The sequence below is a fragment of the Curtobacterium sp. AB451 genome, from assembly GCF_050585845.1.
Lineage (GTDB): Bacteria > Actinomycetota > Actinomycetes > Actinomycetales > Microbacteriaceae > Curtobacterium.
Genome location: NZ_JBOBQG010000002.1, coordinates 1 through 110,278 on the forward strand (window position 1 = coordinate 1; position 110,278 = coordinate 110,278).

112 protein-coding genes (1 of these 112 cut by a window edge) are annotated in these 110,278 nt (G+C 72.6%); 50 read left to right on the top strand and 62 right to left on the bottom strand.

The genetic code is table 11. From position 1 onward, the window contains the following. Nucleotides 1–2: 2 nt before the first annotated feature. Genes ACQXVK_RS03695 through ACQXVK_RS03705 form a run of 3 tightly spaced genes read right to left on the bottom strand, consistent with a single transcriptional unit; the run spans nt 3 to nt 1,914 of the window. The gene (locus ACQXVK_RS03695; RefSeq protein WP_430852759.1) at nt 3–707 is read right to left on the bottom strand and encodes an anti-sigma factor family protein; all 705 of its coding nucleotides are present in this window, start codon (nt 705–707) and stop codon (nt 3–5) included. After that, nucleotides 704–1,216, bottom strand: coding sequence for a sigma-70 family RNA polymerase sigma factor (locus ACQXVK_RS03700; protein WP_402265738.1), 513 nt, complete (start codon nt 1,214–1,216; stop codon nt 704–706). Before ACQXVK_RS03700 ends, ACQXVK_RS03695 begins: the two co-directional genes overlap by 4 nt. Beyond that, a complete protein-coding gene (locus tag ACQXVK_RS03705) occupies nt 1,216–1,914 on the bottom strand; it encodes a YceI family protein (RefSeq protein ID WP_022905851.1) in 699 nt (232 codons plus the stop codon). The genes ACQXVK_RS03700 and ACQXVK_RS03705 overlap by 1 nt, the downstream gene beginning before the upstream one ends. A gap of 88 nt (nt 1,915–2,002) precedes the next feature. Between ACQXVK_RS03705 and ACQXVK_RS03710 the strand changes: the two genes are divergently transcribed. Further along, on the top strand, nt 2,003–2,866 hold the full coding sequence (locus tag ACQXVK_RS03710; RefSeq protein ID WP_430852760.1) for an NAD-dependent epimerase/dehydratase family protein: 864 nt from the start codon (nt 2,003–2,005) through the stop codon (nt 2,864–2,866). A gap of 131 nt (nt 2,867–2,997) precedes the next feature. On the opposite strand, the gene ACQXVK_RS03715 is transcribed toward ACQXVK_RS03710, so the two are convergent. Both ACQXVK_RS03715 and ACQXVK_RS03720 read right to left on the bottom strand, forming a co-directional pair. Continuing rightward, nucleotides 2,998–3,183, bottom strand: coding sequence for a hypothetical protein (locus tag ACQXVK_RS03715; RefSeq protein WP_022905848.1), 186 nt, complete (start codon nt 3,181–3,183; stop codon nt 2,998–3,000). Nucleotides 3,184–3,245: 62 nt separating this feature from the next. Continuing rightward, nucleotides 3,246–4,211 (bottom strand): DNA-3-methyladenine glycosylase family protein, encoded by a 966-nt coding sequence (locus ACQXVK_RS03720; protein ID WP_430853111.1) that lies wholly within the window; start codon nt 4,209–4,211, stop codon nt 3,246–3,248. A gap of 126 nt (nt 4,212–4,337) precedes the next feature. Between ACQXVK_RS03720 and ACQXVK_RS03725 the strand changes: the two genes are divergently transcribed. The 4 genes from ACQXVK_RS03725 to ACQXVK_RS03740 all read left to right on the top strand — a co-directional run bounded on the left by ACQXVK_RS03725 (nt 4,338) and on the right by ACQXVK_RS03740 (nt 8,121). Next, complete coding sequence (locus ACQXVK_RS03725; protein ID WP_031261459.1) at nt 4,338–5,366, top strand: 6-phosphofructokinase; 1,029 nt, start codon at nt 4,338–4,340, stop codon at nt 5,364–5,366. A gap of 173 nt (nt 5,367–5,539) precedes the next feature. Further along, on the top strand, nt 5,540–6,517 hold the full coding sequence (locus ACQXVK_RS03730) for an MDR family oxidoreductase (protein ID WP_430852761.1): 978 nt from the start codon (nt 5,540–5,542) through the stop codon (nt 6,515–6,517). Nucleotides 6,518–6,641: 124 nt separating this feature from the next. Further along, on the top strand, nt 6,642–7,307 hold the full coding sequence (locus tag ACQXVK_RS03735) for a GntR family transcriptional regulator (RefSeq protein ID WP_022905844.1): 666 nt from the start codon (nt 6,642–6,644) through the stop codon (nt 7,305–7,307). 22 nt (nt 7,308–7,329) lie between these two features. After that, on the top strand, nt 7,330–8,121 hold the full coding sequence (locus ACQXVK_RS03740; RefSeq protein ID WP_416392869.1) for an ABC transporter ATP-binding protein: 792 nt from the start codon (nt 7,330–7,332) through the stop codon (nt 8,119–8,121). 9 nt (nt 8,122–8,130) lie between these two features. Here the strand turns inward: ACQXVK_RS03740 and hemL are convergent, their stop codons facing one another. The 11 genes from hemL to hemE form a co-directional block, all read right to left on the bottom strand. Next, nucleotides 8,131–9,462, bottom strand: a complete 1,332-nt coding sequence (gene hemL, locus ACQXVK_RS03745) for a glutamate-1-semialdehyde 2,1-aminomutase (protein ID WP_430852762.1) — start codon at nt 9,460–9,462, stop codon at nt 8,131–8,133. Next, entirely contained in the window at nt 9,459–10,454 is a 996-nt protein-coding gene (gene hemB / locus ACQXVK_RS03750; protein WP_022905841.1) for a porphobilinogen synthase, read from the bottom strand. The genes hemL and hemB overlap by 4 nt, the downstream gene beginning before the upstream one ends. Further along, nucleotides 10,451–11,032, bottom strand: a complete 582-nt coding sequence (locus ACQXVK_RS03755; protein ID WP_430852763.1) for a uroporphyrinogen-III synthase — start codon at nt 11,030–11,032, stop codon at nt 10,451–10,453. The genes hemB and ACQXVK_RS03755 overlap by 4 nt, the downstream gene beginning before the upstream one ends. Before the next feature lie 258 nt (nt 11,033–11,290). Then, complete coding sequence (gene hemC, locus ACQXVK_RS03760; RefSeq protein ID WP_430852764.1) at nt 11,291–12,331, bottom strand: hydroxymethylbilane synthase; 1,041 nt, start codon at nt 12,329–12,331, stop codon at nt 11,291–11,293. Beyond that, nucleotides 12,328–13,551 (bottom strand): ferrochelatase, encoded by a 1,224-nt coding sequence (locus tag ACQXVK_RS03765; RefSeq protein WP_402267249.1) that lies wholly within the window; start codon nt 13,549–13,551, stop codon nt 12,328–12,330. Before ACQXVK_RS03765 ends, hemC begins: the two co-directional genes overlap by 4 nt. A gap of 11 nt (nt 13,552–13,562) precedes the next feature. Next, nucleotides 13,563–14,288 (bottom strand): hydrogen peroxide-dependent heme synthase, encoded by a 726-nt coding sequence (gene hemQ / locus ACQXVK_RS03770; protein WP_430852765.1) that lies wholly within the window; start codon nt 14,286–14,288, stop codon nt 13,563–13,565. 57 nt (nt 14,289–14,345) lie between these two features. Continuing rightward, nucleotides 14,346–14,576: a DUF3618 domain-containing protein gene (locus ACQXVK_RS03775; protein ID WP_022906123.1), complete on the bottom strand. Its 231-nt coding sequence runs from the start codon at nt 14,574–14,576 to the stop codon at nt 14,346–14,348. A 43-nt stretch (nt 14,577–14,619) separates the two neighbouring features. Next, the gene (locus tag ACQXVK_RS03780) at nt 14,620–15,078 is read right to left on the bottom strand and encodes a phage holin family protein (protein WP_031261654.1); all 459 of its coding nucleotides are present in this window, start codon (nt 15,076–15,078) and stop codon (nt 14,620–14,622) included. Continuing rightward, a complete protein-coding gene (locus tag ACQXVK_RS03785; protein WP_031261656.1) occupies nt 15,075–15,329 on the bottom strand; it encodes a hypothetical protein in 255 nt (84 codons plus the stop codon). The genes ACQXVK_RS03780 and ACQXVK_RS03785 overlap by 4 nt, the downstream gene beginning before the upstream one ends. A 99-nt stretch (nt 15,330–15,428) precedes the next feature. Then, nucleotides 15,429–16,742 carry a protoporphyrinogen/coproporphyrinogen oxidase gene (locus tag ACQXVK_RS03790; RefSeq protein ID WP_430852766.1) on the bottom strand — a complete coding sequence of 438 codons (1,314 nt, stop codon included), beginning with the start codon at nt 16,740–16,742 and terminating at the stop codon, nt 15,429–15,431. After that, on the bottom strand, nt 16,739–17,863 hold the full coding sequence (gene hemE, locus ACQXVK_RS03795) for a uroporphyrinogen decarboxylase (RefSeq protein WP_430852767.1): 1,125 nt from the start codon (nt 17,861–17,863) through the stop codon (nt 16,739–16,741). The genes ACQXVK_RS03790 and hemE overlap by 4 nt, the downstream gene beginning before the upstream one ends. Before the next feature lie 90 nt (nt 17,864–17,953). Here hemE and ACQXVK_RS03800 point away from each other — a divergent pair, with 90 nt between their 5' ends. Both ACQXVK_RS03800 and ACQXVK_RS03805 read left to right on the top strand, forming a co-directional pair. Beyond that, on the top strand, nt 17,954–19,276 hold the full coding sequence (locus tag ACQXVK_RS03800) for a glutamyl-tRNA reductase (RefSeq protein ID WP_430852768.1): 1,323 nt from the start codon (nt 17,954–17,956) through the stop codon (nt 19,274–19,276). 83 nt (nt 19,277–19,359) lie between these two features. Beyond that, nucleotides 19,360–19,704 (top strand): NUDIX hydrolase, encoded by a 345-nt coding sequence (locus ACQXVK_RS03805; RefSeq protein WP_430852769.1) that lies wholly within the window; start codon nt 19,360–19,362, stop codon nt 19,702–19,704. Nucleotides 19,705–19,713: 9 nt separating this feature from the next. On the opposite strand, the gene ACQXVK_RS03810 is transcribed toward ACQXVK_RS03805, so the two are convergent. Then, on the bottom strand, nt 19,714–19,986 hold the full coding sequence (locus ACQXVK_RS03810) for a hypothetical protein (protein ID WP_022906129.1): 273 nt from the start codon (nt 19,984–19,986) through the stop codon (nt 19,714–19,716). A gap of 106 nt (nt 19,987–20,092) precedes the next feature. On the opposite strand from ACQXVK_RS03810, the gene ACQXVK_RS03815 reads away from it, so the two are divergent. Continuing rightward, nucleotides 20,093–20,779 (top strand): DUF4232 domain-containing protein, encoded by a 687-nt coding sequence (locus tag ACQXVK_RS03815; protein ID WP_430852770.1) that lies wholly within the window; start codon nt 20,093–20,095, stop codon nt 20,777–20,779. A 19-nt stretch (nt 20,780–20,798) separates the two neighbouring features. Continuing rightward, nucleotides 20,799–21,392: a GNAT family N-acetyltransferase gene (locus ACQXVK_RS03820; RefSeq protein WP_430852771.1), complete on the top strand. Its 594-nt coding sequence runs from the start codon at nt 20,799–20,801 to the stop codon at nt 21,390–21,392. Here the strand turns inward: ACQXVK_RS03820 and ACQXVK_RS03825 are convergent. Beyond that, nucleotides 21,325–22,281: a serine hydrolase gene (locus ACQXVK_RS03825; protein WP_022906132.1), complete on the bottom strand. Its 957-nt coding sequence runs from the start codon at nt 22,279–22,281 to the stop codon at nt 21,325–21,327. The two genes, ACQXVK_RS03820 and ACQXVK_RS03825, sit on opposite strands and share 68 nt — an antisense overlap. Then, on the bottom strand, nt 22,281–24,245 hold the full coding sequence (locus ACQXVK_RS03830) for a M13 family metallopeptidase (protein ID WP_430852772.1): 1,965 nt from the start codon (nt 24,243–24,245) through the stop codon (nt 22,281–22,283). The genes ACQXVK_RS03825 and ACQXVK_RS03830 overlap by 1 nt, the downstream gene beginning before the upstream one ends. 85 nt (nt 24,246–24,330) lie before the next feature. Here ACQXVK_RS03830 and ACQXVK_RS03835 point away from each other — a divergent pair, with 85 nt between their 5' ends. After that, nucleotides 24,331–25,668 (top strand): uracil-xanthine permease family protein, encoded by a 1,338-nt coding sequence (locus ACQXVK_RS03835; protein ID WP_430852773.1) that lies wholly within the window; start codon nt 24,331–24,333, stop codon nt 25,666–25,668. 60 nt (nt 25,669–25,728) lie between these two features. On the opposite strand, the gene ACQXVK_RS03840 is transcribed toward ACQXVK_RS03835, so the two are convergent. Beyond that, on the bottom strand, nt 25,729–26,391 hold the full coding sequence (locus ACQXVK_RS03840) for a GAP family protein (RefSeq protein WP_430852774.1): 663 nt from the start codon (nt 26,389–26,391) through the stop codon (nt 25,729–25,731). Between the two features lie 118 nt (nt 26,392–26,509). On the opposite strand from ACQXVK_RS03840, the gene ACQXVK_RS03845 reads away from it, so the two are divergent. Together ACQXVK_RS03845 and ACQXVK_RS03850 are read left to right on the top strand one after the other, a co-directional pair. After that, entirely contained in the window at nt 26,510–27,841 is a 1,332-nt protein-coding gene (locus ACQXVK_RS03845; RefSeq protein WP_430852775.1) for an MATE family efflux transporter, read from the top strand. Next, nucleotides 27,838–29,064, top strand: coding sequence for a lipopolysaccharide biosynthesis protein (locus ACQXVK_RS03850; RefSeq protein WP_430852776.1), 1,227 nt, complete (start codon nt 27,838–27,840; stop codon nt 29,062–29,064). Before ACQXVK_RS03845 ends, ACQXVK_RS03850 begins: the two co-directional genes overlap by 4 nt. Nucleotides 29,065–29,149: 85 nt before the next feature. Here the strand turns inward: ACQXVK_RS03850 and ACQXVK_RS03855 are convergent, their stop codons facing one another. Continuing rightward, nucleotides 29,150–30,139, bottom strand: coding sequence for an AraC family transcriptional regulator (locus ACQXVK_RS03855; protein WP_430852777.1), 990 nt, complete (start codon nt 30,137–30,139; stop codon nt 29,150–29,152). Nucleotides 30,140–30,193: 54 nt separating this feature from the next. On the opposite strand from ACQXVK_RS03855, the gene ACQXVK_RS03860 reads away from it, so the two are divergent. Together ACQXVK_RS03860 and ACQXVK_RS03865 are read left to right on the top strand one after the other, a co-directional pair. After that, complete coding sequence (locus tag ACQXVK_RS03860) at nt 30,194–31,234, top strand: hypothetical protein (RefSeq protein ID WP_430852778.1); 1,041 nt, start codon at nt 30,194–30,196, stop codon at nt 31,232–31,234. Beyond that, nucleotides 31,231–31,398, top strand: coding sequence for a hypothetical protein (locus tag ACQXVK_RS03865; RefSeq protein WP_402265812.1), 168 nt, complete (start codon nt 31,231–31,233; stop codon nt 31,396–31,398). The genes ACQXVK_RS03860 and ACQXVK_RS03865 overlap by 4 nt, the downstream gene beginning before the upstream one ends. A gap of 23 nt (nt 31,399–31,421) precedes the next feature. Here the strand turns inward: ACQXVK_RS03865 and ACQXVK_RS03870 are convergent, their stop codons facing one another. After that, a complete protein-coding gene (locus ACQXVK_RS03870; RefSeq protein ID WP_430852779.1) occupies nt 31,422–32,588 on the bottom strand; it encodes a LacI family DNA-binding transcriptional regulator in 1,167 nt (388 codons plus the stop codon). A 93-nt stretch (nt 32,589–32,681) separates the two neighbouring features. On the opposite strand from ACQXVK_RS03870, the gene ACQXVK_RS03875 reads away from it, so the two are divergent. Further along, nucleotides 32,682–34,007 (top strand): MFS transporter, encoded by a 1,326-nt coding sequence (locus tag ACQXVK_RS03875; protein ID WP_430852780.1) that lies wholly within the window; start codon nt 32,682–32,684, stop codon nt 34,005–34,007. Nucleotides 34,008–34,016: 9 nt separating this feature from the next. Continuing rightward, nucleotides 34,017–34,712: an endonuclease NucS gene (gene nucS / locus ACQXVK_RS03880; RefSeq protein ID WP_022906141.1), complete on the top strand. Its 696-nt coding sequence runs from the start codon at nt 34,017–34,019 to the stop codon at nt 34,710–34,712. A 45-nt stretch (nt 34,713–34,757) separates the two neighbouring features. On the opposite strand, the gene ACQXVK_RS03885 is transcribed toward nucS, so the two are convergent. Continuing rightward, nucleotides 34,758–36,497 (bottom strand): glycosyltransferase, encoded by a 1,740-nt coding sequence (locus ACQXVK_RS03885; RefSeq protein ID WP_430852781.1) that lies wholly within the window; start codon nt 36,495–36,497, stop codon nt 34,758–34,760. Beyond that, nucleotides 36,494–37,663, bottom strand: a complete 1,170-nt coding sequence (locus tag ACQXVK_RS03890) for a hypothetical protein (RefSeq protein WP_430852782.1) — start codon at nt 37,661–37,663, stop codon at nt 36,494–36,496. The genes ACQXVK_RS03885 and ACQXVK_RS03890 overlap by 4 nt, the downstream gene beginning before the upstream one ends. A gap of 224 nt (nt 37,664–37,887) precedes the next feature. Between ACQXVK_RS03890 and ACQXVK_RS03895 the strand changes: the two genes are divergently transcribed. From ACQXVK_RS03895 to ACQXVK_RS03905, 3 genes are all read left to right on the top strand, one after another. Next, nucleotides 37,888–38,550 (top strand): HAD hydrolase-like protein, encoded by a 663-nt coding sequence (locus ACQXVK_RS03895; RefSeq protein ID WP_402265826.1) that lies wholly within the window; start codon nt 37,888–37,890, stop codon nt 38,548–38,550. After that, a complete protein-coding gene (locus tag ACQXVK_RS03900) occupies nt 38,547–39,812 on the top strand; it encodes an MFS transporter (RefSeq protein ID WP_402265828.1) in 1,266 nt (421 codons plus the stop codon). Before ACQXVK_RS03895 ends, ACQXVK_RS03900 begins: the two co-directional genes overlap by 4 nt. A 157-nt stretch (nt 39,813–39,969) precedes the next feature. Continuing rightward, complete coding sequence (locus tag ACQXVK_RS03905) at nt 39,970–42,204, top strand: ArnT family glycosyltransferase (RefSeq protein WP_430852783.1); 2,235 nt, start codon at nt 39,970–39,972, stop codon at nt 42,202–42,204. Here the strand turns inward: ACQXVK_RS03905 and ACQXVK_RS03910 are convergent. Both ACQXVK_RS03910 and ACQXVK_RS03915 read right to left on the bottom strand, forming a co-directional pair. After that, nucleotides 42,099–42,932, bottom strand: a complete 834-nt coding sequence (locus ACQXVK_RS03910; RefSeq protein WP_430852784.1) for an SDR family oxidoreductase — start codon at nt 42,930–42,932, stop codon at nt 42,099–42,101. The two genes, ACQXVK_RS03905 and ACQXVK_RS03910, sit on opposite strands and share 106 nt — an antisense overlap. Before the next feature lie 37 nt (nt 42,933–42,969). After that, nucleotides 42,970–43,611: a nucleoside/nucleotide kinase family protein gene (locus tag ACQXVK_RS03915; RefSeq protein WP_402265837.1), complete on the bottom strand. Its 642-nt coding sequence runs from the start codon at nt 43,609–43,611 to the stop codon at nt 42,970–42,972. Between the two features lie 54 nt (nt 43,612–43,665). On the opposite strand from ACQXVK_RS03915, the gene ACQXVK_RS03920 reads away from it, so the two are divergent. Further along, the gene (locus ACQXVK_RS03920) at nt 43,666–44,034 is read left to right on the top strand and encodes a VOC family protein (RefSeq protein ID WP_022906876.1); all 369 of its coding nucleotides are present in this window, start codon (nt 43,666–43,668) and stop codon (nt 44,032–44,034) included. 22 nt (nt 44,035–44,056) lie between these two features. Here the strand turns inward: ACQXVK_RS03920 and ACQXVK_RS03925 are convergent, their stop codons facing one another. The 4 genes from ACQXVK_RS03925 to ACQXVK_RS03940 all read right to left on the bottom strand — a co-directional run bounded on the left by ACQXVK_RS03925 (nt 44,057) and on the right by ACQXVK_RS03940 (nt 47,987). After that, nucleotides 44,057–44,497 carry an NUDIX hydrolase gene (locus ACQXVK_RS03925; protein WP_022906875.1) on the bottom strand — a complete coding sequence of 147 codons (441 nt, stop codon included), beginning with the start codon at nt 44,495–44,497 and terminating at the stop codon, nt 44,057–44,059. Between the two features lie 92 nt (nt 44,498–44,589). Beyond that, nucleotides 44,590–45,180, bottom strand: a complete 591-nt coding sequence (locus ACQXVK_RS03930; RefSeq protein ID WP_430852785.1) for a TetR/AcrR family transcriptional regulator — start codon at nt 45,178–45,180, stop codon at nt 44,590–44,592. 113 nt (nt 45,181–45,293) lie between these two features. After that, nucleotides 45,294–46,616, bottom strand: coding sequence for a carboxylesterase family protein (locus ACQXVK_RS03935; protein WP_430852786.1), 1,323 nt, complete (start codon nt 46,614–46,616; stop codon nt 45,294–45,296). A gap of 75 nt (nt 46,617–46,691) precedes the next feature. Next, on the bottom strand, nt 46,692–47,987 hold the full coding sequence (locus ACQXVK_RS03940; RefSeq protein WP_430852787.1) for an MFS transporter: 1,296 nt from the start codon (nt 47,985–47,987) through the stop codon (nt 46,692–46,694). Nucleotides 47,988–48,243: 256 nt separating this feature from the next. On the opposite strand from ACQXVK_RS03940, the gene ACQXVK_RS03945 reads away from it, so the two are divergent. The 3 genes from ACQXVK_RS03945 (at nt 48,244) to ACQXVK_RS03955 (ending at nt 50,551) form a co-directional block, all read left to right on the top strand. Further along, nucleotides 48,244–49,044, top strand: coding sequence for a sugar phosphate isomerase/epimerase family protein (locus ACQXVK_RS03945; protein WP_430852788.1), 801 nt, complete (start codon nt 48,244–48,246; stop codon nt 49,042–49,044). Beyond that, the gene (locus tag ACQXVK_RS03950; protein ID WP_430852789.1) at nt 49,041–50,144 is read left to right on the top strand and encodes a Gfo/Idh/MocA family protein; all 1,104 of its coding nucleotides are present in this window, start codon (nt 49,041–49,043) and stop codon (nt 50,142–50,144) included. The genes ACQXVK_RS03945 and ACQXVK_RS03950 overlap by 4 nt, the downstream gene beginning before the upstream one ends. A gap of 140 nt (nt 50,145–50,284) precedes the next feature. After that, nucleotides 50,285–50,551, top strand: a complete 267-nt coding sequence (locus ACQXVK_RS03955; RefSeq protein WP_402265850.1) for a hypothetical protein — start codon at nt 50,285–50,287, stop codon at nt 50,549–50,551. 64 nt (nt 50,552–50,615) lie between these two features. On the opposite strand, the gene ACQXVK_RS03960 is transcribed toward ACQXVK_RS03955, so the two are convergent. Then, nucleotides 50,616–50,885 carry a hypothetical protein gene (locus ACQXVK_RS03960; protein WP_430852790.1) on the bottom strand — a complete coding sequence of 90 codons (270 nt, stop codon included), beginning with the start codon at nt 50,883–50,885 and terminating at the stop codon, nt 50,616–50,618. A gap of 144 nt (nt 50,886–51,029) precedes the next feature. Continuing rightward, on the bottom strand, nt 51,030–51,698 hold the full coding sequence (locus tag ACQXVK_RS03965; protein WP_430852791.1) for an SDR family oxidoreductase: 669 nt from the start codon (nt 51,696–51,698) through the stop codon (nt 51,030–51,032). 140 nt (nt 51,699–51,838) lie between these two features. Between ACQXVK_RS03965 and ACQXVK_RS03970 the strand changes: the two genes are divergently transcribed. Together ACQXVK_RS03970 and ACQXVK_RS03975 are read left to right on the top strand one after the other, a co-directional pair. After that, complete coding sequence (locus ACQXVK_RS03970) at nt 51,839–52,393, top strand: TetR/AcrR family transcriptional regulator (protein WP_430852792.1); 555 nt, start codon at nt 51,839–51,841, stop codon at nt 52,391–52,393. 68 nt (nt 52,394–52,461) lie between these two features. Beyond that, nucleotides 52,462–52,932, top strand: coding sequence for a hypothetical protein (locus tag ACQXVK_RS03975; RefSeq protein WP_430852793.1), 471 nt, complete (start codon nt 52,462–52,464; stop codon nt 52,930–52,932). A gap of 78 nt (nt 52,933–53,010) precedes the next feature. On the opposite strand, the gene ACQXVK_RS03980 is transcribed toward ACQXVK_RS03975, so the two are convergent. After that, nucleotides 53,011–53,748 carry an alpha/beta fold hydrolase gene (locus ACQXVK_RS03980; protein WP_430852794.1) on the bottom strand — a complete coding sequence of 246 codons (738 nt, stop codon included), beginning with the start codon at nt 53,746–53,748 and terminating at the stop codon, nt 53,011–53,013. A 52-nt stretch (nt 53,749–53,800) separates the two neighbouring features. On the opposite strand from ACQXVK_RS03980, the gene ACQXVK_RS03985 reads away from it, so the two are divergent. Further along, the gene (locus ACQXVK_RS03985) at nt 53,801–54,238 is read left to right on the top strand and encodes a MarR family winged helix-turn-helix transcriptional regulator (RefSeq protein WP_022906863.1); all 438 of its coding nucleotides are present in this window, start codon (nt 53,801–53,803) and stop codon (nt 54,236–54,238) included. Between the two features lie 6 nt (nt 54,239–54,244). Here ACQXVK_RS03985 and ACQXVK_RS03990 read toward each other — a convergent pair whose 3' ends face one another. The 6 genes from ACQXVK_RS03990 to ACQXVK_RS04015 form a co-directional block, all read right to left on the bottom strand. Further along, nucleotides 54,245–54,850: a TetR/AcrR family transcriptional regulator gene (locus ACQXVK_RS03990; protein WP_022906862.1), complete on the bottom strand. Its 606-nt coding sequence runs from the start codon at nt 54,848–54,850 to the stop codon at nt 54,245–54,247. A gap of 71 nt (nt 54,851–54,921) precedes the next feature. Further along, nucleotides 54,922–55,464 carry a MarR family winged helix-turn-helix transcriptional regulator gene (locus ACQXVK_RS03995; protein WP_022906861.1) on the bottom strand — a complete coding sequence of 181 codons (543 nt, stop codon included), beginning with the start codon at nt 55,462–55,464 and terminating at the stop codon, nt 54,922–54,924. Between the two features lie 64 nt (nt 55,465–55,528). After that, nucleotides 55,529–55,711: a hypothetical protein gene (locus ACQXVK_RS04000; protein ID WP_022906860.1), complete on the bottom strand. Its 183-nt coding sequence runs from the start codon at nt 55,709–55,711 to the stop codon at nt 55,529–55,531. A gap of 130 nt (nt 55,712–55,841) precedes the next feature. Further along, nucleotides 55,842–56,444 carry a hypothetical protein gene (locus ACQXVK_RS04005; protein WP_430852795.1) on the bottom strand — a complete coding sequence of 201 codons (603 nt, stop codon included), beginning with the start codon at nt 56,442–56,444 and terminating at the stop codon, nt 55,842–55,844. 1 nt (nt 56,445) lies between these two features. Then, nucleotides 56,446–58,479 carry a primary-amine oxidase gene (locus ACQXVK_RS04010; RefSeq protein ID WP_430852796.1) on the bottom strand — a complete coding sequence of 678 codons (2,034 nt, stop codon included), beginning with the start codon at nt 58,477–58,479 and terminating at the stop codon, nt 56,446–56,448. Nucleotides 58,480–58,558: 79 nt separating this feature from the next. Continuing rightward, a complete protein-coding gene (locus ACQXVK_RS04015; RefSeq protein ID WP_430852797.1) occupies nt 58,559–60,052 on the bottom strand; it encodes an APC family permease in 1,494 nt (497 codons plus the stop codon). Nucleotides 60,053–60,256: 204 nt separating this feature from the next. On the opposite strand from ACQXVK_RS04015, the gene ACQXVK_RS04020 reads away from it, so the two are divergent. The 7 genes from ACQXVK_RS04020 to ACQXVK_RS04050 all read left to right on the top strand — a co-directional run bounded on the left by ACQXVK_RS04020 (nt 60,257) and on the right by ACQXVK_RS04050 (nt 66,303). Continuing rightward, the gene (locus ACQXVK_RS04020; RefSeq protein WP_430852798.1) at nt 60,257–61,774 is read left to right on the top strand and encodes an APC family permease; all 1,518 of its coding nucleotides are present in this window, start codon (nt 60,257–60,259) and stop codon (nt 61,772–61,774) included. After that, nucleotides 61,771–62,421: a helix-turn-helix domain-containing protein gene (locus ACQXVK_RS04025; RefSeq protein WP_022906855.1), complete on the top strand. Its 651-nt coding sequence runs from the start codon at nt 61,771–61,773 to the stop codon at nt 62,419–62,421. Before ACQXVK_RS04020 ends, ACQXVK_RS04025 begins: the two co-directional genes overlap by 4 nt. A 126-nt stretch (nt 62,422–62,547) precedes the next feature. Next, complete coding sequence (locus ACQXVK_RS04030; protein WP_071294275.1) at nt 62,548–62,979, top strand: Hsp20/alpha crystallin family protein; 432 nt, start codon at nt 62,548–62,550, stop codon at nt 62,977–62,979. Nucleotides 62,980–62,990: 11 nt separating this feature from the next. Beyond that, the gene (locus ACQXVK_RS04035) at nt 62,991–63,299 is read left to right on the top strand and encodes a hypothetical protein (RefSeq protein ID WP_430852799.1); all 309 of its coding nucleotides are present in this window, start codon (nt 62,991–62,993) and stop codon (nt 63,297–63,299) included. 98 nt (nt 63,300–63,397) lie between these two features. Further along, a complete protein-coding gene (locus ACQXVK_RS04040) occupies nt 63,398–64,084 on the top strand; it encodes an SDR family NAD(P)-dependent oxidoreductase (protein WP_430852800.1) in 687 nt (228 codons plus the stop codon). A 237-nt stretch (nt 64,085–64,321) separates the two neighbouring features. Beyond that, complete coding sequence (locus tag ACQXVK_RS04045; protein ID WP_430852801.1) at nt 64,322–65,635, top strand: sensor histidine kinase; 1,314 nt, start codon at nt 64,322–64,324, stop codon at nt 65,633–65,635. Next, nucleotides 65,632–66,303 (top strand): response regulator, encoded by a 672-nt coding sequence (locus ACQXVK_RS04050; protein WP_430852802.1) that lies wholly within the window; start codon nt 65,632–65,634, stop codon nt 66,301–66,303. Before ACQXVK_RS04045 ends, ACQXVK_RS04050 begins: the two co-directional genes overlap by 4 nt. Nucleotides 66,304–66,308: 5 nt before the next feature. Here ACQXVK_RS04050 and ACQXVK_RS04055 read toward each other — a convergent pair whose 3' ends face one another. The 8 genes from ACQXVK_RS04055 to ACQXVK_RS04090 all read right to left on the bottom strand — a co-directional run bounded on the left by ACQXVK_RS04055 (nt 66,309) and on the right by ACQXVK_RS04090 (nt 75,034). After that, on the bottom strand, nt 66,309–67,079 hold the full coding sequence (locus ACQXVK_RS04055) for a triose-phosphate isomerase family protein (RefSeq protein WP_430852803.1): 771 nt from the start codon (nt 67,077–67,079) through the stop codon (nt 66,309–66,311). Then, on the bottom strand, nt 67,076–68,779 hold the full coding sequence (locus ACQXVK_RS04060; RefSeq protein ID WP_430852804.1) for a dihydroxyacetone kinase family protein: 1,704 nt from the start codon (nt 68,777–68,779) through the stop codon (nt 67,076–67,078). The genes ACQXVK_RS04055 and ACQXVK_RS04060 overlap by 4 nt, the downstream gene beginning before the upstream one ends. Further along, complete coding sequence (locus ACQXVK_RS04065; RefSeq protein ID WP_402265914.1) at nt 68,776–70,167, bottom strand: MFS transporter; 1,392 nt, start codon at nt 70,165–70,167, stop codon at nt 68,776–68,778. The genes ACQXVK_RS04060 and ACQXVK_RS04065 overlap by 4 nt, the downstream gene beginning before the upstream one ends. 138 nt (nt 70,168–70,305) lie before the next feature. Continuing rightward, complete coding sequence (locus ACQXVK_RS04070; RefSeq protein WP_430852805.1) at nt 70,306–71,070, bottom strand: SDR family NAD(P)-dependent oxidoreductase; 765 nt, start codon at nt 71,068–71,070, stop codon at nt 70,306–70,308. Nucleotides 71,071–71,081: 11 nt separating this feature from the next. Further along, nucleotides 71,082–72,035 (bottom strand): 3-hydroxyacyl-CoA dehydrogenase family protein, encoded by a 954-nt coding sequence (locus ACQXVK_RS04075; RefSeq protein ID WP_430852806.1) that lies wholly within the window; start codon nt 72,033–72,035, stop codon nt 71,082–71,084. After that, complete coding sequence (locus tag ACQXVK_RS04080) at nt 72,032–73,030, bottom strand: sugar phosphate isomerase/epimerase family protein (protein WP_430852807.1); 999 nt, start codon at nt 73,028–73,030, stop codon at nt 72,032–72,034. The genes ACQXVK_RS04075 and ACQXVK_RS04080 overlap by 4 nt, the downstream gene beginning before the upstream one ends. Nucleotides 73,031–73,265: 235 nt before the next feature. Next, on the bottom strand, nt 73,266–73,982 hold the full coding sequence (locus ACQXVK_RS04085) for a GntR family transcriptional regulator (protein ID WP_430852808.1): 717 nt from the start codon (nt 73,980–73,982) through the stop codon (nt 73,266–73,268). 50 nt (nt 73,983–74,032) lie between these two features. Beyond that, nucleotides 74,033–75,034 carry a matrixin family metalloprotease gene (locus ACQXVK_RS04090; protein WP_430852809.1) on the bottom strand — a complete coding sequence of 334 codons (1,002 nt, stop codon included), beginning with the start codon at nt 75,032–75,034 and terminating at the stop codon, nt 74,033–74,035. A 530-nt stretch (nt 75,035–75,564) separates the two neighbouring features. On the opposite strand from ACQXVK_RS04090, the gene ACQXVK_RS04095 reads away from it, so the two are divergent. After that, on the top strand, nt 75,565–76,548 hold the full coding sequence (locus tag ACQXVK_RS04095) for a hypothetical protein (RefSeq protein ID WP_430852810.1): 984 nt from the start codon (nt 75,565–75,567) through the stop codon (nt 76,546–76,548). An 80-nt stretch (nt 76,549–76,628) separates the two neighbouring features. Here ACQXVK_RS04095 and ACQXVK_RS04100 read toward each other — a convergent pair whose 3' ends face one another. The 4 genes from ACQXVK_RS04100 to ACQXVK_RS04115 all read right to left on the bottom strand — a co-directional run bounded on the left by ACQXVK_RS04100 (nt 76,629) and on the right by ACQXVK_RS04115 (nt 83,876). Beyond that, a complete protein-coding gene (locus tag ACQXVK_RS04100; protein ID WP_430852811.1) occupies nt 76,629–77,543 on the bottom strand; it encodes a GNAT family N-acetyltransferase in 915 nt (304 codons plus the stop codon). 71 nt (nt 77,544–77,614) lie between these two features. Then, on the bottom strand, nt 77,615–79,426 hold the full coding sequence (locus ACQXVK_RS04105) for a S9 family peptidase (protein ID WP_430852812.1): 1,812 nt from the start codon (nt 79,424–79,426) through the stop codon (nt 77,615–77,617). 101 nt (nt 79,427–79,527) lie between these two features. Continuing rightward, nucleotides 79,528–81,327, bottom strand: coding sequence for an N-acetylglutaminylglutamine amidotransferase (locus tag ACQXVK_RS04110; RefSeq protein ID WP_430852813.1), 1,800 nt, complete (start codon nt 81,325–81,327; stop codon nt 79,528–79,530). Continuing rightward, nucleotides 81,327–83,876 (bottom strand): glutamate--cysteine ligase, encoded by a 2,550-nt coding sequence (locus tag ACQXVK_RS04115; protein WP_430852814.1) that lies wholly within the window; start codon nt 83,874–83,876, stop codon nt 81,327–81,329. Before ACQXVK_RS04115 ends, ACQXVK_RS04110 begins: the two co-directional genes overlap by 1 nt. Before the next feature lie 127 nt (nt 83,877–84,003). Here ACQXVK_RS04115 and ACQXVK_RS04120 point away from each other — a divergent pair, with 127 nt between their 5' ends. Next, complete coding sequence (locus ACQXVK_RS04120; RefSeq protein WP_416392914.1) at nt 84,004–85,353, top strand: alpha/beta hydrolase; 1,350 nt, start codon at nt 84,004–84,006, stop codon at nt 85,351–85,353. Further along, entirely contained in the window at nt 85,350–86,939 is a 1,590-nt protein-coding gene (locus ACQXVK_RS04125) for a GMC family oxidoreductase (protein ID WP_430852815.1), read from the top strand. Before ACQXVK_RS04120 ends, ACQXVK_RS04125 begins: the two co-directional genes overlap by 4 nt. Nucleotides 86,940–87,008: 69 nt before the next feature. On the opposite strand, the gene ACQXVK_RS04130 is transcribed toward ACQXVK_RS04125, so the two are convergent. Continuing rightward, on the bottom strand, nt 87,009–87,377 hold the full coding sequence (locus tag ACQXVK_RS04130) for a hypothetical protein (protein WP_022908451.1): 369 nt from the start codon (nt 87,375–87,377) through the stop codon (nt 87,009–87,011). Nucleotides 87,378–87,648: 271 nt separating this feature from the next. Here ACQXVK_RS04130 and ACQXVK_RS04135 point away from each other — a divergent pair, with 271 nt between their 5' ends. Together ACQXVK_RS04135 and ACQXVK_RS04140 are read left to right on the top strand one after the other, a co-directional pair. Continuing rightward, nucleotides 87,649–88,170, top strand: coding sequence for a hypothetical protein (locus ACQXVK_RS04135; RefSeq protein ID WP_416392917.1), 522 nt, complete (start codon nt 87,649–87,651; stop codon nt 88,168–88,170). A gap of 22 nt (nt 88,171–88,192) precedes the next feature. Next, complete coding sequence (locus tag ACQXVK_RS04140; RefSeq protein ID WP_416392918.1) at nt 88,193–88,411, top strand: hypothetical protein; 219 nt, start codon at nt 88,193–88,195, stop codon at nt 88,409–88,411. Between the two features lie 50 nt (nt 88,412–88,461). On the opposite strand, the gene ACQXVK_RS04145 is transcribed toward ACQXVK_RS04140, so the two are convergent. The 5 genes from ACQXVK_RS04145 to ACQXVK_RS04165 are packed head-to-tail and all read right to left on the bottom strand — an operon-like array spanning nt 88,462 to nt 94,144. Beyond that, the gene (locus ACQXVK_RS04145; protein WP_430852816.1) at nt 88,462–89,340 is read right to left on the bottom strand and encodes an ABC transporter permease; all 879 of its coding nucleotides are present in this window, start codon (nt 89,338–89,340) and stop codon (nt 88,462–88,464) included. Further along, the gene (locus tag ACQXVK_RS04150) at nt 89,337–90,284 is read right to left on the bottom strand and encodes an ABC transporter permease (protein ID WP_430852817.1); all 948 of its coding nucleotides are present in this window, start codon (nt 90,282–90,284) and stop codon (nt 89,337–89,339) included. Before ACQXVK_RS04150 ends, ACQXVK_RS04145 begins: the two co-directional genes overlap by 4 nt. Beyond that, on the bottom strand, nt 90,281–91,492 hold the full coding sequence (locus tag ACQXVK_RS04155; RefSeq protein ID WP_430852818.1) for an ABC transporter substrate-binding protein: 1,212 nt from the start codon (nt 91,490–91,492) through the stop codon (nt 90,281–90,283). Before ACQXVK_RS04155 ends, ACQXVK_RS04150 begins: the two co-directional genes overlap by 4 nt. Continuing rightward, on the bottom strand, nt 91,489–92,676 hold the full coding sequence (locus tag ACQXVK_RS04160) for an ABC transporter ATP-binding protein (RefSeq protein WP_402265953.1): 1,188 nt from the start codon (nt 92,674–92,676) through the stop codon (nt 91,489–91,491). Before ACQXVK_RS04160 ends, ACQXVK_RS04155 begins: the two co-directional genes overlap by 4 nt. Before the next feature lie 34 nt (nt 92,677–92,710). Further along, complete coding sequence (locus ACQXVK_RS04165; protein WP_430852819.1) at nt 92,711–94,144, bottom strand: aminobutyraldehyde dehydrogenase; 1,434 nt, start codon at nt 94,142–94,144, stop codon at nt 92,711–92,713. A gap of 133 nt (nt 94,145–94,277) precedes the next feature. Between ACQXVK_RS04165 and ACQXVK_RS04170 the strand changes: the two genes are divergently transcribed. From ACQXVK_RS04170 to ACQXVK_RS04185, 4 genes are read left to right on the top strand one after another with little or no spacing between them, the layout of a single operon-like run. Beyond that, nucleotides 94,278–94,760, top strand: coding sequence for an Lrp/AsnC family transcriptional regulator (locus tag ACQXVK_RS04170; RefSeq protein WP_022908445.1), 483 nt, complete (start codon nt 94,278–94,280; stop codon nt 94,758–94,760). Next, nucleotides 94,757–96,187, top strand: coding sequence for an aspartate aminotransferase family protein (locus ACQXVK_RS04175; RefSeq protein ID WP_430852820.1), 1,431 nt, complete (start codon nt 94,757–94,759; stop codon nt 96,185–96,187). Before ACQXVK_RS04170 ends, ACQXVK_RS04175 begins: the two co-directional genes overlap by 4 nt. 2 nt (nt 96,188–96,189) lie before the next feature. Next, nucleotides 96,190–97,554: an NAD(P)/FAD-dependent oxidoreductase gene (locus ACQXVK_RS04180; protein WP_430852821.1), complete on the top strand. Its 1,365-nt coding sequence runs from the start codon at nt 96,190–96,192 to the stop codon at nt 97,552–97,554. After that, the gene (locus tag ACQXVK_RS04185; RefSeq protein WP_022908442.1) at nt 97,554–98,882 is read left to right on the top strand and encodes a flavin monoamine oxidase family protein; all 1,329 of its coding nucleotides are present in this window, start codon (nt 97,554–97,556) and stop codon (nt 98,880–98,882) included. The genes ACQXVK_RS04180 and ACQXVK_RS04185 overlap by 1 nt, the downstream gene beginning before the upstream one ends. A gap of 13 nt (nt 98,883–98,895) precedes the next feature. Here the strand turns inward: ACQXVK_RS04185 and ACQXVK_RS04190 are convergent, their stop codons facing one another. Then, nucleotides 98,896–99,342, bottom strand: a complete 447-nt coding sequence (locus ACQXVK_RS04190; RefSeq protein WP_430852822.1) for a hypothetical protein — start codon at nt 99,340–99,342, stop codon at nt 98,896–98,898. A gap of 136 nt (nt 99,343–99,478) precedes the next feature. Between ACQXVK_RS04190 and ACQXVK_RS04195 the strand changes: the two genes are divergently transcribed. Together ACQXVK_RS04195 and ACQXVK_RS04200 are read left to right on the top strand one after the other, a co-directional pair. Then, nucleotides 99,479–100,579 carry a VanZ family protein gene (locus ACQXVK_RS04195; protein WP_022908440.1) on the top strand — a complete coding sequence of 367 codons (1,101 nt, stop codon included), beginning with the start codon at nt 99,479–99,481 and terminating at the stop codon, nt 100,577–100,579. Nucleotides 100,580–100,637: 58 nt separating this feature from the next. Further along, the gene (locus ACQXVK_RS04200; protein ID WP_031263233.1) at nt 100,638–101,294 is read left to right on the top strand and encodes a DUF1345 domain-containing protein; all 657 of its coding nucleotides are present in this window, start codon (nt 100,638–100,640) and stop codon (nt 101,292–101,294) included. Here ACQXVK_RS04200 and ACQXVK_RS04205 read toward each other — a convergent pair. Further along, on the bottom strand, nt 101,287–102,219 hold the full coding sequence (locus ACQXVK_RS04205; protein WP_430852823.1) for an SDR family oxidoreductase: 933 nt from the start codon (nt 102,217–102,219) through the stop codon (nt 101,287–101,289). The two genes, ACQXVK_RS04200 and ACQXVK_RS04205, sit on opposite strands and share 8 nt — an antisense overlap. 127 nt (nt 102,220–102,346) lie before the next feature. Here ACQXVK_RS04205 and ACQXVK_RS04210 point away from each other — a divergent pair, with 127 nt between their 5' ends. Next, complete coding sequence (locus ACQXVK_RS04210) at nt 102,347–103,189, top strand: helix-turn-helix transcriptional regulator (protein WP_430852824.1); 843 nt, start codon at nt 102,347–102,349, stop codon at nt 103,187–103,189. A 12-nt stretch (nt 103,190–103,201) separates the two neighbouring features. Here the strand turns inward: ACQXVK_RS04210 and ACQXVK_RS04215 are convergent, their stop codons facing one another. Further along, the gene (locus tag ACQXVK_RS04215; RefSeq protein WP_430852825.1) at nt 103,202–104,020 is read right to left on the bottom strand and encodes an SDR family oxidoreductase; all 819 of its coding nucleotides are present in this window, start codon (nt 104,018–104,020) and stop codon (nt 103,202–103,204) included. A gap of 108 nt (nt 104,021–104,128) precedes the next feature. Beyond that, complete coding sequence (locus ACQXVK_RS04220; RefSeq protein ID WP_430852826.1) at nt 104,129–104,569, bottom strand: VOC family protein; 441 nt, start codon at nt 104,567–104,569, stop codon at nt 104,129–104,131. Nucleotides 104,570–104,627: 58 nt separating this feature from the next. On the opposite strand from ACQXVK_RS04220, the gene ACQXVK_RS04225 reads away from it, so the two are divergent. Genes ACQXVK_RS04225 through ACQXVK_RS04235 form a run of 3 tightly spaced genes read left to right on the top strand, consistent with a single transcriptional unit; the run spans nt 104,628 to nt 107,044 of the window. Continuing rightward, entirely contained in the window at nt 104,628–105,662 is a 1,035-nt protein-coding gene (locus ACQXVK_RS04225) for a nitrilase-related carbon-nitrogen hydrolase (RefSeq protein ID WP_430852827.1), read from the top strand. Further along, nucleotides 105,659–106,678, top strand: coding sequence for an agmatine deiminase family protein (locus ACQXVK_RS04230; protein WP_430852828.1), 1,020 nt, complete (start codon nt 105,659–105,661; stop codon nt 106,676–106,678). Before ACQXVK_RS04225 ends, ACQXVK_RS04230 begins: the two co-directional genes overlap by 4 nt. Nucleotides 106,679–106,726: 48 nt before the next feature. Then, nucleotides 106,727–107,044 (top strand): helix-turn-helix domain-containing protein, encoded by a 318-nt coding sequence (locus tag ACQXVK_RS04235; protein ID WP_022908430.1) that lies wholly within the window; start codon nt 106,727–106,729, stop codon nt 107,042–107,044. Nucleotides 107,045–107,065: 21 nt separating this feature from the next. Here the strand turns inward: ACQXVK_RS04235 and ACQXVK_RS04240 are convergent, their stop codons facing one another. Beyond that, nucleotides 107,066–108,196 (bottom strand): alpha/beta hydrolase, encoded by a 1,131-nt coding sequence (locus ACQXVK_RS04240; RefSeq protein ID WP_430852829.1) that lies wholly within the window; start codon nt 108,194–108,196, stop codon nt 107,066–107,068. A 330-nt stretch (nt 108,197–108,526) separates the two neighbouring features. Here ACQXVK_RS04240 and ACQXVK_RS04245 point away from each other — a divergent pair, with 330 nt between their 5' ends. Together ACQXVK_RS04245 and ACQXVK_RS04250 are read left to right on the top strand one after the other, a co-directional pair. Next, a complete protein-coding gene (locus tag ACQXVK_RS04245; protein ID WP_430852830.1) occupies nt 108,527–109,939 on the top strand; it encodes an APC family permease in 1,413 nt (470 codons plus the stop codon). A 34-nt stretch (nt 109,940–109,973) separates the two neighbouring features. After that, on the top strand, nt 109,974–110,278 hold the beginning of the coding sequence (locus tag ACQXVK_RS04250; RefSeq protein ID WP_430852831.1) for an NAD-dependent succinate-semialdehyde dehydrogenase. Its footprint extends 1,081 nt past the window's final position; the window shows 305 of its 1,386 coding nt (coding positions 1–305); it begins with the start codon at nt 109,974–109,976; the stop codon falls past the right edge of the window.

A 110,278-nucleotide genomic window follows, 5' to 3' on the forward strand; every position in this document is an offset into this window, starting at 1 on the left:
CGTCAGAGATCGACGTCCGCGAGCACCCGGTCGTCGCCGCGGAGCCGCACCTGCACGCTCGCGATGTCGTCCCGCCGGACGTCGGTCGAGGCGGACAGGCCCCGTGCGTCCTCGCCGGCGGCGGACCACGACGCCACGGTCTGCACCGTGCCGTCGTCCTGCACGACCACGAGGTCGTACATCACCGACCCGTCCGCGGCCCAGGACGTCCCGCCGTAGGAGCAGCCCCAGTCGAAGCGCGTGCCCCACGGCTCGCCGCTGACCGCCAGGTCGACGTCGAGTCCCCGCTCGCCGACCAGCGCGTACCGGTCCGCCGCAGCCGACGCCGAGGCCGGTCCCGCCTGCACGGACGGGTCGACACGGGCCGTGCCGACCGCGAGCCCGCCGAGCACCGCGGCGACGACCGCGGCGGCGGCCGTGGCCGCGACCCAGACGCGCCGGCGACGCCGACGGTGTCGGACGCGGTGCGCGACCGAGGCGAGGGTGCTCTCGGAACCGGTGTCGCGCCTCCCGTCCGGCTCCGCGATCTCCACGGCCTGGTCCGCCGGGAGCTTCGACAGCAGGCCCGGCAGACCGACGAGCTCCGCGACGGCGGCCGCACAGCGGTCGCACGTCTCGAGGTGTCGCTCGTACTCGAGCCGCTCGTCCGGCGGCAGGGAGCCGAGGACGTACGCGGCGTCCCACTCGGCGTAGCGGTCCTCGCTCATCGGGTCACTCCTCGTTCCTGCAGCGCGAGCCGGAGGGCCCGCAGCCCGTAGTGCAGGCGCGACTTCGCGGTGCCCTCGGGGATGTCGTGTCGTCGGGCGATCTCGGGGACCGTGTGCCCGAGCCAGTACGCGTCGACCACCACCCGACGGTGGTCGGGGCTGAGCGACGCGAGGGCGTCCGCGACGACGATGCGGTCGAGGACGGCGTCGGTGCGGTCGGCCTCGACCCGGTCGACGGGCAGCTCCGTGCCGTGTTCGCGGCGGTTGCGCGCCGACCGGGCGTCGTCGACGACGAGGTTCCTGGCCACGGTGAAGAGCCAGGCGCGTGCGCTGTCCGGGGCGCGTTCGAGCACGGCCGGCCGCTGCCACGCGCGCACCATGGTCTCCTGCACCACGTCCTCGACGGTGTGCCCGTCGCGGGTCAGGTGCCGGACGTACCGGGTGAGCGCGTCGCCGTGCTCGCGGTAGAGGGTCGCGAGCAGCTCGTCGGCGGACCTGCCCGTGGCCATCACTTCGCCAGGTCGAGGGAGAACTCGACGGACCCCTTCGGGTCCACCGTCACGAAGCCGAGCGAGGGGGCCTCGACGCCGTAGTCGGCGAAGGTGATCGGGACGCTGCCGGCGACCTGGACCGTGCCGTCCTTCGCGACGGCGACCTGCGCGTCGGCGGTGACGGGCTTCTGGACGCCGTGCAGGTCCATCGTGCCGGTGAGCGTGACGTCCTGCGTCGTGCCGTCCAGCGCCTTCGACACGTCGACCGGTTGGGTCAGCGTGAACGTCGCCGTCGGGTGCTGGTCGGTCTGGAGCGCGGTGTCCCGGAAGTACGCGTCGCGGGCGGACTCGGGCGTGGTGATCTTCGCGACCTCCACCGTGACCGTCGCCTTCGTGAGGGACCCGCCGCTGACCTCGGCGGTGCCCTCGACGTCCTTCGTGCGTCCGACCACGTTCACATCCTGGCCCTGCAGGACCTCGTGCACGCGGTAGCCGGCGAACGAGTCGCCGGTGCTGGTCCAACTGCCGTCGGCCTCGGCGGCGGTGAGCGAGCCGGAGCCACCGGACGGGGCGGCACTGACCGAGGGGGCCGCTGCCGCCTGCCCGTTCACGGTGTTCGCGTAGATGACCGGGCCGACGATGGCTGCGGCCACGCCGACGACCACGACGCCGGAGGCGATGCCGATGATGACCTTGGTGCGTGTGCGGAGTCCCATGCCCTGACGACGAGACAGGGCGCCGGATCGTTCACCCGGGTTCCGCACGAGCGGCGGATCGTCCACCGGCGTTCGGCATGATGGGGCGGTGGACATCGTCATCGCCGGTTGCGGCGACCTCGGGATCGAGACCGGCCTGCGGTTCGCCGCCGCCGGACACCGCGTGGTCGGACTGCGGCGGCGGGCCGAGCTCGTACCGGCCCCGCTCACCGGACAGGGGGTGGACCTGCGCCGATCCGTCCCCGAGATCCCTCGGGACACCCGGGTGGTCGTCGTGGCCGTCGCCGCCGGGAGCCGCGACGTCGACGAGTACCGCGCGACGTACGTCGACGGGCTCCGGAACGTCCTGGACGGCATCGACGCCTCCGGTGCGGCCCCGCGGGTGATCGTCGTGTCGTCGACCGCCGTGTACGACGTCGACGACGGCAGTACCGTCACCGAGGACACCCCGGCGACCGGTGGCACCCCCACCGCGGACGTCCTGGTGGAGGCCGAGGCCCTGCTGCGCGACCGTGCCCCCGGAGCCGTGCTCGCCCGGCTGTCGGGGGTGTACGGCCCCGGACGGGAACGCCTGATCGACCAGGTCCGGGGCGGGTCGGCACGCCGGGCCCCGGTCGACGGGGCGTCGCCGCACACGAACCGGATCCACCGCGACGACGCGGCTGCGGCCCTCGTGCACCTGGCGACCCTGGAGGACCCGGCGCCGACGTACCTCGTGACCGACGACGAACCGTCGCGGCTCGACGACGTGTACGCGTTCCTCGCGGCCGAGCTCGGTGTGCCGGTGCCGCAGCGGGCCGCCGCCGAGGAGGGGACCGTCGGACGGCAGGGCGCCGGCGACAAGCGCCTGTCGAACGGCCTGCTGCGCGGGACCGGCTGGGTGCCGCGGTACCCGACGTTCCGCGAGGGCTACCGCGCCGTGCTCGCCGGGGACGGCGCCCGGCACGCCTGACGCGGCACGCGGCACGCGGCGCGCGCCGCGCGGCACGCCACACGCCTGACGCGCAGGGCGCCAGGCAGGGGGGCGGGGCGGCACCGTCCGGCACGGCCCCGCCGCCGGGTCAGCCGACCTCGGCGCGTCGATCAGTGCTCGTCGTAGTGGTCCTCGTGACGGGCGTGACGGTGTCCGTCGTGCACGAAGTCGACGTGGTCGCCGTGCTCGACGGTCTCGTGCTCACCGCCGTCCTGCTCGTGGTCGTGCTCGGCGACGTCGTGCTCGGCGACGCGGTGCTCGTCGTCCGCGGCGGGGCTGGGGGTGGTGTCGGTCATGGTTCCTCCTTGTGAGATCGATTCTCAACAGGAGGATACGGCCGGACGCGCCCGTTGTCCGCTCAGTGGTGCCGGTGGTCCTGGATCGTCAGGCGCGGCCCGAACGACGGCTTCCGGAACCCCGACCCGCCGATGAGCCGGACGACCCGCTCCCGGTGTCCCCGCCACGGTTCGAGCAGCTCGAGCATCCCGTCGTCGTCCACCGGTCCCCCGGTCAACGCCCACCCGACGAGCGCCGGCACGTGGAAGTCCCCCACGCTCGGCGAGTCCGGGTCACCGTGGGCGCGCTGCGCGGTCTCGGCCGCCGTCCACTTCCCGATGCCGGGGACCGACTGCAGTCGGCTGGCGACGACGGCGCCGCCCCGGCCGAGCGCGAGGGTGCGTTCGAGCGCCGGCGCCACACGGACCGCGCGCATCACCGTGGCGGATCGACCGGGTTCGATGCCGGCGCGGTGCCACTCCCAGCTCGGGATCGCTCCCCACCCGGCGGCGGTCGGCGGGACGGCCATGTCCGCCGGGGCCGGTCCGGGCGCGGGCGTCCCGTACCGCCGGACGAGGTACCGCCAGGCACGCCAGGCCTGCCGCGAGGTGACCTTCTGCTCCATGATCGCCGGGACGAGGGCCGCCATCACGGTGTTGGTGCGGAGCAGGCGGAGACCCGGTTGCCGGTGCCGGGCGTCGACGAGGAACGGGTGCGACGAGACGTCGAGCTCGGACCAGTCGTCCCCACGTCCGAGCAGTTCGGGCGCGTGCGTGACCGCCCAGGCGGCGCCGTCGCCCCACGCCGAGACCGCGATGGCGTCCGAGCCCGTGCGGCGCACGAGCACCGAGGCCGGTCCCTCCGGCGTGCGGAGCGCGAGCCACGTGTCGGCGCCGACCACGCGGAAGGCGGGGTCGCCGGAGCCGCGCTGCAGGGGCCGGAGGGTCGCGCGGACGTCCACCGCGCCTCCTGGCCGGTAGACGGTGTCGACCCGTGGGACGGCAGACGCGTCGGAGCCAGCACGCGACACGGCCCCGCCGACCCGCACCGCGGCGTCACCGGTGCCACCGGCGGCGGAGGACGGAACGGCGAGGGACACACGCAGGATGGTAATGCGGAACCACCGTCAGTCATGATGGGCGTGTCCCACTGCACCCCGACGACGGAGTTCCCCATGCGCATCGGCATCCTCACCTCCGGAGGCGACTGCCCCGGCCTGAACGCGGTCATCCGCGCGATCGTGCTGAAGGGCATCGCGATCTACGGACACGAGTTCGTGGGCTTCCGCGACGGATGGCGTGGCGTGGTGGACGGCGACATCGTCCCGCTCGGCCGCAAGGACATCCAGGGCATCGCGAAGCAGGGCGGCACGATCCTCGGCACGAGCCGGACGAACCCCTTCGAGGGCCCGAACGGCGGCGTCGAGAACATCTCGGGGACGCTCGAGCGCCACGGCATCGACGCCATCGTGGCGATCGGCGGCGAGGGCACGCTGGCCGCCGCGAAGCGCCTCACGGACGCCGGGCTGAAGATCGTCGGCGTCCCGAAGACGGTCGACAACGACCTCGGTGCCACCGACTACACGTTCGGCTTCGACACCGCGGTCGCGATCGCCACCGAGGCCATGGACCGCCTCCGCACCACGGGCGAGTCGCACTCCCGCTGCATGGTCGCCGAGGTCATGGGCCGGCACGTCGGCTGGATCGCCCTGCACTCCGGCATGGCCGCCGGTGCGCACGCGATCCTCATCCCCGAGCAGAAGACGAGCATGGAGCAGATCGCCGCGTGGGTCCGGGCGGCCTACGACCGTGGTCGGGCGCCGCTCGTCGTCGTCGCCGAGGGCTTCGTCCCCGACCACGAGGACAACGCGCACACCGAGCGTGGGCTCGATGCGTTCGGGCGACCGCGCCTGGGCGGGATCGGCGAGCGCCTCGCGCCGCTCATCGAGGAGATGACGGGCATCGAGACCCGCGCCACCACGCTCGGCCACATCCAGCGCGGTGGCACGCCCACGGCCTACGACCGGGTGCTCTCGACCCGCCTCGGCCTCGCAGCGATCGACGCGGTGGTCGAGGAGCGCTGGGGCCGCATGGTGGCGCTCCGGGGCACCGACATCGAGCACGTGTCCTTCGAGGAGGCGCTCGGCGAGCTCAAGACCGTGCCGCAGGCCCGGTACGACGAGGCCGCCATCATGTTCGGCTGAGGCGGGCCGGGCCCGGCCGCCCGGCTGGGCCGGGGCGCCGGCCCGGCCGGGGTACCTGGTCGAATCGCGCGTACCCGGCCGTTTCTTCCGACCAGGTACGCCCGAACGCATCAGGCATCGCGGGCGTCCTGGGAAGGAAACAGCGTCCTGGAGGCGCGGGTAGCGTCCGACACGTGACCCGCGCAGTCCTCGTCTCCAGTTCCGCCCCGCCCACCGTCACCGACGTCGACGTCGCCGACCCCGCCGACGGCGAGGTCCTCATCGACGTCACGTACTCGAGCGTCAACTACAAGGACGGGCTGGCGCTGGCCCGGAACCCCGGGGTCGCGCGGGTCGACCCGCTCGTGCCGGGCATCGACGTCGTCGGCACCGTCTCGGCCCTGGGGGCGGGCGTGCACGACGTCGCGATCGGCGACCGGGTCGTCCTGAACGGGGCCGGACTCGGCGAGACCCGGCACGGCGGCTGGGCTGCACACGCGGTGGTGCCGTCCGGATCGCTCGTCGTGCTGCCGGACACGATCGACGACTCCTTCGCCGCCGCGATCGGCACGGCCGGCTTCACCGCGATGCTCAGCGTCCTCGCACTCGAGCGGTTCGTCGAACCCGGCAGCGGTCCGGTCCTCGTCACCGGCGCGTCCGGCGGGGTGGGCACGGTGGCGATCGCCCTGCTCGCCGCCCGCGGCCACCAGGTCACCGCGTCGACCGGCCGCAGCGCGAACGAGGCCTCGCTCCGGGCCCTCGGCGCCACGGACGTGGTCGACCGGGCGACGCTGTCCGACCTCGGCAAGCCGATGCAGCGTGCGACCTGGGCCGGCGCGGTGGACAGCGTGGGCGGTGCGACCCTCGCGAACGCGTTGGCGACCACGAAGTGGGGTGGTGCAGTGACGGCGTGCGGGCTCGCCCAGGACTCCGCACTGCCGACCACCGTGCTGCCGTTCATCCTGCGCGCGGTGTCGCTGCTCGGGATCAACTCGGTCGACGCCCCGCTCGAGCTGCGCCGTCGTGCGTGGGAACGGCTGGCCACCGACCTCGACCCGGCACTCCTCGCCGGGGTCACACGCGTCGTCGGGCTCGAGGAGGCGCTCACCGTCGGACCGCAGGTCGTCGCGGGTGCCGTGCACGGGCGCACGGTCGTCGCGGTGGACCGATGACCGAACCGCGGTACGGACGCTCCTGAGGACGCGGAACCGGACCCCGAGCATTCATTAGCAAGCGTTTGCATATTGACACGCTAGGATTTGAGTACGGAACACCTGAGCCTGTGAGGAGCCCGGCATGCCGGTACCCAAGTCAACCGTCGAGAACTCGCCGCGGAAGCTCCTGCGCGACGTCGTCCTCGAGAAGATGCTCGCGGCCATCCAGGACGGCACCCTGCAGCCGGGCGAGCGCCTCAACGACGACGAGCTCGTGCAGTGGCTCGGGGTCAGTCGCACCCCGATCCGCGAAGCCATCGCGAAGCTCGTCGACTACGGCCTGGTCGAGATGGAGGCGAACCGGTACACCCGGGTCGCGACGCCGACGGCCGAGCAGTTCGACGACGCCCTGCAGGTGTTCGCCGGGTTCGCCGAGCTGGCGACCCGCTGGGCCCTCCCGAAGCTCGACGACGCCCAGGCCGCCGAGCTGATCGACATCCTCGAGCAGGTCCGCGAGCACGCCGAGCACGAGGACCGTGCGATGAACGCCGACGTCCAGCACTTCGTCGAGGCGGCGATCCGCGCTGCGGACAACCCACTGCTCTCGACACTCTCGAACTCGGTCATCCCGCGGGTCCAGTTCGTCGCGCTCGCCGAGGACCGCTTCACGTTCTGGGACGGCAGGTTCTCGGTCGACCCGCTGATCGCCGCGATCCGGAAGCGCGACGGTGACGCTGGCGGCGCCGTCATCCGCACGCTCGGTGTGACCCTGAGCGACCTCCTGCAGCGGCTCCGCGCGAGCCAGTGACCGGGCGGGGCGAGGCCTCCGCGTGACCGACGACGACGTCCTCGTCCACGCGACCGGGGTCCGCGTGACCCGGTCCGGCCGCGACCTGTTGCACGACGTCGACCTGACCGTCCGGCGCGGAGAGCACTGGGCGCTCCTCGGGCCGAACGGCGCCGGCAAGTCGACCCTGCTCGCCGTCCTCGGAGCGACCGGTCACCCGAGCGCGGGCACCGTCGAGCTCCTCGGACGGCGGCTCGGTCGCGTCGACGTCCGGGAACTCCGCGAACACATCGGGCACGTCGACCCCCGCCACCGGATGCTGTCGCCCCTGACCGTGCTCGAGACCGTGCTGACCGGACTCACCGGCACGACCGACCTCATGATGCGGTGGGAGCCGTCGGCCGCACAGGTCGCCGCGGCCGAGGCCCACATCGCCGACGTCGGGCTCTCCGCCCGACGGGACGCCCGGTGGCCCGTCCTGTCGCAGGGTGAACGCGGACGGACGCTCATCGCACGGGCCCTCATGGCCGAGCCGCGGTTGCTCCTGCTCGACGAACCGGCCACCGGACTCGACGTCGCGGCGCGCGAGCACCTGCTCGAGACCGTGGACGCCCTGCGCCACCGGCACCCCGAGCTCGGCAGCGTGATGGTGACGCACCACCTCGAGGACCTGCCCGCGTCGACCTCGCACGCGATGCTGCTGCGGGACGGGGTCGCGGTCGCACAGGGCACCTCGGACGAGGTCATCACGTCGTCGGCGGTCTCGCACGCCTTCGACTTCCCCCTGGCGATCCTGCGGGCTGAGGGACGCTGGGCCGCACGCCGGGCGTCCTGACCCGACGCGCTACGCGGCCGCGCTCGCTGCCGCCTTCGCCGCCGCCGGCAGCGCGTCGAGCACCCGCCCGACGGCACGGTCGTCGTGCGCAGCGGTGACGAACCACGCCTCGAAGACACTCGGCGGCAGGGTGACCCCGGCGTCGAGCATGGCGTGGAAGAACGGCGCGTAGCGGAAGGTCTCCTGCGCCCGCACGTCGTCGTAGTTCCGCGGGGCGACGTCGGTGAACGCGAACGAGAACAGGTTCCCGGCGTGCTGCACGGTGTGGGCCACGCCCTCGGCCGACAGCGCATCGCTCGTCGCCCTCGCGATGGTCGTCGCCGTGCGGTCGAGCTGCGCGTACACCTCGGGCGTCGCTGCGCGGAGGGTCGCGATCCCGGCCGCGACCGCGAGCGGGTTCCCGGACAGGGTGCCCGCCTGGTAGACCGGGCCGAGCGGTGCGAGGAAGTCCATCACCTCACGCCGGCCACCGAGGGCGGCGAGCGGCATCCCGCCGCCGATGACCTTGCCGAACGTGACGATGTCGGGCTTCCACCCGGCGCCGTCCGGCACGACCTTGGACGCCTCGAGCCCCCACCAACCGGCGGAGCCGACCCGGAAGCCGGTGAGGACCTCGTCGACGATGAGCAGCGCGCCGTGCGACTGCACGATCTGCGCGAGGGCCCGGTTGAAGCCGCGCTCGGGCGCGAGGACGCCCATGTTCGCCGCGGCCGCCTCGACGATCACGGCGGCGATGCGCTCGGAGTGCTCGTCGAACGCCCGGCGGACCGCGTCGAGGTCGTTGTACGGCAGGACGAGGGTCTGGGCGGCCGTCTCGGCGGTGATGCCGGCGGACCCGGGCATGGCGAGTGTCGCGACACCGGAGCCCGCCTCGGCGAGCAGGGAGTCCGAGTGGCCGTGGTAGTGCCCGGCGAACTTCACGAGCAGGTCACGACCGGTGTAGCCGCGGGCCAGCCGGATCGCGGTCATGGTCGCCTCGGTGCCCGTGGACACCATCCGCAGCTTCTCGATGGGACCGTCGCCGTCCACCGACACCCGCTGCTTCACGAGCTCGGCGAGCTCGGTCTCACCCGGGGTCGACGCCCCGAAGCTGAGGCCACGGGCGGCCGCCTGCTGCACGGCCTCGACCGTGGCGGGGTGGGCGTGCCCGAGGATCGCCGGCCCCCACGAGGCGACGAGGTCGACGTACTCCCGCCCCTCGGCGTCGGTGACGTAGGCGCCCTTCGCGCTCGTCAGGAAGCGGGGCGTGCCGCCGACCGAGCCGTACGCGCGCACCGGCGAGTTGACCCCGCCGGGGATGCTGTTCTTCGCACGGCCGAAGAGCTGGTCGTTGGTGGTCATCGGGCGGCCTCCTGGTTGAGCGTGCGGGCGATGTCGACCGCGAAGTAGGTGAGGATCGCGTCCGCTCCCGCGCGCTTGATGCCGACGAGGGCCTCCATCGCGGCGGCGTCACGGTCGATCCAGCCGTTCTGCGCGGCTGCGGTGATCATCGCGTACTCGCCGGAGATCTGGTACGCCCACACCGGCACGGGCGAGGTCGCGGCGGTCTCGGCGAGGACGTCGAGGTAGCTCATCGCCGGCTTCACCATGACGATGTCGGCACCCTCGGCGATGTCCTGCTCGACCTCGCGGAGCCCCTGCCGTCCGTTCGCGGCGTCGATCTGGTAGGTCCGACGGTCGCCGACGAGCGAGGAGTCGACGGCTTCGCGGAAGGGGCCGTAGAACGCACTGGCGTACTTCGCCGCGTAGGCGAGCAGCGCGGTGCCGCTGTGCCCGGCCGCGTCCAGCGCGTCACGGGCGGCCGCGATCTGGCCGTCCATCATGCCGCTCAGGCACACGAGCTCGGCACCGGCCTCGGCCTGCACGACGGCCATGTCGCGGTAGCGCTCGAGCGTGGCGTCGTTGTCGACCGATCCGTCGGCGGCCAGCACCCCGCAGTGGCCGTGGTCGGTGAACTCGTCGAGGCACAGGTCGGACTGCACGACGAGCGCGTCGCCGACCTCCTCGCGCGCGATGCGGATCGCCACGTTGAGGATGCCGTCGGGGTCGGTCGCACCGGAGCCCTGCGCGTCCTTCGCGGTCGGCACGCCGAACAGGTTCACGCCGCCGATGCCCTGACCGGCGGCCTCGACGAGCGCACGCCGGAACGAGTCGAGCGAGTGCTGCTGCACGCCCGGCATGCTCGTGATGTCGATCGCCTCGGTCGCCCCCTCGCGGATGAACATCGGCAGCACGAGCTCGGCGGGGTGCAGCCGGGTCTCGGCGACGAGTCGTCGCATCGCGGGCGTGGCGCGGAGTCGACGGGGGCGGACCTGGGGGAAGCGGCCGGTCACGGTGTGCCTTCCTGTTCGGGGGCGGGGTGGTTCAGGCGCTCGACGACGGCGTCGAGCAGGGATTCTGCGGAGCGGTCCGGGGCGACCACGTGCACGGGGAGTCCGGCGGCGCGGGCCTCGGCAGCGGTCCCGGGGCCGATGCACGCCACGAGCGTGCCGGGGGCGAGCGGGACCGTCCGACGAGCGACCTCGCGCGCGACGCTGCCGCTCGTCACGAGCACGACGTCGGGCGGGGATCCGGGGGCGACCGGCTCGTCGCCGGTCCCCACGGTACGGTACGCGACGACGTCGTCCACGTCGATCCCGCGGGCGCGGAGGCCGTCGACGACGGTCGGTGCGGCGAGGTCGGACCGCGGGAAGAGGACGGGGCCCGGGGTGTTCGGGAAGGCGCGGACGAGGGCGGCACCCGAGGCCTCCGGGGGGACGAGGTCGACGACCCAGCCCGCAGCACGGGCGGCTCGCGCGGTCGGCTCGCCGACCGCCGCCACCCGCAGGTCGGACGGGAGGCGCGACACGCGTTCCGCGATCACCCGCACGGCCGTCGCACTGGTCACCACGATCCATGCGTAACCAGCCACGCCGGTCACGCTTGCGACGGGATCGGGCGATCCGTGCCTCCTGGACCGTGCAGCGGCCTCGAGCCGGTCTACCGCCGCATCGAGCGGAGCCGGGTCGGACGGCGGTTCGTCCGCGATCAGCGGGACGACGAGCGGGTCGAGGCCCCGTTCCCTGGCGGCCGCCGCGACGCGCGCACCCCACGCTCCGCCGCGCGGGACGAGCACGACCGGGGGTCGTGCCGGGTCCGGGACGGGGTCGACGGGCTGCGTGGCGACCGCCTACTCCGCCGGGGTCGCGAGGCCCGGGCCCGCGGTGTGCGGACCGTCGGTCGTGTCCTCGGCGACCGTCGTGGCGAGGTCCGCGAGGTCGGCCGCGCCGTTCTCGAGGAGTTCGGCCGCGACCCGACCACCGAGCGCCAGTGCCTCGTCGAGACGGTCCTGCGCGGAGCCGTCCAGGACCGCCGCGTGCGAGGCGGTCCGGTACTCGGAGCCGTCGGGGCGGTAGACCGTCGCCGAGACGAGGAGCATCTCGGCGTCGACGATCGCGGTCGCACCGATCGGGGCGGAGCACCCGGCCTCGAGCTTGGCGAGCACCTCGCGCTCGGCCGAGACCGTGAGGCGCGTGGGTGCGTGCTCGATCTTCCGCAGGGCGGCGAGGAGGTTCCGGTCGGTCTCGTCCGCACGGGTCTCGATCGCGAGCGCTCCCTGTCCGGGGGCGGACGGCCAGAAGCCGAGGTCGAGCAGCTCGGTCGCCGCATCGAGCCGGTCGATGCGGGTCAGGCCGGCCGCTGCGAGGACGACGGCGTCGAGGTCGTCGTCCACCCGACCCAGGCGGGTGTCGATGTTGCCGCGGATGTCCACGACGTCGAGGTCCGGGCGCTTCGCTCTGAGCTGCGCGACGCGGCGCGGCGATCCCGTGCCGACCTTCGCGCCCTCGGGGAGGGACTCGATGGTCGCGGCGTTGCGGGCGACGAGGACGTCGCGGGCGTCGGCGCGCTTCGGGACCGCGGCGATCGTCAGGCCCGGGTACGGCGCCGTCGGGAGGTCCTTGAGCGAGTGCACCAGGACGTCGACCTCACCCGCGACGAGGGCTTCGCGGAGCGCGCTCGCGAACACCCCGGTCCCGCCGAGGCTCGCGAGTGACGCACGGTTCGTGTCGCCCTCGCTCGTGACCGTGACGAGCTCGACCGGACGACCGGCCGCCGTCGCCAGACGGTCGGCGACGTCCTGCGACTGGGCGACCGCGAGCCGGCTGGCCCGGGTGCCGAGTCGGATCGGGGCGGGGCCGTCGGCACGCGTCGGAGTGGTCGCCTCGGTCACGGAGCGAGTCCGGCAGCGGCCGGCTTGAACCCGGCGCGCACGTTCTCGCAGCACCCCGGACGGCACACGTCGTACCAGGGGCCGAGGTCGGTCTCGTGCGGCCGCTCGCTCGTGGGGGTGCCGTTGACACGCTCGAGCACGAGGTCCACCAGACCCGCGACGTAGGCCGGGTCGACACCCGGGGTCTGCGTCCGGAGCGACCAGAAGCCGAGCTCCTGGGCGGTCTCGGTGGCCTCTTCGTCGAGGTCCCACATGACCTCCATGTGGTCGCTGACGAAGCCGAGCGGGACGATGAGGACGGCACGCGTCGGCCCGCCCTTGAGGTCCTCGTTCATGTAGTCGTTGATGTCGGGCTCGAGCCACGGCTGGGTCGGGGGGCCGGAGCGCGACTGGTAGACGAGCTTCCACGGCGGCGTGCTGGTGCCGCGGAGCGACGCGTGCTCGGGCTGCTCGAGGAGCTCAGCCCACGCCTGGTCGAGGACGACCTGCGCGACGGCGAGGTGCTGGGCCTCGTACGCGCCGTGCTCGTCGAAGCCGCGGTCGCTCGGACCGGACTTGGCGGCGTCGCTCGACGGGATCGAGTGCGTGGAGAAGAGCACGTGCAGCTCGGTGGCCACGTCGAGGCCCTCGTTCTCGGCGATCGCGCGTGCCATGCCGTCACGGACGCCGTCGACGAACGGTCGGACGAAGCCCGGGTGGTCGAAGAACTGCCGGACCTTGTCGATCTGGATGGTGTCGACGAGTCCGGTCTCGGTCAGCACGCGCGCGTAGTCCTCGCGGTACTGCCGGCACGAGGAGAAGGACGAGTAGGCGCTCGTGGCGATCGCGATGAGCTTCGTGTAACCCTTGTCGGACGCCTCGGTGAAGGCCTCTTCGAGGTACGGCGCCCAGTTGCGGTTGCCCCAGAGGACCGGCATGTCGATGCCACGCGCGGCCAGCTCGTTCTCGAGCGCCGCCTTGAGCGCACGGTTCTGCGCGTTGATCGGGCTGACGCCGCCGAAGTGCCGGTAGTGGTGGGCGACCTCTTCGAGGCGCTCGTCCGGGATGCCCCGACCACGGGTGACGTTGCGCAGGAACGGGATGACGTCGTCCTGCCCCTCGGGCCCGCCGAAGCCGGCGAGGAGGATCGCGTCGTACGCGACCGGGACCTCGACGTGCTCGGGGCCGTCGGCGGCGGCAGGGGTCGCGGCGAGGACCGTGCCCCGTCCGTTCGTGATCATGCTCGTGTCGGTCACGACAGCACCTCCGGCAGCTCGGTGGTCGTCACGCGACGACCGGTGAAGAACGGCACCTCTTCCCGCACGTGCATGCGGGCCTCGGTGTAGCGCAGGTCGCGCATGAGGTCGACGAGGTCGACCAGGTCCGGGCTCTCGAGCGGCAGGATCCACTCGTAGTCGCTCAGGGCGAACGTCGCGATCGTGTTCGTCAGCACGCGGCGGTACTTGGCGCCGGCGATGCCGTGGTCGCGGAGCATCGTCGAACGCTCCTCTTCCGGCAGGAGGTACCACTCGTAGGACCGGACGAACGGGTACACCGTGATCCAGGCCTCCGGTTCCTTGCCGCGCAGGAAGGCCGGGGTGTGCCGCTTGTTGAACTCGGCTTCGCGGTGCATCGCCATCACGTGCCAGACCGGCTCGGCGTCCTGGAAGAGCGCCGTCCGACGGATCTCGCGCAGCACGGCCTGGATCGCCTGGGCGTCGTCGCCGTGCAGCCACACCATGACGTCGGCGTCGGCGCGGAAGCCGGAGACGTCGTAGAAACCACGGATCGTCACGCCGCGCTGTGCGGCGGCGGTCACGACGGCGTCGAGCTCGGCCACGGCGTCGTCACCCGTGCGGTGGATCGGGCCGAGCGGACGGCGGAAGACGGCCCACAGGGCGTAGGCCGTCAGCAGGTTCGGGTCGATGCCGTCGGGGGAGGTCTCGTGTGCGTCGTGCGTGGGCACGGTGGAACTCATGTGTCCATTGTCCTATCGGTCACAAAGGTGACGCCGCTCCCCTTTCGACGGCGAGCGCTACCGCCGTCGGAGCACCGCTACGACGATACCCCCGACCACCGCCACGCCCGCTGCGAGCCCGGCCAGGTAGGGCACCGGCTTCTCGTCGATCCCACGCTTGACCTTCGACGCGGCGATGCCGATCTGCTTCGGGACGTTGAGCTTGTCCTCGATCGCGTCGAGGGTGTCGAACAGCTGCGCGCGGGTCGCCGCGACGCGGTCGGCCAGGTCGTCGTGCTGATCGGTCACGTGGGTCCTCCGAGGGGTGGGGTGGTGGACGGAGCGGTCGTCGCTAGAAGCGGCCGCCGACGTCCGGCTTGCGGGCGCCGTACTGGGTCGACGGGGTCGGCTTCTTGCCGAGGCCCTTGACCGCGTTGACGTCGTTCTTGACGCTGTCGATGGTGCGCTTCGGCGTGAGCGGGAGGCCCTTCTTCAGGCGCTTCCAGCCGAGCAGGCCGAGGATCCCCGCGACGATCAGCATCACCACGGCGATGACGAGTGCGGCGAGCCACGCCGGCATCACGGTCGCGAGACCCATGACGGCCGCGGTGAGCAGCACGCCGATCGCGTAGAGGACGATGACGAGGGCGCCCACGAGCAGACCCGCGGCGAGGCCGAAGATCTTGGCCTTCGTCAGCATCTCGGCCTTGAGCAGGTTCAGCTCGCCCGTCACCAGCTCCTTGACGAGCTTCGGGACGTCGCCGACCAGGCCGAACAGCGAACGCGGCTTGCGGTCGCGGGTGTCTGTCATGAGGCCCGGCTGTCCTTCTTCTGCCCGACCTTGCGGACGACCTTCTTCGTCTGCTCACCGACGAACTCGGCGACGTCGGGGGTCTTGTCGGCGATGAACTCCTCGGCGACGTGGACGCCCTTCTGCACGCCGTTGCTGTTCCAGATCTTGCCGCTGACGGTCTTGATCTGCTCGTACCGCGCCCGTCCGGCTCGCGATCCCAGGACGTACCCGAGAGCTGCGCCGGCGACGAACAGGAGCTTGCCTCGCATGTGCGATTCCTCCGTTGGGTCAGTGTGCGTGGTCATGCGCCGAGCGGAATACGTCCGGCGCTCACCGCAACAGTAGCCCTCTCGCGGTGTGTGGTCCGCTCAGGAATCCAGGATGTGCACAGCGGCCGTGCGCGCCGCCTGGACGATCCCGGCCAGACCCCGGCCGCTCGACGCCTCGCCGATCCCGACGACGCCGTCCGCGAGGCCGGCGGCGGTCGTGTCCGGACCGTGCCACCGGACGCGTGCGGCGCCGACGACGGCGGACACCGGGATGCGCACGCCGAGCAGCGCGGCGGCGTCCTGGGCCGCGCGGGTGCCGACGGGGTCCCGTGGGTCGACCGGGAGGCTCCTGCCGGTCTCGACGGCGTCGGCGGCGGTCGCGTAGCTCAACCGCAGGACGTGCCTGCCCGCGGCGGCCTCGGCCAGCCACGGCCACTTCACGGTCGCGTGCGTGATCGCCTTCGCCCGGACCGACGGCGCATCGGGGTGCACGAGCATGCCCGTCCCGCGCGGCGCGGCGTCGAGTTCGCGCTGGTCGACGACGAGCGTCACGAGCTCGATGCCCGAGCGCTCGGCCCCGGTCGCGCGCGCGGGGTCCGCCGTCGACGCGAGCACGTGCTCGGCCACCAGCCGCTCGGTCTCGCCGTCCTCGGTCCGGACCTCCACCGCGTGCTCCTCGATCGCGGTCGCCCGGGTGCGCAGACGGACGTCGACGCGGTAGGTCTCCATGTCGGCCACCAGCTCGTCGACGAGCCGCACGATGCCACCGCGGATGCCCTGCACGGCCGACCCGGCCGTCGCACGGGCATGGAGCGCGAGCACCGCGCGGGCGAGGGAGCCCTCGCGGAGCAGTGCCGCCCGGAGTCCGGGGGCGACCCGGTCGGGGTCGAGGTCGTCCGGGTGCGTCGAGTGCACACCCGCGACGATCGGCACGACCAGGTCGTCGAGGACCCGGTCGCCCATGCGCTTCCGGACGAGTTCGCCGAGGGACGCGGCCTTCGCGCCGACGGGGGAAGGCAGCAGCGAGTCCATCTGCGCCCGGAGCGCCGCCTTCTGCCCGACGACCGCGAGCACGTCGGCGGCCATCGGACTGCCGGGGATGCCGAGCAACCCGGTCTCGGGGATCGGCGAGGTCCGGCCGTCCCGGGTCATCAGCCAGGCACCGCGCGGATCCGGTGCGGTGATCTCGTTGCCGAGGCCGAGCTCGATCGCCAACCGGCCGACGGCGTCGTTCCGGGTCGCGAACGAGTCCGCCGCCATGTCGAGGTCGAGCCCCGCGACGCTGTGCCGACGGACCATGCCGCCGAGCACGTCGGACCCCTCGACGAGGACGACGTGCGCGCCGCCCTTCGCCAGGTCCCGCGCCGCGACGAGGCCGGCGACCCCGCCACCGACCACGACGACGTCGGTCACGCGTGCCCTCCGGTCGCCGCGGCCGTCCCGTCCCCGAGTTCGTGGACGAGCGACACGATGCGGGTGAGCACGGTCGGGTCGGTCTCCGGCGGCACGCCGTGCCCGAGGTTGACCACGTGCGCCCGGGCCGCGCCGCCCCGGAAGACGACGTCGCGCACGTGCGCCTCGAGCACCTCCCACGGAGCGGCGAGCATGGCCGGGTCGATGTTGCCCTGCACCGTGACGCCGGTGCCGACACGGCGGACGGCCTCGTCGAGCGGGAGCCGCCAGTCCACGCCGACCGCGTCGACGCCGACCCGGTCGGTGCCGAAGGTCGTCATGTCGCGGAGCACCTCGCCGCTGCCGACGCCGAAGTGGATGCGCGGGACGCCGAGGTCGGCCACGTGGGCCAGCGCGTCGGCCGAGTGCGGGGCGACCCGCGCGACGTAGTCCGCACGGGACAGTGAACCGACCCACGAGTCGAAGAGCTGTGCGGCGGACGCCCCCGCGAGCACCTGCGCCCGGAGGAACGCCCCGGACACCCCGGCCGCCCAGTCGAGCAGGCGTGCCCAGGTCTCCGGCTCGGCGTGCATGAGGGTGCGGGCGCGGATGTGGTCCTTCGACGGACCGCCCTCGACCAGGTAGGCCGCGAGCGTGAACGGTGCGCCGGCGAACCCGATGAGCGGGGTGTCGCCGAGCTGCTCCACCGTGCGGGCCACCGCCTCGGTGATCGGGGCGAGCGCGGCCTCGTCGAGCGTGCCGAGCGCGTCGACGTCGGCCGCGGTCCGGATCGGCGACGCGAGCACCGGCCCGCGCCCCGGCACGATCTCGACGTCGACGCCCGCGAGCTTGATCGGCACGACGATGTCGCTGAAGAAGATGCCGGCGTCGACCCCGTGCCGACGGACCGGCTGCAGCGTGATCTCCGACGCCATCGCCGGGTCGAGGCAGGCGTCGAGCATGGCCGTGCCGACGCGCAGGTCGCGGTACTCCGGCAGGGAGCGCCCGGCCTGGCGCATGAACCACACCGGCAGGGTCTCCGGCCGGTCACCCCGGAGCGCCCGGACGAGCGGCGAACCCGACGTCCGCCCGGAGACGAGCGGGTGTTCGGCGGGGAGAGCGGTGGTGGATGCGTCGGTCACCGCACGATTCTCCCATCGGCGAACAGGATGTATCCCGAGCACGCACGACGGGATCGGGCGTGCACCGGAACGCGAGTTACCATGGAAGACGTGCTCATCTGTCTCACGGCGTCGCATCGCAACGCCAGCTTCGATCTCCTGGAGCGACTGAGCATCGGCGCACCGACCGCGGCGAGCCGTCTCGTGACGGACTCCGGCGTGTTGGACGGAGCCGTCGTCCTCGCCACGTGCAACCGCTTCGAGGCCTACCTCGACATCGCCGGCGACGACCGCGACTCCGCCGTCTCGGCCACCGTCGACGCCGTCGCGACCGCGAGCGACCTCGACCCCGCCGAGGTCCTCGACTCCGTCAACGTGCTCGGCGGCAAGGACGTCGTGCAGCACCTCTTCGCCGTCTCGAGCGGGCTCGAGTCCGTCGTCGTCGGCGAGACCGAGATCTCCGGGCAGGTCCGCCGCTCGCTCGAGGACGCCCGCGCGAACGGCACCACCACCTCGGACCTCGAGCGGCTCTTCCAAGAGGCGGCGCACACCTCCCGGGGCGTCAAGACCCGCACCCGCATCGGTGCGGCCGGCCGGTCGCTCGTGCGCCTCGGCCTCGAGCTCGCGTCGTCCCGCGTCACCGACTGGGCCCGGACCCGCGTGCTCCTGATCGGCACCGGCAGCTACGCCGCCACGACCATCGCCGCCCTGCGCGACCGCGGCGCCGACACTATCCAGGTCTTCTCCCCCTCGGGCCGGGCAGCGTGGTTCGCCGCCAAGCACGACCTCGTCGCCGCCCACGACCTGCGCCAGGCCATCGGCGCCAGCGACGTCGTGATCACCTGCACCTCGAGCGAGGTCCCGGTCGTCGAGCCCGCCGACCTCGACGACGGCGTCCGGCGCATCGTCATCGACCTCGGGCTCCCCCGCAACGTGGACCCGGACGCGGCCGACGTCGACGGCGTCGAGCTGCTCGACCTCGAGACCATCAGCATCCACGCCCCGATCGCCGAGCTGAACGCCGAGTCCGAGGCACGGGCGATGGTCGACGACGCGGTGTCCCGGTTCCGGGCCCAGGCGCTCGAGCAGTCGACGACCCCGGCGCTCGTCGCGTTCCGCAAGCACGTCTTCGACATCCTCGACGACGAGATCGACCGCGCGAAGCGCCGCGCGGACGGTGACGACGCCTCGGCCGAGCAGACCGAACGCGCGCTGCGGCACCTCGTGGGCGTCCTGCTCCACCGTCCGTCGGTCCGCGCCCGCGAGCTCGGTCGCGCCGGCCGGGGCGAGGAGTTCGTCGGGGCGCTCGACGCCCTCTTCGGCGTCCGCCCGGAGCCCGAGGCCGACGTGCCGGCACCCGTGGTACCGCTCGCGGAGCGCACCGCGCCCGAGCTGACCGTCCGCGACCGCACCGACGAGGCGGACGCGAGCTGAGCCTCCAGGGCCGTCCCCCGACCCTGCGCGTCAGCGCGCTGCTGCTGGTGCGCGACCGCCGGGTGCTCATGGTCCGCGCGCGCATGCGCGACGTGCTCTACCTGCCCGGCGGCAAGGCGGAGCCGCACGAGACCGACGTCGAGGCCGCCGTCCGCGAAGCCCTCGAGGAGACCGGACTCCGCCTGACCGCGGCCGACGTGGAGCCGTTCGGCACCGTCACGGAGCCGGCGCACGGCCAGGCCCCGGGGACGATGGTCGCGATGGCGCTGTTCCTGGCACGTCCGGGAGGCGCGCTGGACACCGCCACGCCGGTCGCGTCGGCCGAGGTGGACGAGATCGAGTGGGTCACCTCCGCGGACGCGGACAGGTGCCCGCCGGCGGGCGTCGAGACGCTCCGCCGCCTCGTGGCGGCGGGCCTGGTCGACTAGGTCCCGGGCCTACGCCTGGTCGCGGTCCGTGTAGTGGCCGACCTCGCCGTCCGGCGTCGGCTCCGCCTCGCCGGGGATGTCCGACTCGACGTACTCGCCCTCGCCGCCACCCTCGGGACGGGTCTCGCCGGGGATGTCGCTCGAGACGAACTCACCGGCGGGCTCGTTCGAGGGCACCGGGGTCTCGCCGGGGATCTCGCTGTCGGTGAAGGCGCCGGCGCGGGGCTCGACGCCGTCCGCCCGACCCTCGTCGCCGCGTGCCTGTTCGTGCTTGCCTGCCATGTCGACCTCCGTTGCTCGTGCGCTCGCGCGCGTGCTCCGGAGTGTGCTCGTGACGGCTGGGCGCCACCCGAGTCGTGTACCCCGCGCCCGGTGGTTGTGTTGGCGCATGCACCGTCGCACACGTTCTCCCCTCGTCGTCGCCGTCGGCATCGTCGCCGTCGGCCTGCTCGCCGGGTGCTCGTCCGGCGGCACCTCGGACCCGACGGCCACGACCACCGAGACCGTCACGGCGACACCGACGGCGACGCCCTCGTCCGTCCCGTCCGGCTCGTCGTCGTCGGCCTCGGCGGGCGGCGCGTCGACCGGGTCGTCCGGTGGCTCCTCGAACGCGGGGTCCTCCGGTACCGGGTCGTCGGCATGCGCGACGTCCTCGCTCGCCGGGAGCATCGAGGCCGGCAGCGGTGGCGCTGCCGGGAGCACGTACGTCCACCTCGTCCTGCGGAACACCGGGTCGTCGACCTGCACGCTGCAGGGCTGGCCGGGGGTGTCGTTCGTCGGCGACACGAACGGCACGCAGATCGGGAACGCGGCGACGCTCGACCGGGCGGCGCCCCACCCGACCGTCACGCTGGCGTCCGGCGAGGAGGCCGTGGCACCGCTCAAGGTCGCGAACTCGGAGAACTACCCGGAGTCGACGTGCGACCCCACCTCGCCCGACGGTTTCCGCGTCTACCCGCCCGGCTCGAAGGCGTCGCTGTTCGTCCCGTACACCGAGTTCGCCGCGTGCCGGTCGAAGGACGTGACGGAGCTCGACGTCCAGGCCTTCGTCCCCGCGGGGCAGGCGACCGACTGACGTCTGCCAGCATGGACGGGTGCTGCTGATCACGGAGGGACGACCGGACGGGGACGAGCTCCTCGCGCTGTACCGCGCGGTCGGGTGGACGGCGTACACCGACGCCCCGGAGACCCTCGTCGCCGCGGTGGGCGGATCCCACCTCGTGCTGACGGCCTGGAGCGCGGACGGCTCGCTCGTCGGCCTGGTCCGCACCGTGTCGGACGGCGCGACCGTCGTGTACGTGCAGGACCTGCTCGTGCTGCCGGACCGCCACCGGATGGGGATCGGCGGCGCGCTGCTCGACGCCGTGCTCGAGCGGTACCCGGACGTCCGACAGACCGTCCTCACGACCGACGCCGAGCCGGGTCAACGGGCGTTCTACGAGTCGCGCGGGTTCGTCGAGGTGCACGACGTCCGGCCGGCCCGCTGCGGTCGTTCGTCCGGCTGCGCTGACCCGGCCCGCTCAGGACTCGGGGTCGTCCGTGGACGCCCGGACCTCCTGCGTGCACCGGCAGGCCTCGGCGAAGGAGATCAGGGAGTCGGTCACGAGCGTGAAGGTACGCTCAGCGGGCCGCGGCCTCGTGCACCGTCTCGAGCACCTCGGTGCCCATCGTCCGCAGGGCGTCGATGACCGCCAGCCGCCGCTGCAGCGAGGCGTCGTCGAACGTCACCGTGACCGCGTAGCTCACCGACGAGCCGGGCCCGCGCAGGATCCCGGCCTCGGCGCGGACGCCCGTGCCCGAGCCGGTCGCCGAGACGACCTGCAGGCCGTGGTCCAGTGCTCGGTGGGCGAGCGGGTCGAGCCCGAAGGACCCCGCGACGAGACTGAGGTCGGACGCGAGCGACAGCCAGCCGAGCACCCGGTTCGACACCGCCTCGTCGACGACCTCGCCGAGCGCCAGTCCCCGCATGAGCCAGGCGAGCTCACCCGTCGGGGCGACCGAGGCGTCGGGCGCGTCGTCCGGCCCCCGGCGGTCCCGGACGCGGTCGATGAGCGCGGTGCGTTCGATCCCGAGGGCCTCGGCACGCTCACGGACCGCATCGATGCCGACGGTCGACAGCAGCGCGTTCATCGCCCAGGCGTCCGCGCTCGCACCGACGAGGGTCGCCAGGTCGGACACCTGCATGGTCGGCTGCTGCAGGAACTGCCAGAGTCCCGCGCCGGTGGCGGTGTCCCGCGCCATCCGCTGCAGTCGGTCACCGTGCAACCCGCCGTCCTCGAGCCGTGCCGCGACCTCGACGAGCAGCAGCACGCGCCCGAGGCTCGCCACGGGCTGGACGAGCGTGTCGTCCACCGCCAACAGGGCCTTGCCGGTCGACGTGTCGATCACCGAGGCGCTGACGGACGCACCGTCCCGTGCGAGCGCTCCGAGGGCCTGCAGCGTCGACGCGAACCGCTCGTCGGCACCACCACGGTGCCGCCCGCGGGCCCGGCCGTCCGTCCCGCCGGCGTGCTGGCGTCGGCGGGACCGGCGAGCCGACCCCGGCTCCGACGACGGAGCCGCGTCCGGCTCGGCCATCACCAGATCGCGACGCGCTCGGCCGGGTCGAGGTACATCGCGTCCCGCTCGGTCACGCCGAAGGTGTCGTAGAAGACGTCGATGTTGCGGACCACCTGGTTGCAGCGGAACTCGGTCGGCGAATGCGGGTCGATCGTGAGCAGTCGGGCGGCTTCCTCCGGTCGGATCGCCATCCGCCAGGCCTGCGCCCAGCTGAGGAAGAACCGCTCGGCGCCGGTCAGGCCGTCGACGACGGGCGGCTCCTCGCCGTCGAGGGAGAGCAGGTAGGCCTTCCACGCGATCGAGAGCCCGCCGAGGTCGCCGATGTTCTCGCCGATCGTCAGGGCGCCGTTGACGTGGCCGTCCGGGACCTCGGTGGGGACGAGCGCGTCGTACTGCGCGATGAGGGCCTTCGTGCGCTCCTCGAACGCCGTGCGGTCGGCCTCGGTCCACCAATTCTCGAGTCGCCCGTCGCCGTCGTACTGCGAGCCCTGGTCGTCGAAGCCGTGCCCGATCTCGTGGCCGATGACGGCACCGATCGCTCCGTAGTTCGCACTCGCGTCGCGTGCGGCGTCGAAGAACGGGAACTGCAGGATCGCCGCGGGGAACACGATCTCGTTGAAGCCCGGGTTGTAGTACGCGTTGATGGTCTGCGGCGTCATGAACCACTCGTCGCGGTCGATCGGCTTGCCGATCTTGCCGAGCTCGCGGTCGACCTGGAACGAGGCGACGGCACGGACGTTGCCGACGAGGTCGTCGGCGGAGACCGGCAGCGCCGAGTAGTCGCGCCACTTCACGGGGTAGCCGATCTTCGGCGTGAACTTGTCGAGCTTGTCGAGGGCTCGGGCACGGGTCTCGTCGGTCATCCAGTCGAGGCCGGTGATGCTCTGCCGGTACGCCTCGACGAGGTTCGCCACGAGGTCGTCCATCGTCGCCTTCGAGGTCTCGTCGAAGTGCTCCTGCACGTAGATGCGCCCGACGGCCTCGCCCATCGCGCCCTCGACGAGGGAGACGCCGCGCTTCCAGCGCTCGCGCTGCTTCGGCGCGCCGGTGAGCGCGGTGCCGTAGAACGAGAAGTTCGTCGCCGAGAACGCGCTCGTCAGGTAGGCCGCGGAGCCGCGGATCACCTGCCACCGCAGCCAGTCCTTCCAGACCTCGAGCGGCTGCTCGTGCAGCAGCTCGGCCAGCCCGGTCACGAACGACGGCTCGCGGACGACCACGGTCTCGAAGGCGCCGGCGGGGGCGTCGATCGCCTCCCACCAGAGGCGGAGGTCGATGCCGTCGGCGAGCGCCTGGACCTCGGCCCACGGCAGCTTGTTGTAGGTCTTCTGGCTGTCGCGCGTGGTGACGTTGTCCCAGTGCTTCGACGCCAGCGCGGTCTCGAGGGCGACGACGTGCTCGGTGCGGTCGCCGCCGTCCTCGAACCCGGCGAGCGGGAACATGGCGGCGACGAACTCGCGGTACTTCGTGCGGATGTCGGCGAAGCGGTCCTCGCGGTAGTAGGACTCGTCGGGCAGCCCGAGACCGGACTGCTCGAGGAACACCACGTAGGACTCCGGGTCGCCCGGGTCGTTGTCGACGAAGAGCTGCAGGAAGCTCGGCAGACCCAGCCGCTCGAACCGGCCGACCAGGCGTACGACGTCGTCGACCGAGTCGACGGCCGCGACCTCGGCGAGCAGGGGCTCGATCGGCGCGGTGCCGAGCGCCTCGAGCCGCGCCTCGTCGGTGAACGAGGAGTACAGGTCGCCGACCTTGCGCTCCTCGGTGCCGGGCGCCGCCTGCTGGGAGCGCTCGATGATGTCCCGAACCGCGATCTCGGCCGCCTCGGCCAGCACCGTGAACGAGCCGTACCGCGCCTTGTCGTCGGGGATCGGCGTCGACGCGATCCACGAGCCGTTCACGTGGCGGTACAGGTCGTCCTGCGGGCGGACCGTGGCGTCCAGCTCGTCGGTGTGGATCCCGGAGGTGCTTGCGACGTCGGTCATGCGGTCCACGATAGCCACCACCGCCCTGATGGAGCAGGACGGGCGGGAGCGTCACGAGCGGTCGACAGCCACTAGCGTCGTCCACATGGGACTTCCGTGGAAGCTGCACGGTGACGGCGCGACCGTCTCCGCGACGACGATCGTGGCACCCGACGAGCGCCTCACCTGGGGTCGCACGATCGGGCTCGGCGTGCAGCACGTCGTGGCGATGTTCGGTGCGACGTTCCTCGTGCCGCTCCTCACCGGGTTCCCGCCCTCGACGACGCTGCTCTTCAGCGGCATCGGCACGATCCTGTTCCTCGTCATCACCGGGAACCGGCTGCCGAGCTACCTCGGGTCGTCCTTCGCCTTCATCGCGCCGATCGCCGCCGCGACGAAGATCGGCGGCATCCCGCTCGCGCTCTCCGGGATCATCGTCGTGGGTGCGCTGCTCGCGGTCGTCGGGGCCGTGGTGCACCTCGCCGGTGCCGGGTGGATCGACCGGCTGATGCCGCCGGTGGTGTCCGGTGCGATCGTCGCCCTGATCGGCTTCAACCTCGCGCCGGCCGCCCGCGACAACTTCACGAAGGCCCCCGTCGTCGCGGTGATCACCCTCGCCGCGATCATCCTCGTGACCGTCCTGTTCAAGGGGCTCATCGGCCGTCTGTCGATCGTGATCGGCGTCGTCGTCGGATACGTCGCCGCACTCATCGGCGGCGAGGTCTCGTTCGACGCCGTCCACAAGGCCGCCTGGATCGGTCTGCCGGAGTTCACCGCGCCGGCGTTCGACGGATCGCAGCTCGCGATCTACCTCGCGTTCGTCCCGGTCGTCCTCGCGCTCGTCGCCGAGAACGTCGGACACGTCAAGGGCGTCGGGCAGCTCACCGGCCGCGACCTCACCCCGCTCACCGGACGCGCGCTCTTCGCCGACGGCGTCTCGACCGTCCTCGCCGGGCTCGGCGGCGGTTCGGCCACGACCACGTACGGCGAGAACATCGGCGTCATGGCGGCCACCCGGGTGTTCTCGACCGCGGCGTACTGGGTCGCGGCGATCGTCGCGGTCCTGCTCGGCCTCTCCCCCAAGATCGGTGCGGTCATATCGTCGGTCCCGCCGGGGGTGCTCGGCGGCGCGACCACCGCGCTGTACGGCCTGATCGGCGTCATCGGCATCCGCATCTGGGTCGAGAACCGCGTCGACTTCGCGAAGCCGAAGAACCAGCTGACCGCGGGCATCGCCCTCATCATCGGGATCGCGGACTTCACGTTCGCGTTCGGCCAGGCGAGCTTCGGCGGCATCATCCTCGGCACCGTCGCGGCGATCGTCGTCTACCACGTGATGGACCTGGTGGGCCGTGCCCGCGGGACCGACGAGGCGACGCCGGCGGCGTCGGACGAAGCGCACGCGGCGACCGGCGGCGTCCCCGCCGAGCCGCGCGGCGACTGACCCGGCCGTCTCGACCCGTCGGCCGACGGGACGGGGCGAGCCGCGCCTCCCGGACCGCGCTCAGCGCAGGCCGGTCAGTCCGATGACGAGCTGGACCACCCCGAGGACGACCAGCACGACCACGAGCGACCGCGCACCCCACTCCGCGATCCACGAGCGCATCGCCTCGAGCGGGCGCTCGGCACGCCGCCCGAGAGCCACGGCCAGGACGATCGGCAGCAGCACGACGGCGCCCGAGGCGAGCACGAACAGCGCGCCGACGACGAGCGTCTCGACCGCCCGCGGGTCCTCGTCGCCGAACGTCAGGCCCGCTGCCAGCGCCAGGACGACCGACTTCGGGCTGAGGAACAGGAGTGCGCCCAGGCCGAAGGCCCGGCCGGGACCGAGTGCCTCCATGGCGTCTGCCCAGCGCGTGCTCGCCGGCGATCCGTCCGGCAGGCGGCGACGCGCCCACTGCCACGCCGCGATCGCGAACAGCACCACCGCAGCGGCGAGCGCGACCAGCGCCTGCACCGGCGGCCCGTCGCCCGTCCCGGTCGGGAGCTGCTCGCCGACGGCCACCGCCACGACGAGGGCGACGGCCACGGCGGCCATCCACCCCAGCGCGCACGCGAGCGCCGATCCGTAGCCGCGTCGGTGCCCGAGCAGGAACACGACCGAGGCGATCGGCAGGGGGCTGAGCGCGATGCCGATCGCTGCCGGCACCAGTGCGGCGATGTCCACGATCGGAGCGTAGTCCGGCCGGGAGGCGCGGGTCGGCCCCGCCCCGCGGCCCGCCTCGTGCGGGTGGCCGAGTCCACCGCGCGCCACGGCGGGCCCGCATCGCCGCCACAATGGGTCGGTGCACCGACCGACGCCACCCGCGCCCACCGAACGACGCGCGGTCGACCGCGACATCGTGCGGCTGGCGGTGCCCGCCCTCGGTGCGCTCGTCGTCGAGCCGCTCTTCCTGCTCACCGACACCGCCCTCGTCGGACACCTCGGCGCGACGGCGCTGGCGGCCGTCGGGCTCGCGGGTGCCGTGCTGCAGACCGTGACGGGACTGCTCGTGTTCCTGGCCTACTCGACCACCCCGGCGGTCGCGCGGGCGCTCGGCGGCGGTGACCGGCCAGGCGCCGTGCACGCGGGCATCGACGGGATGTGGCTCGCGCTCGGCCTGGGGGTGGTGCTGGCGCTCGTCGGCTGGCCGCTGGCCGGTCCGCTCGTGTCGCTGTTCGGTGCGGCGCCCGAGGTCGCGGCGGCGGCGACCGCCTACCTGACGGTGTCGCTCATCGGCCTGCCCGGCATCCTCGTCGTGACCGCGTCGACCGGCCTGCTGCGCGGCCTGCAGGACACCAGGACCCCGCTCGTCGTCGCGACCGTCGGCTTCGTGACGAACGGGCTGCTGAACGCCGTGCTCATCTACGGCGCGGGCTGGGGCGTCGAGGGGTCGGCCGCCGGCACCGTCATCGTGCAGTGGGCGATGGCGATCGTGTACGTCCGCATCGCCGTCCGTGCGGCCCGGTCCTCGGGGGCACCGCTGCGTCCCGGCGCCTCGGGGGTCGCCCGCGCGCTGCGGTCCGGCGCCTGGCTGTTCCTGCGGACCGCGTCGCTGCGCGTGGCGATGCTCGCGACCGTCGCCACCGCCGCCGGCCTCGGGACGACCGGACTCGCGACGACCCAGGTCGGCCTGACGGTGTTCTCGACCCTGGCGTTCGCGCTCGACGGCCTCGCGATCGCCGGGCAGGCGCTCGTGGGGCACGGCCTCGGCGCGCGCGACCCGGCACGCGTCCGACTCGTCACCCGCCGCCTCGTGCTGCTCGGGATCCTGGGCGGGGTGCTCCTCGGCGTGCTGACCGCCGCCGTGAACGGGGTGCTCGGTCCTGCGTTCTCCGACTCGGCCGCCGTCCGGGACGCGCTGCCGCTCGTGCTGGTGCTCATCGCCGTCGGGATGCCGGTCGCGGGGTACGTGTTCGTGCTCGACGGCGTGCTCATCGGCGCCGGGGACGCGCGGTACCTGGCGATCGCCGGGGGCGTGAACCTCGTCGTGTACCTGCCGCTGCTCTGGTGGGCGGGCGGGACGCTCGGCGGGCTGTGGGCGGCCTTCGCGCTCGGGTACATCGGCGTCCGGGCGGTGACGCTCGGGCTGCGGGCGCACCGCCGGGGCTGGATCGACCAGGCGATGACACGGTGAGCGTGCGTCCGGCTGCCGCTCCGGCCGCGGCCTCGTCCGTCGCGTCGTCCGCGGTGCTCGCGACCGTGGGCATCGGCGTGCAGGGCGTGGCGAAGCTCGTCGTGACCGTGGTCGTCGGTCGGGTGTTCGGCACCGAGACCCTCGGACAGACGACCGCACTCCTGTCGCTGTCGGTGTTCGTCGCCCTGCTCTGGCCGAACGCCGCCGGCAACACCGCGTCGCGGGCCCTCGCGATCGCCCTGCGCGGACGGCGCTCCGACGCCGCGGTGAACCGGCTGCTCGGCCGGTCGATGCTCGTCTCCACCGTCGTCCTCGCCGTGGCCACCGTGCCGATCGCGCTGGCCTGGGGCAACGGTCCCGGCACGGTGCTCGGCGGGGTCGCGGTCGTCGTGGGCTACGGCCTGTACTGCTACGCCCGCGGCGCCCAGCTGGGGTACGGCCGGGCTGGGCGGGTCGCGCTCTGGGACTCCGTGACGAGCGTCCTCGCGCTCGGGTTGCTCGTGCTCGCCTGCGTCGCCCGGCTCGAACCGTTCGTGCTGCTGCCGCTCGCGATCGGGTACACGGTGTTCGCGATCGCGTGCTGGCCGCGGGGCAACGGCCGGACGGGGCAGCAGGAGCCAACCGCCGGGGTCATCGGCTTCGCGGCCTGGAACGTGCTCGCCGTCGTGACCTCGAACGGGTTGCTCCAGCTCACGATGATCTCGGCGCAGGTGACGTCGTCGGCGCGTGACGCCGGGGTCTACGCGGCCGCGTTCACCCTGGCGACGCCCGCCTCGATGCTCGGGCAGGCGCTCGGGCAGGTCCTCGTGCCGGCGTTCGCGCACCGGAGTGCCCACGGGTCGCTCCGGTCGCGCGGAGCGGCACTGCTCGTGGTCGGGTTCGCCGCCGGCACCGCGGTCGTCTTCGGGCTCGTGGCGGCGCTGGCCGGGTGGTTCCTGCCGATCGTCTACCCGGCCGAGGGTGCCGCCGCCGTGGCGGACCTCCGGTACCTGATGGTCGGCGTCTGGGTGTTCACCGTCGGGCTCGTCCCGGCGGCGTTGCTCCTGGCGGCGGGCCGGTCCAGGCAGGTCGCCTCGGCGTCGGTCGCCGGGTTCGTCGTCGGGGCGGTCCTCATGGCGGTGCTCGGGCCCGTCACGGGCGTGGCTGGTGGGACCACCGGGTTCCTCGTGGGGAGCGTGGTGAACCTCGTCGCGGTGGTCGGCCTCGGCCTCCGGCGCGGGTGAGCCGCTGGCGCTCGTCGCCGCGGTCGCTCGTCGCCGCGGTCCCCCGTCGCCGCGGTCGCCCGTCGTCGCGGGCGCTCGTCGCGGCTCAGGGTCGATCTCGGAGGGTCGCGCTCGGGAGCTCGCCGAACTCGCGTTCGTAGTACCCCGAGAACCGACCGAGGTGCCCGAAGCTCCACGCGGAGGCGATCGTCGCGACCGTCGCCGTCCCCGGTTCCGCGTGCTGCAGCGCCTCCCTGACGTGGCGGAGGCGTTCCTGCCGCAGGGCGACCATGGGGGTGGGGAGGTCGGCCCGCACGAACGCCTGCTGCAGCCCGCGTGCGCTGAGTCCGGCTGCCGCGGCGATGTCCGCGGTGGTGACCGGGTCCGCGGCCCGGTCGACGATGAACTGCAGGGCACGGCCGACGGCTCCCGGGTACTGCCGGACGAGGTCGCCGACCGGCTCCACGAAGGTGTCCAGCAGGAGGTTGCCGAGTGATTCGGTGAGCAGGGCCCGGCGGACCGGGTCGGTGTCGGGTCGCAGCAGCTCCGGTGCTGCGACGGCGAGTCGCCGTTGGAGGGTGGCGAGGGCGACCGGGTCGGGGCGTCGGAGGAACTCCAGGCGTCGCGGCTCCTCGCCCCGTCGTGCGGCGTCGAGGCCCTCGAGGAAGTCGGCGCCGAAGTCGACCGCGTGCAGCACGGCACCCGCGGGAGCGTCGAGCGTGAACGCCCGTCCGGTGGGGTACATCACCGCGGTCCCCGGCCGGAGGACCTGCTCCTGGTCGGTCCCGGCGTCGATCACCGCGGTGCCGTGCTGCGCCCAGGTGAGGAGGTAGTGCCCCTCGGGTTCGATGCGTCCCCAGCGGTTCGCGGACAGGGTCGAGCTCCGCAGCGTCATGGCGGCGTCCCCGACGCTGCGCACCCGGTAGGAGAACGAGTCGGCTGCCGGGGTGAGCGCCACCCGGTGCGCGTTGTGCAGCCGCTCGTAGAACGAGGTCGCCTCGTCGAGGTCGTCGCCGCCGGTTTCCTGCCGCGACGCCGTGCCGGCGGCGGCCGTCTCCTCGTCCATCTCCACGGCAGCATAGGTCGTCCGCGCCACCGCGGCCATCCGAGGTGCTCGTGGCGGACGATGCACACGTGCCACGATGTCCGCATGGGGCAGGGCGCACGCGGGGTCGACGAGGGCGGTGGGCGCCGCGCCTTCCGCAACCAACTCGCCGTCGTGGCGGGGATCATGCCGGTCATCGGCTTCGTGCTCGTCGTGGACCGGCAGCAGATCGGACTCCTCGCGACCCTCGGCACCGCGCTCCCGCTCGTCGCGCTGGTGCTCGCGGCCGTGGTCCCGCAGGCCGTCGACCCCCGACTGTTCGCGCTCGTCCTCGCGCTCGACGTCACCGGCATCGCCTTCATCCGAGGCGACGTGCAGTCGATCGGGGTGAGCGCGCTCTTCGTGCTCCCGGCCATGTGGGCGGGCTACTCGTTCGGCCTGCCCGGAGCCGCCTCGACGACGGGGGTCATCGTGACGCTCCTCTGGATCGGCGCACCGGGCGAGTGGGACCGGATCGACACCGCCGACACGGCGCGCCTGGTCTCCTTCCCGCTCATCGTCGCCGCGGTGAGCGGCACGGCCGCGGCACTCGCCCGACGTGGCGCAGCGCGGCAGTCCGTCCTCCACGAGCAGGCGGCACTCCTCCGGACGCGGCTCCTCGAGGTGAGCACGCGTGAGGCACTGGTCCGCGCGGTCCTCGACTCGGTGGACTTCGACGTGCTCGCGTTCGACGACCGCGGCCGGACCACCGTCACGAACCGCGGACGCGGTGGCTGGGCCATCGAGGACCCCTCGGGCCCGGGGACCGAGCGACGGCTCGACGACCTGGTCCGGAGCACGATCGACGGTTCCGAGGCCGAGGACGAGCTCGTGGTGGTGCGCCGCCCGGACGGCAGCACGAGGAACTACACCGTGAACACCCGGTTGCTGCCCGTCGAGGGCGGCGGCGGCGTCCTCGTCGTCCGCGACGTGACCGCCGAGCGACGCGCATCGTCGTCGACGCTGCCGCCGACGTCGATCGGTACGGCTGGCTCGTCTCGTCGCAGTGTGTCAGTTCGGTCCTGGCCGTCGACAGCTGGGGCGCAGCGATCAGCCGGTTCACCCCGCCGCCGACGTGGTTGCTGCTCGGCGACACCGCGACGATGAGCCGTGCGCAGCTGGCGTCGGCGGTCCGGATCAGCCGTGCGCTCGGCGTCACGGTGGTCAGTGACACGTCCGCGGACCGTGGCGGACGTGCCGACGCCGTCGCCGCCGGGGCCGTCGCCTGGGACGGGACCGCCGCGAGCGCCGGCGACGTCTTCACCGACTGACGAGGACGGGCGCCGCGCGACCGCTAGTCGCGCGGCGGGCCCGTCGTGTCCCCGATCCGGAGTTCCGAGCGGAAGGCCGCGGGCTGCGGCTCAGCCCCCTCGAGCATGGCCAGTGCGGCCCGGGCGGCCGCCTGCCCCTTCTGCACGAAGGGCTGCACGAGCGTGGTGAGCTGCCGGATGCGCGTGCGGTGGAACAGGCTGTCGTCCACGGTGATGCCGTCGAAGCCGACGACGCTGACGTCCTCGGGGACGCGGAGGCCGGCGTCCAGGGCGGCCGAGATCACGCCGACCGCCAGGACGTCACTCTGCGCGACGACCGCGGTGGGCCGGGGTCCGTCCGGGGCGAAGAGCGCGGTGCCGGCGATCCGCCCCTCTTCCACCGAGCTGCCGGCAGCTTCGATCGCGACGGCGTCCGGGTAGACACCACGGACCCCGCGCAGGCGTTCGAGCGAGGTGAAGGCGATCCCGGCGGCCTCGCGCTCGGCGTCGATCGGGCCGCGGCGGTGCGCACCGTCGAGGGGCAGCGACACGATCGTGACGGCCTCGTGCCCGAGGTCACGCAGGAACGCAGCGGCGCGACGCGAGGCCTCGCGGTTGTCGAGCTGGATCGGCACCGCACCCTCGATGTCGTCGGCCTCGATCGCGACCACGGGGATCTGCCGACGCCGGAGCACCGCGACCGCGGGGTCGATCCGGACGTTGCAGCCGACGAGGACGACGGCGTCCATCGGGGCGTCGACGAGCGGGACGGCACCCTGTTCGTCGTCGAGCGGGCTCCGCACGAGCAGGAGCGAGGCGCCCGCCGCCCCGGCCACCTCGGCGATGCCGTCGAGCGTCAGGACGTTCACCGGGTCCCGGAAGGCGTCGCTCAGTCGTTCGTCCATGACGACGCCGATGACACCGGACCGGCCACGGCGCAGGGAACGTGCACGGGGGTCGGGTCCGCCGTAGCCGAGCTCCGCCGCGGCGGCGAGCACGCGGGCCTTGGCGTCCTCGGAGACCGGACCGCTGCCGCTGAACGCGAGCGACGCCGTGGACGGCGCCACCCCGGCCACGCGGGCCACCTCGGTGAGGGTGGGACGGCGCGGCCGGACGCGGGCCGGGTCCGTCACGGCGCGCGGAGCATCGGCGGCGTCCTCGCGGAGGTGCTCGGTCCGCGACGCGCCGGGTCCTGTTGCCGGTTCGTCCATCGCCCGTTAGCGTAGCCGGAACGAGCGGTCGAATCGATTCGACCGAGCCGCGACACGCACGACCGCACAGCAGCGAAGCACGATGGGACCACCATGACGACGACGTCCGCCCGCACCACACCCACCACCCGGGCCTGGATCACCGCGGTGTTCGTCGTGTTCACCCTGTCCGGGCTCGACATCGCGACCTGGCTCGGCCGGATCCCGAGCGTCCGCGACTCCCTCGGGGCCAGCACGTTCGAGATGGGGCTGCTCGTGCTCGGCATGGCCGTCGGCTCGATCGGCGGCCTGACCTTCGCCGGGCACATCGTGGCGAAGCTCGGTGCCCGCCGGGGCGTGCAGGTCGCCGCCGTCTGCCTGACCGCCGGCATGGTGTTCGCCGGGATCGCGGTCTCCCTCGGGTGGGGCTTCGCCGCGATCTGGATCGCCCTCATCGCCTTCGGGTTCGGCAACGGCCTGTGCGACGTGTCGATGAACGTCTCCGGCGCCGCGGCGGAGAAGGCCGGCGGCCGCACGATCATGCCGCTGTTCCACGCCGCGTTCAGTCTCGGCACGCTCGCCGGTGCCGGCCTCGGAGCCCTCGCCGAGGCGCTCGACGTCCCCGTCGCGTGGCACTTCACCGTCCTCGTCGTCGTGACGAGCGCCGCGATGCTCGTCGCGGTGACGCGGTTCCAGGACGAGCACCGGTTCGAGGAGCACGTGGCCACCGACACCAGCCCGGTGCCGACCCCGGTGAGCCGCTGGCAGGTCTGGACCCAGCCGTCGACCCTGCTCATCGGCGTGATCGTGCTCGGGATGGCGCTGGCCGAGGGCTCGGCGAACGACTGGCTGCCGCTGGCCATGATCGACGGGCACGGACTGGACAACGCCGCGGGCGCCGCCGTCCTGACGGTCTTCCTCGCCGCGATGACGGTCGGGCGGGTGGCCGGCAGCCCGCTCATCGACCGGTTCGGGCGGGTGCCGGTCCTCCGGATCAGCGCTGCCGTCGCGGTCGTCGGCCTCGGCATGCTCATCTTCGTCCAGAGCGTCCCGCTCGCGATCGTCGGCGTCGTGCTCTGGGGCCTCGGCGCGAGCCTCGGCTTCCCGATGGGCATGTCGGCCGCGGCCGACGACCCCCGGACCGCCGCCGCCCGCGTCAGCGCCGTGGCGACGATCGGCTACGTGGCCTTCCTCGCGGGACCGCCGCTCATCGGGTTCCTCGGCGAGCACGTCGGGCTGCTCGGTGCGCTCCTGGTGGTCTTCGTGTTCATCATCGCGGCGGGACTCGCGTCGGGGGCCGCCCGCGAGCGCGGCGCCGCCGCCCGGCCGACGCGTGGCGGTGGTGACGGGGACGGCGGGGCCGAGCCGCGCCTCCAGGCTCAGCGCGCCGACGCGGCCAGGAGCGCCGACAGCGCCACGGGCGGTCGCGACGCCGGTTAGGCTTCCCGGGTGCGTCTCGTCATCGCCCGCTGCTCCGTCGACTACGCGGGCCGGCTCTCCGCCCACCTGCCGCTCGCGACCCGTCTCCTCATGCTGAAGGCGGACGGCTCCCTGCTCGTGCACTCCGACGGCGGCAGCTACAAGCCGCTCAACTGGATGAGCCCGCCGTGCTCGATCGAGATCACCGAGCCGGACGACGAGCAGGCGAGCGCCGGCATCACGCAGGTGTGGACGGTCACGCAGAAGAAGACGCAGGACAAGCTCATCGTCAGCCTGTACGAGGTCGTCGCCGACGAGTCCCACGACCTCGGCGTCGACCCGGGCCTCGTGAAGGACGGCGTCGAGGCGCACCTGCAGCAGCTCCTCGCCGAGCAGATCGAGCTCCTCGGCGACGGCCACACCCTGGTGCGCCGCGAGTACATGACCGCGATCGGTCCGGTCGACATCCTCGCGCGGGACGAGGCCGGGGCGAGCGTCGCGGTCGAGATGAAGCGCAACGCCAACATCGACGCGGTCGAGCAGCTCACCCGGTACCTCGAGCTGATGAACCGCGACCCGCACCTGCGGCCGGTGCAGGGCGTGCTGGCGGCGCAGACGGTGGCACCGCAGGCGCGCACCCTCGCCGAGGACCGCGGGATCCGCGTCCTCGTGCTCGACTACGACGCGATGCGCGGCATCGAGGGCGGGCACACCCGCCTGTTCTAGGGGATGTCGACTTCGGGACGCGCGCGTCCCGTCGACCGTGACGGTTCAGTGCGCCGTCTTGGTCAGCCCGTGCTCGGTCTTCTCCCAGTAGTGCGGACGGGTGATCAGCTGCCAGAGGCCCTTGTACGCGGCGACGGAGTGCAGGACCCAGTAGAGCGGGTTGAGCAGCGCCCAGCCCATCAGGTCGAACCGGGCCCGCTTGTACGGCCCCATCATCGTGAGGTAGATCATCGTCGCGTTGCCGAGGAGGAAGTCGAGCACGCACAGCCAGAGCACCGGCGTCGGGAAGATCGGCGCCGTCCACGACGTGGGGAGCACGAGCGTGGCGACGGTGACGACGATCCCGGGCAGCATGCCGAGGAACGTCAGCGGCGTCCCGGCGATGAGGAGTGCGAACGCGGCGGCGCGGCGCAGGCCGATCTCGCGGACGAGCGCCCGGGGCCTGCGGGCGTGCACGAGCGCGGTCTGCATGTAGCCCTTGATCCATCGGGAGCGCTGTCGGACGAAGTTCGGGATCGAGGTGTTCGCCTCCTCCATCGTCGTGGAGTTCACCACGGACACGCGGTACCCCACCGCTGAGGCGCGGATGCCGAGGTCCGCGTCCTCGGTGACGTTGTACGGGTCCCAGCCGCCGAGTTCGCGCAGCAGGTCGGTGCGGAAGTGGTTCGACGTGCCGCCGAGCGGGATCGGCAGGCTCCGGGCATCGAGGCCGGCGAGCATGTAGTCGAACCAGTACGAGTACTCGAGCGTGAACATGCGGGTGAGGGCGTTCTCGTCCGCGTTGAAGTAGCTCAGCGCGGCCTGGACGCACACGGTGTCGTCGCCGGCGCGGTCGAAGGTCAGGAACACCTTCTTGAGCTGGTCGGGGTCGGGGCGGTCCTCGGCGTCGTAGATGACGACGTACTCCCCCTGCGCGATCGACAGGCCCACGTTGCAGGCGCGGGGCTTCGTCTGCGGCGAGCCCGGCGGGACGATGACGATGCGCATCCAGTCGGGCGGTGCGGCGTCGACGACCGCCTGCCGTGTCTCGTGGTCCTCGGCCTCGACGAGCACGAGGACCTCGAGCCGGTCCTTCGGCCAGTCGAGCACCTCGAGGTTGCGGACGAGGTCGGCGACGATGTTCGCCTCGTGGAACACCGGCACGAGCACCGTGTAGGTGGGCAGGGCAGCGTCGTCGAGCGCGGCCACGTCCTGCACGGACACCTGCTCGACCAGGTCGAACCGTGCACCGACCATCGACACCCAGAACTTGAAGACGATGCCGGCGAGGAACCCCAGCGAGAGCACCGCGGTCACGATCGCGGCGGTCGTCCCCGGCGCGAGGACCAGGCACGTCGCGAGCGCGAGCACGGCGATCGCGCCGCCGATCCGCTGGCCGCGGGAGAGGACGGTGCGGGCGGACAGCGCCGGGTTCGTCCGGGCGAGGCCGTGGGCTGCGAGGTCCGCCACCTCCTCCTCGAGTTCGTAGGCGATGCGCTGCCGGACGTCGGACTCCGACGCGGTCCGGAGCACGACGGGCTCGCCGAACTCCTCGGCCAGCGCGGTCCTGAGGACGTCCGGGTCGGACCTGCCGCTCGTCAGGACGAGCACGCCCTCCCGGATGCGGGCGGACGCGACCCAGCCCTCGTCGACGTGCCGCTGGACCGAGCACCGGTGCGGCGGACGCCAGTCGGTCGGCGCACCGCGGTGCCGACCCTGCTCACGGACCGCGGCACCCGCCGGGAGCGCGAGGTCCGGGCGTGCTGCCTCGGAGCCGGGGTCCGGCTTCGGGTCGACAGCGGTCATCCGTGGACCGCCTGCACGAGCGCCTGCATCCAGACCACGACGACCTCGCGCTGGGAGGCGGCGACCCACGCGAGGGGGACCTGCAGGATCGCGAGGACGAGGACCAGCCAGCTGGCCAGCCGGCCCTCGACCCGCGGGAGGATGGCGATGGCGACGCTGAGGGTCGTGACGAACACGTTGCCCGCACTGGCGACGGGGACGAGTCCGATCGCGTACTCGCCGATGACGCCGGCGAAGAGCGCCACGACCAGGACGATCGCGCCCGGGCGGCCGGCCAGCAGCGCCAGCGCCGCGCCGGCCACGAGCATGGCTATCAGCAGCACGCCGTCGGCGGTGGCGAACAGGTGCTGCAGCCCGGTGAGTCGCTCCCCGGTGATGCTGATGGCCCCCCTGAGCGCCGCGAACGGGTCGTGGAGCACGACGAGGTCGAGGAATCCCATCGAGAGCGCGACGGCGATGCTCGGGAACACGACCACCATGACGTTCGCACGGCGGATCCCCCGCTGGCCCTGGCGAGCCAGGTCGAGCAGCGGCGCGGCGAGCGCCGCGATGACGACGTAGACGAACCCCATCGGGTCCACGAGCGTGCACAGCATCAGGGCGAGGCCGGCCCGGAAGCCCGCCTGGGTGTCACCCCAGGCGAAGAACCGCACCATCCGGACGACCGCGAGGGCGAAGAGTGCGATGCCGAGGAACGCCTGCAGGTCGTTCAGCGCGACGAACGCGTAGAGCGGGTTCGCGCCGAGGGCGATGGTGAACGCGACGACGTGCCGCATCGGCAGTCCGCGCTGCCGCATCTCCTGCGCGAGGAACTGCAGGAGCATTCCGGCGACGACGCCCCCGACGACCGCCGCGCCGTCGACCCCGAACGGCATGAAGCGCAGCAGCACACCGGAGACCAGCGGGTACAGCTGTCCGATCGCCTGGACGACGCCGCCGTCCACCGCAGCTCTTGCGCGGTCCAGCGTCGCCTCGTTGCCCGTCAGGCCGAGCAGCGTGGTGGTCGGGACCCGCACGGCGATCACCGCGAGCACGACGTACGGGAGCGCCAGCGCCGCACGCAGCAGCCAGCGGGCGGCACCGGGCGACAGTCGGGACGGCGGCGCTGGGCGCGCCGGGACGGGTTCGGGTGCCGTTCTGCGCAGGCGGGGGAGAGCGACGGTCATGCGGCTCCTTCGGGTGCAGTCCGCGGGGTGGACTGTACAGACCATTCCAGTCCCCCAAAGCGTGGACCGACAGCCCACGAACGGGGTACGCGCTCGCCGCCGCCGTCGCAACGCCGCGCGGTCGAGCGCCGGGGTTGACCGCCCGACCACGGCGCCACCGCCGCGCCACCACCGCCCCACCGCGCCGACGTCCGCCCGACCGCGCCGACTAGGGTGGAACGGACATGACGCGCCCGTTCTCCGCAATCCTCTTCGACCTCGACGGCACCATCAGCGACTCCGCGCCGGGCATCCTCGAGAGCATGACGCACACGTTCCGCACCGTGGGCGTCCCCGTGCCGGACCACGCGACGCTCATGTCGTTCGTCGGTCCGCCGATCCTCGACACCTTCCGCGACGCGATGGGGATGGACGCCGAGCAGGCCGAGCACACGCTCGCCGTGTACCGCGAGCACTACCTCTCGCACGGCGCACTCGACTCCGCGATGTTCCCCGGGATCGACGTCGTCCTCGGCACCCTGCACGCCGCCGGGCTGCCGATCTCCACGGCGACGAGCAAGCCCGAGACGCCGGCGACGTACATCCTCGAGCACTACGGCCTGACCGGCGACATCGACATCATCACGGGCGCGAGCGACGACGAGGTGCGCTCGTCGAAGGCCGACGTCGTCGAGGAGGCCCTGCGCCGGCTCGTCGCCCGCGGCTTCGACACGAGCCGCCCGGTGCTGATCGGGGACCGCCGGCACGACGTCGAGGGAGCGGCCGCGCACGGTGTCCCGACGATCTTCGCCGCGTGGGGCTACGGCTCCCCCGCCGAGGCCGAGGGCACCATCGCGCAGGCCGCGACCCCGCTCGACCTGCTCCCGATCCTGCTGCCGTCCTCGTGACGACCGGGGCGGGCGGCCGGGCCGGAGCGGGACTGCGCGGTGCCGCCTGGCTGCTGCCGGCCGCCATCGTCCTCATCGCGCTGAACTTCCGCGGGCCGATCGTCGCGACGGCGCCGGTCATCGGTGACGTGCGGGCGGACCTCGGCCTGACCGCGACGGTCGCCGGTCTGCTGACGACCATCCCGGTGCTCTGCTTCGCCCTCGCGACGCCGTTCGCCAGCTGGGTGATCGCCAAGGCAGACCCCGAGCGGGCGGTGTCGCTCTCGCTCGTCATCGTCCTGGCCGGCACCGTCGTGCGGTCGCTGCCCTCGGCTGCGGCCCTGCTCGTCGGGACCGCCGTGATCGGCATCGGCATCACGATCGGGAACGTGGTGATCCCCGTCGTCATCCGGCGGGACACCTCGCCCGAGCGGGTGGGCCTGGTCACCGGGGTCTACACGTCCGCGCTCAACGTCGGGTCGATGATCACCTCGCTCGGCACCGCGCCGATCGCCGCGGTGTGGGGCTGGCCGGTCGCGATCGCGGTCTGGGCCGTGTTCGCCGTGATCGCCGGGCTGGCCTGGACGTACGCGGTCGGGGCGCGGGCCGCGTGGCGCCGTCCGGCCGCGACCGAGCCCGTCGTCGAGACCGGGCCGATCGACCAGGTGCTCGGCACGGGGGCGATCCGGACGGTCGACCGCGGTGCGGGGTCCGCGCCGGTCCGCCCGGCTCGTCGGCTCATCACCTGGGGTCTGACGCTGGCGTTCGGCGGCCAGGCGTTCTCGTACTACGCGCTCACCGCGTGGATCCCGACCCTGCTGCACGACGAGATCGGCTTCTCGAAGGCGTCCTCGGGCGCGAGCTCGTCGGTGTTCCAGATCCTCGCAGTCGTCGGGGCGCTCGGTGTCCCCGTGCTCGCGTCGCGGTGGCGTCCGCGCGCGATCATCGCCCTCGTCGCGTTCCTCTGGCTCGCGATGCCCCTCGGGCTGCTGTTCGCCCCGCAGCTCTGGTTGCTCTGGTCCGTGCTCGGCGGCGCGGCGCAGGGCGGTGGCATCACCGTGATCTTCATCGTGATCGTCCGGATCGTCTCGAGCGACGCCGACGCCCGTCGGATGTCGGCGTTCGTGCAGGGCGGCGGGTACCTGCTGGGCTCCGCGGGACCGCTCGTCGCGGGGTCGCTGCACGGGGTCACCGGTGACTGGACGGCACCGCTGCTCGTCGTGCTCGTCGCGGTGCTGACGCTCGGGGTCGTCGGGACGATCGCGGCCCGCCGCGTCGCCTGACACCGTCGGTCCTGAGATCGCGTTCCGGCTCGACCGCGGATCCGCTGGTGACGACGGCTCGCACCCACACGTCGTCTCAGCGCGGCGCACGGCTTCGGGGTGAGCTGGCGGCGCGGTCCCGGGCCACCGTCATCCGGTGCGGCCAGGGTCCTGCAGTGTGGACACTCGACGACCCGCCCGGTGGCGGGACCAGCCGCTCGCGGCGCGCGGCACGCTGCTCCTGATCGCTCTGGGCATGACCGTGCTGCTCGGCTGGAACCTCGCGCGCGGCGGTGACTCCGGGTTCTACGAGGCGTCCGCCCGGTCGATGTCCGAGTCGTGGCCGGCGCTCTTCTCGGGTGCGTTCGACCCGTCGGCGACGGTGACCCTCGACAAGCTCAGCGGGTTCGCGGTCCCCCAGGCGCTCAGCATCCGGCTGTTCGGCGACTCCACCGCGGCACTCGCGCTCCCCCAGGTCGTCGAGGGCCTCGTCACGCTCTGGGCCTGCTCGCTCGTCGGACTCCGGTGGGCCGGGGTCGGGACGGGGCTCGTCGCCGCGGGTGCCGCCGCGACGACGCCGATCTTCGTCTCGATGTTCGCCCACCCGATGGAGGACGGCATGGTGACGGCGGCCCTGGCGGTCGCCCTGCTCTGCTGGCAACGCGCGGCGATCACGGGCCGGTGGTGGCCGCTCGTCGCCGCCGGGCTCGCGGTCGGCGTCGGGTTCCAGGCGAAGATGCTGCAGTCGTGGTTCGTGCTGCCCGCACTGGTCCTCGGGACGCTCGTCGCCACGGCCGGCCGCGACGGCACCCGTCTCGGCATCGGCGCCCGGACGGGTCGCGCGGTGGTCGTCGGCGGGGTGTCGGTCGTGGCGTCGCTCGTCTGGGTCGTCGGACTGGCCCTGACACCGGCCGGCGCCCGGCCCTGGATCGACGGCTCGACCGATGACAGCCCGTTCGCGATGGTGTTCGGCTACAACGGCATCGACCGGTTCCTGCCGGGAGCAGTGCCGGGCTCCGTCAGCACGACCGAGGGTCCCGCCGGACGGCCCACACGCCTGGGCGTGCCCGGCGGCGTGACGAAGCTCATCGAGCCGCACCTGGCGTCACAGGTCGCGTGGCTCCTCCCCGCGGCCGTGTTCGCGCTGGTCGTCGCGACCGTGGTGCTCGTCGCGCGACGGCGCTCGGCGTCCGACCCGCGTGCGGACGCCCGGACCGGGACCGCGGCACCCGTCCGGTCCGGCAGCGCCTTCGGGTCGGCGTTCGACACCCGCGCCGGTTCGGCAACGCTCCTCGTGCTCGGCGTCTGGCTCGCGACAGCGGCCGTCGTGCTCTCGGTGGCGAAGGTGCCGCACACCGCGTACGTCGCGGCGGTGGGGGTCCAGCTCGCCGTCCTCGCGGCGCTCGGGTGGCGCGGGGCCGTCGGCCTGCTCCGGGCGCAGTCGCCGTGGTTCCGTGCGGTGCCCGTGCTGCTGGCCGCCGCGCAGCTCGGGTGGTGGGTGTTCCTGGCCCGCGGTGCGTCGATGCCCCCGGTCCTCGCCACACCGGCGCTCGTCGTGGGGGCGGCGGCACTGCTCGCGGCGGTGGCCGCGTTCCTGTGGCGACCGCGCTGGGAGGGGAGCCGCGGGCCGGGGCTGCACCGCGCCTCCCGGAGCACCGTCGCCGTGGTCGCCGGACTCGCGCTCCTCGCCGGTCCCGCGGCGTTCTCGCTGCAGGCGCTCGACGCTGCACGCGACGGGAGCGGCAGCGACGCCTCGGTCGGCTCGTGGGTCGCGCGCTGGCAGGCTCCCGGGGGTCGTGCCGAGACCTACCGGGTGTCGCGTCCGGACTGGTGGGGCGGCTCGGCAACCCCGTACCCGGCGGTGTTCCGGCACCTCGTGGGGACCGCACGGCGGCTCGACGGGTACCGCGAGTCGGGGCCGCTCTTCCTGACGGACACGTGGCGCATCTCGTCGCCCGTGATCGACGCGACGGGGTTGCCGGTGCTGACCGACGGCGGGTTCTCGGGATCGGTGCCGGTCTTCACGTCGCAGCAGGTCCGCCGACGGATCGCCGACGGACTGCGCGTGCTGGTGGTGCAGGCCGGCGCGCCCGCGACCGACCCGGTGCTGCGGGCGGCCTGGGCGGGCGGGTGCCGTGCGGTCACCGACGTCGACCCGGGCGCCCGGGTCCCGGCACACCCGTGGGCGGTGACGGGTGTCGGGTGGACGGTGTGGCGGTGTGGCCTGCCGGGCCGGTCGGTGGACCGGCTGACCGGGCCGGCGCTGCCGCGACGCGCGCGACCCGCGCGGCGCGACGGCCTGGGCCGTCAGCCGGCGAGCAGCACCTCGCGCAACGACAGCGGCCGGCGCCCCGTGACCCGCTCGACGTCGCCCGAGACCCGCGCGAGCGCCCCCTCGGCGATCGCCGTGTAGGTGCTCACCCACGCGTCCGCCTGCCACGGCTCGGGGTCCCACTGCGCGCGTGACGCGTACGCCTCGTCGAGGGTCTCCGGGTGGTACGTGACCTCGCGCCCACGGACCTCGGACACGGTGGCGGCCGCCTCGTGCAGGGTGATCGCCGCGGGCCCCGTCAGCTCGTACGTCCGGTCGAGGTGCGCCGCGGGGTTCCGCAGGACCTCGGTCGCGACCCGGGCGACGTCGGCTCGTGCGACGGCTGCCATGGCCCCGTCGCCCGCCGGCCCCCGGATCGCGCCGTCCTCGCCGATCAGGTCCTCGACGAAGTCCAGGTAGAACGAGTCCCGCAGGAACGTGTGCGCCATCGAGGTCGCACGGATGGCCTCCTCGGTCGCCCAGTGGTCGCGGCCGAGGGTGAAGGTCGCGTCCGCGGCGGCACCCGAGAAGGACGTGTAGACCACGTGCTGGACACCGGCCGTCGCCGCCGCCGCCACGAACGAGCGGTGCTGGGCGAGCCGGTCCACCGCCTCGGCGCCGGAGACCATGAGGAGCAGGTCGACGCCCTCGAGCGCCGCGCGACCGGCGTCGGCGTCTCCGTAGGACGCGACCGCGACGTCCGTCCCGGGCAGGTCGGGCGCGCGGGACGCGTCCCGCACGATCATCCGGAAGGGCACCCCGTCGTGGGCGAGGGCGCGCGCCACGGCGCCGCCGATCTTGCCGGTCGCGCCGGTGAGTGCGATGGTCATGGTCGCTCCTGTCGTGGTCGTCGCCGTGGTCTGGTGGTCAGGTCCGGACGATCCTGGAGGCGCGGGTCGCCGTGGGTGCGACCCTCGCCGCGTTCACGCCGTCGACCTCGACCGCCCAGGTGCGGGCCGCCTCGTGGTCGCGGCCGTGCCGCATGTGGCGGCCGACCAGACGGTCGACGCGGACCTGGTCGTCGACGCTGCAGAACCAGGTCTCGGTGAAGAGTTCGGCGAGCGCCGCCCACGGGCCGGTGTCGTCGAGCAGGTAGTTGCCCTCGGACACCACGAGCCGGGTCCGCTGCGGGACGGCGATGCTGCCCGCGACGGGCTCGTCCACCCGGCGGTCGAAGTCGGGCGCCCACACGACGGCGTCGCGGTTGCTGCTCAGCCGGCGGACGAGCGCGACGTAGCCGTCACCGTCGAAGGTGTCGATCGCCCCCTTGCGGTCGTGGCGGCCGAGGGCGTCCAGTGCCGCGTTCGCCAGGTGGAACCCGTCCATCGGGACCTGGACCGCGGTGCCGACACCGAGAGCCGCGTCCACGCCGGTGACGACCCGGCGCGCGAGCGTCGACTTGCCGGCGCCGGGCGCTCCGGCGATGCCCAGCACGGTGCGCTGCCCGTCCGCGGCGAGCCGGACCGCGCGGGCGACCGCGTCGTCGACGGACATCTCGGGTGGGAGCACGGCTTCATCCTGGCAGAGCGGGCCGACACCGGCCCCCGGTGGTTCACTTGCCGCATGGTCGATGCGACGAAGGCGTTCAGCGGGTTCTCGGTGCGAGACGTGCCGGAGGCGAAGGCGTTCTACGAGGACGTCCTGGGGGTCGAGGTCACCGAGGACCACGGCATGCTCTTCCTGCAGCTCGGCGACGGTCACGGTGTGCTCGTCTACCCCAAGGGGCCCGCGCACGAGCCGGCGTCGTTCACGGTGCTGAACTTCCCGGTGCCGTCGGTCGACGACGCCGTGGACGAGCTCCGGGCGAAGGGGGTGACGTTCCTGCAGTACGAGGGCATGACGGACGAGAAGGGCGTGAACCGGAAGGGCGGTCCGCTCATCGCGTGGTTCACCGACCCCTCGGGCAACGTGTTGAGCGTCCTCGAGCAGTAGCGCTCCGCCCCTTCGGTGGGGATCAGCGGTGCAGGAGGCCGGCCCAGCCGAGGGCGATCGGCACGACGAGTCCGTGTCGTCGGTGCGGCAGGTCCGCGATCGGGATCCAGGCGGCCTCGTCGGTCGAGCCGTCCTGCTCGGAACGGAGTGTCCCGCCGGTGATCGACGCGCGGAACACGACCTGCACGGCCTTCATCGCCCGGCCGTTCGCGTGGATGCGGCGCTCGGCGGGGACGACGTGGTGGCGCACCCCGAGCAGTTCGCCGACGGCCGCCTCGTAGCCGGTCTCCTCGCGGATCTCCCGCACGACGGCCTGCTCGACGCTCTCGTCGAACTCGACACCGCCACCCGGCAGGGTCCACGTGCCCGCCTCGGGGATCCGCAGCTTCGCGAGGAGCACCCGGTCACCGTCGGTGACCACGCCGTAGGCGGCGAGCCGTGTGTCGTAGTCCGTGTACTCCATCAGCCGACCATGCCAGGTGCGCGCGTCGGTGGTGCCGAGCCGCGCCGCGCCCGGCGGACCGGTCCGGCACCGCACCCGGTCGGCGCGACCGCTCAGACGCTCGCGGTGGCAGCTGCCCAGCCGACGCGCATCCGAGCGACCGCACGGTCGAAACCGCCGAGCGGGTCGATGTCGTCCCGCAGGAGCGACTGCAGCTGCAGGCCCTCGTAGAGGGCGACGAGCTGTTCCGCGGCGTGCCGGGGCGAGGTGCCGCGCGGCTCCCGTCCGGCGACGACGTCCCGCGCGAGGGCGAGGGTGACGTCCTCGAACGAGCGCGTGTACTGGCCCCGGAACCATCCGGCGGCGGGGTGGTCGGGGCTCGAGGCAGCGCTCAGCAGCGCGGTCCGGAGCCGGACGAGCGCGGGGTCGTCCCGTCCGACCTCGAGTCGCGCGCGGAGGTACGCGACCGCACCGGACCGCTCGGCCACGACCCAGAGCGCACGGCGGCTGCCGTTGTTCCACCGGTCCATGACCGCCACGACGAGGAGCTCCCACAGCGGGTAGACGCGTCGGACCTCGGCCTCCGGGACCTCGGCGCGTGCGGCGACCTCGGCGGGTCCGACGGCGTGGAAGTCCGCGTCGCGGTAGGCCGCGATCGCGCCCGTGACGATGCGGGCGCGCAGGTCGGCGTCGGACTCGGGCATGCCGTCGATTCTCCGGGGCGCGTCGTCGCCCCGCGAGCCGCCAGTTCAGGGGTGGCGCCGGACGCCCGGCTGCACCGGACGGCCGCACCACGGCGGCCAGCCCCCGGCGCGGATCAGCCCCGGTCGAACGACAGGGTCTCGTCGTCCGCCGCGGTCACCCGACCGGTGCGCGCGAACTCGGCCCAGATCGCCCGGAAGGCCCGCCCGCGCCGCTCGACCTCGGGCCAGTCCCGCTCCGGCACGAACCGCGACCCGGCCCAGGCCTCGCGTCCGCCGAGCAGCAGCGGCAGGTCGCTCATGTGCACGGCCCCGGTCGGCTGCACGGTGACGCCGCGGTGCAGCCGGTACGAGGTCACCCGACCACCGGCCGCACGGTGCCGTGCGGCGAACCGACGGACGTCCCGCCCGTAGATGACCTCGGACAGCGGGCGCACGAGCAACCAGCGCAGCAGCGGCCGCACGGCGCGCACCCGGGCGAGCGACCGCAGCCCGGGGACGAGCGGCACGTACATCGCCGTCTCGTCCGCTCCCGAACCGATCAGGACGTCGACCGACGGGGCCGCATCGCTCCAGGCGCGTCCGGTGTCCCGCTCGGCGGGGAGCGGCGCGAACCCGTACTGCGTGCCGAAGGGCATGCCACCGGGCAGCCCGAACGGCGCGGCGGCGCGGGTGCCGAGCGCCTGCCGGTCGAGCACCTCGTCGAGCGGGGTGTCCGGGTGAACGGCGCCGACGGCCCTGGTCATCGCGCGGTTCATGCGCGCCCGACCCCGCGACAGCCCGAGCGGTGCGCTCTGGACGATGACCCGGCGGAACAGCCCGGCTGCGCCGTCGCTGATCACGAGGTGGGCCGCGGCGTCGCCCCCGGCGGACTGGCCCGCGACCGTGACGAGGTCGGGGTTGCCGCCGAACGCCGCGATGTTCCGCTGCACCCACCGCAGTGCCTCGATGATGTCGAGGAGCCCGAGGTTCGCCGGCACGCTCACCCCGTCGCCGAGGAACCCGAGCACGCCGAGCCGGAACGTCACCGAGACGAACACGACGCGCTGCTCGGTGACGAGGTCGCGCGCGTCGTAGATCGGCAGGTCACCGCCGCCGATGACGTACGAGCCGCCGTGGATCCAGACGATGACGGGCAGCCGCTCGCCCGGCCGGACGTCGGCCGGCACCGTGATCGACAGCCGTTGGCAGTGCTCGTCGGCGACGAGGCCCTCGACCGGGTGGAGCAGCTGGTCGACGAAGGTGGCCTGCGGCTGCGGTGCCACCGGCGACGGGGTGGTCGCCCGGAACGGCTCGTCGAACACCGGGACGGGCTCGGGCAGCGCGAAGCGCTCGGCGTGCGCGTAGGGGATGCCGAGCGCCCGGACGACGCTCCCGTCCGCCACGCCGGTGATGCGTCCGGCCGGCGGGTCCCAGGTCAGCGAGTCGGCGTCGAGCATCCGTCCACGCTACCCAGCGCGACCAGTGGACGGACTGGAGGCGCGGGGCGGGCCCGCACCGCGCCTCCAGGCCGGCTATCGAACCCGCTTGATGGGGATCACCACAAGGGCACCGAGGAGTGCGACGACACCCGCGGCCCAGCACATCAGGACGTAGTTGTCGGCGTGCGAGCTGCCGATCGACAGGAAGAAGAGCGAGATCGCCGGCGCGAGCGACTGGGGCAGGGCGTTCGCGATGTTGATGACGCCGAGGTCCTTGCCGGGACGGTCCGCGTTCGGGAGCACGTCGACGACGAGCGCGGTGTCGATCGCCGAGTAGATGCCGTAGGCGAAGCCCATGATCACCTCGGCGACGTAGAAGCCGTTCACGGTCTCGGCGTGCGCGAGGACGACGAGGCCAACCGCGAAGAGCGCCGTCGCGCCGCCGACGAACACCTTGCGGCGACCCAGCTTGTCGGACGCCCACCCCGAGAGCGCCGCGCTGACCAGGAGCGCGATCGTGTAGAGCAGCACGCCGAACGCGACGGCCTCGGTGGCGTCCTTGGCCTGCTCGATACCGATGTGCTCCTGCATGTAGAGCAGTCGGTACGTCGTGAACATGAACGTGGCGAGGATGATCAGGAAGCGCGACCACCACGCGAACGCGAAGTCCGGGTTCTTGATCGGGTTCGTCCAGAACGACGAGATGAGGTTGAGGAAGGTGAACTTCTTCAGCGTGTACGTCGGCAGCTCGTCCCGCGCGACGACCGCGTAGACGGCGACGAGGATGATCGCGAGGATGCCGGGCGCGATGAACAGCACGGGCAGGTTCGCGACGAAGAACACCGACAGGTAGGTGCCGGCGAGGACGGCGAGGTTCTGCGCGAGCGCGATGATGCTCGACGACCGGCCGCGCTGGAGCTGCGGGACGTTGTCGGCGAAGCTCGCCAGCAGGGTGGCGAGGGTCGCGTTGGCGGCGAGCTGGGCGAGCAGCCACGCGAGCGTCAGGTTGAGGACGTCGGGTGCGTAGGCGATCCAGGCCAGGGCGATCGCGAAGACCACGACCCCGCTCATGAGCCACGGACGACGACGACCCCAGCGGGTGCGGGTGCGGTCCGAGAGCGCGCCCGCGAGGGGGTTCATGATGAGCGCGCCGAACGCTCCGATCGGCAGGACGGACCCGATCACGTTCGCGGCGTCGTCCCCGACCAGGGCCTGCGCCTTGAGCTGCATGCTGACGTAGACCGGCGCCATGAGCGCGACGAAGAGGCCGAACTGTCCGAGGAACAGCGCGATCTGGTAGCCGATGCCCACCCGCATCGTGCTGACCGGCTGCGTGATGCCCTCTTCGGGGTGCAGCAGTGCCGGGCTGCCGGGTTCGGGTGTGCTCATGACGCCTCCTTGAGTCGATGCTGTGCCGTCAAAACCATCTTTCGCACGGTTTTGACTGGCTGAGCATACATCGACAGGTGTCGTTCATGGCAAGACGCACGTCACGGAGCGTGGCAAAACTACACACCGGGTGGTTTTTGGGGTAGCGTCGTCCTCGATCTCGCCGTGGAGCATCGCTCCTCGACGGACTGCGACCCCCGGTGCTGCGACACCTGGACGTCGCGACACCCAGTCAGGACCGAAGGAGCCTCACGCAATGCCCACCACCTCTGTGCAGCTGTACTCGCTGCGCGACGCCATCGCGGAAGACCTCGACAAGGCGATCGCCCGTGTCGCCGAGATCGGGTACGAGAACGTCGAGCCCTACGCATTCGTCGAGCGTGCCGCCGACCTCGAGCGGGCCTTCGCCGCCACCGGCCTCAAGGCCCCGTCCGGTCACGTCGCCGTGATCGACGCCGACGACACCGCCCCGATCTGGGACGCCGCCGAGCGCCTCGGCATCCAGACCGTCATCGACCCGTTCATCCCGACCGACCGCTGGCAGACCGCCGACGACGTCGCGAAGATCGCCGAGCGTGTCAACGTCCTCACCGCCGAGGCAGCCACCCGTGGCCTGCAGTTCGGCTACCACAACCACCAGTGGGAGTTCACGAACAAGGTCGACGGTCGCACGGTCTACGACCTGTTCGTGTCCCAGATCAGCCCGGAGACGGTGCTCGAGGTCGACACGTTCTGGGCGACCGTCGGTGGCGCCGACGCCCCCGCCGTCCTCAAGTCGCTCGGCGACCGCGTCGTCGCGATCCACGTCAAGGACGGCAAGGTCGACGGTGACATCCTCACCGCGCTGCCCTCGTCCGAGAGCGCACTCGTGGTCCCCGAGGCGCTGCAGCGCGCCTTCGAGAACCAGACCCCCGCCGGTCAGGGCGACGTCGACGTGGCGGGCATCCTCGCCGCCGCGCCGCAGGCCATCCGCGTGGTCGAGTTCGACGCGTACTCGGGCGACGTCTTCGAGGGCATCACCGAGTCCCTCGCATGGCTGAAGGACAACGACAAGTGACCCGTGTCGGGATCGGCATCATCGGTGCCGGCAACATCTCCTCGCAGTACCTGGAGAACCTGACCAAGTTCGCCGACGTCGAGGTCCGGTTCGTCGCCGACGTGCTGCTCGACCGTGCTGCGGCCCAGGCAGCGGAGTACGGCGTCGCCGCGTCCGGTTCGGTCGAGGAGCTCCTCGCCCGCGACGACATCAGCATCGTGATCAACCTGACGATCCCGGCGGCCCACGCCGAGGTCGACCAGCAGATCATCGACGCCGGCAAGCACGTGTGGAGCGAGAAGCCGATCGCGACCGACCACGAGTCGGCCGCCGCGGTCCTCGCGTTCGCGAAGGCCAAGGGGCTGCGCGTCGCGACCGCGCCGGACACCGTGCTCGGTGCCGGCATCCAGACTGCGCTGCGTGCCATCGCCCGCGGTGACATCGGCGAGCCGCTCTCCGCGACGACGCTGTTCCACGTCCCCGGTCCCGAGGCGTGGCACCCGAACCCGGACTTCCTCTTCGCGAAGGGTGCCGGGCCCCTGTTCGACATGGGCCCGTACTACGTGACGACCCTCGTGCACGCGTTCGGCACCGCCAGCCGCGTGCAGGCCGTGTCCTCGAAGTCGCTCGAGCGCCGCACGATCGCGTCCGGTCCCCGCGCCGGCGAGACGTTCCCGGTCGAGGTCCCCACGCACCACGCCGCGCTCATCGAGTTCGCCGGCGGGCAGTCCGCCCAGTCGACGTTCTCGTTCCAGCACGCGCTGCCGCGCATGGGCTTCGTCGAGATCAACGGCACGCTCGGGACGATCTCGCTGCCGGACCCGAACACGTTCGAGGGTGCTTCGCAGCTCTGGCGCTACGGCCAGGAGGAGCCCGAGACCCTCGAGGCCGTCGGTTCCACCTGGGGTCGGGGCACCGGCGTCGTCGAGCTCGCCCGCGCCATCGCCGAGGACCGGCCCGAGCGCGCCTCGGGTGCGGTCGCGCTGCACGTCCTCGACGTGCTGCTCGGCATCCGCGACGCGGCGGAGTCGGGCTCCGCGGTCGACATCACGTCGACGGTGGACCGCGTCCCGCCGCTGCCGGAGGACTTCGATCCGTCGGCCGCGGTGCTCACCGCGTAGGTTCCCGATCCGCAGGACGGCCGGCTCCGACAGGGGCCGGCCGTCTTGCGTTCGACGGGCCAGGAGGCGCGGCTCGGCTCCGGTACGCACGGTCCGCCCGGTCGTGGATCGCACACACCCGGCAGGAGCATCATGTCGGCATGGACGTCGAACGCGTGGCCGCGGAACTCGTCGACCGTGCGGACGAGCGCGGGCAGGGCGTTCTGCGCACCGACGCGTCGACGCCTATCGGCGAACTCCGTGCCGCCGTCCGAGCTGTCGCACGGTCACGGGGCACGCGGATCCGCACCGGGATGGTCGACGATGTCTTGGCGGTGGTCACGGTCGGCGCAGCGCTCTGGCAGGCGACGGTGTCGGAGATGCGATCCGAGCTGATAGCACCAGCTCTAGCGAACACCGTCGGCTGAACCGCCGTGGCGCCCGACGCTCGCGAGCCGTTCGAGGGCGGATCTGCACACGCGAGGATGTCCGCTAGTCCCGCAGGTACCCGGTGGCCGGGTCGATCTCCGCGAGGAAGCTGCGGATGTCGGCCGTCGCTCGTTCGTCCGTCATGAACTCGGCGAGCATCGCCGTGCGCTCTTCTGCCGTTCCGGCCCCGGCCAGGGTTCCGCCGAATCCGTAGCCGGGGTTCGGCCCGGTCAGCCAGGTGAAGTGGTACTCGGTACCGCGCACCGTCAACGCGAACGTCTCGCCGTCGACCTCGAGCTCCCGATGCGTCGACTCGTCCCGCCTGCCGGTCATGGCACCTCCGATCGTCAGCTGGCTCAGGAGCGATTGTGGCAGGCGGGTCTCGATGTCGCCGAGTCGGCTTCCACTGGCGGGTGGTGGGAGCGGCCTCCGCGCGTTCCGCGGGTCAGGAGGCGCGGCTCGGCTCCGGTGGGTCGGCTAGCGCCGGGCGGCGGCGAGCCATTCGCGGAACGCTGGACCGACCACCTCGACCTCCGGCTCCGGGAGGAGCGCGCCGTCCCGAAAGGCCCGACCCGTCCGGCCGGGGATCGGCAGCGGGACGGGCGCCACGCCGGGATGCGGCAGTGCGGTCGTCATCGCCCAGAGCGACATCGACTCCGGGCCCGCGACCTCGACCACCGGCTCGGTCCGATGCCCGGTCGCGACCTCGGCGATCACGGTCGCGACCGCCGCGAGCGCCACCGGAGCGATGGTCATCCCCGGCACGAAGGCGACGGGGCCGACGCGCATCCGCTCGAGGTTCTGTGCGGCGAACTCGAACCACTGGGTGGAGCGGACGATCGTAGCGTCCCGCCCGTCCGCAACCGCCGCCCGCTCCTGCGCGGTCTTGCCCGCGAAGTACCCGTAGCCCTGAACCTCGGGTCGGGTGCAGTTGAGGATGGACAGCAGCACGTGTCGCGCGCCGGACCGTTCGGCCGCCGCGCCGACCACCGCTGTCGAGCGCGTGAAGAAGTCCGTCGCACGCCGCCGACTCGTCGTGAACCGTCCGGTCGCCTCGACGATGACGTCCGGCCGCTCCGAGACGAGTCTGCCGGCCGCTTCGTCCGCGAGGACGTCAAAGCCCGACGACCGCGACATTCGCGTCACCGTGCAACCGTGCGCCCTCAGCGCGCTCTCGATCGCCGCTCCGGACAGCCGGCCCCCGACCACTGCAACCCGCATCGCGCCCCCTTCGGCCTCTACATCTGTAGAGAACACTACAATGGTAGAGGCGAGAGGGGAAGAGCATGGGGCGACGCGAGGACCTGGCGGACGCTGGAGTGCGACTCACTGCTCGCGGTGGAGTCCGGGCCCTGACCCACCGGGCGGTCGACGCCGAGGCGGGGGTGCCGGCCGGCTCGACCTCGTACTACGCGTCGACGCGTCGGGAGTTGACCGCACTCGTCGTCGCCCGCATCACGGAACAGCTCGCAACGGAGCTGGGCGCCCTCCGTCTCCCCCGGGCGCTGGACGACGCAACCGTCGTCGAGGTCGCGGCCACGTTCCTCCAGGCCCTCGCCGACCGCGCCGACGCGCAAGCCGCTCGTCTCGCCCTCCTCCTCGAGCTGCGCGGTGACGACACGCTCCGCGCGCCGCTCACCGACGCCGACCCAGTGCGCGTCGCACTGTTGTCCACGGCGCAGGACCTGCTCGACCGCATCGGAGTCGCCGATCCGGCGGGGTCGGCAGTCGACCTCGTCGGTCTCGTCGACGCACTCCTCCTCTACCGCGTCGCTGCGATCGCGCCGATGGACGACCGCGCGGTGCTCGGCGCGTACGTTGCCGGTCTGCCGCGCAGCTGAACGCCCCCTCACCCACTCGCAGCGATGCCCGGCGATCAGCACCGCCCGCCGCTGCCAGGATGAGCGCCGTGCGGAGACGGTGGGTGGTGCTCGGTGGGATCGCCGCCGTCGCACTGGTCGCCGCCGTCACGGTGACCGCGGTGTCGGTGACGCACGCGCAGGCCGTGGCCCGGCGACTCCCGCCCGCGAGCGCGTCCTCGGAGCAGGTCCTCCGCGTCTACCTCCGGGCCGCGACGGCACACGACTGCGGCCTCACCGAGGCCCTCTCCGACGGCGGCTCGGACCCCACTGCCTGGTGCGGCGGACGGACCCCGTCCTCGTGGTTCGACGACCACCCGGACCTGCTCGGCTACCGGCACATCGGGGCGGTCTCACGACTGAGCGCGAGGGAGACGGGCCGGTCGGCGGAAGAGTGCATCCCGGTCGACATCACCGAGACGAACATGAACGGTGCCGATCCGGGCGTGCTGGCGGGGTGGCAGTTCTGCTTCCGCCACACCCCGCAGGGCTGGCGCCTGACCGACGAGGGCTACGGCTGATCGAACGGGCTCCGGCTGACGAACGACGGTGACGGACAACGATGACGACCGGCCAGCGAGCGCCTCGGCTGGCCGTCGTCACCCGAGGAACGGGTCGACGACCGCCCAGGTCGCGTCCGGGTTCTCGAGGTGCGGCAGGTGGCCGGCGGCCGACACCACGCGGAATTCCGCACCCGGGATCGCGGCGGCGACGGCGCGCCCGTACGCCGGGGTGACGACACGGTCGCTCTCGCCGAACACCACGAGGGTCGGCACGCCGACCGCACCGAGCCGCCCGAGCAGGGTCGGGTCGCTCATGGACCGTCCGGCGACGGCTGCCATGGTCAGCCCGTTGGCCTGCTGCACCGCACGCTGCTCGTCGGTCATGGTGGCCGGATCGCGGTGTCCACGCTCGGGGTCGTGCCACGCGACCTCGGCGAGCCCGCGGGCATCGAGCGCGAAGAAGTCCGCGATGGGCTCGCCGTCGACCACGGCGCCGACACCGTCGATGTCGACCACCGCGCCGACCACGCCGACGTAGCGGTGGTCGGCAGCCGCGCGCAACGCCATCTCGAGCGCGAGCCACCCGCCGATGGACGAGCCGACGAGCACCACGTCGTAGAGCCCCTCGGCGACGAGTCCGTCGAGGTAGGACGTCGCGAGGGCCCCCACCGAGTCGATCTCGGCCGGTCGCTCGGTGCCGTCCCAGCCCGGGTGGGTCGGCGCGAGGACGTGGAACGACGGCGCGAGGTGCCGAGCGATCGCGGCGACCGTCTGCGGGCCACCGCCGCCGTGCAGGACGAGGGCGGTCCGGGGAGCGGGGGAGGAAGTGGACACCTGCGCGACCTATCTCAACATGTTTATCTACGGATGTTGATACGGTAGCACCATGACGACGGACCTGGAAGCGCTCGGACAGGCGGTCAAGCGCGCGCAGTACCGCAATCACCGCGCGATGGACGGCGCCCTGCGCGACGCCGGGGTGTCCCTCGTCCAGTGGGATGCCCTCCGTGCGATCGACCGGATGCCGCACGCGTCCGGGCACGACCTCGCCGTCGCGACCTTCCAGAGCGACCAGGCGTTCGGCACCCTCGCGAACCGGCTCGTCGACCGCGGGCTCATCGCGCGGACCGCGGGGCGGGGGCGGCGGATCGAGCACTCGCTCACCGACGAGGGACGCGCCACCCTCGCGCACGGCCAGCGCATCGCCGCCACGGTCCTCGACGACCTGTTCGCACCGCTCGGCGAGCACGACCGGGCGACGCTCGCGACGGTGCTCGGGACGCTCCTCCGTGACGAGGCACCCCCCGTCACTCGGACGGCCTGACGCCCCTCAGCCCGCCGGCGGCACGATCTGCTCGAGCAGCCGGAGCACCCGCTCGCCGTCCACGGCCTCGGGGTCGAGCAGCCACTGCACCTGCAGCCCGTCCGACGCCGCGATGCTGAGTGACGCGAGGTCGACGGGGTCGAGGTCCGCCCGGATCCGCCCGGACGCCTGGTCCGCCTCGATCAACGCCGCGAGCTCGGCCCGCAACCGGGTGAACCGCTCGCGCATGAAGTCCCGGGTGGCCGGGTGGCCCTCCTGCACGGCGTCGGCCGCCAGCGTCGTGTAGAGCTGCACCAGCCCGGGCACCGCACGGTTCCGCGAGGCGCTCTCGCGCATGTCGCCGATCGCGGACTTCATCCGGTCGGGGGCGCCCTGCTCGCGGACCTCGTGCTCGCGGTAGACCGCGAGCAGCAGCTCGTCGCGGCTCGGGAAGTAGTGGCGCAGCGCGGCGTGGGTGATCCCGAGCGCTTCGGCGACGGATCGCAACGAGGACGCGTCGACGCCCTGGTCGGCGACCATCCGGATCGTCTCGTCGAGGATCTGGGTCCGACGCTCGGCTCCCTTGCGGTAGCCGCGTCGCGGCGTGGCCGCGTCGTCGTCGGGGTGCGTCATGCCCCCAACTTACCGCTGGAAGGTTTCTTCCGGGAGGCGCGGATCGCCGGGGCGCGGGACCATCCGGTCCGTCAGTGGCCGGCTTCGTCGTCGACCGTGTACTCGTCGACCGGCGCGGGGGCTCCGCCGACGAGTGCCTCGGTGATCCGTGCGAGGCACCGGGCGAGCACGTCGTTCTCGTCGGACGACAGGTCGTCCATGACCCCGACCACGGCTTCGTGGAAGCGCGCGTAGGACGCGTCGATCTTCTCGGCCGCCTGGTCCGTCGGCTCGAGGACCTGGGCGCGACGGTCGGTGGGGTGCGGGGCGCGGACGAGGTCGCCCTTCTCGACGAGCCCGTCGACGATCTTCGTCACCGAGGCGTTCGACACCGCGAGCATCACGGCGAGGTCCTTCGGACTCATCGCCCGACCGTCCCGGTGCGCCTGGAGCATGTACCGCACGGCGAGGAACTCGTTCTTCGAGAGACCACTCTCGGACCGCGCCTGCTCGAGCTGCTGCTCCTCGGCGTGCTGCAACCGGAGGAGGGCCTCGAGCGCACCCTTCGCGGCACGCGTCCGGGGTTCCCGGGCGTAGAGGTGCATGTGCTCGCGGCGGACGACGGTCAACGGCATGTGGTCGGGTGTGCTCTCTGCCTGGTTCGGGTCGGGGATCTGGTTCGGACCGGTACGGCGCGGTCTAGGCGGCCGGGACCGAGAAGAAGTCGGCGTAGGACGGCTCGGCGCGGCCGGACAGCAGCGACGGGTCCTGGATGCGGCGCTGGACGTACGCGTCGATCACGGCGGGGTCGGTCAGCCCGACGCGCGTGTGCGTCCCGCTGAGCCGTGTCTGTCGCGGCATCCCGGTGTACGTGCTGTGCATTGCGATACCGCCCTTCGTCATCCGTGCTGTCCCGTGTGGACGTCAGAACTATTTCACGGAGTAAACGATCAGGGCAACGAACTGTTCGTGTTCTGTACGGTTAGCGCACCGAATTGTTAGAAGAACCGAACTACATCGGTGTCGTTCCGAGCATCGCCGCAGCCATCACCGCGACGGCGATCCCCATCGCGAGCGTCTCCACCCGGCCGAGCACCGGGGAGCGGTGCCGCACGCCGTCCCGCACCATCCGGGCGGTGAGGACCAGGTGACCGACCGCGAGGCCGGCCAGCACGAGGTGCCAGGTAACCCCGACGACACCGGCGTGCTCGTGCATGCCGGACATCCCGACGCCGGACGCGGCCGGGCCGCCCATCCCCCCGACCCCGAGCGCACCCATCGCGAGCAGGCCGAGCGCGGCGTGCAGTCGCCCGAACCGGCCGTGGGCCGAGGCGTCGCGACCCGCCGGGGCCGACCCGTCCCTCCGCGGCCCCGCCGCATCCGGACCGGTCTGGAACCGGTGCGCGGCCGCCACCGCGACGGCGAGCGCCGCGAGCACCACGAACCAGACGACGCCGGGCAGGACCCGTGGTGCGAACACGCCGTCGAGCATCGCCGCGACCATCACCAGCGCGGCGAGCACGTCGACCGCACGGCCGGGGCGCCAGGCCCCGACCGTGCAGCAGGCCCCGGCGGACGCCGGCACGATGGCGGCGAGCCCGAGCACGTCGGTCACGTCAGTGACCGTGCCCGTGGTCGTTGGTGGCCGCGTCGTGGGCGGCCTCGACCCCGTCGGACGCGTGGTGCGAGCAGTGCGACGCGGCCGTCGCGCCGATCGCCGCCGGCACGTTCAGCGCCGGGTTCCGCGGGAAGAACCCGTACGGCTTCAGCGTGAACTTTGCGTAGTCGACCGGCATCACGGGCCAGTCCTCGGGTCGCGGGAAGTGCGTCGGACCGAAGGTGTGCCACAGCACGATGTCCTCGCCGTCGAGCGACCGGTCGCCCTGGACGTACCGGGCCACTCCGTCGCCGCCGGGGTTCTGGTGCACGAAGTCCCCCGCGGCGAAGCGCTCCGCCGGGTCGTACTGCGTGACGTACAGGTGCTTCCGGGCGAACTCGGCACGGGACGCCACCGAGGACGAGTCGTCGGCGAGCAGCACCGGAGCGTCCTGCGGGTACAGCACGTAGCCGGTGGGACGGTCGAGGTGGTTGCGCTCCTCGGTGTTCGAGATGAACCACGTTCGGGCCTTCGACGCGTCGGCGAGCCGGCCGGACGTCGCCTCGGACGCGATGCGGGTCACGGACTTGGTGAAGGCGTTCCCGTGCTCGTTGCCGGGGCCGACCGGCACGCGGACGGCGTCGACCTCGTCCACGGCGTTCGACAGCCCGTCGACCATCATGTCGAGCCGCGCCGAGAACAGGTGCTGGTGGTACGGGGCACCGAGGCCGGGGGCGACCTCGGAGGCGTACGGGTAGTCCGCGCCGTCGTCGGAGCGTCCGGGGTAGGACGACGTGAAGAGCACACCGGTGAGCTTCGCCTCGCACTCGATCGTGCCGTCGAGGTACAGGTACCAGTAGAACCCGTAGTCGTAGTTGCCCACGGTCGTGAAGAACGAGATCACCAGGCGACGGGAACGACGGACCTCCTGCGAGCCGGTGTAGATGTCACCGTGCTTCCAGAGCGTGCCGAAGTCCTCCTCGTGCATGCAGATGCCGTTCCGGATGGTCTGCGGGTTCCCGAGTTCGTCGGCCAGCACGGCGTCGAAGTACCGGATCTCGCCGACGCAGTCGCAGCCGAGCTCGAGCGAGTTCGTGAAGCGTCCGAACAGGTACTCGCCGGTGTCGAAGTAGTTCTGCCAGAACCGCACCGGGGCCGGGTCGCCGTACGGCACGAGCATCTCGTCGATCGACGCCCGGTACACGATCGGGCGCAGCCGTTCGCCGTCCTGCCACGACAGCTGCCGGAGCACGAGCCCCTCGCGGGCGTCGAAGCCGACCTGGAACCGCCAGTTCGCCCACTCGACGAACTCGCCGTCGACGCGGAACGACGGTCCCTCGGGCTGGGTGATGACGATCGGCTTGAGGTCGAGCGGCTCGCCCTGCATCGCCGGGTCGTCGAAGTTGCCGGAGGTCGTCGGCACGGGCATCTCCGCCACGTCCACGATCCGCGTCACCGTGCGGTTCGCGGCGTCGACGTAGGCCGACAGCCCGTCGACGGGGTGCGCCCACACGTGGTCGGCGGGGTGGTCCTGCTTGAAGGCGAGGACGCGGAGGATGCGTCGGCCGACCTCCTCCGGGTAGTCGTAGTACCCGGCGGACAGCGGGACGCACTTGACCTCGTCGGCGGACAGGCCGCGCTTCGCCAGGGCGGCCACCCAGCGCTCGTCGGCGTTGGCGATCTCACCGACGGCGTCGAACTCCTCGATGAGGACCGGCAGCTGACCGCGGGAGCCGTCGAGGACGTCGGTCCGCAGCACCGCGCCGGTGGTGATCGACACGACACGGTCCGTGGAGCGACCGGTCGCCATGTCGAGCAGCATCACGCGTGCCGTGCGGTCCGGCAGGGGGCCGTCACCGGCCTGCCACGCGAGGACCTCGTGCTTGGGCGGCTCCTCGAGGCCGACGTACGCGAAGCGGGTGGTGTCGGTCCAGTCCGGCTGCGCCGTGACGAGGTCGCGGACCGCGGTGAACTCGTCGGGGGTCAGGCTGCCGAGCGGGTGCGCGGTGGTGGCTGCGTCGGTGGTCACGGTGGTCGGGTCGGTGATCGTCATGTGCGTGGTGCTCCTTGCGTGGTGCGTCGTGCGTGGGTCGGGTGGGTGCGGCCGGGAGGCGCGGTGGGCGTCCGGCGGGTCAGCTCTCGGTGGCGAGGCGGTCGAGCATCTGCTCGTAGCGGCTCCGACTGCGGCGGCGCAGCACGATCGCCTGCACCACGCCGACGGCGGGGACGACCACGACGAGACCGGTGAGCACGGTGCTCACGACGCCGAAGACGCTCGCCCCGGAGGCGTCGACGTCACCGACGAGCGTCGGGAAGTTCACCCAGATGAGGACGGCGGAGGCGACGAGCCCGACGAACCCGAGGCTCGGGGCGACGACCGTGTTCCAGACACGGCGGTCGGTCCGCGTGCGGCGGAAGTAGACGATCACGGCGAGGCTCGTCGCGGCCATCAGGATCGCGACCCCGAGGGTGGCGACGCCGGCGAACCAACTGAACACCTGCAGCACCGGGTCGAGCCCGAGCACCGCGAACAGGACCACGAGCACGGCGGCGGTCACGGTCTGCACGACGCTCGAGGTGTGCGGCGAGGCGTGCTTGTGGTGCACGTCGCCGAGGCGCGCGGGGAGCAGCGAGGCGTTCGCCATCGAGTGCTGGTACCGGGTGATGACGTTGTGGAACGACAGGACGCAGGCGAACATGCTCGTCAGCAGCAGCACGTTGAGCACGGCCTCGCCCGCCGTCCCGATGTACTGCGCCGCGGTGGTGAGGATGAGCGAGCCCGGGTCCTTCGCGGCCTCCGCGAGGACGCCGTCCGGACCCCAGGCCATCACGAGCCCCCAGGAGGCGAGCGTGTAGAACACCCCGATGCCGATGACGGCCGTGTAGGTCGCACGGGGGATGGTCCGCTCCGGGTCCTTCGCCTCGTCGCGGAAGATCGCGGTCGCCTCGAACCCGATGAACGCGGCGATCGCGAACATCAGGCCGACGCCGGGCGACCCCGACGCGATCTGCGTCGGCTCGAACGGTGCGAGGGACAGGCCGTCGGCCCCGCCGCGGAACACGATCGCCGCGACGAGGACGAGCACGATCCCGACCTCGCCGACGAGCAGCACACCGAGGACCTTGCTCGACAGGTCGATGTGCCGGTAGCCGAGGACTCCGACGAGCGCCACGACGACGAGCGACCAGACGTACCAGGGGATGTCCGGTCCGCCGAGGCCGGACACCGTCACGCCGAGCAGGTACCCGATGTAGCCGTGCACGCTGACCTGGATGGTCGTGTACGTCAGGAGCGCCAGGGTGGCGGCACCCGCGCCCGCCGGCCGGCCGAGCCCGTGTCCGACGAAGGTGAAGAACGCCCCGGGCCGCGGCACGTGCCGGGTCATGGCGGCGAGGCCCACCGAGAACAGCAGCAGGACCACGGCGGAGATGGCGTAGAGCGACGGGAACCCCACGCCGTTGCCGAGGAGCATGCCGAGCGGCGCCGCTCCGCCGACGACGGTGAGCGGTGCGGCCGCCGCGACGACCATGAACACGATCGCGGTGACGCCGAGCGAGCCGCGCATCGTCCGCTGCGGCGCGGGGACGGCTCCGAGTGAGGCGGGGTCCTTCGTGATGCTGGACATCGTGACCTTCCGGTTCGGGTGGGGAGGGTGTGCCGGGGTGGCGTGGGACCACGGTCCCGCGCCGCGGTTGCGGCCTCGTTCCGCCCGCGTGAAACCCGGTCGCGCCCGAATGGGACGCGCCCGCGGCCGGTGTCTCATTTGCGTGAGACGCGGGCGAAACACCGTCGGCACACCGGGGCAACGCCGCGGTCGTACCGTTGCCGCATGACCGCGCTCGACCGTGCCATCGCCGACCCGCCACGGGTGCCGGGCGTGGGCACACGGTCCCCCGTCGACGGACTCTCCCGGCGCAGCGTCGGCCCGGTCGACGTCCTCGCACAGTCGGTGTCCGCGGTCGCGCCGTCGGCCGCAGCCACCACGATCCCGGTGCTCGTCGCGACCGTCGCCGGGCAGGGTGCCACGTGGTCACTGCTCGCCGCGATGGCCCTGTCGTTCCTCGTCGGCCGCACCGTGAACCAGTTCGTCCGACGCGTCGCCGGCACGGGCTCGCTGTACACCTACGTGTCGCTCGGCCTCGGACCGGTCGCCGGGGTCGTCGCGGGGGCGGCGCTGCTCCTCGGGTACGGCTTCATCGCGATGTTCTCGCTGACCGGCAGCGGCTACTACCTCGACTACCTGCTGTCCCGGTTCGTCCCGGCAGCCGGCGGCAGCGCCCGCGTCACCGTCGTCGTGGTCGTGGCGATGGGCGCGGCCGTGTTCGCGGTCATCGCGCTCGGCGTCCGGGTGTCGACCCGCCTGACCCTGCTCGTCGAGACCCTGTCCGTCGCCGTCATCGTGGTGCTCATCGTGGCGCTGGTCGCCCGACTGCACCCCGTGGACGCCTCGGCGATGGCGCTCGGCCCGACGGCACCCGCGCCGTTCGCGGTCGGCACCGCCCTCGCGGTCACGGCGTTCGTCGGGTTCGAGAGCGCCTCGGTCCTCGGCGTGGAGGCGCGGCGCCCCTTCGCCACGATCCCGCGCGCGATCTCGTGGACGGTCCTCGTCGCCGGGGTGCTCTACCTCGCCAGTGCGGCGGCACAGCAGCTCGGCTTCGCGGCGATGGGCGCGGACCTCGCCGACAGCGCCTCGCCCGTGAACGAACTCGCGAACGCGTCCGGACTGCAGTGGATCGGCTGGGCCCTCGACCTCGGGATCGCCGCGTCGTTCGCCGCCTGCGCGATCGCCTCCACCACCGCCCTCGTGCGCGTCCTGTTCGCGATGGCCCGCGAGGGGGTGCTGCCGCGCGTGCTCGGCCGGGCGTCCCCGCGCTTCCGCACCCCGTTCGTGGCCGGCGTCCTCGCGTGCAGCCTCCTCACGGCGCTGCCGGTGGCCGGACTGGCGAGCGGCATCCCGACCTGGACGCTGATGGAGGCCGAGCTCGTGGTGGCCGCGCTCGGCTACCTCGCCGCCTACGCCCTGACCTGCTTCGCCGCCCCGGTGTTCCTGCGGCGGATCGGTGAACTGACCACCGGCGTCGCGATCGTGGCGACGGCCACCGGGGTGCTGCTCGCCGCCGTCCTCCTCACCTACCTCGGGGTCGAGGCAGCGTCGCCGCACTGGCCCGCGGTCGTCCTCGCCGTCGGGTCGGTCGCCGCCGTCGTCGCGGTGTTCCTCGTGGTGACCCGTCGGCGGCCGTGGCGGCGGGGTCGGAGCCGCGCCGTGTACGACGTACCGGTCGTGGCGGACCTGCTCCGCGCCTCCCGGCCCACCGACGGACCCGGCCACGGGACGGGGGTGCGATGAGCGAACCCGGTCTGCGCGCACGACAGCCGAAGGCGGTCCAGAACGCCCTCGCGGTGCTCGAGGCCGTCGCGCACGCCGGGCCGGGCATCACCGCGCAGCAGCTCTCCGACGTGCTCGGGATGCCGCGGGCGACCACCTACCGGCTCATCACCCTGCTCGTCGAGGACGAGTACCTCGTGCGGCTGCCCGACCTGCGCGGCTTCGCCCTCGGGCACAAGGTCGCCGAGCTCGCGGGGGTGACGGCACCGGTCGTGCCCCCGCCGCTCCCCCGCGCCGTGCGTGCCGTGCTCGCCGACGTGCGGTCGGCCGTGCGGGCCGGCGTCCACCTCGCCCGCTACGACGCGTCCGGGATCCGCGACCTCGACGTCGACCCGGACTTCCCGCTCCTCGACGAGCGGGCACTGCGGGCGACGCCCGACGCCAGCGCGATGGGGCGGCTGCACGCGACGGGCGGTCGCGGACCCGTCCACCAGACCGGCGCGTTCGCGGCGGGGTTCGGGTGTCTGGCGCTGCCGGTGCTCGGGGAGGACGGGCAGCTCGTCGCGGCGCTGACCCTGTCGGCTCCCGCGGCCCGGATCGAGGCGCCCGGCGCGACGCTCGGGCTGTTGCGGAGCGCGGTCTCGCGGCTCGAACCGCTGCTCGGCTGACCGCCGCAGATCCGCTGCTCCGAGCGGATTCCGAGCGTTCATTTGGCACTCACCAGGCTCGAGTGCTAGAACATGTCGCAGTTGAGTCGAGGGGACTCAACAGCAGACACGAAGGAGTTGATTCCGATGACGATGAACTTCGATCCGTTCCGCGAGCTGGACCGTCTCGCCGGCTCCCTCCTCGGCACCGCGGGCCCCCGCTCGATGCCGATGGACCTCTACCGCACGGGTGACCACTACGTCCTCGACGTCGACCTGCCGGGCATCGACCCGGGCTCCGTCGACATCGACGTGGACGGGTCCGTCCTGACCATCCGTGCCGAGCGCACCCTCGGCGCTCCGGAGGGCTCGCAGTGGCTCACGCGCGAGCGCCAGCCTGGTACCTACGTCCGGCAGCTGACGCTCGGGGACGGCCTCGACGCCGAGCGCATCACGGCCGGCTACGACAACGGTGTCCTGAGCGTCACGATCCCCGTCAAGGAGTCGGCGAAGCCCCGCAAGATCGCCGTCACCACGGGTGGCGGACGCGAGCAGCTCGCCGTCGGCAGCGGAGAGTAGGAGCGGCGGCAGTGTTCGACCTCGTCAACGCCCTCGCCGCGATCGCCGCCGTGACGATCGCGCTGACGTTCACGAGCCTCGACCGGCGGACGGCCGCCGTGATCGGGGCCGCGGGCAGCACGATCGGTGTGTTCCTCGCGTGGGTCGCCGCCCCGGGGGCCTGGACCGGTACCCCGGTGGTGCCGTGGATCGCCGCGGTGCTCGGGGCAGCCGGACTCGTCGCCGGGTGGAGTGCCGTCCGCCTGTACGACGGCGTCTTCGCGCCGCCACGCGTGGAACAGCCGGACGACACGGGCGCGGTCACGACGATCGGTCGGTGACCGCCCACCGGACGGGAGGCGCGGTGCCAGCCGGCACCGCGCCTCCCGTTCGTCCGTCCGTCCGTCCCGAGCGGATCGTGCGGGCGTAGCGTGACGGCGTGGACCTCGAACTCAAGAACCGTGTCGCGCTCGTCGTCGGAGGGAAGGGGTACATCGGCGCCGCCGTCGCCGATCGCCTCCGGGCCGAGGGGGCGACCGTCGTCGTCGCCTCACGGAGCGCCGGTGACTCCCCCGACAGCGTCGCGATCGACACCGCCGACCAGGCCTCCGTGGACGCCGGCGTGGCCCGCGTGCTCGAACAGCACGGCCGCATCGACGCGCTCGTCGTCACCGCGGCCCCGAGCGCCGGCACGCTCGACCCGGCGAGGAAGTCCGACCCGGAGCAGGTCCTCACCGCGATCGACGGCAAGGCGCTCGGGTTCCTCCGCGTCGCCAACGCCGTGCTCCCCGCCCAGCGCGGAGCAGGGTTCGGTCGTGTCGTGGTCATCAGCGGGCAGAACGCCTACCTGTCGGGCAACATCACGGCGTCGCTGCGGAACACCGCGGTGAGCGTCATCGCGAAGAACCTCGCCGACGAGGCCGCCGGCACCGGGGTCACGGTCAACGTCGTCAACCCGGGGACGGTGACGGACGCCCCGAGCGCCGAAATGCGACCTGGCGCCCCGGGAGAGTCGAGCCCGCAGCAGATCGCGGACCTCGTCGCGTTCCTCGCGTCGCCGCTGTCGGTGGTGTCCGGTGAGTCGATCGCGATCGCCCACCGCGTGCTGGGCCAGATCACCGTCTGACCGACCGCGTCCGCACGGACCAGACGCCTTCATCCGTGGGGATGAACGCGTTCACCCTCGCGCCCGATGCCGGACGCCGGGCGGTCGGCGAGGCTCGGAGCATGGACACCTCGACCAAGCACACGATCGCCACCCTGATGCTCTGCGCGGCGATCGTCGTCGTGACCGCCGTCGCGCTCCTCGCGATGTCGCCGACCCCGTGAACGGTGGCGGACCGCCCCGTGCGATGATCGTGCCGTGACGGAACGGGGCACGTTCATCCGGCCGCTCGCCACCCGTTCGATCATCGTCGACGTGGCCTGGGCGGCCTTCGCGGCGTTCGTCTTCCTGCTCCCCATCGACCTCGAGCTCGAGCACGCGAGCCTCGCCGCGGTCCTGGCAGCCGCCGCGGCCATCGCCCTCCGCCGTCTCTCGCCGACGGCGGCGATGCTCATGGTCGTCGTGCTCGGCATCGTGCAGGTCGGGGGCGGTGAACGGCCGTCGCTCGTGGACCTCGCCATCTTCGTGGTGATCGGCACCGCGGCCGTCGTCGGCACCCGCACCGAGGTCATCGTGTCCGGCGTGCTCGCGTTCGTGGCCGGCATCGGGGCCACGCTCTACCTCGCCCTGACCGGCTTCCGGTTCCTCGTGCTCATCAACGGGCCGCGCGACCAGGCGTTCCTCGCGATGGCAGCTCCGGTGACGGCGCTCCTCGGCGTGTGGGCCGGCGGCGTCGCCGTGCGGGCCTTCCGGTCGCGCGACCGCGAGTCCGAGCGCCGTGCGGACGCCGAGGCGGCGGCGTCCCGGGCCGAGGCCGTCGCGACCGAGGCCGAGGCCACCGCGACCCGCGCCATCGACGTCGCCGAGTCCGAGCGGATCCGTGCGGACATCGCCCGTGACGTGCACGACGTCGTCGGACACTCCCTCGCGGTGATCATCGCGCAGGCGGACTCGGTGCCGTTCCTCGACGACGAGGCCCGGATCCGCGAGGTCAGCGCCACGATCGCGAGCACCGCCAGGAGCTCCCTCGTCGAGGTCCGACAGGTGCTCGGCCACATCGACGGCTCCGGCGCCGCGACCGACCCCGGTTCGCTCGAGGAGATCGTGCAGGGGATCCGCGAGGCCGGGGTCGACGTCGACCAGGCGGTCCGCGGGCAGCCGGTGGTGCTCGGTCCGACGAGCGGGACGGCCGCGCGCCGGGTGCTGCAGGAGATGCTCACGAACGCCCTGCGGCACGGTGCCCCGGGCATGCCGGTCACCGTGCGGGAGACCTGGCGGTCCGCCGACCTCGTGCTCGAGGTCGAGAACCTGGTCCCGACCGCGAGCACCGGCCCGGCCACCGGCCCGACCGCAGGCACCGTGACCGCTGGCACCGGCCCGGTCGGCACCGGCCCGGTCGTCGTCCCGGTCGTCGTCCCGGCCGCGAGCACCCGCGGCTCGGGTCGTGGACTCGCCGGGATGCACACCCGGCTCACCGCACTCGGCGGCTCGTTCGACGCCGCCGTCCTGGACGACGTGTTCGCCGCACGCGCCCGCATCCCGTTCGACGTCCATGGGGGGACCAACCGATGACCGATCCGATCCGCATCCTGCTCACCGACGACCAGGCGCTGTTCCGTGCCGGCCTGCGCGTCGTGCTCGACGCCCAGGACGACATGGTCGTCGTCGGCGAGGCCTCCGACGGTGCCGAGGCGCTGGCGCGGATCCCCGAGCTCCGACCGGACGTGATGCTCCTCGACATGCGGATGTCGGGGACGGACGGCGTCGAGACCGTCCGGCAGCTGTTCTCCGGCGCGGTCGAGGGGCCGCTCCCCCGCGTGGTCGTGCTGACGACGTTCGGCCTCGACCCCGCGGCCGCCACGGCGATCCGGCTCGGCGCGAGCGGGTTCCTGCTGAAGGACACCACGCCACCGTTCCTGTTCGCCGCCGTCCGTGCCGTGCACGAGGGGAACTCGGTGATCGCGCCGAACGACCTCTCGCAGCTCTTCGGCGCCGACGTCGAGCGTGCCCCGACGCCCCAGCCCGAGGCGTTCCAGTCGCTGACGGACCGCGAGCGGATCGTGTTCGGGTGGGCATCACGGGGGTTGTCGAACGCCGAGATCGCGGCGAAGGAGTTCGTCACGGAGTCCACGGTCAAGACGCAGATCTCGAGCATCCTCGGCAAGCTCGCACTCCGGGACCGGGTGCAGCTCGTGGTCTACGCGCACGACCACGGACTCGCGGGCGCGCGCGACGCCTGAGCGGCTCACCTCTCCTCGAGTGCCGCCACCTCGTCGAGGATCGAGGCGATCGCGGCGGGGTCGTGCGCGAACCGGCCGAGGAACAGTCCACCGATCCGACCCCGGCCGCGGGTGAGGAGGCCCGGTCCGGCGCTGCCGCCGTAGATCACCACGGAGCCGGCGAGCTCCGGCCGGGTCGCCAGGTGCTCCTCGATCCCCGCGAGCACACCCACGACGTGGTCGTCGGGGGCCGGTGCCGGAGCGCCGATCGCCCACACCGGCTCGTACGCCACGACGAGCGGCCCCGCCAGTCCGTCCGCGATCGCCGTCGAGACAGCCCGGTCGAGCTGCGCGGTCACCTCGGCCACGGTCTCGGCACGGGAGGCGCGGCTCGTCTCCCCGACGCAGACCAGCGGCTGCAGGTGGTTGCGGAAGGCGGCGTGCACCTTCCCCGCGACCTCGTCGTCGGTCTCGTGGAACAGGGAACGCCGCTCGGCATGGCCGATCTCGACGAGGTCGACCCCGATCTCCCGCAGCTCGGCGCCCGTGACCTCACCGGTGTACGGACCCGGGTCGGCCCACGACAGGTCCTGCGCCCCGAGCTGGACGGGGGCGTCGGCCTCGTCCAGGATCCGCCGGACCGGCACGAGCGCCGGGAAGGTCGGCACGATGAAGAGCGACGCCGCTCCGGACGTCACCGCGGGGTGCCGCCGGGCGACGTCCGCGACCTCGGCCGCCCACGAGAGCGTCCGGGCGTGCGAGAAGTACGTCTTGAGCGACACCCCGACGGTGATCACGGAGCGACCGCCTCCACGATCAACGCGAACGACACCGCACCCGGGTCCCTCGTCCCCACGGCCTGTTCGGCGTGGGTCCGGGCCCGTCCCTTGCGCGGCACGAGGTCGGCGGTGGCGTCCGCCGCCTCCCGGGCAGCCGCGACCGCGGTCCGCCAGGCGTCTCCGGTCGCCGCACCCTCGCGCACCGCCCGGCCGAACGCGTCGTCGAACGGGACGAGCGCGTCGACCATGGTCTTGTCGCCGGGGACGGCGCCGAACGCGAGGACGGCCTCGGTGGCCGCGTGCACGGCGTCCGCGACGGTGGTGGCCGACGGACGCGAGGTGTCGCCGAGGACGCGACCCAGCGCCTCCAGGGCCGCACCCCAGATCGCTCCGGAGGTGCCACCGGCCTTGTCCGACCAGGCGTCGGCGGCGATCGCGAGCAGTCCGCCGGCGCCGACCTCGCGCTCGAGCGCTGCTCGCGCGGCGGCGTCCGCGGCGTGCACGCCGCGCTGCATGCCGATGCCGTGGTCGCCGTCGCCGGCCACGGCGTCCATCGCGCCCAGGTCGTCGGCGTGCTCGTCGACGACCGCCCGCGCCGCAGCGATGGCCGTCGCGATGCGTTCCGCGACCGCGTGGGACTCGGGCGACCCGGTGCCGACGACGATCCCCTCGTCGGCCTCGAGCGCCGAATCCGGCAGCCGCTCCGCGGCGACGGCGCCGCCCTTGCGGTAGGCCGGGGTGTCGGTGGGTGCGGCCCAGAGCTCCTCGAGCTCGTCGTCCAGCCAGAACAGCGTCAGCGAGACACCGGCCATGTCGAAGCTCGTCACCAGCTCCCCGACCTCGGGCTCGACGATGACGACGCCCGCGTCCGCGAGGCGCCGCTGCACCGAGCGGTAGACGACGAAGAGCTCCTCGTACTTCACGCTGCCGAGGCCGTTCAGGACCGGGACGACGCGGGAGCCGTCGACTGCGACGCCGGACGGCAGCTCCGTCAGCAGCTTGTCGACGAGCAGGTCCGCCAGTCCGGACGCGGTGGGCACGTCGGCTTCGTCGATGCCGCGTTCGCCGTGGATGCCCATCCCGATCGCCATCCGACCTTCCGGCACGGTGAACAGGGGTTCGTCGGCGCCGGGGAGCGAACAGCCGGAGAACGCGACGCCGAAACTGCGGGTCCGGTCGTTCGCCCGCTCCGCGATCGCCGTGACGGCATCGAGGCCGTCCCCGCGCTCGGCGGCCGCTCCCGCGACCTTGAACACGCAGAGGTCCCCCGCGATCCCACGACGCTCGTGCGCACGGTCGGCGGGCGCACTCACCACGTCGTCGGTCACCCGCACCGTGCGCACCGGGATCCCCTCGGCCTCGAGGGTGCGCGCGGCGGCGTCGAAGTTCAGGACGTCGCCGGCGTAGTTGCCGTACGACAGCAGCACCCCACCACCGTGCTCGGCAGCGCGGGCGACACCGGCCACCTGCTGGGCGCTCGGGCTGGCGAACAGGTTCCCCATCGCGGCACCGGCGGCAAGGCCCGTCCCGACGAGTCCGCCGAACGCCGGGTAGTGCCCGGAGCCGCCGCCGATCACGAGCGCCACGGTCCCCTCGGGGCTGGTGGTCGCGCGGGCGACCCCGCCGTGCACCTTCCGCACCCAGCGCGCGTTCGCGGCCACGAAGCCGTCGGTGGCCTCGTCGGCGAAGTCCGCCGGGTCGTTGAACAGTCTGGTCACGCGTTCGTCTCCTTCGACGTCGTGGTGCGGACGTGCGAGGTGTCGAGCAGGTCATCCGCCTTCGCCCCCCGGAAGAACTTCGTGCAGAAGATCATCACGGCCGCGACGAAGGCCAGGACCCCGAGCGACACGATGCCGAACGCACCGCTGTCGGTCGGCACCACGTCGTTGATCGCGGTGCGCATGATCGGTGCCACGAACCCGCCGAGGTTGCCGAGCGAGTTGATGAGCCCGATGCCCGCGGCGGCGGCCGCACCGGTCAGGAAGGCCGTCGGGTACGCCCAGGTGATCGGCCCCACCGCGAGGAAGCTCGCGACCGCCAGCGTGATGAACAGGATGCCCAGGACCGGTTGGCCGTTCGCACCGGCCCACGCCGACCCGAGGATCGACAGTCCGGTCGTGACGTAGAACATCGTGCCCCAGCGGCGACGACGTCCGACGGTGTCCGCCTTCGAGCCGACGAGGTAGCAGGCGACGAGCCCGACGAGCCACGGGATCGCGGCGACGAGACCGACCTGCCAGCCGACGTCCTGGCCGAGCAGCGAGGACACCTGCTGCGGCAGGTAGAACGTCGTGCCGTACACGGCGACCTGCAGGCAGAAGTAGATGATCGTGAAGTACCAGACGCGGCCGCTCGCCATCGCCTTCCAGATGCCGGTCGGGCCGTCTTCGCTGCGGGCGGTGTCCTCGCGTGCCATCGCCGCGGTGAGCGACGCCTTCTGCCCGTCGTCGAGCCACTTCGCCTGCTGCGGACTGTTCGTCAGGAACACCAGCGCGGCGATGCCCGCGAGGACCGCGAGCAGTCCCTCGCCCGCGAACATCACCTGCCAGCCGTGGAACGGGGTGGCCTGGTCGCCGAAGCTGATCAGGCCGCCGGAGAGCGGGGCGCCGATCATCTGCGAGAACGGCTGCGCCAGGTAGAAGATCGCGAACATCCGCACGCGGACCTTGTTCGGGAACCACTCGGACAGGTACATGATGACGCCCGGGAACAGGCCGGCCTCGGTCACGCCGAGGATGAACCGCAGGACGATGAACATCGTGTCGTTCGTCGTGAACGAGAACAGTGCGGCGACGATGCCCCACGTGATCGCGATGCGGGCGAGCCAGAACCGTGCGCCGAACCGCTTGAGCAGCAGGTTGGACGGGATCTCGAAGATCGCGTAGCCGATGAAGAAGATGCCCGCACCGAGTGCGAACGCGGCGTCGGAGATGCCGCGGTCGACGCTGAGCGCCTCCTCGGCGAACCCGACGTTGGTGCGGTCGAGGAAGGCGACGAAGTACAGGATGACGAGCATCGGCATGAGGTGCTTCGTCGCCTTGCCGATCGCCGACTTGAGGGCGGGGTCGTTGGTCGACCCGAGCGCGGGGGCAGGGGGAAGGGACACGGGTTCGCTCCTTTGCGAGCACGGTGCGGTTTCGGTGCGTCCGACGGACGGTCGGCCTGTCGGCCTGTCGGCCTGTCGGCCGGACGGGAGGCACGGATCGCGTCGCGCGGACGGCGCGCGACCCGTGGCCGGTCGGCTCTAGTGCATGTACAGGCCGCCGTCGACGTTGAGCGTCTGGCCGGTGACGAACCCGGCGTCCTCGCTGATGAGGTAGGCGATCGCCGCGGCGATGTCCCGCGGGGTGCCGATCCTCGGCAGCACGCCGTCGGCGGCCATCGCCGCCTTGCGCTCGTCGGTGAGCGTGCCGCCCATGATGTCGGTGTCGATCGGACCGGGGGAGATCGCGTTCACGGTGACCCCCTGGTGGCCGAGCTCGCGCGCCATCCCGCGGGTGAGTCCGACGACGCCGGCCTTGGCGACCGAGTACGGCGTCTTGCTGAACGTGCCGCCACCGCGCTGGGCCGACACCGACGACAGGTTGACGATGCGGCCGTAGCCGTTCCGCACCATCGACTGCGCTGCCCGCAGGCTCGCGAAGTGCACACCGTCGAGGTTGATGCTCAGCACACGGTGCCACTCCCCCTCGGGCAGGTCGAGGTACGGGTGGGCGGAGGAGACGCCGGCGAGGTTCACGAGTGCGGCGATCGGCGGCAGTGCGGACTCGATCGCGTCGAAGGCGGCGCGCACGGCGGCCTCGTCGGCGACGTCCGCCCCCGCGCCGACCGCCTGCACGCCGTGCTGGTCGCGCACCTCGGCGGCGACCTGCTCGCTCGCGGCCTGGTCGAGGTCGACGATGCCGACGTTCCAGCCCTGTCCGGCGAGGTGGTGGGCGGTGGCGCGGCCGATCCCCCGCGGGGAGGCGGCGCCGGTGAGGACGACGGTGCGGTCCTGGTTCGTGGTCATGGTGCGCTCCCTCAGTGGATCGGGGCCGGGCCGAGCTCGTCGAGGAGCTTCTGCATCGCGACGTAGGCCCGGTTGCGGTAGGCGACGAGCTCCGGGGTGCGGTCGGCCGGCACGTCGAGGTAGCCGGCACCGGACTTCGTGCCGAGCTCGCCCGCGTCGACGTGCTGCTGCAGCGACGGCGGGGTGGCGAAGCGCTCGGGCCAGCGGGTCTGCAGCGACTCGAAGCAGAACGCGTAGACGTCGAGCCCCGCCATGTCGGCGATCGCGAACGGGCCGAAGAACGGCAGGCGGAACCCGAACGTGGTCCGCACGATCGTGTCGATGTCGTCGGGGGTCGCGATGCCCTCGTCGGCGATCTTCGTCGCTTCCTCGAACAGGGCGTACTGCAGGCGGTTGAGCACGAACCCGGTCGAGTCCTTGACCCGTGCCGACTGCTTGCCCGTGGCGGCGACGACGGTCTCGCCGACGGCGATCGCGTGCTCGTTCGTCGTCGGGTGCGGGATGAGCTCGACACCGGGGATGAACGGCGCCGGGTTCGAGAAGTGCACGCCGAGGAAGCGCTCGGGGCCGGTGACCGCCTCGGCGAGGGACTCGATGAGGATGGTCGACGTGTTCGACCCGATGACGGCGTCGGGACGGGCGGCGGCGCTGATGCGGCGGAGCGTCGCGTGCTTGATCTCGAGCTTCTCGGGGACGGCCTCCTCGATGAAGTCGGCCGTGGCGACCGCTTCCTCGATCGAGTCCGCGGCGCTGAGGTGGGCGTCGACGCGCGCCACGGCGTCGGCGGGGAACAGGCCGTCCGCGACGAACTGCTCCGTCTCGGTGATGAGCCGTGCCCGGTTGGACGCGGCGATCTCGGCGGAGACGTCCGCGATCCGGACGGTGTGGCCGGCGAGGGCGAGGACCTGGGCGATCCCGCCGCCCATGTAACCGGATCCGACGACGGCGATGTCGAGGGTGCTCATCGGGTGACTCCTTGCTTCGTCGCCCCGACCACCGAGGTGGCGAGGACGGAACGGATGTACTGCTGGTTGGTGGCGCAGACGCCGAGGCTGTCCCCGCCGTACTGCTCCGTCATGACGATCCCGCGGAACCCGTCGGCGACGGCGTCGCGGAGGACCTGGCGGTAGTTGATGAGCCCGGCCTCCATGGTGCTCGGCGCACTCGTCGCCCAGCTGCCGTCTCCGGCTTCGTCCCGCGTGTAGTTCTTCACGTGCAGGTAGTTCGTGAACGGCAGGGTCTTCGCGAAGAGCTCGCGCCAGTCCTCCACCGGGCGGTGCAGCCGGATGAGGTTCGCGACGTCGGCGTTCAGCCCGACGGTGTCGAGGCCGATCTCCTCGATCAGGCGAACGGCGCTGTCCGCGGTCCCGAGGTACGTGTCCTCGTAGAGCTCCAGGGCCATCGGCAGCCCGACGCTCGCGGCGTGCTCGCCGAGCTCGCGGAGGCGCGACACCGCGGCGGCACGGACCTCGGGGTCGTCGGGGTCCTTCGGCCCCTGGGCCGTCCAGAACCAGAGGGCCTTCCGCTGCGCCTCGTTGAACGGCTGGTGCAGCCCGGTCGAGAACACCTGCATGCCCCACTCCGCCGCCGCGTCGATCGTGCGGTGGGCGTAGGCGAGGTTGTCCTCCTCATGCCCGGGCTGGACGATGCTCCTGCGCTGCAGGTGCACCGACGGGATGCCGACACCGTGCGCCTTCGCGATCGCGAACAGCTCGTCGCGCCGGGACCGCTCGAGGTCGGCGGGTCGGATGTGGCTGTCGGCCATCTCGGCGAGCGAGAACCCGACCGCCTCGATCTGGGCGAAGACGTCGTCCCACACCTCGGGATCGGCGTCGTGGAAGGCGACCCCGTCACGGGTCACCGGCGGGAACCCGTGCAGACACGTCGCGATCGGCCAGGTGTCGGCCGTCCAGGTGGTGGCGTCCCAGTCTTGGGTGACCCAGTCCTGCGGTGTGCTCACGGGATGCTCCTTCGCATGTCGGGCTCGTCATCGAACCTCTTTCCTATAGGAAAGATACTCCGACGCAGCAGATCCGCAACCGATCCGACCAAACCCCCTGTCCGGGGGGCTCCGAAGGAGCCCGGACGTGGAGGATCAGGACGCCCGTCCCGTTGACCCGAACCTCGGGACGGGCGTCCACGCACGCCCGGTCGGTGCCGTGGACAGCGACCGCCGCGCCGATGCGGCACCGACGTCAGGCGGTGTGCGACGCGTCCGCTCGCGACCGGAGCCGTACGGCGTCGATGTGGTGCCGCATCGCCGCGACGGCCGAAGCCGGGTCCTCGGCCAACGCCTCCAGGATGTCCCGGTGTTCCTGGACGGCACGTTCGGTGTCGTCGCCGCCGCCCTCGACGATCTGCCGCATCCGGTGCACACGCGTCGTGATGATCTCGGACATCTCCTCGAGGAACGGGTTCCGCGTCGCGTCGAACACGAGCTGGTGGAACTGCCAGTCGGCCCGGAAGAAGCGGGCCATCAGCTCATCGGACGCCGCACCGACCCCGACGCCGGCGATCTCCCGGGCGACGGCCGCCTGCTCCTCGAGCGCCGCGGCCAGCCGTGTCCGCAGGGCCGGGACGTCGCCCCGCGCCGCCAGTTCGACGGCACCGGACTCCACGATGAGCCGAGCGTCGAACAACGCCTCGAGCTGGTCCCCCGCGAGCGGCGGCGACACCCGGTAGCCCTTGTTGGCCTCGCGCGTGACGAGTCCGGTGCGTTCGAGCTGCACGAGCGCCTCGCGCACCGGCGTCGGCGAGACGCCGAGGGACCGGGCCAGCCCGTCGATCGACAGGCGCATGCCCGGCTCGACGTCGTGGCCCATCAGCACCTCGAGCACCCGGTCGTAGACACGGTCGCGCAGCCCGAGCTGCGTGATGCGCTCGGTCCCGAAGCCCGGCAGCGTGGTCGACATGCGTCGATCCTAGAGAATCCAGGATCACGACCACCCCGAGCCGGCCGCGGTCAGTAGAGCGCGTCGATGCCGATCAGGTCGCCGAGACCGAGGGTCCGCTGACCGGTCTCGCACGTCGTCGACGCCGGCTTCATGACGAGCCCGCTCGACGACGCCGTGTGCCCGAGGCCCCAGGCGTGCCCCCACTCGTGCGTGGCGACCCCGCGCAGGTCGAAGCGCGAGCCGGAGCACGTCGTGGTGGCGGACCAGGCCACCGACGTCGAGTACCGCTGGTCGGCCTCGACCGCGACGCCCCCGCGGGACCAGACGCAGGTCACCGCGAGCGTCCCCGCGCGGAGCGACCCCCACCCGACCATGTTCGCGCCGTCGGACGTGCCGCAGCCGCCGGTCGCGGTGATGCCCATCGCGACCTTGCGGCTGCCGGTGTACGTGTCGTCCGCGGTCGAACGGACCGTCCGTCCGCAGGCCGTGGTCGTGCCGGTCCAGGCGTCCGCACCGGCACCGATCGCCGCGGCGCCCGACACCTTCTGGTTGTTCGGGTTGTACCCCCACTCGACGGGTCCGGTCCAGCGGAACCCGAGCTTGGCGTACGCCGTCGACGAGCAGCTGGACGACCCGCTCGCGGCCGCCGTGGACGACGCCGCGCCACCGGCGGTCCGGAGCGCGGAGCCGCTGAGGAGCGTGCGGTGGGCGAGGGCGGCCCGTTCCTGTCGGATCGCGGCCGGCGACCCGGACCAGTCGTCGTGCACGAGGACCGCGACGCCCGAACGGCCGGTGTTCGTGACCGACACGTCGCCCTCGTCGGCGGTGCCGGACGCACCGACCGGCATCGCGGACACGGTCGTCCCGACGGGCGGCACCCGGAACTGCCGGCCGTCCGGCAACACGACCGTGCCGTCCGACACGACGCAGCCCGTCGACAGCGCCGAGACGCTGATGCGATCCCCGCGGCAGGCCGGTGCCGCGCCGGCTCCGGGCACGCCGACGGACGTGGTGACGACCGCGGCGAGCGCGATCCCGAGCACGACCGCCACTGCGGTCACGGTGGACATCCGCACGTTCTCGACCCTCCTGGTCCCCGGTCCCCGGCAGCCCCCTGCCGAGCGCAGTCAGTGTGCGGAACGGGCCACGGCGCGGTCAACCCCCCGAACTGGCCGTGCATAACCTGAGTACCGCTCTCCTATTCTCGGTACGGGCGATCCGCCCACACGACCTGAAGAACGGAAGCACCTCGATGGCACGACCCGAACGCGCCGCCGGACGACCGAGGCGGTTCGTCCTGCCCCTGGCAGCCCTGGCCGTCACCGCCGCGACCATGCTGGCCACCGCTCCGGCGAACGCAGCACCGACCACGACCTCGACGCCCGGCCCACCGACGGCCGCGGCCACAGCCAGCCCTGCAGCGGGAGGGACCAGCTCGTCGTCGACGGTGGGGACGTCTCCGGAGGTGTCCACTGACGCAACGGGATCCCCCGAACCGACCGATCCGCCCGTTCCGACGAGCCCGCCAGCGACACCCGCGCCGCTGTCGTTCACCACGGCTGCCCCCACCGTCACCGGGAGCGCGAAGGTCGGTGGATCCTTGACGGTCGCCGCGCCGACGTGGAAACCCACTCCGACCACGGTCGGGTACCGCTGGTACCGGGACGGCGTGGCGATCGGCGGCGCGTACAAGACCCGGTACACGCCGACGGTGGCGGATCGGGGGCACAAGCTCAGCGTCGGGATCACCGGGTCACGGTCCGGCTACACGACGGCCACGCGCACCAAGGACGTCGGGGTCGTTGCCCGAGGAGACGCCCCTCGTGCGACGAAGAACCCTGCGGTCGCCGGCATCACCCGCAGCGGCAGCGTCCTCACCACCTCGCAGGGTTCGTGGAACGCCTCGGGGCTCACCTACCGGTACGAGTGGTCGCGCAACGGGACCGTCGTCCCGAGCATGACCGGTCGGACCTACCGACTGGGGTACTACGACGTCGGGGCGAAGATCTCGTCCCGAGTGATCGTGTCGAAGAACGGTTACGCCGACGGTGCCGCTCGCAGCGCGGCCACCGCCGCGATCTCGAAGGCCGCGGTGGCGTTCTCCGGGGACGGAACCTTCCGCGTCGGCACGCAGGTGAAGGCCGGCACGTACTACTCGACGACGAAGACGAGCCAGCTCTGCTACTGGGCGCGGCTCAGCAGCGCGCAGGGTCGCCTCGACGACATCCGAGCGAACGACCTCGGTTCCGGTCAGCGACTCATGACCATCTCGAGCTCGGACAAGTACGTCGAGCTCGACGACTGCGGCTCCTGGTACCCGGTCGGATCCGCGGGTCCGAAGCTCGCGAACATCAGCTCGGACGGCGTGTACGTCGTCGGACCACAGATCAGCGCCGGCACCACGTGGCGCACGTCTGCACCGGCCGGCTGCTACTGGGCGACCTTCTCGGCCGCGGACGGAGACATCGAGTCGATCATCGCGAACGACTACCGCGACGCACGGGCGACCGTCACGGTCACCATCCCGCGGAACGCCGTGGGCTTCGAATCGAGCGGATGTGGCACCTGGAAGAAGGTCGGCTGACCGACGTGTCGGACGGGAGGCACGGGTCAGTCCGGAACCGCGCCTCCCGACCCGCGTCGCACCGCGCGCGACGATCGCGGTCAGGGGACCTGCACGAACCGGAGCGCACCGCTCTCCCGCAGCCGGAGCCCGAGGTGCTGGTACAGGCGGATCGCCCCGGTGTTGCCCGCCGCCGCGTGCAGGAGCGGTGCCTCGCCCCGCGCCCGGATGCCGTGCACCACGTCGAGCACCAGCCGCCGCCCGAGCCCCTGTCCGCGGAACGCGTCGTCGGTGCACACCGCGCTGATCTCGGTCCAGCCCGGCGGGTGCAGGCGCTCCCCGGCCATGGCGACGAGACGGCCCTCGCGCCGGATGCCGACGTAGCGGCCGAGCTCGATCGTGCGCGGCAGGAACGGTCCGGGCTTCGTGCGTGCGACGAGCTCGAGGATCTCGGGGACGTCGTCGGGCGTGAGTTCCACGGCCTCGGCGTCCGCCTCCCCCTCGACGTGCTCGCCGGTGAGCTGCACCCCGCGCATGCCCTCGGCCGCGGGCCAGCCGTCCGGGACCACCGCCGAAGTCCCGACACGGACCACGGCCCCGGGACCGAGGAGCGCACGGACGTCCTCCCAGTCCGCGGGCGTGGGGCGGTCCGGGATCCCGGTCCAGACGGAGACATCGGGCAGGTACCGGACGACCTCGCCGCGGCGTTCGGCGAACCGGGCGTGGTGGCTGTTCAGCGCGGCGAGCGCGGGGTTGTCGAGCAGCCGGGTCGGGGTGCCGTCGTCGGCGATGGTCAGGTCCAGCGTCCGGAGGGCTGCGCCGCGGGCGTCCCCGGCCCGGAACCCGAGGTCCTCGAGACGTCGGCGGTCGCCGTCCGCCCAGCCGGCCGTGTCGGCGACGACGGCGGCGGCGTAGGTGGTGCGGGCGTGGTCGACGACGGCGTCGGCGTCCTGCACGTCGGTCAGGAGGACCTCTCCGGGACGGGTCAGGTCGGTCACGTCGGCACTCGTCGTCATGCCTCCATCCTGCAACGCCGCACGGACGGATCCGTGCCGCGTTGCACGGCGTGACGCGCACGCCGTCGACGTCAGCCCAGCCGGTCCGCCACGAACATCACCATCCGCCGCACGAGCTCCTCGCGCGACGCGGCCCGTCGGTACTCGTGCCCCTCGCCCGCGAGCTCGAGGTACTCCACGTCGTGCGACCTCGCCCGGAGCGCCGCGACGACCTGGTGCGCCTCGCCGATCGGCACGTTCGTGTCGAGCTCCCCGTGCACGACGAGGAGCGGCGCGGTGACGTCGTCGATCGCCCGCATCGGCGACAGGGAGTCCAGCAGGGCGGCGTCCTCGACGGGGTGCCCGTACTTCGTCGCGGCCGCCGAGGCGATCCACGGCTCGGTGTCCCGGTAGAACGTCGCGAAGTCGCTCATCCCGCACACGGCGACCCCGGCGGCGAAGACGTCCGGCGTGAACGCCAGGGACGCGAGGGTCGCGTACCCGCCGTACGAGCGGCCCTCGACGGCGACGCGGGACCGGTCGGCGTACCCGTTCGACACGAGGAACCGCGCGCAGTCGACGACGTCCGCGAGTGCGTTCCAGCGGAGCCCGAGGTCGTCGGCGTGCACGAAGTCGCGCCCGGAACCGCTGGACCCGCGGATGTTCGGCGCGAACACCGTGATCCCCGCCGCGGCGAGCGCCTGGTGCTGCGGCGAGAAGGTGGGTCGTTCCTGCGACTCCGGTCCGCCGTGCAGGTGGACGAGCGCTGCGCGGGGGCCGGGAGGCGCGGCACCGGCACCGGGGTCGCCGTCGGTCGGCGACGTGGCCGGGTCCACCGCTCGGTACAGCCAGCCGGTGAGCTCCAGCCCGTCGCGCGCCGCGAAGCGCTCGAGCGTCGGCTCGACCAGCCGCGCGTCCGGGAGCGCCGGGACGCCGGTGACCCGGCTCCAGGTGAGCGCGTTCGTGTCGAGCCGCCAGAGCTCCCGCGGCCGCGTGGGGCCCTCGACGGCGAGGAGCACGCTGCGCCCGTCGCGGCTGAGCACCGGGTCGGTGACGACCTCGCCGGGCAGGTCCGGCACCGGGGTGCGCGAGGCGTCGTGGGTGTTCACGAGGTCGAGCTCGCTCCGGCCGTCGACGTTCCAGACGAGCAGCAGGGTCCGTCCGGCGTCGTCGGCGTCGAGGTACTCCAGCTCGGCGTCGTCGCGCTCGGTGATCCGGCGGGGTGCTCCGCGCCAGCCGTGCGGGCCGACGGGCTGCGCGACGAGCCCGCGGCGGGGCAGCCCGTCCTCGGTGGCGACGTAGGCGACGAGCGGACTGGTCTCGCTGGCGGGCGCCGGTCGGAGGAAGGCGATCTCGGCCGAGCCGTCCGGTGAGTCGGCGAGCAGCGCGTGGCTCTCGTCGGTGAGCCGGTCGACGACCACGACGAACTCCTGGCCGCGCTGGCCGTCGCGGAGCACGACGAGGCGCTCCTCGACGCTCAGGTCGAGGATGTGGATGAGCTCCCCCACCGCGAGGTCGTCGCGGTCCCCGGAGACGGGGTCGACGAGGTAGGAGCGGGCGGGCTGGTCGGCCTCGGTGGACGGCAGGGTGATGACGACCCGGTGTCCGCTGCGGCTCCACGGTCCGAGCTCGGCGTGCTGGTACCGGGACCCGGCGATCTGCGCGGCGTCGGTGCCGTCCGGGCGGACCACCCAGACCTGCTGCTTCACGCCGCCGTCCGTCGCGATGGCGACGGCGAGCCACTCGCCGTCGGACGACCACGTCACCCGGATCACGGGGTCGTCGGACAGCCGGATCCGCACGGGCTCGGGTGCTTCGTCGCCGACGACGACGTCCTGCACGAAGACCTCGGGGGTGCCGTGCCGGTCGCTGACGAACGCGACGCGGCGGGCGTTCCGCGTCATGGTCGGCCCCCACGATCCCCAGGCCGCGACGAGGCGCTCGCCCAGGTCGGCCGCCTGCCGGACGCGGGTCGACGACGCGACGGGTGTCGCGCCTCCCGGCCTCACCGCACCCCCTGCTGCTGCAGCCACATCTCGATGAGGCCGAGCTGCCAGAGCGCGTTCGCGCCGATCTCGGTCCGCGTGCTGTTCGGGTCCTGGAGCATCCGCTCGACCGTACCCGGATCGAAGAGCCCGCGCTCCCGCGCCTCCGGGGCGTGCAGCGCCTGCCGGACCCGCTCGAGGTACGGACCCTCGAGCTGCCGGATCGCCGGCACCGGGAAGTACCCCTTGGTCCGGTCGATGACGGCGTCGGGGACGATGCCGCGGGCCGCGCGCTTCATGACGCCCTTGCCGCCGTCGGCGAGCTTCAGCTCCGGCGGGATCGCCCCGGCGAACTCGACGAACTCGTGGTCGAGGAACGGCACGCGCGCCTCGAGGCCCCACGCCATCGTCATGTTGTCGACGCGCTTCACCGGGTCGTCGACGAGCATCGTCATCGTGTCGCTGCGGAGCGCGGCGTCGACGCTCGTCTCGGCGCCGGGGACCGCGAACGCGGCGTCCACGAACGCGGACGGGGTGTCGTCGTCGCTCCGCCAGCGCTCCCCGAGCAGGGGTTGCAGGGCCGGCCAGCGGCGGTCCATGAACACCGACCGGTAGGCCTCGGCGGCCTGGTCCCGGGGGACGGAGGCGAGCGGCGGGTACCAGCTGTAGCCACCGAGCACCTCGTCGGCGCCCTGCCCGGACTGCACCACCTTGACGTGCTGCGACACCTCTTCCGAGAGCAGGTAGAAGGCGACGCAGTCGTGGCTGACCATCGGCTCGCTCATGGCGCCGATCGCGCCGTCGATGCCGTCGAGCAGGCGCGAGGAGGGGATCCGGATGCGGTGGTGGTCGGTCCCGAAGTGCCGGGCGACCTCGTCGGAGTACTCGAACTCGTCACCGGACTCGCCGCCGGCCGACTCGAAGCCGATGCTGAACGTGGCGAGGTCCTGCTGACCGGCCTCGGCGAGCAGGGCCACGACGAGCGAGGAGTCGATCCCGCCGGAGAGCAGCACGCCGACCGGCACGTCGGCGACCATGCGGCGCTCGACCGCGGTGCGGAGCTTCGCGGTGAAGGTCTCCTGCCAGTCCTGGTCGGTCCAGTCGGCCTTCTCCGGGTCGCGCTCGAAGCGGGGCTCCCAGTAGGTCTCGTCGCGGGAGGTCCCGTCGCGCTCGATCACCCGGACGGTGGCCGGCGGCAGCTTGCCGACGCCGGACAGGATCGTGCGGGGCGCCGGGACGATCGAGTGGAAGGTCATGTAGGACGCGAAGGCGATCGGGTCGATGCTCGTGTCGACGCTGCCCCGGGGGCCGCTGTTTCCGGCGAGGACCGCGGGCAGGGAGCTGGCGAAGCGGATCCCGCCGGGGACCTCGGCGACGTAGAGCGGCTTGATGCCGAGCCGGTCGCGGGCGAGGACGAGCCGGCCGCTGGCGTGCTCCCAGATCGCGATCGCGAACATCCCGACCAGGTGGTCGACGAAGCGGGTGCCCCACTCGGCGTAGGCGGCGAGGATGACCTCGGTGTCCGAGGTCGAGGAGAACTCGTGGCCTCGGCCGCGCAGCTCGTCGCGGAGCTGCCGGTAGTTGTAGACCATGCCGTTGTAGGCGATGGTCAGTCCGGCGCGCGGGTGCACCATGGGCTGCGCGCCGGCGGTGGACAGGTCGACGATCGACAGCCGCCGGTGTCCGAGCGCGACCGGCCCGCGCGCCCACAGCCCGTCACCGTCGGGGCCGCGGTGCACGAGGCAGCCGGTCATCCGCGCCACCGCCGCGACGTCCGGCGCCGTCCCGTCGAACCGGAGTTCTCCCGCGAGTCCGCACATCAGCGCTCTCCTGCCGTTCCGGTGATCCAGGTGTCCTTGGCGCCGCCGCCCCGCGAGGAGTTGACGACCATGCTGCCCTCCGGCGCCACCCGGGTGAGGGCGACGTCGGCGAGGTGGGTGTCGTCCGGCCCGGTCCCCGTGACGTACACGAAGGCCCGCAGGTCGACGTGCCGGGGGTCGAGCCCTGCCGGTCCGATCGTCGGGTGCGAGGAGAGCTGCACGACCTCTTGTCCGACCCACCGATCCGGGTCGGCGGCGATGGCACGGCGCCGCTCGGCGACCTCGGGGGCGCTGGCGCTCGGCCCGATCAGGACGTCACGCCCGCCCTCGCCGTCGACCGGCTTCGTCACGAGCTCGCCGACACGGTCGAGCACCGAGAGCCGTTCGCCGTCGATGCTCGTGCGGTAGGTCGGGACGGCGTCGAGCAGCGGCTTCTCGTCGAGGTAGTACCAGATGAGGTCCGGCACGTTCACGTACATGGCCTTGTCGTCGACGAGCGCGTTGCCCGGCGCGTTCGCCAGGTGCACGCCCCCCGCGGCGGCGACGTCGAGGACGCGCGCGCCGAGGTCCGGTGCGTGCTCGGCGGCGAGCGCGCTGACGTCGCGGTCGATGCGCAGGTACAGCCCGTGCAGGACGTCGCCCGTCCGCGCCTCGACGACGTGGCCGTCGCGGACGTCCAGGTCCGAGCCGGCCAGGAGGCGCAGCCCGGCTCCGTCGGCCAGCCGTCGGTGCTCGAACCACGCGCCGGCGGCGGGGCCGTCGGTGACGAGCGCGATCACCGGGTCCGGTTCGCCGGTCACGGCGGACGCGTTCGTGCGGAGCGTGTGCCGCAGGCGGTCGACGACGCCGTGCGGGTCGAGCAGGTGCTCCGGCCGCGGGGCGTCCGGCACGACGTCGTCCATCAGCTCGCGGAGCGCGATGCCGTACGCGACGCCGGAGGGCGACCGGACGTTGTCCTCGAGCACCCGCCACCCGCCGAACTCGTTGCGGACCAGGTCGAACCCCATCACCGACGCTCGAACGGCGTCCTCGGGCAACCGGGTGGCCGCCGGGTCCCAGCCGTCGGCGCCGACGAACTGGTGCTCGTCCATCGCGCCGTCGGACACGATCCTCCGTGGCCCGTAGGCGTCGCGGAGGAACAGCTCGATCGCGCGGGCGCGCTGCCCGAGGCCGGCGGCGAGCTGGCGCCACTCGTACGCGCTGATGGTCCGGGGCACGAGGTCGCACCCGAACGCCTGCACGCCGCCGTCGACCACGAAGCCGACCTCGTGCTCGCGGGTCCACGCGTCGCGGGCGGCGCAGCGCTCGATGGTGGCCTCGGCGTCCCATCCGCGGAAGAACGCCGCGAGCTGGCGGAACGCCGGGCGGGGCCGGGCTCCCGGTCCGACGGCCTCGTCGCCGGCGCGGACGCGGTAGGACGGGATCGTGACGGTCGGGTGGTCGTCCCTGCCGGACGGGGTGCCGGCGGTGTCCTCGACGACCGCGGCCACGACGTCGTCGAGCTCGCCGCGCTCGGCGTACGCGGTGCGCTGCCGGTCCGTCGAGTTCCCGCGGGCGAGGGTGTCCTCGGCGAGCGCCGCCACCGTGGCCCAGTCGCCGAGCTCCTCGAGCTCCGGACGAAGTCGTGACACGAGCTGCCGGACGGCGGTCTCGGCGGGGAGCCGCTCCGGGTGCTGCCCGAGGCCGAGCAGTTGGCCGCTCAGGCCGCTGCGTGCCGCCTGCCACATCGCGGCCCGGTGCAGCGGTTCGCTGCGCGGGCGCCACTCGGCACCGGAGTCGACCGCCTTCTCCGCCTTGCGCACGGCGGCGCGGAACAGGCCGGCGATGAGCACGGCGTCGTCCACGATCGGCGTCGCGTCGCACACCCGCAGCTCGAGCGTCGGGGCGTGCGAGGACGGCCGCACGTCGAAGTACGCCATCTTCTTGTCGGCGATCACGCCCGAGGCGATGAGGTCGTCGAGCATCGCGTCGTACTCGGCGGCGTCCCGGACCCGTCCGAAGCTGCCGGCCGAGGGCCACCGCTGCCAGATGATGCTGCGGAACGAGGAGTAGCCGGTGTCCTGCCCGTTCCAGAACGGGCTCGACGCGCTGAGCGCCAGCAGGGCGGGCAGCACGGGCGCGACGCGCTGGGCGATCTGCACCGCCAGGTCGCGGTCGCTCACCCCGACGTGCACCTGCAGACCGCAGATGAGCTGTTCGTCGACGAGCATCCGGTACTGCTCCTGCATGCGGCCGTAGCGGCCACCGGACGTCAGCTCGAAGTCGGCGTACTCCGACCGCGGTGCGGTGCCGGCCGCGGCGATGGTGACCCCGGCGGGCGCGATCGCGGTGGTGAGTTCACTGCGGAGGTCGACGATCACGCGTCGCAGGTCGTCGAGCGTGCGCACCACGGGGGTGTTCGTCTCGATGGTCGTGCGCTGGAGTTCGGCGCCGAAGCGGTCGGCGGGCAGTTTGGGCAGAAGGCGGGGGGCCTTCGCGGAAAGTCGGCCGGAATCGAGGTCGATGAGGTGCAGTTCTTCCTCGGCGCCGAGCGTCAGCTCTGCACTCATGGGCCGAACCTATCCCCGACCGCCCGGGATCGGCCCGGGGAGCCGCAGATCGTCGCATGCTCGAAACAAAGACTCCCGGGGTACACCCCGCTGGGAGCGCTGCGGGAGGGGCACGTAGGAACGAAGGATGCCCACCACCGTGTTCTGCCTGCACGCCCTCGGCTCGAGTTCCGAGGAGTACGCGGGGCTGCGCGCCCGCCTCGCCGGGACGCTCGACCTGGTCGGGATCGACCTGCCCGGGTTCGGGACGAGCACCGCGGCCACCGGGACGACCGTCGAGGAGATGGTCGTCCTCGTCGAGCGGGCGATCGGCCGGAGCGGTGCCACCGACTGGGCGCTGATCGGGCACTCGATGGGCGGGAAGGTCGCCTCCGTCGTGGCTGCGCGCACCGTGGACGGCAGCAACGGCCTGTTCGGCCTGCGTGCCGTGGTGCTGCTCGCCGCGTCGCCGCTCTCCCCCGAACCGATGGACGACGAGCGTCGGCAGTCCATGCTCGACTGGGCGTCCGACGGCGAGATCGGACCCGACGAGGCCGAGGCCTTCGTCGACGCCAACACCGCGTCCCGCCTGGCGCCGGAACCGCACACCATCGCCGTGCACGACGTGCAGCGCGCCGTTCCGCAGGCCTGGACCGACTGGCTCGTCCGCGGCAGCCGCGAGGACTGGTCGACCGTCTTCCCGCCGAACCCGGTCCCCGCCCTCGTGCTCGCCGGCGCCGAGGACGGCGACCTCGGGCCGGACGCCCAGCGCGACCTGAACCTGCCGCACTGGACCGCGGGCGAGTTCGACACCGTCCCCGGGGCGGCACACCTGCTGCCGTGGGAGCAGCCCGACGCCGTCGCCGACCGCATCCGCGACTTCTGGCGCCGCCGGGTCGACCACGGTCCCGTCGTCCCGGAAGGCACCGCGCGCGTGATCGCCTCGCCCCGGGTCAGCGCCCGCACCCGCGGCATCCTCGCCGTCCGCGCGCTGCCCGACGCCCCGGACCGCGAACCGCGTGCCCTCACCCGCGAGCAGCTCGACACGCTCCGGGCTCTGGCGCGTGTCGTCGTGCCGCAGCCCGGCGACCGCCCGGTCGACCTCGCGCTGCGCGTCGACGACCAGCTCGCCGACGGGCTCGGGGACGGCTGGCGACCAGACGGCCTGCCCGCCGACGTCGACGCGTACCGGGCCGGGCTCGACGCGCTCCGGAGCGAGACCGCGCACGGCGACGAGCACCTCGCCGAGGTCGTCGACGCCGTCGCCGCGGGCGAGTACACGCCCACCGCCGGGTCGCTCGACGGTCCGCAGCTCCGTGCGTGGCTCGAGGACGCCAGCGTCGACCTCGCCAAGCAGTGGATGGCGCACCCGGCGACGATGGCCGCGATCGACTACGACGGCTTCGCCAACGGTGGCGACGGTCTGCGCAAACAGGGCTTCCTGCTCCTCGGGGCCGGCGAGCGCGAAGCATGGGAACCGACGGGAGCCGGACGATGAGACTCGACCACCAGCGCCACCACAGCGAGGACGAGGTCGTCGACGTGGTCGTCGTGGGCACGGGAGCGGGCGGAGCACCCCTGCTGGCGACCCTCGCACGACGCGGACTCAGCGTCGTCGCGCTCGAGGCCGGCCCGAACACCGAGCCGGACGACCACACGCCCGACGAGGTCGAGGCACCCGGTGACATCAACTGGATGGACGAGCGCATCAGCGGCGGCAGCGCCCCGACCGCCTTCGGCCCGAACAACAGCGGCACCGGCGTCGGCGGGTCGACCCTGCACTGGGGCGCGTTCACGCCGCGGCCGAACCAGCACGACATCCGGCTCCGCACCGACTCCGGGCAGGGCGAGGACTGGCCGATCGACCACGCCGAGCTCACCCGCTGGATCGAGCAGGCCGAGCACGACGTCGGCGTCGCCGGACCCGCGCACTACCCGTGGGACCCGGAGCGCCGCTACCGCATGGGTCCGCCGCCGCGGAACGCCTCGTCGGACATGATGATCAGGGGGGCCGCCGCGGTGGGCATCACCGCCACCGACGCCCCCGTCGGCCTGACCACCGAGGACCGACACCAGGAGCACCACGGCCTGCGCCAGGCCTGCGTGTCCTGCGGTTCGTGCCACCAGGGCTGCCGGAACGGGGCGAAGGTGTCGATGGACACCACCTACCTGCCCGCCGCCGTCGCGTTCGGGGCGGAGATCCGCGCCGAGGCCTTCGTGCACGGCATCGAGCTCGACGCCCGCGGCCGTGTCGAGGCCGTCGTCTACCGCCAGGGCGGGCGGGACCACCGGCAGCGCTGCCGCTCGCTCGTCCTCGCCGCGGGCGGCATCGAGACGCCGCGGCTGCTGCTGCACACCGGTCTCGCGAACAGCAGCGGTCAGGTGGGCCGGAACTTCACCGCGCACGGCGCCACCCAGGTGTGGGCGACGTTCGACGAGTCGATGCGCTCCTACCGTGGCTACCCGTCGTCGATCATCACCGAGGACTTCATCCGCCCCGACGACGCGGACTTCGCCGGCGGCTACCTCGTCCAGAGCCTCGGCGCGCAACCGCTGACGTTGGCCACGAGCCTCGTGCGCGGCGGCGGGCTCCGGGGTGCGGCGCTCGTCCGTGCCCTGCAGGACTACCCGCGGATGGCCGGCGTCGGCATCAACGCCGAGTGCCTGCCGTACGACGACAACCGGCTCGTGCTCGCCGACGAGGTGGACGCGAACGGGGTGCCGAAGGCCCGCGTCACGTTCTCGCCCGGATCGAACGAGGAGGCCATCACCCGCCACGCGGTCCGGACGATGACCGCGATCGTCGAGGCGGCGGGTGGCACGGACGTCCGGGTCCTCGACCGCACGGCGCACACCGTCGGCACGGCGCGGATGGGCACCGACGCCGGGAAGTCGGTCGTGGACGCCGCCGGCCGGTCGTGGGACGTGCCGAACCTGTGGGTCGTGGACAACTCGGTGTTCCCGAGCTCCCTCATCGCGAACCCGGCGCTGACGATCATGGCGCTGTCGCTCCGCACCGCCGACCGGCTGCTCCGCGACGACGCATCCGCCGACCGTGAGCAGGCCGCGACCGCCGTCGCCTGACGCGGATCACGCAGGACGGGAGGCGCGGTGCGGGCTGGCACCGCGCCTCCCGTTTGCCGTCGGTGACGGTCAGTCGTCGGCGGGTGCCCGATCCCGGGGCGGCACGACGACGGGATCCGACCGGCGTGCACGCATGCGCGCGCGTCGGTCGACGTCGAGGCCGTCCTCCGGAGGGTCGTTCGCGTCCGAGCCCACGAGCCAGGTGAGCCCGCGCAGCCCGCGCCGGTCGTCGGAGACGAGTGCGATCGACCAGAGCGCGCCCTCGTGCTCGGCGGCGCGGCGCTGGGCCCAGTCGACGGCCTGCAGGACGTCGGCCTCGAGCAGGTCGGTCGTCTCGGTCGCGAACACCTCGCCTTCGGGGCGCTGGACGTACACGCGGAAGCGCGGGCGCGGGTCCTCCCACGTGCTGTCGCGCTCGTCGACCTCGATGACGTCCATCCCGTCACCCTACGATCTCGGGACCGCCCGGACGGGCACGCAGGGACCCGGGCGCAACCCGTGGACACGCCCGGACGCCGTGTGATGTTGCGTATTCCACGTTCTACCGGCAGTCTTCTCGTACCCAGCAACGACGCTCCGGAGGACTCTCGTGAAGCTCTGCACCATGACCCGCACACGGACCGCTCTGATCACCGCAGCCGCTGCGGCACTCTGCGCTTCTCTGCTCACAGCGACCCCGGCGAACGCCGAGAGTGGGATTCCGCAGCGAGTGACGACGCCGGCGACGCAGGAGCAGGTGCACGACTTCACCGCGTTGCTGGACGCGGTCGACCCGTCCACTCGTGCGTTCAACGCTCCGGAGGCCCTGGCAGACGGGGTCGCCGCGAGCGATGTGCAGGACTTCGCGGACACGTGGACCGCCCTGGGCGAAGGAGACGTCGTCGGTGTGGAACCCCGACCGACTGCGGTTCGGACGCTCGAACGGATGCTCGTGACCACTTCCGCATGCAGGGGCCGGAACACCTGGGACAGGACCGGACTGCAGTACAACTTCTACTTCAGCTCCTGCAAGGCGGGGGAGTTGTCCCGCGCGTACGGAACCGGCGCCGCAGCCCTCGGTGTCGTCACCGCCATCTGCGGAGCGATCGGGTTCGCTCCCGGCGCAGCAGGGGCGGGGATCATCGGCTCCATCCTCGGTCTCGGGGCCGTGGTCGTGAACAACTGCAACGCCAAGGGTCGCGGGATCATCGTTCGAGCGGTCCCGCCGGCAGTCTGGTGCAACAGCCAGTGAGCGGGACCCGCGCGTGAGAGTGATGAAGATCGCGTCGGTCGCCGTGGTCGCAGCCCTCTTCGTGGCGGCCCTCGTCGCGGGTTGCGTCAGCGATGTGCTGCCCGCAGGATCGGCCAGTGGACAACGGCTGTCCGCGCTCTCGATGATCGGCATGGGGTTGACGCTCGCACTGGGGCTCGCCGTCGGGTACTTCTGGTTGTTCCGGAGCGACGCCCCGAACGGACGGTCCCGCGATCGGTGACCTCGACACCAGGTTCGGTCCTCGGCGGGGTTCCCGCGCCGCTTCTGCGGTCAGCCGCGGGTGCGCGCCAACCGCCGGTTCAGCGCTCCGTTCAGCAGCGCCACGAGCAGCCCCACCGCGAACACGAGCGTGCCGAAGCAGAGCACCTGCGGCGGCATCCCGGCCTTGGCGGCGCCGTACACGAACAGCGGGAACGTGACCGAGGGCCCGGCGACGAACGAGGTGATCACGTAGTCGTCGATCGACATCGCGAGCGCGAGGAGTCCCGCGGCGAGCATGCCCGGGGCGAGCAGCGGCAGGGTCACGAGCCGGAACGCCTGGAACGGCGTCGCCCCGAGGTCCCCGGCAGCCTCCTCGAGCGCCCGCGAGGTGCCGGCGATCCGCGCCCGGAGGACCACGACGACGTAGGCGACGTCGAACGCCACGTGCGTGAGCAGGATCGTCAGGAACCCGGTGCCGAGCCCGACCGACAGGAAGAACGACAGCGACGCGGACCCGACGACGATCGAGGGCGCCGCGATGTCCGCGAACACGACGGCGTTGACGGCGCCGCGCCCGGGGAACCGGTAGCGCTCGAGCGCCAGGGCCAGCGGCAGACCGATCGCGACCGAGATGATCGCGGCGAGGAACGCGATGACGACCGAGGTGACGAACGCCTGTCCGAGCCCCGAGACGTTCACGAGGTTCGCGTACCAGTACGTCGTGAACCCGTTCCAGGCGAACGACAGCCGGTTCGTCGGGGCGTCGTTGAACGAGTACACGATCATGTAGACGATCGGCACGAGGGTGATCGCGATGGTCACCCAGTAGACGATCGCCAGCCACGGCCCGCGGCGGTTCACCCCGTGCCGGCGCGGACGGCCGGTGACGGCGCCGGTCGCGGGCGAGGTCGAGGCGGCGGACTGACGGGACGGTGCGACGGCGGTCATACGAGGTCCTCGAGGTCGTCGGTGCCGGAGACGCGGGCGTAGATGAACAGGATGATGCCGAGCACGACCATCAGGACGGTCGAGAGCGCCGCGGCGACGTTGTACTGCTGGTTGCCGGAGTAGGCGTCCTGGATCGCCTGCCCGATCGTGTACGTGTTCGTGCCGCCGAGGAGCGCCGAGTTCACCGGGTCGCCCACGCTGTCGATGAAGACGAGCACGACCCCGGCGAAGATGCCCGAGCGGGACAGGGGCAGCGTGGTGTGCCAGAACGCCCGGACCTTGCCCGCGTACAGGTCGTTCGCCGCCTCGCCGAGTCGGGGGTCGATGCGTTCGAGCGCGGCGTAGATCGGCAGCACCATGAACGCCAGGTCGTTGTAGGCGTCACCGAAGACCACCGCGCCGCCGGTGCCGAGGATGTGGAAGTCCTTGCCCGCCAGACCGATCGCCTGCAGCGTCGTGACGACGGGGCCCTGGGACGCGAGGACGAACGCCCACATGTCGGTCCGGATGACGAACGACACGAGGAAGCTGACGAACACGAGCATGAGCAGCGGGTTCTTCCACCGCGGGGACACCCGGAACGCGATGAAGTACGCCACCGGGTACCCGACGATGATGGTGACGACGGTGGCGGCCGCGCCGTACCAGAGCGACCGGCCGAGGAACGTCAGGTACGGCACCTGCGGGTCGATGAACAGCGCGCCGTAGACCCCCCAGTTCCACGTGAACGTGTAGCCGTCGTCCGGGTTGCCCGACATGAGCGAGACGACGAGGCCCGACACGAGCGGGATGACGAAGAACACCGCCAGGTAGGCGGCGCCGACGACGGCGAGCAGGAACGGCACCCGCAGCCGACGACCGCGCCGGACGGTCGACGGATCCGGTCCGGCCCCGCGACCGGCGGTCCCGGCCGTGCCGACGGCGACCGTGCCCGACGCGCTCACGACTGCACCACCGCGTTGAAGACACCGTTCCACTCCGAGTACTCGTCGTAGTTCTCGAACACCCGGAACTCGTGCGACTTGTCGAGCACCTCGGACGACGGGAAGACGAGCGGGCTGTCCGCCACGGTGGCGTCGTCCAGCTCGTCCCGGACGTAGTCCTCCGCGGCGGGCACCGGGCAGACGTAGTTGACGTAGTCCTCGACGATGCCGGCGATCTTCGGCGTGTAGTAGAAGTCCATCCACGCCAGCGCGGACACGGGGTTCGCCGCCTGGCGGGGGATCATGAGGTTGTCGTGCCACATCATCTGGCCTTCCTCGGGCGTGACGAACCGCAGGTGCTCGAACCCGGACTGCTGCGCCTGGAACACGTCGCCCGACCACGCCTGGGTGATCCAGGTGTCACCGTTCTCGAGCTTGTTGATGTAGCTCTGGTCGTAGAAGCCGGTCACGCTCGGGCGGAGCTTCCGCAGCCACTCCTGCGCCGTCCGCCAGTCGGCCGGGGTCGACGTCTCGGGGGCGATCCCGTTCGCGAGGAGCCCGAGGGACCCGAGCTCGGTGTTGTCGCTCATGAGTCCGACGCGGCCCCGGAACGCCGGGTCGAGCAGGTCCTGGAAGGACGTGATCTCGCGGTCGATGTACTTCGGGTTGTAGGCGAGGCCGGTGAACCCGGTCTGCCACACGACCGAGTGCTCGTTCCCGGGGTCGTAGGTCGGGTCCTTGACCGAGTCGCCGGCGTACTTCGCGAAGTTCGGCAACCGCGAGTGGTCGAGCTCGCACACGAACCCGTTCTTGATCATCTGGGTCAGCTCGAAGCCGTTCGTCATCACGACGAGGTCGTACCCGGTCGCTCCCTGCGCCCGGAGGATCGGCGACACCGTCGCGTAGAACGTCGCGTTGTCCTGGATCACGGCCTGGTAGTCGACCGTGATCCCGGTGGCCTCCTCGAAGAGCTGGATCGACTCGGACTTGCCGTGGTCGGAGTCGATGTAGAGCGGCCAGTTCGCGAAGTTGAGCTGCTTCGTGGCCGTCGCGTCGGCCCAGAACCGCTTCCAGTCCACGGGGTGTTCGGCGAGCGAGGCGGCGGAGCCCTTGATGCTGCACCCGGCCAGCAGCGCGGCGACCGCGGCGGCCCCGCCGCCGGCGAGGAAGCCGCGTCGGCTGACACGGGCGGACGTCAGTCCGCGCACGAGGTCCGGGCGCGTGCTCACGCGCCCACCCCCGCGGTGGCGGGTGCGGACTGGAGGCGCGGGTCGGCTCCGGCGGTGACGGTCGCGTCGGAGGCGGGGTGCGCCTCCAGGCCGAACCCGTGGTCGACGCCCCACGTGAGCCAGACCTCGGTGCCGGTGGCGATCCGGGGCCCGCCCTTCGAGTTCTGCGCGAAGACCGAGACGCGCCCCGCGCCGGGGACGTCGACGAGGTACTGGGTGCTGACCCCCGAGAACGAGACGTCGACCACCCGTCCGGGCCCGAGAATGTTGCGTCCGGCCTCGGGGGTGGGCTCCGCGGTGCGGATCTTGAGCTTCTCGGGCCGGACGCCGACGACCACGCGACCGGTCGTCGCGACGGCACGGTCCGCCGGGACGGCGATCGAGCCGGATGCGGTGGCGACGACCAGGAGCCCGCCGTCGGTCCCGCGGACCTCGCCCTCGAGCAGGTTCGACTGTCCGAGGAAGTTCGCGACGAACGCCGTGCGGGGCAGCTCGTAGAGGTCCTGCGGGCTCCCCATCTGCTCGATCCGACCCCCGTTCATGACGGCGACCGTGTCGGCCATCGTCATCGCCTCTTCCTGGTCGTGCGTGACGTGCAGGAAGGTGAGGCCCACCTCGGCCTGGATCGTCTTCAGCTCGAGCTGCATCTGGTGCCGGAGCTTGAGGTCGAGCGCACCGAGCGGCTCGTCGAGCAGCAGGAGCGCCGGACGGTTCACGATCGCGCGGGCCAGTGCGACGCGCTGCTGCATGCCGCCGGACAGCTGCGACGGACGCTTCGACGCCGACGCGTCGAGCTCGACGAGGTGCAGGGCCTCGCGCGCCTTGGTCATCGGGTCCGGGATCCGCCGGCGCTTCAACCCGAAGGCGACGTTCTCGAGCACGCTCATGTGCGGGAAGAGCGCGTAGTTCTGGAACACCGTGTTGACCGGGCGCTGGTACGGCTTCGTGTCGGTGACGTCCCGCCCACCGATCGTGATCGTGCCGCTCGTGGGCTCCTCGAGCCCGGCGACCAGGCGCAGGGTCGTCGTCTTGCCGCAGCCCGAGGGGCCGAGCAGTGCGAAGAACGAACCGGCCGGGACGGTCAGGTCGAGCGCGTCGACCGCGGTGTGGCCGGGGAAGGACTTGGTGATCCGGTCGAGCCGGAGATCGGCTCCCGATTCGGCGAACGTGCCGGTCATTGCCATGGTGCCTCCTGCTGCTCGGGGTCGGGGGTCGTGTTCAGCCGATGTAGGACATGACGTGCTTGATGCGGGTGTAGTCGTCGAACCCGTACTGGGACAGGTCCTTGCCGTAGCCGGAGTGCTTGAAGCCGCCGTGCGGCATCTCGGCGACGATCGGGATGTGCGTGTTGATCCACACGCACCCGAAGTCGAGGTCACGGGCGAAGCGCATCGCCCGTGCGTGGTCGGTCGTCCACACCGAGCTCGCGAGGCCGTACTCGACCCCGTTCGCCCAGGCGAGCGCCTGCTCGTCGGTCGAGAAGCGCTGCACCGTCTGCACCGGACCGAAGATCTCCTGCTGCACGGCCCGGTCGTCCTGCCGGAGTCCGGAGACGATCGTCGCCTCGTGGAAGTAGCCGGTGTCGCCCAGCCGGCTGCCGCCGAGCTCGATCGTCGCGTGGTCGGGGAGCGTGTCGACGAACGACCGGACCTGGGCGAGCTGGTTCGCGTTGTTCACCGGACCGAAGGAACCGGACGGCCCCGTCTGCGCGTGGGTCCGCGCCCGTTCGGCCAGCGCCGCGACGAACTCGTCGTGGATGCCGTCCTGCACGAGCAACCGCGTGGCGGCGGTGCAGTCCTGCCCGGCGTTGAAGAACCCGGCGGCGACGATGCCGGCGACGGCGGACGGGATGTCGGCGTCGTCGAAGACGATCACCGGTGCCTTGCCGCCGAGCTCGAGGTGCGTGCGCTTGAGGTCGCCGGCGGCGGCGCGGGCGACCTCCATGCCGGCGCGGACGGAGCCGGTGACGGAGACGAGCTGCGGCGTGGGGTGGTCGATCATCGCGGCGCCGGTGGTGCGGTCCCCGACGACGACGTTGAGGACACCGGGCGGCAGGAACTCGGCGGCGACCTCGGCGAGGAGCAGGGTCGACAGCGGCGTCGTGTCGCTCGGCTTGAGCACGGTGGTGCAGCCCGCGGCGAGCGCCGGTGCGACCTTCCACACCGCCATGTTGAGCGGGTAGTTCCACGGGGTGACCTGGGCGACGACACCGACGGGCTCGCGCCGGACGAACGACGTGTGGTCGGCCAGGTACTCGCCGGCGCTCCGCCCCTCGAGGTTCCGGGCCGCGCCGGCGAAGAACCGGATCTGGTCGACGGACAGCAGGATCTCGTCCTCGACGAGGGTGGCGCGGGGCTTGCCGGTGTCGAGCGACTCGAGGTCGGCGAACTCCTCGGCACGCTGCTCCATCGCGTCGGCGATGCGGAACAGGGCGAGCTGCCGTTCCCCGGGGGTCGTGCGGCGCCAGGAGTCGAACGCCGTGCTCGCCGCCGTGAACGCGGCGTCGACGTCCGCGGCGCCGGACACCGGGGACGTGCCGTAGGACCGCTCGTTCGTCGGGTCGATCAGCTCGAACGTCGTCTCGGCCCGGACCGGGGTGGACGCACCCCCGATGAAGTTCCGGACCTCGGCCGTCCTCGTGGTCTCCAGCATGGCGGCGATACTGGCACGGAACGGGGCCGTTCGGAAGAAGATTCCGCAGGTTGTGGTGAACCGTAACAACGGAAATCGTCGCGAAATATCGTGTTCACAACGAAATCCCTTGCGCGGTGGAGTAGCCGCTGCCATGCTGTCCGGCATGGCGGCAGCACCACGACGTCCGGGACCGATCGACGACACCTCGAAACGGATCATCGAACAACTCCAGGCGGACGGGCGCCGTCCGTACGGCGAGATCGGCAAGGCGGTCGGTCTCAGCGAGGCGGCGGTCCGGCAGCGTGTGCAGAAGCTCACCGAGACCGGCGTCATGCAGATCGTCGCGGTCACGGACCCCCTGCAACTGGGCTTCCACCGTCAGGCGATGATCGGCATCCGGGTCAGCGGCGACACCCGAACCGTCGCCGATGCACTCGAACGGCTCCCGGCGGTCGACTACCTCGTCATGACCGCCGGGAGCTTCGACCTCATGGTCGAGGTCGTCTGCGAGGACGACGACGACCTGATCGAGCTCCTGAACGGCACGATCCGGGCGATCCCCGGTGTCGCCGGCACCGAGACCTTCGTCTACCTGCAACTCCGCAAACAGCTCTACGACTGGGGAACGCGATGACCATCTCCGAACCACGTGCCCGACTGGGCTCCTACGACCCGTTCGCCCCGGTGGACGACGCCGCGCTGCAGCAGAAGTCGCGCGACCACCTCTGGATGCACTTCGCCCGACACGGCGCGAACCAGGCCGGCGCCGACGTGCCGATCATGGTCCGCGGCGAGGGGCACCACGTCTACGACAGCCACGGCAAGGAGTACATCGACGGGCTGTCCGGCCTGTTCGTCGTCGCCGCCGGGCACGGTCGGAAGCGCCTGGCGGAGATGGCCGCCAAGCAGGCCGAGACGCTGTCGTTCTTCCCGATCTGGTCGTACGCGCACCCCGCGGCGATCGAGCTCGCCGACCGCCTGGCCGACCACGCTCCCGGCGACCTCAACAAGGTGTTCTTCTCGACCGGCGGCGGCGAGGCCGTCGAGACCGCGTTCAAGCTCGCGAAGTACTACTGGAAGCTCCGCGGCAAGCCGATGAAGCACAAGGTGATCTCCCGAGCGGTGGCGTACCACGGCACCCCGCAGGGCGCCCTCGCGATCACCGGCATCCCGGCGATGAAGCAGATGTTCGAACCCCTGGCACCCGGCGGCTTCCGCGTGCCGAACACGAACTACTACCGCGCCGCCGAGATGGGCTTCGCCGGCGAGAGCGAGGAGGAGTTCGGCTTCTGGGCGGCCGACCGCATCCGGGAGATGATCGAGTTCGAGGGCCCCGACACCGTCGCCGCGGTCTTCCTCGAGCCGGTCCAGAACTCCGGCGGCTGCTTCACCCCGCCGCCCGGGTACTTCCAGCGGGTCCGCGAGATCTGCGACGAGTACGACGTGCTGCTCGTCTCCGACGAGGTGATCTGCGCGTTCGGCCGGATCGGCACCATGTTCGCGTGTGACACCTACGGCTTCGTCCCGGACATGATCACGTGCGCGAAGGCGATGACCTCGGGGTACTCCCCCATCGGCGCGACGATCATCAGCGACAAGCTCTTCGAGCCGTTCGCTTCGGGTGACACGACCTTCTACCACGGCTACACGTTCGGCGGGCACCCCGTCTCGGCCGCCGTCGCGATGGAGAACCTCGACATCTTCGAGGAGGAGGGACTGCTCCAGAACGTGCAGCAGAACGCCCCGCTCTTCAAGGCCGAGCTCGACACGCTGCGAGACCTGCCCATCGTCGGGGACGTCCGCGGTGACGGGTACTTCTACGGCATCGAGCTCGTGAAGGACAAGGCCACCAAGACGACGTTCGACGACGCCGAGTCCGAGCGCCTGCTGCGCGGGTTCCTGTCGAAGGCGCTCTTCGACGCGGGGCTGTACTGCCGCGCCGACGACCGCGGCGACCCCGTCGTGCAGCTCGCACCGCCGTTGACCATCGGCCAGCCGGAGTTCCGCGAGATGACGTCGATCCTGCGGAGCGTCCTGTCCGAGGCCTGGACGAAGATCTGACCGTGACCGGCTACCGGGGCGTCTCGTTCTGGCTCGACGCGCTCGTCACGAGCGGCCGCGACGACCTGACGCCCCGGCTGCCGCTCGACGGCGACACCACCGCGGACGTCTGCATCGTCGGCGGTGGACTGACGGGTCTCTGGACCGCGTGGTACCTGCACCAGGCCGACCCGCGCCTCCAGATCGTCGTCGTGGAACGGGAGATCGCCGGGTTCGGTGCGTCCGGCCGCAACGGCGGCTGGTGCTCGGCGCTGTTCCCGCGATCCGCCGACGCGATCGCACGCGAGCACGGCCGCGACGCGGCGCTCGCCCTGCGTCGGGCGATGCGCGACACCGTCGACGAGGTCGGACGCGCAGCGGCCGAGGCCGAGATCGACTGCGACTACGTCAAGGGCGGCACCGTCCTCTACGCGCGATCCGCCGTGCAGGAGCGCGCGGCCCGCGACGAGGTCGCCTCATCGGCCGCGTGGGGCGACGACATGACGTACCGCGACGCACGCCCCGGCGACGCGGCCGGATCGGCCGGCGTCGCGTGGACCCCGGACTGCGCGCGGGTGCAGCCCGCAGCGCTCGTGCGTGGCCTGGCAGCCGCACTGGAGGCGCGGGGCGTCCGGATCGCGGAGCACACGCCCGCCTCGTCCTGGGACCGGGGCCGCGTGGTCACCTCGCGCGGGACCGTGACGGCGGGCGCCGTCGTGATCGCCGTCGAGGGCTACGGCGCGCAGCTCGCCCAGACGAAGCGGCGGATCCTGCCGCTGTACTCGCTCATGATCGCGACGGCGCCGCTGCCCGCGGCGGTGTGGGACCGTGTCGGGCTCGAGCACGGCCAGACCTTCTCGGACCACCGCCACCTGCTCGTCTACGGGCAGCGGACCGCCGACGATCGCCTGGCGTTCGGCGGCCGCGGCGCCCGCTACCACTGGGGATCGTCCATCACCCCGGGGTACGACCGGGTCCCGCGGGTGTTCGAGCACCTGCGGCGGTCCCTGGTGGAGCTGTTCCCCGCCGTCCGGGACGCACCCGTCACGCACACGTGGGGCGGTCCGCTCGGCGTCCCCCGCGACTGGTGCGCGTCCGTGACCTGGGACGGCCACGTCGGAACCGCCGGCGGCTACGTCGGCGACGGCCTGTCGACGACGAACCTGGCCGGTCGGACGCTCGCCGACCTCGTGCGCGGCGTCGACTCGTCGCTGACCGCGCTGCCGTGGGTGAACCACCACTCGCCGGACTGGGAACCCGAGCCGCTCCGGTTCCTCGGCGCGAACGCCGGGCTCGTGGCGACCGACCTCGCCGACCGCGAGGAAGCACTGACCGGCCGGCCGAGCCTCGCGGCGCGGCTGATGGCGCCCCTGACCGGAGGACACTGATGGACGCTGACGTGATCGTCGTCGGGGCCGGGGTCTCCGGGCTCGCCGCCGCCCGGGCACTCGCGCAGGGCGGGCACCGCGTCGTCGTGCTCGAAGCCCGCGACCGCATCGGCGGCCGCACCTGGACGGACGACGCCCTCGGCGTACCGGTCGACCTCGGCGCGTCCTGGATCCACGGCGTCGAGGGCAACCCGCTCTGGGCGCTGGCACCGGCGTTCGGGATCGAGACCGTCGAGTTCACGGTCGGCAGCTTCCAGTTCGACGGCCGCCCGATCGGATGGCACGCCCCGTCCGGCCGGCGGCTGACGGACGCCGAGGCCGCGGCGTTCGTCGCCGACCTGCACGCCCTCGACGCCGCCCTGCCGGCCGTGGTCGAGCACGCGCCGCCACCGTCCACCTACGCCGTCGCGGTGAACACGGTGCTGCGCGACCTGCGGATCGAGGGCGACCGGGCGGCTCGGGTCCGCGAGTACACGGCGCACCGGTCCGAGGACCTCTGCGGTGCGCCGGTCACGGTCCTCGACGCGCACGGGCTCGACGAGGAACACGTCCCCGGCGACGAGGTCGTGTTCCCGGCCGGGTACGCCCAGTACGCGCACGCCCTCGCCGACGGGCTCGACGTCCGGCGTTCGTCGGTCGTCATGGCCGTCCGGCAGTCCGCCGACGGCACCGTCGTCGAACTCGCCGACGGCACGACCCTGTCCGCCGCACACGTCGTGGTCACCGCGCCGCTCGGCGTGCTGCAGGCCGGCGCGATCACCTTCGAGCCGCCACTCGACCCCGCCGTCCTCGACGCGATGGGCCGGCTCGGTATGGGCGTCTACGACAAGGTGTTCCTGCGCTTCCCCGAGCGCTTCTGGGGCGACGACTGGGTCGTGCGGCAGCAGGGCCCGGCGGGGGTGGACTGGCACTCCTGGTACGACATGTCCCGGGTGAGCGGGCAACCCGTGCTCGCGGCACTCGTCGGCGGGGCAGGTGCTCGGCGGATCGAGTCGCTGCCGGACGCCCTGGTCGTCGACGAGGCAGTCGAGGCGCTCCGTCGGATGTTCGGGGCCGCGGTACCGGAACCGGACGCCGTGCGGATCACCCGGTGGGCGGCGGACCCCTTCGCGCGCGGGTCGTACTCGTACCTGCACGTCGGGGCGTCCCCGGACGACCACGACCTGCTCGGGACGCCGTCCGGGCGGGTGCAGCTCGCCGGCGAGGCCACGTGGGGCGACGACCCCGCGACCGTGCACGGCGCACTGCTGTCCGGCCTGCGGGCGGCGGGGAACCTGCTCGGGCACGAGGTGACGCCCGCGTCGTTGGCGGAGCCGCTGCCCGGCTGATCCGGAACCGCGGTCAGTCGAGGGCCGGGGTGGCCACCCGGCACCGGACCACGCCACCCGGTCGGACGGACGTCTCGCGCGCGATCTCTCGCTTCCCATCGAGCAGGATCCGGCACGTCGCCGTCGCGCCCGCGCCCGGGGTGGCCCGCACGGACGCGCGCTGCTCGGCGAGGACGATCGTGTCGTGCGACCAGCGCGACCCGTCGCCGTCTCCGGCACCGGTCTCCTCGGAGCCGAGCCGGTGCACCTCCGGCACGTCGCCGCGGCGCTCGGCGCCTTCGACGCGCACGTCGGAGAGCTCGGCTCCGCTCGGCCGGTCGACACTGACCTCGTAGGTCACGGCCCAGGCGTCGCCGGTCTGCCGCTGCACGACGCTGCAGCCGGTGGCGAGGACGGCGACGGCCCCGGCCACGGCGGCGGCGGCGAGGAGACGGACGACGCGACGTTGCTGTTCGGACATGGCACCAGCCTGCGCAGCCGGGTCCCGGCGGTCGTCCCCCGCTGGGTGCGACGTCGTGCGACGACCGGTCGATCCCGGGTCCGTCGAGCGGTTGACATCCGCTCCGGGCGCCCGGACGCTCGGTACCGTCGAACGCATGGGAAGCGTGCTGCCGGGCGTGATCGCCTTCGTCGTCGGGATCGTCCTCGCCGTGGCGGCCCTCGTGCCGTGGACGGCGTGGGAGTACCGCCGTCACGGGCAGCTCGGCTTCCGACGCTCGCTCGTCGCGTTCGGCACGCTCGTCTACGCCCTCGCCCTCGTGACCTACACGCTGCTCCCGCTGCCCGACGACGTCGCCACGATGTGCCGGAACGCGGCCTCGCCGCAGCTGACACCGTTCGCGTTCCTCGGGGACGTCGCGAAGGAGGGCGGGATCTCCGGACCCCGCTCGTTCCTGTCCAACCCGGCGTCCGCGCAGGTGTTGTTCAACGTGCTGCTGTTCGTGCCCCTCGGCGCACTCGCCCGTCACGCCGTCGCCCGGACACGGGTGTCCACCGGTCTGCTCGTCGGCCTCGGTGCCGGCTTCGTGGTCTCCCTGCTCATCGAGACGACCCAGCTCACCGGCGACTGGTTCCTGTACCCGTGCGCGTACCGCCTGTTCGACGTCGACGACCTGCTCGCGAACACGACCGGCGCCGTCCTCGGCACCCTCCTCGCGCCGCTCGTCGGACTGCTGGCCGGCTCCGGCCGCACCACCGACGCCGAGGCGCCCCGGCCGGTGACCGCCGCACGCCGGTTCTCGGGCATGCTCGCGGACGTCCTGGCGATCTGGCTGCTGTCCGGCACGCTCAGCGTCGGGACGGCCCTGGCGTGGGCGCTCACCGGACGCGACGACCAGGACCCGGTGCTCGGCACGCTCGTCACCGTCGGTGCCCTGGTGGCCCCCGCGCTGCAGCTCGCGATCGTGCTCGCGACGGGTCGGACCCTCGGCGAGCACGTCGTGCGTCTCCGACCGACACCCACACCGGGGGCCGGGAGGCGCGTGGTGCGCTGGGCGCTCGGCTCCGGCGGGTGGGCGGCCCTGCTCGCCGTCGACGTCCCGTTCTCCGGGTTCCTCGCGTTCGTGCTCGCCGTCACGTCGGTCGTCGCGGTCTGGGCGACCCGCGGTCGGCGCGGGTTCGCGCTCGCGGTGGTCCGGGCGGACGTCGAGGACGACCGGGTGCCGGCACGCGGACCGGTCGCCGTGCACGCCGACTGAGCAGGTCCACACCGCGTTCTCCGCGGCTGCGGTCCTCGGCGGTGCCACACTGGCGACCGTGAGCACGACGACGCGGACGACACCCGAGCACGAGCACCGCGCACCGGTCGCCGTCGCCGTGCTGGTGAACCTCGCGCTCAGCCTGTTCCTGCCGGACGAGGTGCTGTTCTTCCCGTCCTGGGTCGTCCCGCTCCTCGGGGTCCTGCTCCTCACCCCGCTCATCGTGTTCAACCCGCGGCGGCTCAGCCGCGAGACCACGTGGTCGCGATGGCTGTCCACCGGTCTCGCGGTCCTGCTGACCGTCGCGAACCAGCTGACGGTCGTGCGGACCCTCGACGAACTGCTGCACGGGCATCCCGACGGCGGCGCGGTGCTGCTCACGGCGCTGCAGGTCTGGGTGAGCAGCATCATCGCCTTCGGGCTCGTGTACTGGGAGCTCGACCGCGGTGGCCCCGTGGCCCGACGACGGCCGGACCTGTGGACGAGGGACCGCGCCGACTTCCAGTTCCCGCAGGAGACCGACCCGACCTCCGCCGGCTGGCGACCGGTGTACCTCGACTACCTCTACGTCGCGCTGACGAACATGATGGCGTTCAGCCCGACGGACACCATGCCGCTGACGGTCCGGGCGAAGATGATCATGGCCTACCAGTCGATCGGGGGGTTCATCCTGCTCGCGCTCGTCATCTCGCGCGCCGTCAACATCATCAGCTGACCGCACTCCCGACGAGCATTTCCGACACGTCCCAGAGGCGAGTGGCGTCCTCGTCGCGGAGCAGCGGTGTCCACGGCTTCCGGCGGCCGGCCGGTCCGCCGAGCTGCCCGGGCCCGGTCGGACCGACGAACCCGCCGTCGAGGTCCGCGGCGGTCGCCGCGAGCAGGGCCGGCTCCGCCGCCGATGCCGGTGTCCCGACGAGCAGCCCGCGCGCCGACAGCCACCGGATCAGCCGGACGGCCACGGTGTCACCAGAACGTCCGATCTCCGGACGTGCGGCGAGCAGGCTCGTCGGTGCGACGCCGGGGTGGCTGACCGCGCTCGTGATCCCCCACCCACCGGCCCGGCTCCTCCGACCGAGCTCGAGGGCGAACAGCGCGCACGCGAGCTTCGACTGCCCGTACGCCCGCGCGACGTCGTAGTCCCGCTCGGACTGCAGGTCGTCCCACCGGATCGAGGCCCGCTGCGCCGCCACGCTCGACTGCATCACGACGCGGCCGTTCGCGGCACGGAGCAGGGGGAGCAGGCCGCCGACGAGCGCGACGTGCCCGAGGTGATTGGTGCCGAACTGCAGCTCGAAGCCGTCCCGGGTGGTCTGCCGCTCCGGTGGGTTCATCACGCCGGCGTTCCCCACGACGACGTCGATCGGCGTGCCCTCGGACCGCAGCCGCTCCCCGAGCGTCGCGACCGACTCGAGCGAGGACAGGTCGAGGTCCTCGAGCACCACCGTGGCTCCCGGGTGCCGCGCGGTGATCCGGTCGACGGCGGCCGAGCCCTTCTCGCGGTTCCGCACCGGGACGACGACCTCGGCACCCGCGCCGGCGAAGCGCGCGGCGATCTCGAGTCCGATGCCGTCGCTCGCCCCGGTCACGAGGACCCGGCGTCCGCCGAGGTCCGGGAGGGTCAGTCGTTCGTTCCGTGCCATGGTCCGCCTCTTCCGTCGTCGTGAGCACCCGATCCGGCACCCGAGACGATCGTCGCCGTGTCGTGCACACGCAACCACGGCCTGACGATCCGTGGCTGCGGTCGACGCCCCGGGAGAGGATGGGCGCATGATCGACCGAGCGTCCCTCGCGGACTTCCTCCGGAGCCGTCGGACGGCCCTGCAGCCCGAGGACGTCGGCCTGCCCAGGGGTCAGCGCCGTCGCACGAGCGGGCTGCGGCGCGAGGAGGCGGCGTTGCTCAGCAACATGTCCGTCGACTACTACGCGCGACTGGAACGGGAGCGCGGACCGCAACCGTCCGACCAGATGCTCGCATCGATCGCGCAGGGCCTGCGCCTCACGATCGCGGAGCGCGACCACCTCTTCCGCCTCGCCGGCCACGAACCTCCGACGGCCGCGTCCGGCGGCGACCACGTCAGTCCCGGCATGATGCGCATCTTCGACCGGCTCGCCGACAGTCCGGCCGAGATCGTCACCGAGCTGGGCGAGACGCTGCAGCAGACGTCCCTCGCCGCCGAACTCACCGGTGACGCCAGCGGCCGACGGGGCGACGACCGGAGCATCGGGTACCGGTGGTTCGCCGACCCGGCGTCCCGCGACGTCCACCCGGTCGAGGACCACCCCTTCCTGTCCCGGATGTACGCCTCGGGTCTCCGCACCGTCATCGCTCGCCGCGGTCCCGACTCCCGGGCCGCACACCTGGCCGAACGGCTCCTCGCGACGAGCGAGGAGTTCCGCGAGGTCTGGGCCCGCCACGAGGTCGGCATCCGCCCACGGGACCTGAAGACCTACCGCCACCCGGAGGTCGGGCTGCTCACCCTGCAGTGCCAGGTCCTGCAGGACCCGGACAGCTCGCAGAACCTGCTCGTGTACACCGCCGAACCAGGCAGTGAGACCGCCGAGCGACTCCGGTTGCTCGCCGTCGTCAGCTCGGCGGCCGGGCACCCCTGACCGTTCGGTCCGTCAGGCGCCGTGGGCCTCCTCGGCCACCGGCTGCCACTCGCGCCAGGTCGCCAGACGCGACTCGTAGTCCCGCTCTGCGATGCCGAGCGGCGCCTTCCCGAAGAAGACCCGCAGCGGCGGCTCGTCCGCGTCGACGACCTTGAGGATCGCCGACCGGGTGGCCTCCGGCTTGCCCGGATCGGCAGCGGACGGGCGCTTGGAGGCGGCCTCGCGCACGCCGGCGTAGGCGGCGATCTCCTCGCTGTGCTTCGAGGACGGACCGGACCAGTCCGTCGAGAACCCGCCGGGCTCGACGAGCGTGACGTGGATGCCGAAGCCCGCGACCTCCTGCGACAGCGACTGCGACAGGCCCTCGAGCGCCCACTTCGACGCGTGGTACGCACCGACCGTCGGGAACGCACTGATCCCGCCGATGCTCGACACCTGGATGATGTGCCCGGAACCCTGCTCGCGCATGATCGGCAGCGCCGCCTGGGTGACCCAGAGCGCGCCGAACAGGTTCGTCTCGAGCTGCGCGCGCACCTCGTCCTCGGTGAGCTCCTCGACCATGCCGAAGTGGCCGTAGCCGGCGTTGTTGACGACGACGTCGAGGGATCCGAAGTGCTCGGCGGCACGCTGGACCGCCGCGACGTCCGCCTCGCGGTCGGTCACGTCGAGCTGCACGGCCAGGAAGGTGTCCGGGTACTGGTCGACGAGCGCCTGCACGTCCTCGGGGTTGCGGGCCGTCCCGGCGACGGAGTCCCCGCGCTCGAGTGCCGCTTCCGTCCACTCGCGACCGAAGCCCTTGGACGCTCCGGTGATGAACCAGGTCTTGCTCATGTGTCCTCCTGTTGTCTGACCGGATCAGCCAACGCCGGGAGTTCTGGAGCCACCTCGACACCCGGGGGACGCGCGCGCCGATCGGACAGCCTCTCCGGCGACGCCGGCTCACGGGCGGGGTGCGGCGAACTCCAGGTTGACGTCGTCCGGGTCCTGCACGGACAGGATCACGAGTCCGAACGGCGGCAGGTCGGTCACCTCGCCGTGCGGGATCCCGGCCGCGTCGAGCCGACCGACCGCGGCGTGCAGCTCGTCGACCGAGGCGACCCGGAACGACACGTGGTCGAGGCCGACCCGGTCGGGGTCGAACCGGTCTCCCGCGGGCGCGACCGGACGGAGGCCGAGCGTCTGCCCGCCGAACGTGAAGGAGCACCCGCCGTAGGTCCGCCACGGATCGTCGTGGATCGTCGGGTCGTCGATCTGGTCGCTGAAGTCGCTCCCGGGAGGCATCCCGAACAACTGCTCGTAGAACGCCTTGCTGCGTCGGATGTCGGTGACCGTCAGCCGCACGTGCGAGAAGCCGAGCGGCGTGACGACGGGTTCGCTCATGCACCAACAGAACACCGTGGGGCTTGCGCTCGTTGATCGCACGATCAACAATGGCGACATGGACGTCATCACCGGCACACCGCAGCCGTCTCCCCTGCACGAGGACACGGGCCGCCCCCGACGCCGGGTGCGCGTCGCCCTCGTCCAGTCGCGCTGGCTCGACGACCCGACGGCGCACCGTGCACAGCTCGCTGACGGCATCGCCACCGCGGCCGCGAACGGCGCCACCGCGGTGTTCCTCCCCGAGCTCACGCTCTCGCGGTACCCGGGCGACACCCCGGCCAGCGGGACACCGAAGGACACGGCCGAGTCGCTGGAGGACGGCCCGACCGTCGCGTTCGCCCGGGACCGGGCGACGCAGCACGGGGTGTTCGTGCACGCGTCCCTGTACGAACGGCCCGACGCCGACGACCACCCCGAGGACCCCCGCGGCTACAACACGGCCGTCCTCGTGGCCCCGGACGCCACGCTCGTCGGTCGGACGCGCAAGACCCACATCCCGATCAGCGCCGGGTACTACGAGGACACCTACTTCCGCCCGGGCGCCGACGCCGATGCCTTCCCCGTGTACGAACCGACCGGACTCGGTGCCCGAGTGGGGCTGCCGACCTGCTGGGACGAGTGGTTCCCCGAGGTCGCCCGGTCGTACGGCCTCGCCGGCAGCGAGGTCCTGGCGTACCCGACCGCCATCGGCTCCGAGCCGACGTTCCCCGACTTCGACACCGCGCCGATCTGGCGACAGGTGATCGTGGCGAACGGGATCACCGCCGGGCAGTTCATGGTCGTGCCGAACCGGTGGGGCGACGAGGGCGACATCACCTTCTACGGGTCCTCGTTCATCTCCGACCCGTTCGGCCGCGTGCTCGTCGAGGCACCCCGGGACGCGAGTGTCGTGCTCGTCGCCGACCTCGACCTCGAGGCCCGCACCGAGTGGCTCCGGCTCTTCCCCTTCTACGTCACCCGGCGACCCGACCTGTACGGCACGCTCGTCGACCCCGTCGACGAGGAGCGCCACGCCTTCGGCGCACGCGACGCGGTCGACGCGGCCATCGCGGTGGCGGCGACCGACGCCGGACGCGAGGTGCGCGCATGACGTGGGCCATGCCTCCCGAGACCGCGCCGCAGGACCGCACCTGGATGGCGTTCCCACGCCCCGGGCTCACCCTCGGCGACGACCCGGCGAGCGCCGAGGCGGCTCGTCGCGTCTGGGCGGCGACCGCGAACGCGATCGCCGAACACCAGGCGGTCACCGTGGTCGTCGACCCGGTCGCGCGCGACGACGCCCGCCGGCTGCTGTCGGGCGGCATCGACGTGCTCGAGACGCCCCTCGACGACTTCTGGATGCGGGACATCGGCCCGACCTTCGTGCTCGACGACGTGACCGGTGCGCTCGGCGCCGTCGACTGGGTGTTCAACGGGTGGGGTGCCAACCCGTGGTCGACGTGGACGCGCGACGCCGAGGTCGCTGCCACGGTGGCCGCGGCGGCCGGCGCGGAACGGATCCCCTCGCTGCTCGTCAACGAGGGCGGGGCGATCCACGTCGACGGTACGGGGCGGGTCCTCGTCACCGAGACGGTCCAGCTCGATCCCCGTCGGAACCCGTACGCCGACCGCGCGCGGGTGGAGCACGAGCTGGCGCGGACGATCGGTGCGACCGAGGTGGTCTGGCTCCCGCGCGGCCTGACCCGCGACTACGACGGGTTCGGCACCCGCGGGCACGTCGACATGGTGGCGACCTTCGCTGGCGCAGGGATGGACACCGTGCTGCTGCACGCCCAGCCGGACGCCGGCCACCCGGACCACCTCGTGATGCCGATGGTCCGTCGGGCGCTCGAGGAGGCGACCGACGCCACGATCGTCGAACTACCGGCGCCGAGCACGCTCACCGACGCGGGCGGCCCGGTCGACTGGAACTACGTCAACCACGTCGTGGTGAACGGTGCCGTGATCGCGTGCGCGTTCGGCGATCCGGTGGCGGACGACCGGGCGCGGGGGATCCTCGCGGACGTGTACCCGGGGCGCGAGGTGCGTGCGGTCGATGCCCGCGAGGTGTTCGCCCGGGGCGGCGGGCTGCACTGCATCACGCAGCAGCAGCCGGCGATGCAGTAAAGATCACTTCAGTAGCCATTACGCACCGTAATGCGTACTGCAGTGACCATGAGTGAGCAGGATCCGCGACTCGCACAACCCTTCCCGGCAGCCATCACGCGTTCCGCGCGAGCGATCGGATCGGACCTCGCGGGGTGGCGGAAGATCCTCGGCCTGACGGCCGAGCAGGTCGCCGATCGCGCCGACATCACGCGGGCCACGCTCAGGAAGCTCGAACACGGCGACCCGTCGGTCGGGTTCCACGTCGTTCTGCGGACAGCACGTGCGCTGGGGGTGCTCGACACGCTCACCGAGGCGCTCGACCCGTTGCAGACCGACCTGGGACGAGCGCGGGCGGACATGCTGCTCAGGAAGCGGATCCGGTGAGCGCCCGCGGCGCAGGAGACGTCAGGCCGTAGGCGCCCCGAGCCCGACCCGCGGCTGCAGCCAGTCCAGCCCCGCGGCGAGCGCCGCCCGTGCCGTCACCCAGCTGTGCCGGCCACCCGGCACCACCCAGGTGGCGACGTGCATGCCCGCGGCCCGGGCGCGCTCGGCCATCGCCGGCATGACCGGACCGTAGGTGGTGTCGAGGGCCCCGGCGGCGAAGAACGCGTTCGAGTCCCGGAACGGCGCACCGGCCCGCAGCAGCGCCGCCGGCTGCGCGGCCGCCCACGCCGCCCGGTTCCCGGCGAAGCCCTCGGTGATCGTCTTCGTCACACTGCCGAGCGACGGCCCGTCCTCGCCCGAGACGTCGATGAGGTTGCCGAACCGCGCGGGGTCGCCGGCCCCGAGCTGGATCGCGCAGGTGCCGCCCTGCGAGAACCCGCCGATGGTCCACGCCGACGCGGCGGTCTGCACGCGGAGGTGGCTCGTCACCCACGCCGGCACGTCCTGGGTGAGGTAGGTCCGACTGTTGCCGAGCTTCCCGTCGACGCACATCGGGTTCGCCGACTGCGGGCCGAGCTGGTCGGGGACGACGACGACGGGTGCGAGGCCGCGGTCCAGCGTGGCGAGGGCGTCCATGGTCCGCTCGATCTGCCCACCGGTCTGCACGTCGTCGGGACCGGCTCCGCGGGACTGCCCGGACAGCAGCACGTCGACGGGGAGCGCCGGTGGGTCGGCCGTGAGTGCGGCCGGCGGCAGGTAGAGCAGTGCCTGCCGGGCGGCGAAGTGCGACCGCGTGGCCGGGATCGTCACGCGGAGCAGTCGCCCCGTCACGGGCAGGTCGGTGGGCGCCGTCCACGTCGTCGCGAGGTCGAGGCTCGACGGCTGCGGCGTGGTGCCCGGTGCCTCGGCGGCGGGGATCCCGCCGGTGGCCGCGGCGGTCGGTGCGAGCGTGGCGGGACGCACGGTCGGCACGCTCGTCGCGTGGGCCGTGGAGGCGCGGGTCGGCTCCGCCGCCACGGCTCGCCCGGCGGGTGCGGCGCTGGCCCGGTGCGCGGCTCCCCAGCCGCCGGCGGCACCGAGCGCGAGGCCGACCACCAGGCCGGCGGCGAGCAGTCCCGTCGAGCGGGAGCGGGTCCCTGGTGTCGGTGTCATCGGTCGTCCTCGTCCGGCTCGCGTCCGGCCCGGTGCCGGTCGCGCGGAGCCGATCGTAGGGAGTCGCGCCGGGAGGGACCCGGCGGTTCCGGGCCGCTGGCTGAGCGTCTTCCCGGCCGGTCCCAGGGTGCGCGCCGCGAGGGAACCGACGCCCGCGACGGCAAGCGACACCGCGTACAGCAGCGTGGTGACGGGTGTACTCGGTGGCGGGTCCGGCGCACGGCACCGCGTCGGTATCGTCAGCGGACCGGTCCACCCGACCCGGTCCGTGCACCGTCGCACGGACCCCGGCCCCCGCGGCTCCGGCCGCGAGCAGGAGGGAACTCCCCCATGGCGTCACCCACGATCGTCTCCGCCCCGCCCCGGCCAGCGCGCGGCGGGTCGCTGAAGCGGAGTCTCGGGCTGTGGGCGATCGTCGGCCTCGGGCTCGGGTACATGACCCCGACCGTGGTGTTCGACACCTTCGGCATCGTGTCCGGCGAGACGGACGGTGCCGTGCCGAGCGCGTACCTCATCGCGCTCGTGATCATGCTGCTGACGGCGATCAGCTACGGGAAGATGGTCCGCGTGTACCCGGCGGCGGGGTCGGCGTACACCTACGTGCGGGAGTCGATCCACCCGAACGCGGGCTTCATGGTCGGCTGGGCGTCGCTGCTGGACTACCTGCTGCTCCCGATGGTCAACGCGCTGATCATCCGCCTCTACCTCGAGCAGGTCTTCCCCGCGCTGCCCGCCTGGGTCACCGTCGTCGTCTACACGCTGTTCGTGACGACGGTGATCTGCCTGTCGATGCGGGGCACCTCGAACCTCAACATGGTGCTGCTCATCGGCGCGATCCTGGCGATGATCGCGTTCGTCGTCTTCGCCGTGATCGAACTCGTCGAGGGCGCCGGAGCCGGCACCGTGGTCAGCGCCGAGCCGTTCGTCCACGACGGCGTGACGATGTCGGCCCTCCTCACCGGGGCGACGGTCGTGTGCTTCTCGTTCATCGGCTTCGACGCGGTGACGATGTACACGGAGGAGGCGAAGAGCATCCGCATCATGCCGAAGGCGATCCTGCTGACCGTCCTCATCGGCGGCCTGATCTTCCTCGTCTCGGCGTACTTCGCCCAGCTCCGCTTCCCGACCAACGCCCCGTTCGGCGAGTTCACCGACGACCCGCTGCCCCAGATCGGGCTGCTCGTCGGCGGCAAGGTGTTCCAGGCCGTCCTCGTCTCCGCCGGGTTCGTCGCCGCCCTCGCCTCCGGACTGGCGTCCCACGCGAGCGTCGCCCGCATGCTGCTCGTGATGGGCCGCAACAACGTCCTGCCGAAGAAGGTCTTCGGCTACGTCAGCCCGCGCACCCGGACGCCCATCCCGAACGTCGTGATCGTCGAGGCGGTCACGCTCCTGGCGATGACGTTCTCGCTCGACACCGTCTCGGCCTACATCAACTTCGGTGCGCTCATCGCCTTCACCTTCGTCAACCTGACGGTGATCGTGCACTTCGCCTGGCGCCAGGGCCGGCGTCGCACCGCCCGCGACCGCTTCTCCTTCATCGTCCTGCCCGGCGTCGCGATGCTGCTGACCGGTGTTCTCTGGTCTCAGCTGCACGCCGACGCCCTCATCGCCGGCGGCGTCTGGGCCGCGATCGGCTTCGTGTACCTGCTGGTGATCACGAAGGGGTTCCGGATCCAGCCGAAGGGGTTCGACGAGAACCAACCCGTCACCGGCGTCAACAAGCAGCTGACCGACCAGGTCTGAACCACCGCCCGGCCCGAACCACACAGGAGACACGATGAACGACACGGCCACCGTCTACGCGGTCACCGACCCGGCCACCGGCGACACCCTCGCCACGTTCCCGACCATCACCGACGACGAACTCCGTCGGGCCGTCGACACCGCCGACCAGACGCACGCCGGGTGGTCCCGCACGAGCACCGTCGCCGACCGCGCCGCACTGCTGCACCGCGTCGCCGAGCTGTACCGGGAGCGTCGGGACGACCTCGCCGCGACGATCGTCCGCGAGATGGCGAAGCCGATCGACCAGGCCGTGGGCGAGGTCGACTTCTGCGCCGACATCTACGACTACTACGCCGA

What these genes read in the sequence shown, in the direction of transcription:
- ACQXVK_RS03695 (WP_430852759.1), bottom strand. Translation starts at nt 707, where the DNA reads ATGAGCGAGGACCGCTACGCCGAGTGGGACGCCGCGTACGTCCTCGGC.
- ACQXVK_RS03700 (WP_402265738.1), bottom strand. Translation starts at nt 1,216, where the DNA reads ATGGCCACGGGCAGGTCCGCCGACGAGCTGCTCGCGACCCTCTACCGC.
- ACQXVK_RS03705 (WP_022905851.1), bottom strand. Translation starts at nt 1,914, where the DNA reads ATGGGACTCCGCACACGCACCAAGGTCATCATCGGCATCGCCTCCGGC.
- ACQXVK_RS03715 (WP_022905848.1), bottom strand. Translation starts at nt 3,183, where the DNA reads ATGACCGACACCACCCCCAGCCCCGCCGCGGACGACGAGCACCGCGTC.
- ACQXVK_RS03725 (WP_031261459.1), top strand. Translation starts at nt 4,338, where the DNA reads ATGCGCATCGGCATCCTCACCTCCGGAGGCGACTGCCCCGGCCTGAAC.
- ACQXVK_RS03735 (WP_022905844.1), top strand. Translation starts at nt 6,642, where the DNA reads ATGCCGGTACCCAAGTCAACCGTCGAGAACTCGCCGCGGAAGCTCCTG.
- hemL (WP_430852762.1), bottom strand. Translation starts at nt 9,462, where the DNA reads ATGACCACCAACGACCAGCTCTTCGGCCGTGCGAAGAACAGCATCCCC.
- ACQXVK_RS03765 (WP_402267249.1), bottom strand. Translation starts at nt 13,551, where the DNA reads ATGATCACGAACGGACGGGGCACGGTCCTCGCCGCGACCCCTGCCGCC.
- hemQ (WP_430852765.1), bottom strand. Translation starts at nt 14,288, where the DNA reads ATGAGTTCCACCGTGCCCACGCACGACGCACACGAGACCTCCCCCGAC.
- ACQXVK_RS03780 (WP_031261654.1), bottom strand. Translation starts at nt 15,078, where the DNA reads ATGACAGACACCCGCGACCGCAAGCCGCGTTCGCTGTTCGGCCTGGTC.
- ACQXVK_RS03785 (WP_031261656.1), bottom strand. Translation starts at nt 15,329, where the DNA reads ATGCGAGGCAAGCTCCTGTTCGTCGCCGGCGCAGCTCTCGGGTACGTC.
- ACQXVK_RS03805 (WP_430852769.1), top strand. Translation starts at nt 19,360, where the DNA reads ATGCGCGACGTGCTCTACCTGCCCGGCGGCAAGGCGGAGCCGCACGAG.
- ACQXVK_RS03810 (WP_022906129.1), bottom strand. Translation starts at nt 19,986, where the DNA reads ATGGCAGGCAAGCACGAACAGGCACGCGGCGACGAGGGTCGGGCGGAC.
- ACQXVK_RS03815 (WP_430852770.1), top strand. Translation starts at nt 20,093, where the DNA reads ATGCACCGTCGCACACGTTCTCCCCTCGTCGTCGCCGTCGGCATCGTC.
- ACQXVK_RS03825 (WP_022906132.1), bottom strand. Translation starts at nt 22,281, where the DNA reads ATGGCCGAGCCGGACGCGGCTCCGTCGTCGGAGCCGGGGTCGGCTCGC.
- ACQXVK_RS03830 (WP_430852772.1), bottom strand. Translation starts at nt 24,245, where the DNA reads ATGACCGACGTCGCAAGCACCTCCGGGATCCACACCGACGAGCTGGAC.
- ACQXVK_RS03835 (WP_430852773.1), top strand. Translation starts at nt 24,331, where the DNA reads ATGGGACTTCCGTGGAAGCTGCACGGTGACGGCGCGACCGTCTCCGCG.
- ACQXVK_RS03860 (WP_430852778.1), top strand. Translation starts at nt 30,194, where the DNA reads ATGGGGCAGGGCGCACGCGGGGTCGACGAGGGCGGTGGGCGCCGCGCC.
- ACQXVK_RS03865 (WP_402265812.1), top strand. Translation starts at nt 31,231, where the DNA reads ATGAGCCGTGCGCAGCTGGCGTCGGCGGTCCGGATCAGCCGTGCGCTC.
- ACQXVK_RS03870 (WP_430852779.1), bottom strand. Translation starts at nt 32,588, where the DNA reads ATGGACGAACCGGCAACAGGACCCGGCGCGTCGCGGACCGAGCACCTC.
- ACQXVK_RS03875 (WP_430852780.1), top strand. Translation starts at nt 32,682, where the DNA reads ATGACGACGACGTCCGCCCGCACCACACCCACCACCCGGGCCTGGATC.
- ACQXVK_RS03885 (WP_430852781.1), bottom strand. Translation starts at nt 36,497, where the DNA reads ATGACCGCTGTCGACCCGAAGCCGGACCCCGGCTCCGAGGCAGCACGC.
- ACQXVK_RS03890 (WP_430852782.1), bottom strand. Translation starts at nt 37,663, where the DNA reads ATGACCGTCGCTCTCCCCCGCCTGCGCAGAACGGCACCCGAACCCGTC.
- ACQXVK_RS03895 (WP_402265826.1), top strand. Translation starts at nt 37,888, where the DNA reads ATGACGCGCCCGTTCTCCGCAATCCTCTTCGACCTCGACGGCACCATC.
- ACQXVK_RS03910 (WP_430852784.1), bottom strand. Translation starts at nt 42,932, where the DNA reads ATGACCATCGCACTCACCGGCGCGACCGGCAAGATCGGCGGCGCCGTG.
- ACQXVK_RS03920 (WP_022906876.1), top strand. Translation starts at nt 43,666, where the DNA reads ATGGTCGATGCGACGAAGGCGTTCAGCGGGTTCTCGGTGCGAGACGTG.
- ACQXVK_RS03925 (WP_022906875.1), bottom strand. Translation starts at nt 44,497, where the DNA reads ATGGAGTACACGGACTACGACACACGGCTCGCCGCCTACGGCGTGGTC.
- ACQXVK_RS03930 (WP_430852785.1), bottom strand. Translation starts at nt 45,180, where the DNA reads ATGCCCGAGTCCGACGCCGACCTGCGCGCCCGCATCGTCACGGGCGCG.
- ACQXVK_RS03935 (WP_430852786.1), bottom strand. Translation starts at nt 46,616, where the DNA reads ATGCTCGACGCCGACTCGCTGACCTGGGACCCGCCGGCCGGACGCATC.
- ACQXVK_RS03940 (WP_430852787.1), bottom strand. Translation starts at nt 47,987, where the DNA reads ATGAGCACACCCGAACCCGGCAGCCCGGCACTGCTGCACCCCGAAGAG.
- ACQXVK_RS03945 (WP_430852788.1), top strand. Translation starts at nt 48,244, where the DNA reads ATGCCCACCACCTCTGTGCAGCTGTACTCGCTGCGCGACGCCATCGCG.
- ACQXVK_RS03955 (WP_402265850.1), top strand. Translation starts at nt 50,285, where the DNA reads ATGGACGTCGAACGCGTGGCCGCGGAACTCGTCGACCGTGCGGACGAG.
- ACQXVK_RS03960 (WP_430852790.1), bottom strand. Translation starts at nt 50,885, where the DNA reads ATGACCGGCAGGCGGGACGAGTCGACGCATCGGGAGCTCGAGGTCGAC.
- ACQXVK_RS03970 (WP_430852792.1), top strand. Translation starts at nt 51,839, where the DNA reads ATGGGGCGACGCGAGGACCTGGCGGACGCTGGAGTGCGACTCACTGCT.
- ACQXVK_RS03985 (WP_022906863.1), top strand. Translation starts at nt 53,801, where the DNA reads ATGACGACGGACCTGGAAGCGCTCGGACAGGCGGTCAAGCGCGCGCAG.
- ACQXVK_RS03990 (WP_022906862.1), bottom strand. Translation starts at nt 54,850, where the DNA reads ATGACGCACCCCGACGACGACGCGGCCACGCCGCGACGCGGCTACCGC.
- ACQXVK_RS03995 (WP_022906861.1), bottom strand. Translation starts at nt 55,464, where the DNA reads ATGCCGTTGACCGTCGTCCGCCGCGAGCACATGCACCTCTACGCCCGG.
- ACQXVK_RS04000 (WP_022906860.1), bottom strand. Translation starts at nt 55,711, where the DNA reads ATGCACAGCACGTACACCGGGATGCCGCGACAGACACGGCTCAGCGGG.
- ACQXVK_RS04010 (WP_430852796.1), bottom strand. Translation starts at nt 58,479, where the DNA reads ATGACGATCACCGACCCGACCACCGTGACCACCGACGCAGCCACCACC.
- ACQXVK_RS04015 (WP_430852797.1), bottom strand. Translation starts at nt 60,052, where the DNA reads ATGTCCAGCATCACGAAGGACCCCGCCTCACTCGGAGCCGTCCCCGCG.
- ACQXVK_RS04020 (WP_430852798.1), top strand. Translation starts at nt 60,257, where the DNA reads ATGACCGCGCTCGACCGTGCCATCGCCGACCCGCCACGGGTGCCGGGC.
- ACQXVK_RS04025 (WP_022906855.1), top strand. Translation starts at nt 61,771, where the DNA reads ATGAGCGAACCCGGTCTGCGCGCACGACAGCCGAAGGCGGTCCAGAAC.
- ACQXVK_RS04030 (WP_071294275.1), top strand. Translation starts at nt 62,548, where the DNA reads ATGACGATGAACTTCGATCCGTTCCGCGAGCTGGACCGTCTCGCCGGC.
- ACQXVK_RS04050 (WP_430852802.1), top strand. Translation starts at nt 65,632, where the DNA reads ATGACCGATCCGATCCGCATCCTGCTCACCGACGACCAGGCGCTGTTC.
- ACQXVK_RS04070 (WP_430852805.1), bottom strand. Translation starts at nt 71,070, where the DNA reads ATGACCACGAACCAGGACCGCACCGTCGTCCTCACCGGCGCCGCCTCC.
- ACQXVK_RS04075 (WP_430852806.1), bottom strand. Translation starts at nt 72,035, where the DNA reads ATGAGCACCCTCGACATCGCCGTCGTCGGATCCGGTTACATGGGCGGC.
- ACQXVK_RS04085 (WP_430852808.1), bottom strand. Translation starts at nt 73,982, where the DNA reads ATGTCGACCACGCTGCCGGGCTTCGGGACCGAGCGCATCACGCAGCTC.
- ACQXVK_RS04090 (WP_430852809.1), bottom strand. Translation starts at nt 75,034, where the DNA reads ATGTCCACCGTGACCGCAGTGGCGGTCGTGCTCGGGATCGCGCTCGCC.
- ACQXVK_RS04100 (WP_430852811.1), bottom strand. Translation starts at nt 77,543, where the DNA reads ATGACGACGAGTGCCGACGTGACCGACCTGACCCGTCCCGGAGAGGTC.
- ACQXVK_RS04105 (WP_430852812.1), bottom strand. Translation starts at nt 79,426, where the DNA reads ATGACGCGGAACGCCCGCCGCGTCGCGTTCGTCAGCGACCGGCACGGC.
- ACQXVK_RS04110 (WP_430852813.1), bottom strand. Translation starts at nt 81,327, where the DNA reads ATGTGCGGACTCGCGGGAGAACTCCGGTTCGACGGGACGGCGCCGGAC.
- ACQXVK_RS04115 (WP_430852814.1), bottom strand. Translation starts at nt 83,876, where the DNA reads ATGAGTGCAGAGCTGACGCTCGGCGCCGAGGAAGAACTGCACCTCATC.
- ACQXVK_RS04120 (WP_416392914.1), top strand. Translation starts at nt 84,004, where the DNA reads ATGCCCACCACCGTGTTCTGCCTGCACGCCCTCGGCTCGAGTTCCGAG.
- ACQXVK_RS04125 (WP_430852815.1), top strand. Translation starts at nt 85,350, where the DNA reads ATGAGACTCGACCACCAGCGCCACCACAGCGAGGACGAGGTCGTCGAC.
- ACQXVK_RS04130 (WP_022908451.1), bottom strand. Translation starts at nt 87,377, where the DNA reads ATGGACGTCATCGAGGTCGACGAGCGCGACAGCACGTGGGAGGACCCG.
- ACQXVK_RS04140 (WP_416392918.1), top strand. Translation starts at nt 88,193, where the DNA reads ATGAAGATCGCGTCGGTCGCCGTGGTCGCAGCCCTCTTCGTGGCGGCC.
- ACQXVK_RS04145 (WP_430852816.1), bottom strand. Translation starts at nt 89,340, where the DNA reads ATGACCGCCGTCGCACCGTCCCGTCAGTCCGCCGCCTCGACCTCGCCC.
- ACQXVK_RS04160 (WP_402265953.1), bottom strand. Translation starts at nt 92,676, where the DNA reads ATGGCAATGACCGGCACGTTCGCCGAATCGGGAGCCGATCTCCGGCTC.
- ACQXVK_RS04165 (WP_430852819.1), bottom strand. Translation starts at nt 94,144, where the DNA reads ATGCTGGAGACCACGAGGACGGCCGAGGTCCGGAACTTCATCGGGGGT.
- ACQXVK_RS04170 (WP_022908445.1), top strand. Translation starts at nt 94,278, where the DNA reads ATGCTGTCCGGCATGGCGGCAGCACCACGACGTCCGGGACCGATCGAC.
- ACQXVK_RS04175 (WP_430852820.1), top strand. Translation starts at nt 94,757, where the DNA reads ATGACCATCTCCGAACCACGTGCCCGACTGGGCTCCTACGACCCGTTC.
- ACQXVK_RS04185 (WP_022908442.1), top strand. Translation starts at nt 97,554, where the DNA reads ATGGACGCTGACGTGATCGTCGTCGGGGCCGGGGTCTCCGGGCTCGCC.
- ACQXVK_RS04190 (WP_430852822.1), bottom strand. Translation starts at nt 99,342, where the DNA reads ATGTCCGAACAGCAACGTCGCGTCGTCCGTCTCCTCGCCGCCGCCGCC.
- ACQXVK_RS04195 (WP_022908440.1), top strand. Translation starts at nt 99,479, where the DNA reads ATGGGAAGCGTGCTGCCGGGCGTGATCGCCTTCGTCGTCGGGATCGTC.
- ACQXVK_RS04205 (WP_430852823.1), bottom strand. Translation starts at nt 102,219, where the DNA reads ATGGCACGGAACGAACGACTGACCCTCCCGGACCTCGGCGGACGCCGG.
- ACQXVK_RS04210 (WP_430852824.1), top strand. Translation starts at nt 102,347, where the DNA reads ATGATCGACCGAGCGTCCCTCGCGGACTTCCTCCGGAGCCGTCGGACG.
- ACQXVK_RS04215 (WP_430852825.1), bottom strand. Translation starts at nt 104,020, where the DNA reads ATGAGCAAGACCTGGTTCATCACCGGAGCGTCCAAGGGCTTCGGTCGC.
- ACQXVK_RS04220 (WP_430852826.1), bottom strand. Translation starts at nt 104,569, where the DNA reads ATGAGCGAACCCGTCGTCACGCCGCTCGGCTTCTCGCACGTGCGGCTG.
- ACQXVK_RS04225 (WP_430852827.1), top strand. Translation starts at nt 104,628, where the DNA reads ATGGACGTCATCACCGGCACACCGCAGCCGTCTCCCCTGCACGAGGAC.
- ACQXVK_RS04230 (WP_430852828.1), top strand. Translation starts at nt 105,659, where the DNA reads ATGACGTGGGCCATGCCTCCCGAGACCGCGCCGCAGGACCGCACCTGG.
- ACQXVK_RS04235 (WP_022908430.1), top strand. Translation starts at nt 106,727, where the DNA reads ATGAGTGAGCAGGATCCGCGACTCGCACAACCCTTCCCGGCAGCCATC.
- ACQXVK_RS04240 (WP_430852829.1), bottom strand. Translation starts at nt 108,196, where the DNA reads ATGACACCGACACCAGGGACCCGCTCCCGCTCGACGGGACTGCTCGCC.
- ACQXVK_RS04245 (WP_430852830.1), top strand. Translation starts at nt 108,527, where the DNA reads ATGGCGTCACCCACGATCGTCTCCGCCCCGCCCCGGCCAGCGCGCGGC.